Source organism: Chryseobacterium sp. UYP7 (assembly GCF_056279225.1).
Genome location: NZ_JBWBQW010000009.1, coordinates 1 through 115343 on the forward strand (window position 1 = coordinate 1; position 115343 = coordinate 115343).

The 115343-nt window shown below is 35.3% G+C and carries 109 protein-coding genes, 2 tRNA genes and 1 pseudogene (1 of these 112 running past the window's edge); 38 read left to right on the forward strand and 74 right to left on the reverse strand.

Annotated features, from left to right (window positions below; translation table 11 throughout):
• Positions 1 to 418 precede the first annotated feature (418 nt).
• The 3 genes from ACZ9HT_RS15435 to ACZ9HT_RS15445 all read left to right on the forward strand — a co-directional run bounded on the left by ACZ9HT_RS15435 (position 419) and on the right by ACZ9HT_RS15445 (position 3410).
• Complete coding sequence (locus ACZ9HT_RS15435; protein WP_476041392.1) at positions 419 to 922, forward strand: hypothetical protein; 504 nt, start codon at positions 419 to 421, stop codon at positions 920 to 922.
• Between the two features lie 313 nt (positions 923 to 1235).
• Positions 1236 to 2369, forward strand: a complete 1134-nt coding sequence (locus ACZ9HT_RS15440; RefSeq protein WP_476041393.1) for a hypothetical protein — start codon at positions 1236 to 1238, stop codon at positions 2367 to 2369.
• 75 nt (positions 2370 to 2444) lie between these two features.
• Positions 2445 to 3410: a DUF2971 domain-containing protein gene (locus tag ACZ9HT_RS15445; protein WP_476041394.1), complete on the forward strand. Its 966-nt coding sequence runs from the start codon at positions 2445 to 2447 to the stop codon at positions 3408 to 3410.
• 275 nt (positions 3411 to 3685) lie between these two features.
• Here ACZ9HT_RS15445 and ACZ9HT_RS15450 read toward each other — a convergent pair whose 3' ends face one another.
• The 29 genes from ACZ9HT_RS15450 to ACZ9HT_RS15590 all read right to left on the reverse strand — a co-directional run bounded on the left by ACZ9HT_RS15450 (position 3686) and on the right by ACZ9HT_RS15590 (position 33805).
• A complete protein-coding gene (locus tag ACZ9HT_RS15450; RefSeq protein ID WP_476041395.1) occupies positions 3686 to 5146 on the reverse strand; it encodes a type I restriction-modification system subunit M in 1461 nt (486 codons plus the stop codon).
• Positions 5147 to 5157: 11 nt separating this feature from the next.
• Positions 5158 to 5949: an HNH endonuclease family protein gene (locus tag ACZ9HT_RS15455; RefSeq protein ID WP_476041396.1), complete on the reverse strand. Its 792-nt coding sequence runs from the start codon at positions 5947 to 5949 to the stop codon at positions 5158 to 5160.
• Positions 5936 to 7528 carry an AAA family ATPase gene (locus ACZ9HT_RS15460; RefSeq protein ID WP_476041397.1) on the reverse strand — a complete coding sequence of 531 codons (1593 nt, stop codon included), beginning with the start codon at positions 7526 to 7528 and terminating at the stop codon, positions 5936 to 5938. Before ACZ9HT_RS15460 ends, ACZ9HT_RS15455 begins: the two co-directional genes overlap by 14 nt.
• Complete coding sequence (locus tag ACZ9HT_RS15465) at positions 7525 to 9270, reverse strand: restriction endonuclease subunit S (RefSeq protein ID WP_476041398.1); 1746 nt, start codon at positions 9268 to 9270, stop codon at positions 7525 to 7527. Before ACZ9HT_RS15465 ends, ACZ9HT_RS15460 begins: the two co-directional genes overlap by 4 nt.
• 893 nt (positions 9271 to 10163) lie before the next feature.
• The gene (locus ACZ9HT_RS15470; RefSeq protein ID WP_476041399.1) at positions 10164 to 11474 is read right to left on the reverse strand and encodes a DUF3945 domain-containing protein; all 1311 of its coding nucleotides are present in this window, start codon (positions 11472 to 11474) and stop codon (positions 10164 to 10166) included.
• Positions 11475 to 12263: 789 nt separating this feature from the next.
• On the reverse strand, positions 12264 to 12440 hold the full coding sequence (locus ACZ9HT_RS15475) for a histone H1 (protein WP_476041400.1): 177 nt from the start codon (positions 12438 to 12440) through the stop codon (positions 12264 to 12266).
• A gap of 64 nt (positions 12441 to 12504) precedes the next feature.
• Positions 12505 to 13848, reverse strand: a complete 1344-nt coding sequence (locus tag ACZ9HT_RS15480; RefSeq protein ID WP_476041401.1) for an exodeoxyribonuclease VII large subunit — start codon at positions 13846 to 13848, stop codon at positions 12505 to 12507.
• Between the two features lie 880 nt (positions 13849 to 14728).
• The gene (locus ACZ9HT_RS15485; RefSeq protein WP_476041402.1) at positions 14729 to 15586 is read right to left on the reverse strand and encodes a nucleotidyl transferase AbiEii/AbiGii toxin family protein; all 858 of its coding nucleotides are present in this window, start codon (positions 15584 to 15586) and stop codon (positions 14729 to 14731) included.
• A complete protein-coding gene (locus ACZ9HT_RS15490) occupies positions 15583 to 16224 on the reverse strand; it encodes a type IV toxin-antitoxin system AbiEi family antitoxin domain-containing protein (RefSeq protein ID WP_476041403.1) in 642 nt (213 codons plus the stop codon). Before ACZ9HT_RS15490 ends, ACZ9HT_RS15485 begins: the two co-directional genes overlap by 4 nt.
• A gap of 159 nt (positions 16225 to 16383) precedes the next feature.
• The gene (locus tag ACZ9HT_RS15495; RefSeq protein WP_476041404.1) at positions 16384 to 16602 is read right to left on the reverse strand and encodes a hypothetical protein; all 219 of its coding nucleotides are present in this window, start codon (positions 16600 to 16602) and stop codon (positions 16384 to 16386) included.
• Positions 16603 to 16972: 370 nt separating this feature from the next.
• Positions 16973 to 18223: a site-specific integrase gene (locus ACZ9HT_RS15500; RefSeq protein WP_476041405.1), complete on the reverse strand. Its 1251-nt coding sequence runs from the start codon at positions 18221 to 18223 to the stop codon at positions 16973 to 16975.
• Positions 18224 to 18470: 247 nt separating this feature from the next.
• Positions 18471 to 18544: transfer RNA gene (locus ACZ9HT_RS15505), tRNA-Asp, on the reverse strand.
• A 29-nt stretch (positions 18545 to 18573) separates the two neighbouring features.
• Positions 18574 to 18647: transfer RNA gene (locus tag ACZ9HT_RS15510), tRNA-Asp, on the reverse strand.
• Between the two features lie 127 nt (positions 18648 to 18774).
• The gene (gene trxA / locus ACZ9HT_RS15515; protein WP_476041406.1) at positions 18775 to 19092 is read right to left on the reverse strand and encodes a thioredoxin; all 318 of its coding nucleotides are present in this window, start codon (positions 19090 to 19092) and stop codon (positions 18775 to 18777) included.
• 68 nt (positions 19093 to 19160) lie between these two features.
• On the reverse strand, positions 19161 to 20336 hold the full coding sequence (locus ACZ9HT_RS15520) for a cysteine desulfurase family protein (RefSeq protein WP_476041407.1): 1176 nt from the start codon (positions 20334 to 20336) through the stop codon (positions 19161 to 19163).
• Positions 20337 to 20375: 39 nt separating this feature from the next.
• Entirely contained in the window at positions 20376 to 20963 is a 588-nt protein-coding gene (locus ACZ9HT_RS15525) for an HAD-IB family hydrolase (RefSeq protein WP_476041408.1), read from the reverse strand.
• A gap of 40 nt (positions 20964 to 21003) precedes the next feature.
• The gene (locus ACZ9HT_RS15530; RefSeq protein WP_476041409.1) at positions 21004 to 21729 is read right to left on the reverse strand and encodes an SDR family NAD(P)-dependent oxidoreductase; all 726 of its coding nucleotides are present in this window, start codon (positions 21727 to 21729) and stop codon (positions 21004 to 21006) included.
• A 67-nt stretch (positions 21730 to 21796) separates the two neighbouring features.
• Positions 21797 to 23113 carry an FAD-binding oxidoreductase gene (locus ACZ9HT_RS15535; RefSeq protein WP_476041410.1) on the reverse strand — a complete coding sequence of 439 codons (1317 nt, stop codon included), beginning with the start codon at positions 23111 to 23113 and terminating at the stop codon, positions 21797 to 21799.
• On the reverse strand, positions 23113 to 23997 hold the full coding sequence (locus ACZ9HT_RS15540) for a decaprenyl-phosphate phosphoribosyltransferase (protein ID WP_476041411.1): 885 nt from the start codon (positions 23995 to 23997) through the stop codon (positions 23113 to 23115). Before ACZ9HT_RS15540 ends, ACZ9HT_RS15535 begins: the two co-directional genes overlap by 1 nt.
• Positions 23998 to 24083: 86 nt before the next feature.
• Positions 24084 to 24776 carry a YiaD family glycine zipper/OmpA-like lipoprotein gene (locus ACZ9HT_RS15545; RefSeq protein ID WP_476041412.1) on the reverse strand — a complete coding sequence of 231 codons (693 nt, stop codon included), beginning with the start codon at positions 24774 to 24776 and terminating at the stop codon, positions 24084 to 24086.
• 19 nt (positions 24777 to 24795) lie between these two features.
• Positions 24796 to 25275 carry a lipocalin family protein gene (locus tag ACZ9HT_RS15550; protein ID WP_476041413.1) on the reverse strand — a complete coding sequence of 160 codons (480 nt, stop codon included), beginning with the start codon at positions 25273 to 25275 and terminating at the stop codon, positions 24796 to 24798.
• A gap of 104 nt (positions 25276 to 25379) precedes the next feature.
• The gene (locus tag ACZ9HT_RS15555; protein ID WP_476041414.1) at positions 25380 to 27089 is read right to left on the reverse strand and encodes a S8 family serine peptidase; all 1710 of its coding nucleotides are present in this window, start codon (positions 27087 to 27089) and stop codon (positions 25380 to 25382) included.
• 86 nt (positions 27090 to 27175) lie between these two features.
• Positions 27176 to 27793, reverse strand: a complete 618-nt coding sequence (locus tag ACZ9HT_RS15560) for a WbqC family protein (protein ID WP_476041415.1) — start codon at positions 27791 to 27793, stop codon at positions 27176 to 27178.
• A gap of 184 nt (positions 27794 to 27977) precedes the next feature.
• A complete protein-coding gene (gene lepB / locus ACZ9HT_RS15565) occupies positions 27978 to 29630 on the reverse strand; it encodes a signal peptidase I (RefSeq protein ID WP_476041416.1) in 1653 nt (550 codons plus the stop codon).
• A 111-nt stretch (positions 29631 to 29741) separates the two neighbouring features.
• Positions 29742 to 30446 (reverse strand): 4-hydroxy-tetrahydrodipicolinate reductase, encoded by a 705-nt coding sequence (dapB, locus tag ACZ9HT_RS15570; protein ID WP_476041417.1) that lies wholly within the window; start codon positions 30444 to 30446, stop codon positions 29742 to 29744.
• Between the two features lie 32 nt (positions 30447 to 30478).
• The gene (locus ACZ9HT_RS15575; RefSeq protein ID WP_476041418.1) at positions 30479 to 31108 is read right to left on the reverse strand and encodes a DUF5683 domain-containing protein; all 630 of its coding nucleotides are present in this window, start codon (positions 31106 to 31108) and stop codon (positions 30479 to 30481) included.
• Positions 31109 to 31996, reverse strand: a complete 888-nt coding sequence (locus ACZ9HT_RS15580; protein ID WP_476041419.1) for a ParB/RepB/Spo0J family partition protein — start codon at positions 31994 to 31996, stop codon at positions 31109 to 31111.
• 51 nt (positions 31997 to 32047) lie between these two features.
• Positions 32048 to 32821: a ParA family protein gene (locus tag ACZ9HT_RS15585; RefSeq protein ID WP_476041420.1), complete on the reverse strand. Its 774-nt coding sequence runs from the start codon at positions 32819 to 32821 to the stop codon at positions 32048 to 32050.
• Positions 32822 to 32992: 171 nt separating this feature from the next.
• Complete coding sequence (locus ACZ9HT_RS15590; RefSeq protein WP_476041421.1) at positions 32993 to 33805, reverse strand: energy transducer TonB; 813 nt, start codon at positions 33803 to 33805, stop codon at positions 32993 to 32995.
• Between the two features lie 491 nt (positions 33806 to 34296).
• Between ACZ9HT_RS15590 and ACZ9HT_RS15595 the strand changes: the two are divergent.
• Positions 34297 to 34479 (forward strand): annotated as a pseudogene (locus ACZ9HT_RS15595) (N-acetylmuramidase domain-containing protein); the annotation flags it as partial.
• A 47-nt stretch (positions 34480 to 34526) separates the two neighbouring features.
• Here ACZ9HT_RS15595 and ACZ9HT_RS15600 read toward each other — a convergent pair.
• Positions 34527 to 35813 (reverse strand): adenylosuccinate synthase, encoded by a 1287-nt coding sequence (locus tag ACZ9HT_RS15600; RefSeq protein ID WP_476041422.1) that lies wholly within the window; start codon positions 35811 to 35813, stop codon positions 34527 to 34529.
• A gap of 171 nt (positions 35814 to 35984) precedes the next feature.
• Between ACZ9HT_RS15600 and ACZ9HT_RS15605 the strand changes: the two genes are divergently transcribed.
• The 12 genes from ACZ9HT_RS15605 to ACZ9HT_RS15660 all read left to right on the forward strand — a co-directional run bounded on the left by ACZ9HT_RS15605 (position 35985) and on the right by ACZ9HT_RS15660 (position 47425).
• Positions 35985 to 36539 (forward strand): phosphoribosyltransferase, encoded by a 555-nt coding sequence (locus tag ACZ9HT_RS15605; RefSeq protein ID WP_476041423.1) that lies wholly within the window; start codon positions 35985 to 35987, stop codon positions 36537 to 36539.
• Positions 36540 to 36598: 59 nt separating this feature from the next.
• Complete coding sequence (locus tag ACZ9HT_RS15610) at positions 36599 to 37177, forward strand: adenylate kinase (protein WP_476041425.1); 579 nt, start codon at positions 36599 to 36601, stop codon at positions 37175 to 37177.
• Positions 37178 to 37253: 76 nt separating this feature from the next.
• Entirely contained in the window at positions 37254 to 38252 is a 999-nt protein-coding gene (gene obgE / locus ACZ9HT_RS15615; RefSeq protein WP_476041426.1) for a GTPase ObgE, read from the forward strand.
• A gap of 22 nt (positions 38253 to 38274) precedes the next feature.
• Positions 38275 to 38904 carry a porin family protein gene (locus tag ACZ9HT_RS15620; RefSeq protein ID WP_476041427.1) on the forward strand — a complete coding sequence of 210 codons (630 nt, stop codon included), beginning with the start codon at positions 38275 to 38277 and terminating at the stop codon, positions 38902 to 38904.
• A 43-nt stretch (positions 38905 to 38947) separates the two neighbouring features.
• A complete protein-coding gene (locus ACZ9HT_RS15625; RefSeq protein WP_476041428.1) occupies positions 38948 to 39433 on the forward strand; it encodes a DUF6438 domain-containing protein in 486 nt (161 codons plus the stop codon).
• 123 nt (positions 39434 to 39556) lie between these two features.
• Entirely contained in the window at positions 39557 to 41314 is a 1758-nt protein-coding gene (locus ACZ9HT_RS15630) for an APC family permease (RefSeq protein WP_476041429.1), read from the forward strand.
• 6 nt (positions 41315 to 41320) lie between these two features.
• A complete protein-coding gene (locus ACZ9HT_RS15635; protein ID WP_476041430.1) occupies positions 41321 to 41671 on the forward strand; it encodes a hypothetical protein in 351 nt (116 codons plus the stop codon).
• A 26-nt stretch (positions 41672 to 41697) separates the two neighbouring features.
• The gene (locus tag ACZ9HT_RS15640) at positions 41698 to 42141 is read left to right on the forward strand and encodes a mechanosensitive ion channel family protein (protein WP_476041531.1); all 444 of its coding nucleotides are present in this window, start codon (positions 41698 to 41700) and stop codon (positions 42139 to 42141) included.
• A 73-nt stretch (positions 42142 to 42214) separates the two neighbouring features.
• Positions 42215 to 43498, forward strand: coding sequence for a DUF389 domain-containing protein (locus ACZ9HT_RS15645; RefSeq protein WP_476041431.1), 1284 nt, complete (start codon positions 42215 to 42217; stop codon positions 43496 to 43498).
• A gap of 4 nt (positions 43499 to 43502) precedes the next feature.
• The gene (locus tag ACZ9HT_RS15650) at positions 43503 to 44741 is read left to right on the forward strand and encodes a cation:proton antiporter (RefSeq protein WP_476041432.1); all 1239 of its coding nucleotides are present in this window, start codon (positions 43503 to 43505) and stop codon (positions 44739 to 44741) included.
• A 222-nt stretch (positions 44742 to 44963) separates the two neighbouring features.
• On the forward strand, positions 44964 to 46217 hold the full coding sequence (locus ACZ9HT_RS15655) for a DEAD/DEAH box helicase (protein WP_476041433.1): 1254 nt from the start codon (positions 44964 to 44966) through the stop codon (positions 46215 to 46217).
• A 230-nt stretch (positions 46218 to 46447) separates the two neighbouring features.
• Positions 46448 to 47425, forward strand: a complete 978-nt coding sequence (locus ACZ9HT_RS15660; protein WP_476041434.1) for a methyltransferase domain-containing protein — start codon at positions 46448 to 46450, stop codon at positions 47423 to 47425.
• A 112-nt stretch (positions 47426 to 47537) separates the two neighbouring features.
• On the opposite strand, the gene ACZ9HT_RS15665 is transcribed toward ACZ9HT_RS15660, so the two are convergent.
• The 4 genes from ACZ9HT_RS15665 to ACZ9HT_RS15680 form a co-directional block, all read right to left on the reverse strand.
• Positions 47538 to 47810 (reverse strand): hypothetical protein, encoded by a 273-nt coding sequence (locus tag ACZ9HT_RS15665; RefSeq protein WP_476041435.1) that lies wholly within the window; start codon positions 47808 to 47810, stop codon positions 47538 to 47540.
• An 11-nt stretch (positions 47811 to 47821) separates the two neighbouring features.
• Positions 47822 to 48595, reverse strand: coding sequence for a TatD family hydrolase (locus ACZ9HT_RS15670; RefSeq protein ID WP_476041436.1), 774 nt, complete (start codon positions 48593 to 48595; stop codon positions 47822 to 47824).
• 133 nt (positions 48596 to 48728) lie between these two features.
• Positions 48729 to 49679, reverse strand: coding sequence for a GSCFA domain-containing protein (locus ACZ9HT_RS15675; RefSeq protein WP_476041437.1), 951 nt, complete (start codon positions 49677 to 49679; stop codon positions 48729 to 48731).
• A 150-nt stretch (positions 49680 to 49829) separates the two neighbouring features.
• A complete protein-coding gene (locus tag ACZ9HT_RS15680; RefSeq protein WP_476041438.1) occupies positions 49830 to 50801 on the reverse strand; it encodes a polyprenyl synthetase family protein in 972 nt (323 codons plus the stop codon).
• Between the two features lie 400 nt (positions 50802 to 51201).
• Between ACZ9HT_RS15680 and ACZ9HT_RS15685 the strand changes: the two genes are divergently transcribed.
• The 16 genes from ACZ9HT_RS15685 (at position 51202) to ACZ9HT_RS15760 (ending at position 69284) form a co-directional block, all read left to right on the forward strand.
• Positions 51202 to 52002 carry a polysaccharide biosynthesis/export family protein gene (locus ACZ9HT_RS15685; RefSeq protein ID WP_476041439.1) on the forward strand — a complete coding sequence of 267 codons (801 nt, stop codon included), beginning with the start codon at positions 51202 to 51204 and terminating at the stop codon, positions 52000 to 52002.
• Positions 52003 to 52004: 2 nt separating this feature from the next.
• Positions 52005 to 54350, forward strand: coding sequence for a GumC family protein (locus ACZ9HT_RS15690; protein ID WP_476041440.1), 2346 nt, complete (start codon positions 52005 to 52007; stop codon positions 54348 to 54350).
• A 48-nt stretch (positions 54351 to 54398) separates the two neighbouring features.
• Entirely contained in the window at positions 54399 to 55391 is a 993-nt protein-coding gene (locus ACZ9HT_RS15695; protein ID WP_476041441.1) for an SDR family oxidoreductase, read from the forward strand.
• 4 nt (positions 55392 to 55395) lie between these two features.
• Positions 55396 to 56676: a nucleotide sugar dehydrogenase gene (locus ACZ9HT_RS15700; protein ID WP_476041442.1), complete on the forward strand. Its 1281-nt coding sequence runs from the start codon at positions 55396 to 55398 to the stop codon at positions 56674 to 56676.
• A 92-nt stretch (positions 56677 to 56768) separates the two neighbouring features.
• Positions 56769 to 57935: a nucleotide sugar dehydrogenase gene (locus tag ACZ9HT_RS15705; protein WP_476041443.1), complete on the forward strand. Its 1167-nt coding sequence runs from the start codon at positions 56769 to 56771 to the stop codon at positions 57933 to 57935.
• A gap of 126 nt (positions 57936 to 58061) precedes the next feature.
• Positions 58062 to 59078 carry an NAD-dependent epimerase/dehydratase family protein gene (locus ACZ9HT_RS15710; RefSeq protein WP_476041444.1) on the forward strand — a complete coding sequence of 339 codons (1017 nt, stop codon included), beginning with the start codon at positions 58062 to 58064 and terminating at the stop codon, positions 59076 to 59078.
• Entirely contained in the window at positions 59075 to 60319 is a 1245-nt protein-coding gene (gene murA, locus ACZ9HT_RS15715) for a UDP-N-acetylglucosamine 1-carboxyvinyltransferase (protein WP_476041445.1), read from the forward strand. The genes ACZ9HT_RS15710 and murA overlap by 4 nt, the downstream gene beginning before the upstream one ends.
• Before the next feature lie 4 nt (positions 60320 to 60323).
• The gene (locus tag ACZ9HT_RS15720; protein ID WP_476041446.1) at positions 60324 to 60860 is read left to right on the forward strand and encodes a serine O-acetyltransferase; all 537 of its coding nucleotides are present in this window, start codon (positions 60324 to 60326) and stop codon (positions 60858 to 60860) included.
• Positions 60857 to 62149: an oligosaccharide flippase family protein gene (locus ACZ9HT_RS15725; protein ID WP_476041447.1), complete on the forward strand. Its 1293-nt coding sequence runs from the start codon at positions 60857 to 60859 to the stop codon at positions 62147 to 62149. Before ACZ9HT_RS15720 ends, ACZ9HT_RS15725 begins: the two co-directional genes overlap by 4 nt.
• Before the next feature lies 1 nt (position 62150).
• A complete protein-coding gene (gene murB / locus ACZ9HT_RS15730) occupies positions 62151 to 63008 on the forward strand; it encodes a UDP-N-acetylmuramate dehydrogenase (protein WP_476041448.1) in 858 nt (285 codons plus the stop codon).
• 9 nt (positions 63009 to 63017) lie between these two features.
• Positions 63018 to 63944 (forward strand): glycosyltransferase family 2 protein, encoded by a 927-nt coding sequence (locus tag ACZ9HT_RS15735; RefSeq protein ID WP_476041449.1) that lies wholly within the window; start codon positions 63018 to 63020, stop codon positions 63942 to 63944.
• Positions 63925 to 64440, forward strand: coding sequence for an acyltransferase (locus tag ACZ9HT_RS15740; protein WP_476041450.1), 516 nt, complete (start codon positions 63925 to 63927; stop codon positions 64438 to 64440). The genes ACZ9HT_RS15735 and ACZ9HT_RS15740 overlap by 20 nt, the downstream gene beginning before the upstream one ends.
• Position 64441: 1 nt before the next feature.
• Positions 64442 to 65869 carry an O-antigen polysaccharide polymerase Wzy gene (wzy, locus tag ACZ9HT_RS15745; protein ID WP_476041451.1) on the forward strand — a complete coding sequence of 476 codons (1428 nt, stop codon included), beginning with the start codon at positions 64442 to 64444 and terminating at the stop codon, positions 65867 to 65869.
• Positions 65862 to 66953 (forward strand): glycosyltransferase, encoded by a 1092-nt coding sequence (locus ACZ9HT_RS15750; RefSeq protein WP_476041452.1) that lies wholly within the window; start codon positions 65862 to 65864, stop codon positions 66951 to 66953. The genes wzy and ACZ9HT_RS15750 overlap by 8 nt, the downstream gene beginning before the upstream one ends.
• Before the next feature lie 4 nt (positions 66954 to 66957).
• The gene (locus ACZ9HT_RS15755; RefSeq protein ID WP_476041453.1) at positions 66958 to 68133 is read left to right on the forward strand and encodes a glycosyltransferase family 4 protein; all 1176 of its coding nucleotides are present in this window, start codon (positions 66958 to 66960) and stop codon (positions 68131 to 68133) included.
• Positions 68133 to 69284, forward strand: coding sequence for a glycosyltransferase family 4 protein (locus ACZ9HT_RS15760; RefSeq protein WP_476041454.1), 1152 nt, complete (start codon positions 68133 to 68135; stop codon positions 69282 to 69284). Before ACZ9HT_RS15755 ends, ACZ9HT_RS15760 begins: the two co-directional genes overlap by 1 nt.
• Before the next feature lie 135 nt (positions 69285 to 69419).
• Here ACZ9HT_RS15760 and ACZ9HT_RS15765 read toward each other — a convergent pair whose 3' ends face one another.
• From ACZ9HT_RS15765 to ACZ9HT_RS15785, 5 genes are all read right to left on the reverse strand, one after another.
• Positions 69420 to 70562: an inorganic phosphate transporter gene (locus ACZ9HT_RS15765; protein ID WP_476041455.1), complete on the reverse strand. Its 1143-nt coding sequence runs from the start codon at positions 70560 to 70562 to the stop codon at positions 69420 to 69422.
• A gap of 31 nt (positions 70563 to 70593) precedes the next feature.
• Positions 70594 to 71232 carry a DUF47 domain-containing protein gene (locus ACZ9HT_RS15770; protein ID WP_476041456.1) on the reverse strand — a complete coding sequence of 213 codons (639 nt, stop codon included), beginning with the start codon at positions 71230 to 71232 and terminating at the stop codon, positions 70594 to 70596.
• Between the two features lie 180 nt (positions 71233 to 71412).
• Positions 71413 to 71613 carry a type II toxin-antitoxin system YoeB family toxin gene (locus ACZ9HT_RS15775; RefSeq protein ID WP_476041457.1) on the reverse strand — a complete coding sequence of 67 codons (201 nt, stop codon included), beginning with the start codon at positions 71611 to 71613 and terminating at the stop codon, positions 71413 to 71415.
• Between the two features lie 101 nt (positions 71614 to 71714).
• Complete coding sequence (locus ACZ9HT_RS15780) at positions 71715 to 71876, reverse strand: hypothetical protein (RefSeq protein WP_476041458.1); 162 nt, start codon at positions 71874 to 71876, stop codon at positions 71715 to 71717.
• A gap of 183 nt (positions 71877 to 72059) precedes the next feature.
• Complete coding sequence (locus tag ACZ9HT_RS15785) at positions 72060 to 73829, reverse strand: DEAD/DEAH box helicase (RefSeq protein WP_476041459.1); 1770 nt, start codon at positions 73827 to 73829, stop codon at positions 72060 to 72062.
• 156 nt (positions 73830 to 73985) lie between these two features.
• Between ACZ9HT_RS15785 and ACZ9HT_RS15790 the strand changes: the two genes are divergently transcribed.
• Positions 73986 to 74651, forward strand: coding sequence for a DUF2461 domain-containing protein (locus ACZ9HT_RS15790; RefSeq protein ID WP_476041460.1), 666 nt, complete (start codon positions 73986 to 73988; stop codon positions 74649 to 74651).
• 1 nt (position 74652) lies between these two features.
• Here ACZ9HT_RS15790 and ACZ9HT_RS15795 read toward each other — a convergent pair whose 3' ends face one another.
• Together ACZ9HT_RS15795 and ACZ9HT_RS15800 are read right to left on the reverse strand one after the other, a co-directional pair.
• Positions 74653 to 75168 (reverse strand): TlpA family protein disulfide reductase, encoded by a 516-nt coding sequence (locus ACZ9HT_RS15795; RefSeq protein WP_476041461.1) that lies wholly within the window; start codon positions 75166 to 75168, stop codon positions 74653 to 74655.
• Between the two features lie 11 nt (positions 75169 to 75179).
• Positions 75180 to 76805, reverse strand: a complete 1626-nt coding sequence (locus ACZ9HT_RS15800) for an alpha-amylase family glycosyl hydrolase (protein ID WP_476041462.1) — start codon at positions 76803 to 76805, stop codon at positions 75180 to 75182.
• A gap of 224 nt (positions 76806 to 77029) precedes the next feature.
• Between ACZ9HT_RS15800 and ACZ9HT_RS15805 the strand changes: the two genes are divergently transcribed.
• A complete protein-coding gene (locus ACZ9HT_RS15805) occupies positions 77030 to 78508 on the forward strand; it encodes a lipopolysaccharide biosynthesis protein (protein WP_476041463.1) in 1479 nt (492 codons plus the stop codon).
• Here the strand turns inward: ACZ9HT_RS15805 and ACZ9HT_RS15810 are convergent.
• A complete protein-coding gene (locus ACZ9HT_RS15810) occupies positions 78505 to 79422 on the reverse strand; it encodes a class I SAM-dependent methyltransferase (protein WP_476041464.1) in 918 nt (305 codons plus the stop codon). The two genes, ACZ9HT_RS15805 and ACZ9HT_RS15810, sit on opposite strands and share 4 nt — an antisense overlap.
• A gap of 48 nt (positions 79423 to 79470) precedes the next feature.
• On the opposite strand from ACZ9HT_RS15810, the gene ACZ9HT_RS15815 reads away from it, so the two are divergent.
• Positions 79471 to 80322, forward strand: a complete 852-nt coding sequence (locus ACZ9HT_RS15815; protein ID WP_476041465.1) for a glycosyltransferase family 2 protein — start codon at positions 79471 to 79473, stop codon at positions 80320 to 80322.
• 6 nt (positions 80323 to 80328) lie between these two features.
• Here the strand turns inward: ACZ9HT_RS15815 and ACZ9HT_RS15820 are convergent, their stop codons facing one another.
• The 9 genes from ACZ9HT_RS15820 to secD all read right to left on the reverse strand — a co-directional run bounded on the left by ACZ9HT_RS15820 (position 80329) and on the right by secD (position 93228).
• The gene (locus tag ACZ9HT_RS15820; protein WP_476041466.1) at positions 80329 to 82005 is read right to left on the reverse strand and encodes an amidohydrolase; all 1677 of its coding nucleotides are present in this window, start codon (positions 82003 to 82005) and stop codon (positions 80329 to 80331) included.
• A complete protein-coding gene (locus ACZ9HT_RS15825) occupies positions 81998 to 82534 on the reverse strand; it encodes a transposase (RefSeq protein WP_476041467.1) in 537 nt (178 codons plus the stop codon). Before ACZ9HT_RS15825 ends, ACZ9HT_RS15820 begins: the two co-directional genes overlap by 8 nt.
• A 165-nt stretch (positions 82535 to 82699) precedes the next feature.
• On the reverse strand, positions 82700 to 83581 hold the full coding sequence (locus tag ACZ9HT_RS15830) for a glycosyltransferase family 2 protein (protein WP_476041468.1): 882 nt from the start codon (positions 83579 to 83581) through the stop codon (positions 82700 to 82702).
• 57 nt (positions 83582 to 83638) lie between these two features.
• The gene (locus ACZ9HT_RS15835) at positions 83639 to 84616 is read right to left on the reverse strand and encodes a hypothetical protein (RefSeq protein WP_476041469.1); all 978 of its coding nucleotides are present in this window, start codon (positions 84614 to 84616) and stop codon (positions 83639 to 83641) included.
• A gap of 17 nt (positions 84617 to 84633) precedes the next feature.
• A complete protein-coding gene (gene polA / locus ACZ9HT_RS15840; RefSeq protein ID WP_476041470.1) occupies positions 84634 to 87459 on the reverse strand; it encodes a DNA polymerase I in 2826 nt (941 codons plus the stop codon).
• A 138-nt stretch (positions 87460 to 87597) separates the two neighbouring features.
• Entirely contained in the window at positions 87598 to 88176 is a 579-nt protein-coding gene (locus ACZ9HT_RS15845; RefSeq protein ID WP_476041471.1) for a phosphatase PAP2 family protein, read from the reverse strand.
• Between the two features lie 2 nt (positions 88177 to 88178).
• Positions 88179 to 88502, reverse strand: coding sequence for a Sec-independent protein translocase subunit TatA/TatB (locus ACZ9HT_RS15850; protein ID WP_476041472.1), 324 nt, complete (start codon positions 88500 to 88502; stop codon positions 88179 to 88181).
• A 163-nt stretch (positions 88503 to 88665) separates the two neighbouring features.
• Positions 88666 to 89889 (reverse strand): TCR/Tet family MFS transporter, encoded by a 1224-nt coding sequence (locus ACZ9HT_RS15855; protein ID WP_476041473.1) that lies wholly within the window; start codon positions 89887 to 89889, stop codon positions 88666 to 88668.
• Between the two features lie 414 nt (positions 89890 to 90303).
• Positions 90304 to 93228, reverse strand: a complete 2925-nt coding sequence (gene secD / locus ACZ9HT_RS15860; protein ID WP_476041474.1) for a protein translocase subunit SecD — start codon at positions 93226 to 93228, stop codon at positions 90304 to 90306.
• Between the two features lie 214 nt (positions 93229 to 93442).
• Between secD and ACZ9HT_RS15865 the strand changes: the two genes are divergently transcribed.
• Positions 93443 to 94801, forward strand: coding sequence for a PQQ-dependent sugar dehydrogenase (locus tag ACZ9HT_RS15865; RefSeq protein WP_476041475.1), 1359 nt, complete (start codon positions 93443 to 93445; stop codon positions 94799 to 94801).
• 61 nt (positions 94802 to 94862) lie between these two features.
• On the opposite strand, the gene ACZ9HT_RS15870 is transcribed toward ACZ9HT_RS15865, so the two are convergent.
• From ACZ9HT_RS15870 to ACZ9HT_RS15970, 21 genes are all read right to left on the reverse strand, one after another.
• Positions 94863 to 95564: a VIT1/CCC1 transporter family protein gene (locus tag ACZ9HT_RS15870; protein WP_476041476.1), complete on the reverse strand. Its 702-nt coding sequence runs from the start codon at positions 95562 to 95564 to the stop codon at positions 94863 to 94865.
• A gap of 287 nt (positions 95565 to 95851) precedes the next feature.
• Positions 95852 to 97285 (reverse strand): pyridoxal phosphate-dependent decarboxylase family protein, encoded by a 1434-nt coding sequence (locus ACZ9HT_RS15875; protein ID WP_476041477.1) that lies wholly within the window; start codon positions 97283 to 97285, stop codon positions 95852 to 95854.
• Positions 97286 to 97354: 69 nt separating this feature from the next.
• Entirely contained in the window at positions 97355 to 97792 is a 438-nt protein-coding gene (locus ACZ9HT_RS15880; RefSeq protein WP_476041478.1) for a carboxymuconolactone decarboxylase family protein, read from the reverse strand.
• 244 nt (positions 97793 to 98036) lie between these two features.
• Positions 98037 to 98750, reverse strand: coding sequence for a YARHG domain-containing protein (locus ACZ9HT_RS15885; RefSeq protein WP_476041479.1), 714 nt, complete (start codon positions 98748 to 98750; stop codon positions 98037 to 98039).
• A gap of 13 nt (positions 98751 to 98763) precedes the next feature.
• Positions 98764 to 99222, reverse strand: coding sequence for a hypothetical protein (locus tag ACZ9HT_RS15890; protein WP_476041480.1), 459 nt, complete (start codon positions 99220 to 99222; stop codon positions 98764 to 98766).
• A 22-nt stretch (positions 99223 to 99244) separates the two neighbouring features.
• The gene (locus tag ACZ9HT_RS15895; RefSeq protein WP_476041481.1) at positions 99245 to 99976 is read right to left on the reverse strand and encodes a YARHG domain-containing protein; all 732 of its coding nucleotides are present in this window, start codon (positions 99974 to 99976) and stop codon (positions 99245 to 99247) included.
• Positions 99973 to 100275 carry a hypothetical protein gene (locus tag ACZ9HT_RS15900; RefSeq protein ID WP_476041482.1) on the reverse strand — a complete coding sequence of 101 codons (303 nt, stop codon included), beginning with the start codon at positions 100273 to 100275 and terminating at the stop codon, positions 99973 to 99975. Before ACZ9HT_RS15900 ends, ACZ9HT_RS15895 begins: the two co-directional genes overlap by 4 nt.
• 84 nt (positions 100276 to 100359) lie before the next feature.
• Positions 100360 to 100797 carry a hypothetical protein gene (locus ACZ9HT_RS15905; protein WP_476041483.1) on the reverse strand — a complete coding sequence of 146 codons (438 nt, stop codon included), beginning with the start codon at positions 100795 to 100797 and terminating at the stop codon, positions 100360 to 100362.
• Between the two features lie 57 nt (positions 100798 to 100854).
• Positions 100855 to 101391 (reverse strand): hypothetical protein, encoded by a 537-nt coding sequence (locus ACZ9HT_RS15910; RefSeq protein ID WP_476041484.1) that lies wholly within the window; start codon positions 101389 to 101391, stop codon positions 100855 to 100857.
• A gap of 140 nt (positions 101392 to 101531) precedes the next feature.
• A complete protein-coding gene (locus ACZ9HT_RS15915) occupies positions 101532 to 102188 on the reverse strand; it encodes a hypothetical protein (protein ID WP_476041485.1) in 657 nt (218 codons plus the stop codon).
• Positions 102189 to 102329: 141 nt separating this feature from the next.
• Entirely contained in the window at positions 102330 to 102863 is a 534-nt protein-coding gene (locus ACZ9HT_RS15920; RefSeq protein WP_476041486.1) for a hypothetical protein, read from the reverse strand.
• Positions 102864 to 102891: 28 nt separating this feature from the next.
• Positions 102892 to 103554, reverse strand: a complete 663-nt coding sequence (locus ACZ9HT_RS15925) for a hypothetical protein (RefSeq protein ID WP_476041487.1) — start codon at positions 103552 to 103554, stop codon at positions 102892 to 102894.
• Between the two features lie 17 nt (positions 103555 to 103571).
• Entirely contained in the window at positions 103572 to 104117 is a 546-nt protein-coding gene (locus ACZ9HT_RS15930) for a hypothetical protein (RefSeq protein WP_476041488.1), read from the reverse strand.
• A 247-nt stretch (positions 104118 to 104364) separates the two neighbouring features.
• Positions 104365 to 105075, reverse strand: a complete 711-nt coding sequence (locus tag ACZ9HT_RS15935) for an XAC2610-related protein (protein ID WP_476041489.1) — start codon at positions 105073 to 105075, stop codon at positions 104365 to 104367.
• Between the two features lie 22 nt (positions 105076 to 105097).
• Positions 105098 to 105751, reverse strand: coding sequence for a hypothetical protein (locus ACZ9HT_RS15940; RefSeq protein WP_476041490.1), 654 nt, complete (start codon positions 105749 to 105751; stop codon positions 105098 to 105100).
• A 29-nt stretch (positions 105752 to 105780) separates the two neighbouring features.
• Entirely contained in the window at positions 105781 to 106515 is a 735-nt protein-coding gene (locus ACZ9HT_RS15945; protein WP_476041491.1) for an SH3 domain-containing protein, read from the reverse strand.
• 44 nt (positions 106516 to 106559) lie between these two features.
• Positions 106560 to 107072, reverse strand: coding sequence for a GNAT family N-acetyltransferase (locus ACZ9HT_RS15950; RefSeq protein ID WP_476041492.1), 513 nt, complete (start codon positions 107070 to 107072; stop codon positions 106560 to 106562).
• A gap of 134 nt (positions 107073 to 107206) precedes the next feature.
• Positions 107207 to 108565: an oxygen-independent coproporphyrinogen III oxidase gene (hemN, locus tag ACZ9HT_RS15955; protein WP_476041493.1), complete on the reverse strand. Its 1359-nt coding sequence runs from the start codon at positions 108563 to 108565 to the stop codon at positions 107207 to 107209.
• A gap of 152 nt (positions 108566 to 108717) precedes the next feature.
• On the reverse strand, positions 108718 to 109089 hold the full coding sequence (locus tag ACZ9HT_RS15960; RefSeq protein WP_476041494.1) for a DUF2255 family protein: 372 nt from the start codon (positions 109087 to 109089) through the stop codon (positions 108718 to 108720).
• 1 nt (position 109090) lies between these two features.
• Positions 109091 to 110125, reverse strand: coding sequence for a WD40/YVTN/BNR-like repeat-containing protein (locus ACZ9HT_RS15965; protein WP_476041495.1), 1035 nt, complete (start codon positions 110123 to 110125; stop codon positions 109091 to 109093).
• Positions 110126 to 110217: 92 nt separating this feature from the next.
• Positions 110218 to 111723 (reverse strand): amino acid permease, encoded by a 1506-nt coding sequence (locus ACZ9HT_RS15970; RefSeq protein WP_476041496.1) that lies wholly within the window; start codon positions 111721 to 111723, stop codon positions 110218 to 110220.
• A gap of 230 nt (positions 111724 to 111953) precedes the next feature.
• On the opposite strand from ACZ9HT_RS15970, the gene ACZ9HT_RS15975 reads away from it, so the two are divergent.
• Entirely contained in the window at positions 111954 to 112562 is a 609-nt protein-coding gene (locus ACZ9HT_RS15975) for a Crp/Fnr family transcriptional regulator (protein WP_476041497.1), read from the forward strand.
• A gap of 70 nt (positions 112563 to 112632) precedes the next feature.
• Positions 112633 to 112944 (forward strand): rhodanese-like domain-containing protein, encoded by a 312-nt coding sequence (locus tag ACZ9HT_RS15980; RefSeq protein ID WP_476041498.1) that lies wholly within the window; start codon positions 112633 to 112635, stop codon positions 112942 to 112944.
• Between the two features lie 74 nt (positions 112945 to 113018).
• Here ACZ9HT_RS15980 and ACZ9HT_RS15985 read toward each other — a convergent pair whose 3' ends face one another.
• Together ACZ9HT_RS15985 and ACZ9HT_RS15990 are read right to left on the reverse strand one after the other, a co-directional pair.
• Positions 113019 to 114866 carry a Xaa-Pro dipeptidyl-peptidase gene (locus tag ACZ9HT_RS15985; RefSeq protein ID WP_476041499.1) on the reverse strand — a complete coding sequence of 616 codons (1848 nt, stop codon included), beginning with the start codon at positions 114864 to 114866 and terminating at the stop codon, positions 113019 to 113021.
• A 331-nt stretch (positions 114867 to 115197) separates the two neighbouring features.
• On the reverse strand, positions 115198 to 115343 hold the 3' end of the coding sequence (locus ACZ9HT_RS15990) for a DoxX family protein (protein ID WP_476041500.1). Its footprint extends 199 nt past the window's final position; only the last 146 of its 345 coding nucleotides appear in the window; its start codon lies off the right edge, out of view; its stop codon occupies positions 115198 to 115200.

Genomic DNA, 115343 nt, shown 5'->3' on the forward strand with positions numbered 1-115343 from the left:
TGGTCAATTTGCTCCGAATCTTGGTGGTCACTTTGCTCCGAATCAGGTGGTCAATTTACTCCGAATTTTGGTGGTCAATTTGAGCGTTTTTTCCAGTTACTAAAAGAGTAGCTTCTCAAAAAATTACAGGATGGTCTGATTCAGAAATTGATGGTGAACGATTGTCTAATGATATCAACAACGAAATTGAGAAGTTATTTTCTCAAAATGTGAGAGTAATTTCTATTTCCCCTATTACTTCGGGACGTTTTAATTATCAGTTTAGTTCTCAAGGTATATCAAGTTCACCAAGATTGTTATCAGACACAGAAAAAGTAAGCGGCGGAGGAAGCTATGGCTATGGATACGGATATAGCTACACCGAGGGAGTTTTAATTTGCGTTGAAATTTTGTAACTAAAATAGCTTTATAATTAACTATGGAAACAAAAGATTATCTTACAATAATTTCATTAGTAATAGCAGGAATAAGTCTATATATTGGATTGATAAATTCCAAAAAAACTACTTTTATTAATTCTGTAACAGCATCGAGAATTAAATGGATTGATACAATTCGAATCAATGTGTCTGAATTTTGCGGGTTAACTAACAATTATTCTCTGACAAAAAATAGACTGGAATATATTAAAAAAAATCATCTATCGGAAAGAGTTGACAAATTAAGATTTTTGATAAAACTTCAATTAAATCCCGAAGATATTTATGACATACAAATAATTAAAAGTATTGACAAAATTATTGACTTGACAGATTCGGATATTAATGAATTAAAAAAAGAAATAGAAAACTTGATAATGCTAACGCAAACTCTATTAAAATTAGAATGGGAAGGAGTAAAAGCTGAAGCTAAAAAAGGAGATTTGAGCAAATCTAAGAAGAAAGTATTATACGAGAAACATTTAAAAATAGAAAAGCTTTGAAGCACACTTTACTATCTTAAAATGAAGATATCTAAATTTAAATAAATTAGAGAAAATTATGATTTTTGTTTTAGTTTTAAAAAACAACTTATTATCAAACCAAAAATCTGAATATTTTCAATATAAGCATTTCAGTTGATTCAGACCTAAAACAACTTGATTTTTTTTACTACTTACATCAAAAATTACAACTACGAAATAATTTTAAAAGCCTAAATCTTCAATATATTTGGATTTTTCTTTTTAAATGAGAGATGGTAAATTTAAATCAATTCTGTATATTTACTATACTAACAACCATAATTACCTTTTTATGAACTTTTCTTATGAGGAAATCTACCATGATTTTGGACAATATGATACATTCGTAATTCTACGCTTTGACCGCAACTCTGATGAATATAAAAGATTAGGTAGTGAGTTAATGGGCACCTTTCTCTATACTCTTTCTGAAAGAGAGGATTGCGAAAAACTACGCAAAAATGATACAATCTCTAGAACCGATAAAAAAATAAAATTTAGTCCATCAGAACTTGAATCAATTTCTGATGAAGATTTGGCTTTATTGGATAAAGAAGGAATTCAAGCGAGTAGTATTACATTTATATCTTTCTTTAATAGAAAAAGAGAAAATAGATTCGTTAAAACAAAGAAAAAGAACATTGAGAATCAACTCCAAATTAAAGCTCCTTCATTTAGTGGTTGGGAAGAATTAAACAGAGTTAGGTTCGGTTTTTTAAGTTCTCTTTACAAAGAAAATGTTAAATTCACACCCAACCAAAAATGCGAATACTGGGCATTTAGAAAACATTTACAAATTGGTGTGGAAGAAAATGACTTTAAGGAATTTCTATTAATAACTGATCAGGATTTTCTAGATAAGGTAAGGCTGATAGAATTAGAAACAAAACTTCAAGAACTTAAAATTTCAGAGACCGATATTACTGAATTTGTTAAATTAAGTGTCGACAAAAGAATAAAGAAAAAAGAGATAATTGATTTAGAGATTCAAAAATCGCACGAAAAAATTAATGAAATAGCAGATAGTTATAAGACTCAGTTAGAGGAACTAAGAAAAGCTTGCTATAAATTTGATGAAGAAATTATTGCATTCGGCGATATCCCTTTATATTTACCGTTTGATCGTTTTGTACATATATATGCGAGACATGTTAGTGAAACTCAAATTGGCGATAGGTTTATTGGAAAAACTGTGTTTCAGTATAAGTATGATGCCATTCTTTCTATTCTTAAAATGGTTGTTGATCAAGAGAGGAGTGATATACAAGAATTCTTTAAGCAAAATCCTTCAAGATCTTTTCTAAGAATGGGTTCTAGAGCTATTTATGTAGATGGAAATTATTATAGACTGGAAGTTGAGCCAAACGGCAGTATTAGAGATTTTCATCCTTATAACAATAGTGAAGAAAAAGAAAGTGATATTTAATAATTGCGTTTTAGATTGATTACTTCAAACATCACTAAAGAATTAAAGAAAATAAATTAATAATTATTTTGCACAATGGACTGGAAAGACGAATATTTAAATATATTAGATTCTACAGCATTTGATGATGGAGATATTGAAAGAGCTCAACAAATAAAGCTTAAAAATCTCCCTAAAAAACTTTATAAATACCGAGGGATTAATGACTTTTCTATAAGTAATTTAGAAAGTGATACTGTTTGGATAAATAGCCCGAGCGATTATAATGATCCGTATGAATTTTATGAAAAAACAGATTTAGAGTCACTGTTAAAAGTTGTATCAAAAAAGCATTACGTTGAGTTAATTGACGTGAAAGATTTAAATATTTCTGATGAGTTATTTAAAGAAGCTAAAAATCAAGATAATCCTGTAAATTTTATTTTTAGAAACGTTCTTAAATCATCAAAAGAATATAGTGATTATGAAATTGAAAAAATTATCAATATTGGACACTCAGTATTGAAAGAAGCTGTACAAAACCGACTGAATGAGAAATTATCTTTTATCCAAAACACTATGAAAGTTAGCTCATTTTGTGAATCACCAGAAGTTCTTTTGATGTGGAGTCACTATGCAAATTCTCATAAGGGAATTTGTGTCGAGTATACTATAGATAATTGGGTTGTAACTGATATTAGGAGAAGAATATTATACCCTGTTGTATATACGTCAGAATTGTATGATTCGACTAAACATTTAGAAATATATATATCAAGCTCTACATTTAATAATCTTTATCCAATCATAAGTGGTACTCGCAAGTCCATTGATTGGAAATACGAAAAAGAATGGAGATTAATTTTCCAAATAGGACCATCAATGTTAAGTCAAAACTACCCTATGGATTGCCAAAGCAAAGTATATTTAGGTTATAAAATTAGTGATTCAGACAAAATAAAAGTGATAGAAATTTGTAAAAGGAAAAAACTAGAAGTTTTTGAAACTATTTTGGATACTGAAAATCAGAAACTGCATTTTAAACTAATTAAATGCAGTTAGGTATTTATAATTTAGTCAATCAATGTAAATGTGATATTTTTAATCTGCAAAACTCTTTACATATCCATAATTCTGTAGAAGTTTGTGTCTTTTAAATCAAATTATGTTGCGGAGAAATTTAATTTTTATTAGTCACAGTAACTATTGATTTTTCACTCTGAGAATTGATTAATTATTATGAGGTTACTAATTGTGATTAACTTCTCAAAAATTTAAAATGGCCATTCCTAAAAAATAGAAACAGCCAAGCTTCAGCATCAATATTACTCAATAAATTAATTTAGGGATTCTCTAATTGTTCTAAAATTTGCTAATGCACTTTCGATATTCTCAATAATATCATCGATTAACAACTCTGGATCAGGAAGATTTTCTAGGTCTACTAAATTATTATCCTTAAGCCAAAATATATCTAAATTGGTTTTATCTCTTTCGATAATCTGTTTATAAGAGTATTTTCGCCAACGGCCATCCGGATTATCAACAGACCAAGATTCCTCTCGTTTATTTTCTGAACCCACTTTATAATTATTTATGAAGTCGGATAGATGCTTTAAAGTTATTTGATTATTTTTGGGTGTATGGTGGATATTTGTACGGTAATCATAGAACCAAACATCTTTAGTGTTTAAGCCTTTAGAATGTTTATTTTTTTCAAAAAACAACACGTTTGACTTAACTCCTTGAGCATAGAATATGCCTGTCGGTAACCTCAATATCGTATGTAAATTTGTTTCTTCAAGCAATTTTTTTCGAATAATTTCGCCTGCTCCACCTTCAAACAACACATTATCAGGAAGAACAACTGCAGCTCTTCCATCTTCATCTAACATCGATACTATATGTTGTAAAAAAGCTAATTGCTTGTTGCTCGTAGTAACCCAAAAATCTTTACGCAAAAAGTATCCATCTTTTTTTGCTTGATTTTCATCTATTGTCGGTATGTCGCTACTACTTTTTCCAAAAGGTGGATTTGCAAGTACAATTTTTACATTAGGGACTTCTTTATTTATCTTTTGGGGATTTAAACTATCTGAGACCTGTACATCTGGCGTCTTTTGCAAATCTCCTATTCCATGTAAATACAAATTCATTAAACATAATCTTGCAGTGGATTTTTCGATTTCCCAACCGTGAAATGTCTGAAACTTTAAAAAATTTTCTTGATCATCCGAAAGGGTATTATGTTCTCGAAGATAATTTAATGCTCCTAAGAAAAATCCTCCAGTTCCACAAGAAGGGTCAGCTATGGTCTGTTCTGGAAGTGGATTAATACATTCAACCATTGCTTGTATAACAGGTCTGGGGGTGAAATATTGACCAGCTCCACTGTTTTCAGCATTTTTTTGTAATAAAGTTTCGTAAATTTCTCCCTTTACATCAGAGTCTGTTGAAGACCAATTATCTTCATCTATAAGTTGAAGTAATCTTTTTAATTTTACTGAATCGTGTATTTTATTTTGAGCACTTGCAAATATCTTTTCAAGCATCCCGCCTGAATCCGCTAGAGTTTTAAGTATTTGCTCATATTGTTCCAATAGCCTGCCTCCTGAGTTGACCACTAACTCATCCCAATTACAAATATCTGGTAAGTTATATTTACTCTTATTCTCATCAGCCATTTTCAGAAATAGCAAATATGTTAATTGTTCCAAATAGTCATTATACCCTAGTCCATCATCTCTTAGAGTATCGCAATATGACCATATTTTCTGTGCTATATTATTTGTTGACATATGTTTCTTAATTATGCTGCAATTTTAGAGGCCCAAGTTAAACCTGTGCTCACTAAACATGCTTTAACTGTTGCAGAAAATTCTGCACTAGGTTTTACTAAATCTTTTATCTGTTTTAATTTTTCTTTTATCTGTCCTCTTCTAAAAACGCTTGGATTTGCATCGTTTAAGTCCATCAAATTTTGAGTTTCAGAAACTAGTGTTGAAATCTCAATCCAAACATCTTGTCTAGCTTCTTTTAATTTTTTGAAATTAAGATTTAGCCCTTTTATAGTATAGTCTGCTCTTTCAAAATCCCACCCGCTCGATTTAATTGGCGTCACATAACCTTTAGGATTAAATGTCACTTTTAATACATCTTCTTCTTCGCAAGGATCCAAGAAATATACTAACTCATCTTCAATTGGTGTATTAGGATCGTTAGATTTATTATTTCTAACGGCAAATTTATCTCGCTTTCGAACATTGCCTGCTCCTCCACAGACCCTATAATTTGTCCAAGCAAATGCTAACCACCAATAACCGCCCTTGTCTTTCTTGTCAATACCTAAGGCACTTTTTTTAGGTCTAAAATGATCAACATGCAAGTGATTATAGTTATCATTCGCTTCAGAATACCAACACTTGTTATTTGAAATTGATAATAAAAAATCTTTTAATTCTCCCCATACAGCCTGATTATCATCAATAATTTTATTACGACTAGCTACATTAGGTGCATCAATAAGTTTCTCAGTTAAAGCGTCGGCTTTATTGATCCAGATAATATTAGGGGCAAAATCTTTTCTATCAATGTATATCATTATCTTCTTCTTTTGAAAGTTCTTCAAGTATTTCCATAGCAATAGTATTTTGCTTATCTAATTCCTCTTTTGTGAAGATTTTTTTTCCTTGATCTTTAATACGATTTTTATACGCTACAATAAACTTTTGATACAAAGGGTCACGAAATGTATTCCCAAACCCTAAATCATCAAGCTCTGCAAATAGAGTCCTCAACGTTTCTTGATCCACTTCTGAAAGTTCGTCTTCATGTTGCTTTACTAGCAATTCATTCCTTTTATCCAATTTACTTTGAGTAAAATCATCAATTGTCGTTGGTAACCCAAAAAATTCACTTGTTAATATCCCTTCTACGCCTAAACCTCTAGGGTCTATTTCAGGTTCCTCAACTACAATTTGACCATCTGAAGTTGTCCTAAATAATCGAACTTCTCTCTTAGTCAAGTTCCCAATAACTAAAGGATCATGAGTGTTAAGTATGATTTGAGTACTGGCAGGACGATCTACTACTTTATCTAAAAATTCCAAATATCTCCACTTCCAAATTGGATTAAGATGTGTGTCAGGTTCATCTAATAAAATTAAAGAATCTTCATCTTTTGTAAATTTTAATAATCCTAGTACCGTTAATAATTGCTGTTCTCCTTCGCTTAATTCCTTAAATGTGATACTACCATCAACATTTTTCTTCTTGACTTTTATTCTGACCTCTGAAATGAGCTTTGAAATGTATGTACTTTCTAATGCCTTAAATAAGGCTGTGTTACTGGTGTAAGTTTTAGCAAGCTCTTGTAATTTATCTTTTCCTTTTAGAAACAGGTATAGTCTTTTCTGATCTTCTACTTCAGCAAAATCTGTTTTTATTTTTTCGTCATTATAAATGGGGGCAAGAGATAATTCCCAGAGTTTTTCTAAGAATGGTCTTACTAGTCCTTTTGCTGTCCAAAAGATATCATCTGGATTATTCTTAATTCTACTTTCAGCCCATTTAGGCATTTTAAGGACAAAAAGAATAGATTCAATATCTTCAATATTCAATACATCATTTAAAAAATTTAAACTTTCTTCTTCCTCATGTGTAAAATATGCTAGTAAAACAAAATATGAATGGACTAATTGTACATAGAAAAGCTTCCTTAGAGAATCTAGTTCATCATCTTTAAAATCTTCCCCAATAATCTTATTATAAAAATTATTTTGGTGATCCCAAAAAAGCTCCTTCAATTTATTGCTTAATCCTGAATAGTAAGTAAATACATATTTAGGTTGATATTTTGCTTTAGATTCATCTGAAAAAAAAGATTTATAAGTTTGTTTTTCTTCGTTTACAAGAATCAAATAATTTCCTTTTTGACAGGTTACGTCAATTATATTATTTTGAATTTTATAGATAATATTGTACTCAAAACTTGGTAATTGCCTCTTTGTTTCTGTGCTTAAATCAAGATATTTGAAAATTAAAATTAATGCTTCAATAAAATTTGATTTACCTGAAGCATTCTGCCCGATTAGAACAGTTTTCATTACATTTTCATCAAGATTAATTTTAAACTGTTTTAAGTTTTTATAATCCTCTATTTTGACTTGATCTATTCTCATGATCTATCGGCAATTTTTAGAAATGATTCCTTACCAACTTTAGGCAATTCAATAATTTGTCCTGATTCTATATACTTTTTAAGCTCTCCATAAAACTCTTCAATATCATCTTTTTTATCAGAGGATAACCAAAGCTCCTTAGAAGAAATGGGTTTAACATTCTCTTTCAATATTTCAACGATTGATTTTCGCTCTTCCGGCATAATTTTTAATTTTAATGAATTATTTTTTTGCTCCTTTGCTGTAATTAAATATTCCTCTTTCTCAAGTTTTATTCTTTCAAGTAAGGCACTTGCTGGTTCATCGCTAAAATCTTGTTTCAACAATTTTCCTTCAAAAGCTTTTTGAAGAAAACTATGTTTCAATGACTCTATATTGATTAGAGTTTTTTGTACTGTCTTTTCAAAGTAATTAATAATAGAAAATCGTTTATCCAATTCTTCAGAAAGAGCATTTTGTTCCTCAATAGAACAAATTGGAATAAGTTGATCAAATACATCACTATTTCTAACCGCTGGATAAGAAGAACCTGACTGTAAATCATTTAATGGTTGTATAAAATTATCTGAAATTATATATTTAAACATATACTTTTGACTGATAAAATTTCCAAAAGTTCGTATTACGGCAAAACCTGAACTTGCTATTTGATTGTGAAATTTTTCATCCTCTATCATTGCAATCTTCTTTAAATAGGTTCTAACTGTCGAAAATAGAATATCATTTATTCTGACTATATATTGAGCTCTTGAAGGCGCACTATCCCATTGATACTCTTTATAAGTTTCAATTAAATTATTATACCTGTTAATACCACCAATATCTAGATAAATGAATTTATCATTGCTTTTTTTTTCTTTTAAAATAATTCGATCTACAGACTGACAGATATCTTTCAATGATATATATGACCACTCTTTAGGCAATCTTAATTCTGATAATTTTTGCGCTTGTGATGATACAATTACTTTTTTTGGCTTTTTTAATTTAAATGTATTTTTTTCCTTAGCTAATTCTTCTAATTCAATTTTATATTGCTCGTTCTTATATGAATTAATCTCATTTATTATCTCATGAGGTGTTTTTAAATCCATTTGATTTTTTCTCCACTTTTCTGTCAACTTTCCTTCAAATGCTTGTTTTAAAATTGATTTTTTGTAATAAGTCAATTGGTTTAATGAATTCTCCAATTGTTCCTTGCTTTTTTCAAGACTAGTAAATATTTCTTCCAGTTTTAAGACAATTCTAAATTGCTCCTCTAATGGTGGAATAGGAACTATAATCTTTTTTAATGTTCTAAGATAAATTCCTTTTTGCGCTGTACCTGTTGCATTATCTGCTAGTAATTTTTGACAAAAAGGAGATGATAGATAATACATTAAATATTTACCCGATATAATTAAAGGTTTAATTAGCGCTACACTTCTCTGTATCGCAAATCTTTGATGTTTTTCAACCATAGAAACTCGACCAATCGTACCTACAATTGTCAATAATACATTACCTTTTTCAACATTTGTCCGTTGTATTTCATTTTTATAATCATCTTGATTTATATATCTAACATCTTTATCAAAATTTATCGTATAATTTTCAATGTTCCTCGCACTCAGCATAGGAATTCCCCTGTCCTGTTTAGGAGGCGGATTGTGCGAACCATCTGTTATTTTATAACAGATATTATATAATTCCTCCCAGATCCAAGTAGCAGGTAAATTATATTTTACTTGTTGTTCTTTCATTTTTAATTCTTTTCTAGTAAAATCCGTCTTCTAAAAATTGTAGACTTTACTAAATCTATTTCTTTAATTTAAGTAATCAAAGCTGGTTTTATTTTAAAGCGGTTTACAAAATTTTTTATATAAACTGGGAAAAGCAATTTTAACTAATTTTACAATATTCTAAAGTTATTTATACTGCTTCAATATAACTTTGTAACCTTCAGAATTTCTTTTATTATTTTATGGTTTGGTGAATTAATAATTTTTGTTAGTTAATTGTCATAATATTTAATTTGGACAAAATGCGAATTTACTGCTATTAATAACGAAAACAAAATCCGCTAAAATATACTTACGTGTAAAAGCCCTACATTAAGATTCTTCTAAGTTATTCAATTACTTATTCTTTCTCTTTAGAACTTTTTTTACGGTTTAATTTTTTAGTACCCGAAAAGTTTTTGCATTTGCTAATTTCTTCAAATAAAAAAATATTTCCCAGATCATTAATCTGCATCTTACTTGATAAAGCAAGCTTATCAAAAAATATATTCAGAATAATATTTCAGTTTGTTATTATGAGATAAAGAGCGCCCATTTAAACAATGCGATAGCTAATGTTCTAATTAATTATTATAGTATAAATATTTAAATCTCCGTAACCGTTTTTCAAAAACTTAGAAAGCTAAGCCCGGCAATGTTTTAGAAATGGGGTTGCACCAAACTCCGCAAAAATGCGTTTTCGACCACAGAGAGGAATTGCATTTTTGCCGCCCGATTTTCACCAGCTTACCGCTTTTAAAACGCAAACAAAGTAACCTACAAGATCGATTGACCTTGTAGGTTGCTTAAAAATTTATATTCAAATTAACTTACTCCTTACCTCTTGAACTCCCTAAAACATTTTCAAGACTCCCCTATTTTTTCTTAGACTTCTTAAACGAAAACACGATTTTACCTATCGTTTTATCAAAACAAATATAACCCTGATAAATCTTACCTTTTTTGCTTTCCAGTCCGCTGATATAAGCCGTCTCCCCTTCCATTAACTTATCCATCTGCCATTTGCGAAGCTTAACCCCTCTGAAATGTGAAGGAACTTCCCTTTCAGAATGTCGTACTTCGCTATAACCAGAGTTTCTGAACTTATTCTCAAACAAAAACTCCACCCATTGCTTATCCGTATTGAACTGCACTATAGCAGAAAAAAGCTTTCCTTTCTTCGAAACCATATTTTCAATAAACAAAGGTTTCCCATCACGAAGCACTTGTTTCTGTTCCATATCCAATATCACCCCACAAAGCACATCAGGAATCCGCACAAATTCCATCCTCAAAGAGATCAGTTCATTGGACAGCCTGTCCAAACTTATCAAGGAAGGAATGATCTGGCCTGTAAGCGCATCACTAAGATCTACCACTCTTCCCATATTCCCAGAATTTAAAAGATTAGCCCTATCCTCTTTTGTAAACTTATAATCCTTAAATTTCTTTCTGAAATCCACTTTCTTACAAACCCGATGCACCTTCACAACCAATTCTCCATCATCATCGATCCGCAACCGCAACCGTGCACCAAGCTGACTTACCTTTTCCCCATCTTTAAAAATTATCGGGATCAGCATCGGTGTTTTATAGCCTTTCAACAGAGCATCCACCGCACCGATCTCTTCCAACTTTTCCCTGTCAAGACCTATTTCATCCATCGTCTCCCACGGAACATCTTCAAGCTGATAGCGGTATTGAGAACGATTATTGATAACTGATGATCCATTATCTAAACCACTATTCAAAACAGAAGAATATTTGTCAGTAGACTTTTGATTTCTGGCTTTTTCTACCGCCTCAATAGAAACTTTGTACGCTATCAGATCTAGTCTTTCAACCTCCGAAGAACAATCAACATATTTCTGCAAACCTTTCGCTGTTTCCTGCGCCTCAAACTCCCCCACTTTAAAAAATGAATATTCAGAGGGATCTTTGAGTTGATGATAAAAATCTGCATAGAAGTCCATGAAAGAACTTCCAGATGAATCGATATGGATGACCGAATCCACTTTGTTCCGGTCAGGCTGAACGGATGTGAGATTTCCGGATGGATTGACCGCCTGCACAATTCCGACAGAATTATTACTGTGGCGAAGTACCAATAATGTACTGACTTCTGAAACTGCTGTATGATTTCCAATGTTGTTCATGATATTTATTTTTAAATTAAATATTCGCAATAATTATTATTCGGTTGTATTACTATTGTGGTGGGATTAGCTTAAAAACTATAATTGCAGATTGAAGGAAACTTTGACTTTTTCTATTCTTTACTTGATCGTTCCATCGGAGGGACTGATTTATAAATAAATCTTATCAATTGAAATATCTTAACATCAAATAACTTAATGATACCAGGAGAATAATAAGGATCAAAATTTCAATGAACTGCAATTGCATCTTGTGAGGTTTCTGACTTTTTCTATGCAGATTACCATTCAGGCAGGCACAAGGAAAACTGCAATCAATTCTTTGAAGACAATAAGAAAGAACATTGATGGAAGCTTGAAATTTTTTTGCGGAGGTTCTGGGATCGCTGATTCCGGATACCCAAAAAGATTTTTTTCCGCAGTGACAACAGAATATATTTGCTATAGAAAATCAGATAGCCGCATATGAAATAATGGTACTTGACTTTAACTATTTACCGAAGGATTGAGAAAAATGATTTTGTAATAGGTAAATAAACAATAGAATGAAAAGCTGTAATTATCGTAGAACTAGCTGTTGTATGCTGGACCTAAGTTCTAAACGGTGCCAATAACATTTATAATATTGCCCAGATTTTTAAGAAAACCCCTTTGATAGATTGGCAATCATAAATATAAAAACTGCTTACAGGTTTAATCAGGATTAATCTTTAATTATTTTTTAGTAGAAATTCAAACCCAGAAAATGTTAGGCTGAATCAGCCAATTTGATCAAATAAAAAACCCTGCACTTAATGCAGGGTTTAAACTTTAATGGTCTTACTTCTTCGATTCTTCAACAGAAATCTTTCTAAATTCTTTGAACAGTTTGCTCAGTTCTAAGGCTGATTTTCTTGCTCTTGTCCCGGCAGCCTTGTTTCCTTTTTCTGACTGTTGACTGGCCTCGTTTGAAAATGATTCGAATTCAGCATTGATCTTTTCGATAAGTTCTTTCATAAATTGATAATATTTAAATTTGATTGCAAATATAATGCTTTATAGCAATTGGTGAACGATGCGTTCATGTAAGCTTGGCAATAATAAAACCTATGATTAATGCCACCAGAGATACAATGATGATCTTTACAAAATCGTTTTTACGGTCTTGGACTTCCTGGTTCAGCCTAACATTTTCCTGTTTCAGAGTTCCCAGATCAACCTTTATGGAAGCCGTTTTTTCATTGATCGCTGACTGGACATTCTTTTCGTACATAACAGCGATCTCCTTTTTATAGCTTTCCATTTCTGCCTGGCGTTCTTTCTGTTGGTCCTGAAAATTCTTCTGAAGATCTTCCAACTGTTTAGCAGATGTGGCCTGAAGCTTCTGGAATTCATCGTTTCTAGCTTTAAGTTGGTCTGCAAAAGTTTTGTTATGGTTCTCTACCTGCTCTTTATAAGTTTTCTGAGCTTCGGTGAATTCTTCATTCTTCTTCTTCAGCTGCTTTTCAAGTGTCTCCACCTGCTCTGAAAATTGTTTTGTCACATCTTTTTTCACCTCATCGATCAATAAAGCCCTCGAATTGGATCGTTCGTGGAATAATTTTTCAGCAACGGTATGCAATCCAGCGCCGTAATCGTGCGGTAAATGAAAACGCTTGTCAGCCAGCTTATCCAATAACGTCTCATCTACCGTATGACCTATGGCCGTAACAGTAACCGGTTTCATTGCTATGAATAATTCGGATAACCTCAGGTCATTAAAAGTTTCCATACTCTGCCTGTCACCTCCTCCCCTGACCAGAGCAATAATATCATAATCCAAAGCTGAAATTTCCTTCAATTTGGAAATGATTGTCGTGGAGGAAGTGATATTGCAACTGTGATCTGTAATATTAAAATACTTCTGGGAAACATCCAATCCTTCGAAGAAATCCTTCTGTACAATTGCATTATTTCCATATATGTTAGCCACCCTGACCTTTTCACCTTTGAGCATCTTATCCCTGATTAGGGTTTCAAGATCTTTTGACCCTGTCTCCAGTTTTTTCTGGATCAGCCCGTACCTTTCCAATTCTTCTTCAGAGATGGATTTTTCTTCCTGCTGAACGAGTTCGTCAACCACAAAGCGCAGTTCAATCGAGGAATTTTTAATGCTCTTCTCAATAAAGCCTCTGAGCGTATAGATCTCATTATTGGTGATCTTGCTCCTGAGTAGCGATGAAATACGGATCCCTATCGAAGTATGATCACCTTCTGAAAACAGAAGGTCATAATAATAGTTCCCATAAGATTTACCACCACCAAAAGCATATCTGCCTTTCAGATAGATCAGATTAACCGTAGCATTGAGCTTCAGCGCATTGCTAAAGATCCCAATAACTGAGGCCGGTGAATAAATTGGATACGTAACTTCTTGATCATCCATGTGATTGACTGTCTTTTTAAAAAAGCATTATGAGCAAAGATATTGCTTAATTGAACAAAAATAAAATAATGCTTTTTATTAGGATGACCAGGTGAGATTTGGAATGACTGACATATAATATAAAGATATCATTATTCTGACAGTTTCATTGTCTTATAACTGCTCCTGATTTCAATTACTTTTTTCGTCTTGATGTCAATCTTCAAAGCATAGTTTGAATTATCGTCTGCTAAATAAATCTGTTGTCTATCATCATTCACGGAATTGTAGTCAGCTTCTTTTCTAAGATGAGCATTAAAGCCTATTGATTGTTATCGTCTTTATATTCTCCGGAAATGGTTTTTCAAATTTTACTACAAGATGTCTGGTTTCTTTTGCCTTGAAATCGACAAGTAATTCTCTTCTAATTGATACATCCGTAAACTTTGAGAAGGAACTGAGCGGATTTTCTTCTGATCGGTAAGCTCTTTCTCATTGCTAATATAAAAATGACATTGCTTACTGTAGATATAATCATCCAAATCTTTAATTTCATCTGCGATGATTTTGAAATACTCTGGAAACGGCATCTACATCTGCCGATTACAGGGATTGGTAATGTCAAAAGGGAAGGTAAGTTTCAAACCATAGAGCTTTTCCTGAACACCATACTTTTTCTTTGTCACCTCAAATGCATCTTTCACTGGTGTCAAGATAATATCTTTAACAGTGACATCGTGGGCATTTTCTCCGTCGGGGAAGAGAGGTCTTAAAATTTGTCAGATCTGAAAGGGTGATCTTTTACCTAATCGGAACAGGAGTCTTTTAATGTTTAGCACAACTTATATAAAAGCTTAGCAGATTCAGACCGTATAGATATTTTTTATATCCATTAAATATATTAGCGTTGGTGAAATTTCAGGTTCTTTATAAGGTCCAAAAAGTATTGCTCTCCCCATAGATCAAGCACTGATGAATCAGGAATGAACCGAATCACATCTTCCTTAACGCTTGCAAAATTCACCGATTTGATCTTCTCTTCTAAAAGCTGAATGACCTGCGTTTCGTTAATGATTTCGCCCTGCCAGTCAGCAGTATCCTGAGCACGGAGCAAAAAGTGGTCGAGATCCAACGGAGTTCCTTTTTTTATATACCACTCTAGGTCATACCAGTCCCTTCCCTTTACCCTTTTGATCCACTTCCGGAATAATAAGGCGTGCATCTTACCAGCAAACAGACTGGGCATTTTAAAACATTTTACATAAAATGAAAAGGGACGCAATAACAATTTTTCTTCAGTTGCAAAACCTAAAGGCGGCTTGCGGTCTACTTCGATCTTGATCTTTACATTGGTCAGAGATCCCATGCCCATCTGCGATACAATATCTTCCAAAACAAGCTCTTTCCACACAGTGCCTGATTTTAAAAATGCAGACTCTACATTGGATGCATTAGATTTCTTTTTCTCTTGGATGCTGACACTGATTCCCAAAGCCTCAAATTCTTTGACGACCTCTTCAAAGTAAGGTTCAAGGGAAAACTTTTCGTCCGGCTCCAAGAGTGAAAAATCAAGATCTTCAGAAAATCTATCCAAATTGTAGAAAATGCGGAGTGCAGTGCCACCATAAAAAGCTGCTTTTTCAAAAAAACCAGCACGTTGAAGACCCGCCAATGCAATTTCCTGCATAATTTCCCGCAGTGCATCATAGACATCTTGCTTGGTTTTGGGATTGTATTCTTGTAACCACTCTTTGATCATAAGGTTCTAAGGGTTTTTGTTAACATCTCTAAACTTGTTTTTTTTGGTGCATCCTGGATCCAGGAGTCAATCGCATCTATATTGAGCTTGATGAGCATATTTTCATCGATGCGCATGTCCTCGGTCAGAAATGTGATGACCTGGTTAATACTGCGCAATAATATTCCCGAAGTCGTCACGATCTTATCACAGATGGCCTTTTCCGGAGACGCCATAAGAACAGCTTGTTTCTTTGTGAGATTCACACGTTCAATGCCCATAGAATAATAAGGAAGAGGTAGATGAAGGTAGCTAAAACGGGCTATCTCGGTATTGTAGGATTTGGTCGTTTTTGTCGTAGCGGAAGTAATCTCATATACGCGTTCCGGAATAAATGCCCAATGTGAAAGTGCGGCTTCCAATGAAACATAGCTTGGTCCCCTAAGGTGATTGGCCACCAGAAATAGTTCTGGAGATACGATATCAAGTTTTGATCCCGGCACATATAGTCCTTTCGTTACTGTTCTAAGATATCCAGCTTTTAACATCTCCGAGATCTTGTCGTTCGGACGTTTATAATCTGACAGCAAGGAAAGCATGACCTGTCTTGTCAGAGGTTCCTCGGAAAAGTTTTTGATAAGATTGGATAATGCTAACATTTGTAAATATTTAATACAATAATCGGAATTTTTCCGATTATATGCAACTATTTTTACATCATTCGAGTTATTACATTATTCCCTTTCATATTTACATAGTTTCCAAAACCTTGCGCACTTGCTTAGTTTGTCATTATTAATAACTTATATGCTCAAAACCTACTCCAATAGAATTTCTACAGAAGTGCGTTTACGATCTTTATTCAAAAACCACGAGATATTAATGATTTGGAGATAATCACTTTCGGAGCCCAGCTTCTCTAATTCTTTCTCCGTTAAAAGTTCTGCTGTGGAAATATATTCACCTGTATGCGGAAAAAATGGAAGATTCCATTTAATTTTTACGTTTCCGTGTTGATAACATAAATGTACTTTCATATCATTTTTACTTCTAAGATACGTATTTCAGAATAAATTTTTACAATGAAAATACAAACTATGGATCTCAAACAAAAGGGAATCCATAAACGGAATGTAATCATGTCATAAATAGATTCTTCTTTTAAAGCGTTTAAGCCTCAACGTTCTCAAAAGTAGAAATAACACAATCAATTTACGATCTAAATACGCAATAAAGAAAAGTGCATTTAAAGCACATTATTATTAAATATTTATCATTGATATTATAATTGGTCATCTGGACATTTACAATCTTATCTTTGATGAGAAGGTTTTCCTGCTTGCATTTGGGCCATTTTAGCTTGGGGGTATTTTTTGAATACTTTCTTTTTATAAAAAAACGTATTTACTAACCAACTATTTGAGAGCCCGCTGCCACATTCTTTCTATCAACAAATTTTTGTTTCAATACCATCATATCTTCGCTTACTTTTTTGTCTAAGATTTTTGCATAATGCTGGGTAGTCTTAATACTTTTGTGGCCCAGCATTTTACTTACACTTTCAATAGAAACTCCATTGGATAAAGTAATAGTCGTTGCAAAAGTATGACGGGCAATATGGTAAGTTAATTCTTTGTTGATACCACATAAATCTGCAATCTCTTTCAAATAAGCATTCATTTTTTGATTACTAAGAATTGGGAGTAGCTTTCCATTATTCATACATACAGGATGATTTTTGTATTTTTCAATAATTTGTTCAGTTTGAGAAAGTAAGGGAATATTAGAGGTCGTTTTAGTTTTCTGCCGTTTGGTATAAATCCATTGAGATCCATCTAGCCCCAAATTAATATTTTGATAAGTGAGTTCTTTAGTATCAATATATGCCAATCCGGTGAAACAACTGAACAGGAAAATATCTCTTACCAAAGACAATCTTTCATTTTTAAAATCTTTGGCAAAAAGCTCTTCTATTTCCTTTTCATTAAGAAACATTCTTGTTACTTCATTAAACTTGGACTGATAATTCATAAAAGGATCTCTTTCCATCCATCCATTTGCAAGACAAATACGAATTATCTTTCCTAAATTTTTGATATACTTTACTGCCGAATTATTGTTACAGGATTTTTCGGTTCTTAAGAACAATTCAAAATCATTCAAAAAAGCGTAATCTATTTTCTTAATATCAATGTCGGAAATATTGTACTTCCATTTCAAAAACTCTTTGGTATGTTTTACAGTGGTTTTATAGCGGATTAATGTCCCAGGTGCAAACTCCTTCCCTACCAGCTTTTCCATGCGATCATTGTGATCCTGAAAAACAGGAATAAGTGTTCTGGAAAGTTCACCTCTACCCAATAGCTTATTTTTAAGCACTTCACAAGTCACCGTTTCTTTATCTCTCATCAATTCGTGATAAGTATTGTAAACTTTCTGCTCAAATGTTTTAAGATAAAAATTAAGCGATTTACTCTCTTCTGAAGAACCACTGATCTTCTGCATCGCAGAATTCCATTTTAACGGTTTTATAGTGCGCTTTGTACTGATTTCAGATATTTTACCGTCAATGGTAATTCGCAAATAAATAGGAGCCTCTCCCGTAGAATTGACTTTGGTTTTTTTTACATAGAAAAGTAAATTAAAGGTCTTGTTCATATTGTGTGGTTTAAAGATTTAAAATTAACCTTAGTAAAACCTCCGCACAAGATGTTCAGTTGCTGAACTACCTCCTAAACAGTGTTTATCTGAAATTTCAGTGACCTATTTTAACCTTTTTAAGTTGGTCACCGAATAGGTCACTTATAAATTGTGCTTTTTTAACTCTTTTTGAACACCCATAAAACAAAAAAAGCTTTAAAACGTATGTTTTAAAGCTTTTTGTACTACTTTAATATAGTAGTTGCGATCCGGACGGGACTCGAACCCGCGACCTCCGCCGTGACAGGGCGGCATTCTAACCAGCTGAACTACCGGATCAATTTTTTAAAAGTATTGATAACTTTATGCGATCCGGACGGGACTCGAACCCGCGACCTCCGCCGTGACAGGGCGGCATTCTAACCAGCTGAACTACCGGATCATTAGAATTAAGAAACGATGTTTCTTTTTCGTGAGTGCAAAAATACAACTTTCTGCCCATCTACAAAATTTTTTGACAAAAAAAATGCTTCCTTTAATAGAAAGCATTGATTATGACTTGATTATTTTTACAAATGTGCCGATAATTTTTCAGCAATAACCTCTTTTGAAGCAACTCCAACGATTTTATCGACTACTTCTCCACCTTTAAAGATTAAAATAGTTGGGATATTTCGGATACCGTAATCTACAGAAACTTGCTGATTATTATCAACGTCAACTTTTCCTACGACGGCTTTTCCATCAAAATCTGTTGCAATTTCTTCAACAATTGGTCCCAACATTCTGCATGGTCCACACCAAACTGCCCAAAAATCTACCAATACGGGTTTATCTGAATTCAAAACCATTTCTTTGAATGATTGATCTGTAATTTCTAATGCCATTTTATTTAATTTTAAATTAATTTTTACTTATACAAATTTACGATTTTCTCAGAAAGCTAAAGAGTAAATTATCTATGTTCAACATTTGTTTTTTCTATATTGAAGGACTTTGAAATCTCCTTTAAAGCATCAATTAATGCATCAATTTCCGAGGTTGTTGTCAGGTGACTGAAAGACACTCGTAAAGGCGTAGAATCCAGCATTTCTTCTTCATTTAAAAGCATCATCATTACCATCGAGGGTTTAGATGCACCAGAAGAACATGCGCTTCCCTGAGAGATCGCAATTCCTTTCATATCGAGCTTAAGACCAATCAATGGGTCTTTGAACGGTAACAAAACACTTAAAACTGTGTATAAACTTTCGTCTTCTTCTGCACTTCTACCATTGAATTTTATGCCTTCAATTTCTGAAGTAAGTCGGTCGAACGTATATTTCTTGATTTTTTTCATGTGAGAAGCATACTCCTCCATATGATTCAAAGAAATTTCCAGCGCTTTGCCTAAACCCACAATACCGCAAACATTCTCTGTTCCTGCTCTCAACGTTCTTTCTTGAGGTCCACCGGTTATAATTCCTTTTAAACCTGAAGCTTTTCGAACGAAAGCAAAACCGCTTCCTTTTGGTCCATGAAATTTGTGCGCACTACACGACGCAAAATCAATTGGAATCTCAGAAAAATTCATGTCCATGTGTGCCATAGACTGCACGGTATCTGAGTGGAATAAAACATTATTTTCTTTGCATAATGAAGCCACTTTTTTAAGGTCGATAAAGTTTCCTATTTCATTGTTAGCATGCATTAATGTTACTAAAGTTTTCTTATCGGAACTTTTAATGATCTCTTCTAATTTTCCCAGGTCGAAATCACCTTTTTGATTTGGACGAAGATAGACTACTTCTACTCCATTCCGCTTCTTCATATCTAAAACCGTTTCAGCAACACATTTGTGTTCCATAGGTGAAGTAATGATTCTCTGCACGCCCAAATGATTCACACAAGACTGAATGATCATGTTGTTAGATTCGGTTCCGCAAGAGGTAAAAATAATTTCTGCAGGCGTTACATGAAGATATTCTGCAACTTGTCTTCTAACATTTTCAATTAAAATTTTAGCTTCCTGGCCTAAACTGTGAGTAGAGGAAGGATTACCGTAATTCATTCTCATTACGTCTACCATGGCATCGATCACTTCTTCGGAGAGCGGCGTAGTAGCCGCATTATCCAAGTAAATTCTATTCATTTTTTTTACTTTCTTTTTTAGATTTTTCTAGGCGTAAAATTAGTGAAAAAATTCAAACTGACTTTCATTTGCCCAGGATAACATTTCTTTATCGCCGGAAGTATCGCCAAATGCGATCGTTTTATCGTATTTCTTACCAGCCAAAGTCTCTTTTATTCGATTTACTTTTTCCGGTCCGTTACAGTTTCTCCCTACGAAATTTCCGGTGAAAATATCATTCACGAATTCTACCTGCGTGGCCAAAAGTTTCATATTGAATTTGTCTGCAAACGGTTTGACCCAAATGTCTAAAGACGCAGAAACAATGTAACAGTCGGTTTTTTCCCGGTCGATATTATTAATGAACTCCAACGCGTTTTCTCTAAAGATCTCCGGATAATATTTATTGAAAAATTCCTGAGATTTTTTTTCAATTTTGTTTTTGGTCTGACCTTTTAAAATAGAAGAAATAAAACTTCTTTTAATTTTTTCCGGATCTGCCAATTTCAACTTGAGTAAGATAAAAAGGGGAATATGTTTTATAAACTGAAAATTAAACTTTGAAGAATCGTAAAATTTAAGGTAAAGAAACATTGTATCTCTATACGTTAAAGTGCCGTCGAAATCAAATAAATACAGTTTTTTCATTGCGCAAAGATGGCAATTTTTTTATAGAATTTATTGATAATTACAAATTCAGCTTTTTAAAAATAAATTCAGGTATATTTTTGATGATGAGCATAATAACGCTCCAAACCGGAAGGACATACGCTACATTTTTCTGATTTTTGTACGCGTTGTAAATTGAATGTGCAGCTTGTTTGGGAGTTGCTGTTAATTTCGGATTTAAGGGCAAACCTTCCGTCATCTTCGTATCCATAAAACCAGGTTTCACGGTAAGAACATGAACTTTTTTATGGTAAAGATAATTCCGAAGACCACTTAAATAAGCGGTTAATCCTGCCTTAGCACTTCCGTAGATGAAGTTACTCTGTCTGCCACGATCTCCGGCAACTGAGGACAAAACGATCATGGTTCCGGAGCGTTGTCTTTCCATTTTTTCTGCAAAAAAATTCAGGACAGGAATCAATTTGGCGTAATTAATATCGATTACTTTCTCTGTGTTTTTTTGATCGTAAAGTCCTTCTTCGGAGCCTTCTCCTAAATATCCGGTGGCGCAGAAGAGCAAGTTTGAAGTGATCTCATCAAATTTTGTGTAGTCAATCTGCTTTCTTAAATCAAGATCGATGATTTCGGTTTGCTGTAAAAACTTCACTTCCAGATGTTTCGCAAATTTCTCGGTCGTTTCCCGGTTAGAAGTGAAAAGGAAAATAGTTGAATATTTTTCATGCGCTTCCAAAGCCTTTTCTACAAACGCCTGCGAAATTTCTGAATTGCTGCCAAGAACTATCATAAATAATGAGTGTAAATATTGGGTGATGAACAATTAATTTTTTAACCGATCAACGATAGTTTCCAATTTAATTATTGTTAATTATTCTCTTGTGCTGTGCGGAAACAAATTTCGGATTCTGCACATTCTGAAGATAATTTGTAAGAGAAGATTTGCTCATGCTGTCTTTGGTCAGATAAATTCTACCATCATAAGCTTCGACAATTTCATCTAAATTTTTAACTAAATTTTTTAGTTTGGAATTCACTTTAAAGTCCAAAGCTAAAGTATAACCTTCGAAAGGAAATGAATTGTAAGCATCTGGATTATTTTTACCAAAAAGTTTAAGAACGGCCAAAAAAGATCCGTTGCCGCTTTTCGCAATGGCTTCCAGAATTTTCTGCATTCCTTCTTTGCCTCTTTCTTTTGGGATCACAAACTGGTATTGAATAAATCCGCTTTTACCATAAATTTTATTCCAGTCATTTACAACATCTAAAGGATAGAAAAATGTCTCATAATCCACATAACTTTTAACCTCTTTTTTAGTTTGCTTCATGAAATAGAGAAAGTTAAATAATTTAACCGTCAAATTATTCAACACGAAATTAGGAAAGTAAAAAGGAACGGTAGGAATGAACTTTTTTTTCAGGCGTAAAGGATTCTCCTGCAAATTTTTCGGTAACTGATGTTTAAAAGCGTGTTCGCCGCGCAATATAATACTTCTTCCGATCTTATTTCCTTTTTGAAGACAGTCGATCCAGGCAACATTGTACGTCCAGGATTCACTTTCGTCAAAGAGTTTAAATATTTCGTCTAAATTTTCAGCTTTCACGCTTTCCTGACGAATGTAAGCAGTTTCAATATTTTTCAATTTGAAAGTTGCGGTGAGTATAATTCCGGTAAGTCCCATTCCACCGATGGTTGCCCAAAATTTCTCTGCATTTTCTGTTCGGGAACAGTTGAGCACCTCGCTGTTTTCATTCAATAAAGAAAAAGAGAGAACATATTCTGAAAAGCAACCTTCGGCATGATGATTTTTACCATGAACATCGGAAGCGATGGCGCCGCCAACAGAAATAAATTTGGTGCCGGGTGTTACGTAAAGAAAATATCCTTGTGGAACGATAACTTCTAAAACCTCGGAAAGTAAAACTCCGGATTCACATTCTATCACACCGTTTAAACGATCAAAACTAATTAATTTATTGAGTCTTTTGGTAGAAAACATATGTTCAGAAAGTGCTGCATCGCCATAACATCTGCCGTTTCCACGGGCGATTATTTCGTTATTATCCCGTACAAAATCTTTAATCTTCGACAGCGTATCTTCGGACTTTATTTCTTTTTCAACCACGGGAAAATTTCCCCAATTCGTGACTTTCTGAATAAAATTGGGTTTCATTATTTGAAATAAATTTGAAGTAAAAAGGCAGCGATCCAAAGCACCAAAGTGATTTGAATATATCTGTCTCTATAAATAATTTTGGTCGGCGATTCTGTTTTGTTATACACCAAAGTCTGCTGCAGATATCTTAAAACTCCGAAAACCACAAATATCACGGTATAAAAAACGCGGGCGTGAAAACGCTGCTGAACTTCTGGAGAAAGGGTAAACATCAAATAACAGACAATCGCCAAAGTACAACTTATGGAAAGCGCAATATCTGCAAACTGCACATTATAACCATCTAAAGATTTTCGCGTTTTACCTGAAATCTGCGCATTGATCAATTCACCTCTTCGTTTACCGATCGCGAGTACGAGAGCCAAAATGAAAGTGAGTAATATCGCCCATTGTGATATAAAGATGCCGGTCGCATAACCGCCCGCTAAAACCCGTAAGACAAAACCTAGTGAAATAATACTCACATCGATAATGGCAACATGCTTTAACTTGAACGTATAGGCCAAATTCATGAGGAAATAGAAACCAATGATAGTGGCGAATTTCCAGAAATTAAGATGAAAATACTGTTCGCCGCAAAATACCAACGCTATTGCGAGCGCGATGAGCACAACGAGAATAATTAAGGCGGTTTTTTTTGAGATGACACCACTTGCGAGCGGACGTCTTCTTTTCGCCGGATGTTTGCGGTCCGATTCAATATCGGTATAATCGTTTATAATATAAACTGAACTTGCAGCGAGGGAAAAAATGATAAAAGCAAATATGCTTTTCGCCAACAGATCGAAGTTGGTAATGTTCCCGGAAAAAAACAAAGGCGCAAAAACAAAGAGGTTTTTGATCCATTGTTCTACTCTAAGCAGTTTTAAATATTTCGTCATCCGTGTAAAAAATCAAATGCGAAATTAGTGATTTTAAAATAAAAAATCCGCCGAAGCGGATTAAATATAATATATTGAAACAATGATTACTGAGCTGTTTTAGCGTCATTGATCATGTCTGCATTTGCAGTAATTGCAAATTCTACTCTTCTGTTTTGCGCTCTACCGGAATCGGTATCATTTGAGGCAACTGGATCAGCTTCACCCATTCCCATCGTGTTCATTCTCATTGAAGAAACACCTTTTGAGGATAAATAAGTTTTTACCGCTGCAGCTCTTCTGTCTGAAAGAGACAGATTATAAGAATCTGTTCCTTTGCTATCGGTATAACCGTAAATATTAATGTTGGTATCTGGGTTATTAGATAAAACAGTAGCCAATTTATCAAGGTTCATTTTACCGGATTCTGTTAAATTAGAAGAATCAAATCCGAAGTTAACCATATTTTCTTTTAAGGTAACCTTAATTCCTTCGCCAACTCTTTCAACTTCTGCACCGGGCAAAGTATCTTTAATTTCTTTAGCTTGTTTGTCCATTTTGTTACCAATAACATTACCGGCAACTCCACCAACAACTCCACCTAGAACAGCTCCTAATGCTGAATTCTTACCGTTTCCTAAATTATTTCCCAAAATACCACCAAGTACAGCTCCTGCAGAAGCACCGATTACTGTTCCTTTTTGCTGGTTATTAGAGTTCTTCACCGCTTCACAACTTGTAGTCACTAAAGACAAAGATATAAATAGTGCAGCGACATTTGTTTTGTTAAAAATTTTCATAATTTTTTATTTTATATTGTTATTTCATTCCTGTTTTAGAAAAATTGTAAACGATTCTTACATTTTCACCATCTGAAGGAATATTTTGTTCTAAAGAAAAATTCTGGTCTGTTTGACTTATAAGATTTAGGGAATAACCTTCGGTTACCGCTTTCGCTTTGGAACCTTCCACTAATTTTTTAAATTTAAATTCGTTTCCGTTAACGACCTCAAATTTAATTGGCTGCATCACACTTGGGCAATCTCCGCCACCATTAATTGTGTAGGAACCTGAATAGTTATTAGGAATTAATTTCCACTCGCTACCAACGAAACATTGTGCATCGGCATTCTCATCAAAAGGTTTTACTTTAAAATTCTTATCATAATCAACACTTGTTACCTGCCAAGTTCCTTTTAACTGAAGAAATTCTGCTTTGTTAGACTGTGCTGTTTTTGCGGTGGAACAGGAAACGCTCATCGCAGCTCCTAAAATTCCGGCTAGTATTACATTTTTCATAGTAGTAAAATTATTTAATTAGGAGTTACAAAAAACCGTGCCAATGACTTATTAAAACAAAAAAAAGTCCGAATAATCGGACTTTTATGATTTATTTAAGAAAATTATTTTCTTTTTACTTTCTTAGCAGCTCTAGTATTTACTGCTTTCTTTTTTACAGTTGGACCTGCTTTGTAGAAATGAGTATAAGCATATTCCGCAGCTTTTTTAACATCAATAACACCACCAGCTTCAGAGATCATATCAAATCTATTGTTGGTGTTTGAGTCAATCATTGCGTTAACCGTTGATTTGTTTGATGATTTCACCAATGATTCTATTACCTGAGCCGGCGTTAAATTGGGCATGTAAGCCATTAAAACGGCGGCGGCACCAGCAACAACCGGAGAAGCCATTGATGTTCCCTGAAGATATTCATATTTAGATCCGGGAATCGTTGAATAAATTTTTTCTCCCGGTGCAAAAACGTTCACCATCTTTTGGTTGTAGTTAGAGAAATCTGCACGTAGGAATTCATTATCATTCGTAGAAGCGCCCACAACGATCATATTATCGATGTACGGTTTTTCGTCAGTTACCTCTTTAAAATTGGTAGGAAAATAAACATTTTCAGCAACATTTTCATTATCGTTACCAGCAGCTTTTACTAAAAGCACGCCTTTATCATCGGCATATTTAAAAGCATCCCAAACCACATTTTTCCCTGGAGAAACCGGTTTACCGAAGCTCATATTTAAGATCTTCGCACCATTGTCTACTGCATATCTAACCGCGTTCGCAACATCTTTGTCTCTTTCGTCACCATTCGGAACGGCTCTTACGGCCATAATTTTAGCAACCTTATAACCGACCCCATACTGAACTTCTTTTCCTTGTGGTAACCCTGCAATTATTCCTGCAACGTGTGTTCCGTGTTCTCCTTTTGGATCAGCATAATGATTGTTTCCATAAACTTTTTGAGAATAGTTATCATAATCATCCTCTACGATTTCGGCTCTTGGATCAAAATCCAAATTATATTGTTTCGTCGCCTGAACTTCATAATAATCTACCGCCTGTTTCATTTGATCAGTTAAGAACTTCTGAACTTCTGCCGGAGATTTTCCTTTGATAGCCGGATCCTGAGAAATTTGTCCCAAAATTGACATTGCCATTGATTGCTCAGGAGTTGTCGGTTTTATTGCCGCAACAACTTCTGGTGTTAAGTTTTGCCCATTGAGCATTCCTACAATCGTTGGGATCATCCCCTGAATTCTTTTATAGGTTTCGTAACCCTGTTTCGCCTCGCCACCTTTTTTGGTGTAGATATCTTTCGACTTCATATACATCGCAAATTCTTCGGGCATTTTTGCCTGATTTGCTTTGTTTGTGACAGAATTTGGACCTTCGAAAACCGACTGGTATTTTTTTACAACACGAGTAACTTCTAAGTTATCATCGTACACGTCGCCATTTTTCCCGCCAATGAAATTCCAGCCGTGAACATCATCAATGTATCCATTTCCATCGTCATCTTTCCCATTATTTGGAATTTCGTTTGCATTGGTCCACATGTTAGCTTTTAAACCTGGATGATCAACCTGAACGCCACTATCTAAAACACCAACGATTACCGGTTTAGGTTTTAAACCTTTGGAATCTAAATATTTATAAGCGTTCTGTGTATTGACTCCATATACGTTTGTAGAAGCAAAATCTTTGTGGTACCAAGTCATTAAATCCTTGTCCTGCATTGGATCCAAGGGAGTTGCAGCAGTTTGTGCAAAAGAAGCAAAACCTGTCATAAAACAGGCTGCAATGAATATTCTTTTCATAAGTAAACTATTTATTGATTTTAAGATTGATGTGACCGCGCAGCTCCGAAAAAATTTTGCATTTCGAAAAAAGCAGCGATTACAAATTAAATTGAGGCGGTTTGAACCGTTCTTACATAAGTCAAAGTTTCCGGGCCTTTGTTACAAATAAGATCCAAAATCGAAAGGTCTTTCTCAAAGCCGTATTTATCGCTGAAAGTCTGATAATATTCTTCCATTTGAAATTCACCTTTCTGTTTTGCAGAAAATTTTTCTCTGTAATTTTCTTCGACAGGATTTTTGAAATACTCGTTATTCAAAGAATATGCCTTTTCTACTTTTAGGATTTTAAGAATGATTTTTAAAGCATTTAAATTAAAATCCATTAAAGAGTTGGTTTCAAAAGTAAAGATCTGCTCCAGCTGATCTTCGTAAAACTCGAAGTAAGGAGAACTTTGATAAGCCGTTTTAATCGATTTCCAATGGATCTTTTCCCACTTTTCGCGGTGTGAAACTTCGATTTCATTTAAGGTTCTTTTCCCGTTGTGATTCATTGGGATTATTAAAGACAATCGGCCGTTTGCACCATAAATATTCGTCCTGTTCCGATAGGTTTGTTTCGGAAAACTTTCGAACTGTTCGAAAACGATCTCAGAATTTTCTTTTAAAAAAACCGAGAACCAGGAAATGGGTGGTAAATAAAAGAGTGGTAATAATACTTTCATGTTAATAAATCATGTTTACAGTATTCCGTAAAATATTTCTGGAAATAAATTTTGGGATTAACTTAATGCCATAGCCCCGATCGAAGCGGTATCCTTTTATGGAGCCTCAGCGGAATAAAAGATATAGCAGAGAGCGGGATTAAGCTCCTTATCGAATTTATTGAAGTCAAATAACTTGTCTAATTTAATCTTCAGTTTCTTTTTTCTTGAAAAATTTTGCGAAATAATCCCAACCGAAGAAGAGCAATAAAATGATCGCTGCAACCCACCAATACGAAGTTTTTTGTGCTTCGCCAGTATTTGTCGCTTTAAACATTCGATCCCAGCGAATCGTTTTACCTGCCGGCTGATATGAGGAACTTTTGTCGGGGAACAATCCTTCAACGCTCAACCAGGTAAACATAGGCGAACCGACGATATTTTCTTCCGGAACAAAACCGAAAAATCGCGCATCTAAAGAAGCATCACGATTATCACCGATCATCATATAATAATCCTGCTGAATGGTATATTGCGTAGTTTCTTTACCGTTGATGAAAATTTTGCCGTCTTTATTTTCAACTTTGTTGTGTTCGTACTCGGAAATGATCCAGCGGTATTCCGGTAAGGTTTCCTGATTTAGAGTGACTACGTCGCCTTTTTTAGGAATTTTTAATGGACCGTACCAATCCTGATTCCAATTTTTATTGATAGGGAAAATCGACTGCGTGGTATCTACATCTTTCGTGTAAGCATCGCGCATTGCATTGAGTTTATAAGAAACCGCGCCCGAATCTTTTGCCCAAAGATGTTCTTTTAAATCGATGATCTGTGGTAAAGCTTTAATTTCTTTGGCTGTTTCATCTGTTAAACCCTGAAAATCGTACAGATAACCGGTTTGTGTCTGAACTTCCTGAACAGGTAAAAATCCGTATTTTTTATAAAGCGAAGGAATATCGAGTTGACTTCCTGTGGTTGCGATGTATTTATGCTGCTTTTTTTGGTCTCCTAAAATACTTTCGGGTTTACCGTTGATAAAGAGTCTTCCCGCCCGAAATTCCATAATATCTCCGGCAACTGCGACGCAACGTTTAACGTAAGGATCTTTCCGGTCGATGGCTGTATGAACTGAATCCTGTGGATAATTGAAAACAACAATATCGTTTTTCTGAGGTTTTTTGAACTGCAGAATTCTTTCGTACGGTAATTTTACCGCATCGACATAAGATTTCGGATCATCTTTTGGATTGCCTTTTTCACCTGTATCCATAATGGTTCCCTGTAAAAATGGAATTGCTAAAGGACGCATTGGCATTCTGAAACCGTAAGTCCATTTATTGACGAAAAGAAAATCCCCAACAAGAAGTGTTCTTTCCATAGATCCCGTGGGAATACCGAAAGGCTGCGTAAAGAAAACGTGCACGATCGTCGCAAAAACTACAGCAAAAGTAATGGATCCAAGAAATGATTCCTTTTTATGTTCTTCTTTTTCTTCTTCCGTCAGGTAAAGTTCTTTTGAGATTTCTAATTCAGAATCTTTAGAATAATTCACGAAAGCCATATAAATAAACGGCAAAATTACCGTCAATAATTTTTGAACGAAGCTTGATTTCCCAAAATGTTTCATCAAAAACAGATGAAAGACCGTCATCATTATTGGACCAACGATAGGAATATAAGCCAGAATCACCCACCATTTTGAGTGATCTGTTTCTTTCTGAATAATATAGTAGTTATAAAAGGGTACAAATGCAAAAAGCGGATTGTAGCCCATTTTTTTAAATAATTTCCAAGTTGAAATCCCCATCAATAAAGAGAGAATTAACACGTAAACGGCATAAGTAAGAAAGTAATTCATATCTAGATTGGTTGCTATTTTAGACTATTAGTTTGATTTTGAGGAGTTTTGTTACAGAAAGAAGCACAATCTGTAGTTGATAACGCGCAATTACTTATTAATCCCTGATTTTTATTGGTCGAAAAGAACATCTTTCATGGTGAAATTTCCTTTTTTTCCTAAGATCCACTCTGCAGCTACTAAAGCACCGATCGCGAATCCATTTCTGTTAAAAGCGGTATGTTTGATCTCGATTTCGTCGACTTTACTTTTGTATAAAACGCGGTGTGTACCAGGAACTTCATCTTGTCTCAAAGCAAAGATCCCTAATTCTTTTCCTTTGGTTTCCTGCAATTTCCAGGCGTCGAATCTTTTATCGTTATCGATGATTCCTTCTGCTAAAGTAATGGCTGTTCCGCTGGGTGCGTCTTTTTTATGCGTATGATGAATTTCTTCCAACTGCACCTCATACTCATCAAAATTTTTCATAAGGTCAGATAGTTTTTCATTTAAAGCAAAAAATAAATTCACGCCTAAACTGAAATTGGAACCATATAAAAAAGCGGTATTATTTGCGGCAGCTATTTTTTCAATCTCAGGTTTTCTGGTCAGCCAACCTGTAGTTCCGCAGATCACGGAGATTTTATTTTCCAGACAGATCTTTATATTATCGAAAGCTACTTCAGGATTAGAAAATTCAATCGCAACATCGGGATTATTTAAATTTTCCAAAGTTGGCGTTTCATTAAGTTTCGCTACAATTTCATGACCTTTTTTTTCTGCGATCTCGCCGATGATCTTACCCATTTTACCGTAACCTATCAATGCTATTTTCATAATCTGTCACGCAAATAGCGTGTGAATTTTAATTAAAAATTATAACTTAAACTGAGTCCCGCTTTCGAATTTTGCTTTCCAAATTCATCATAAATAACGGTAGGTTTCAAAGCGAGATCCGGATCTTTCCGGCCTTCATATAAATGGGCGTCAACCACTGCATCTACAATATTCAACACATAAACCAAACTTGTTATTGCAATTGCGTAATCCCGCTGTCTCTTTGCGCGGTCTTGTGTTCGGCCCAAAGCTTCTGCAGTAATTCCGGGAATATTTGAAAACTCGTGTGGCTGACCATTTAACTGCGAAATGAAAGCATTTCGGTACCTTGTATATTGCTTTTGATTAAAAAGAGTAACTCCGATTCCCGTGCCCAATCCGCCCCAAACAATGGGAATTTTCCAATATTTTTTATTGTAATATTGTCCTAATCCAGGTAACACCGCGGAGTATAATCCAGCTTTGGTCGGGTTGAATTTCATCGCCTGAACCGGCGCATTTGATTCTTTAATATCGGCAAGAACTTCCACTTCCGAATCCGACGTTTTTGTTGAAACTGAATCTGTAGGATAATTTTCTACCCGAATCGTATCGTTCGGACTGACCTGAGCGAAAGCTTTCAAAGAAAATATCAGCAGGAAAATTAGCGTAAGTTTCTTCATTTATTTAAAGTGTGACAAAATATTTTCGAGTTCTTCTTCATTTTTGAAATCGAGTACTATTTTTCCTTTTTTGCCATTTGCGGCTGACTTTATTTCTACTTTCACCTCTAAAATATCAGCAAGATTTTTTTCTGCCTTCTTAAAATGATTGGGGATCGCAGTTTTTACTTTCCTTTCAACCTGAGTCGGGTTCTTTAAAAGATTTGCCGCTTCTTCAGTTTGCCGAACGCTTAAATTATTTTTAACAATGCTTTTAAAAAGGGAATCCTGACTTTCTTTTTCCTCCAGACTAAGGATTGCTCTGCCGTGACCAGCGGAGATCTCTCCACTTCTAATGGCATTTTGCATGTCGGGATTTAACCTCAACAATCGAATAGAGTTGGTGATCGTACTTCTTTCCTTACCAACTCTCTGACTCAAATTTTCCTGGGTCATTCCAATTTCTTCGAGCAATCTTTGATAAGTTAAAGCGATTTCGATAGAATCAAGATCCTCTCTCTGGATATTTTCAACCAAAGCCATTTCGAGCAATTCCTGGTCATTTACCAAACGAATATAAGCCGGAAGTGTTTCTAATCCTGCAATTTTACTCGCGCGAAAACGTCGCTCACCAGAAATAATTTCGAATTTATCGCCGTCTTTCCTTAAAGTAATGGGTTGAATAACACCCAAATTTTTAATAGACTGCGCTAAATCGGCAAGTGCTTTTTCGTCAAAATAAGTTCGTGGTTGCGTTGCATTAGGATAAATATCTTCTAGAGCAACCTCTACAATATTTCCTACAAATTTGTCGGCTCCTTCATCGGTTGCGGAATTTACCGTTGCTTTGGATTCTGCACTTAAAATTGCACCCAAACCGCGACCCATTGCTCTTTTTTTGTCTTTCATTTTTATCGATAATTTTAATATGGATGATTTCTCACCTTTAAAATCAATTTTTTAATTCTTAACTAAATTTTCATTTTTTAGTAAAACTTCTTCAGCCAGCTGAAGATATTGAATCGCTCCCTTGCTTTCTGCATCGTAGTTTAAGATGCTTTCTCCAAAACTTGGCGCTTCACTTAAACGGACATTTCTGCTGATAATTGTTTCGAAAACCATCTCCGGGAAGTGTGAATTAACTTCTTCTACGACCTGGTTTGACAATCTTAATCTCGAATCAAACATGGTTAAAAGCAATCCTTCTATATCTAAATCCTTATTGTGAATTTTCTGAACATTTTTAATCGTGTTCAATAATTTCCCTAAACCTTCCAAAGCAAAATACTCACATTGAATCGGAATAATTACTGAATCTGCGGCAGTTAAAGCATTGATGGTGATCAAACCTAAACTTGGTGCGCAATCGATGATGATATAATCGTAATTTTCTCGAACAGATTTAAGCGCTTCTTTCAGCATATATTCGCGGTTTTCGCGATCGACTAATTCAATCTCAGCAGCGACCAGATCGATGTGCGACGGAATAATATCAAGGTTCGGAGAAGTTGTTTTTTGAATGCATTTTATGGCATCTTCACTACCTTCTAATAGGTTATAAGTAGAGAAATTAGATTGTTCAATTCCCAAACCAGACGTTGCATTTGCCTGAGGATCAGCATCGATCAACAAAATTTTCTTTTCCAAAACTCCTAACGCGGCGGCTAAATTAATGGCGGTTGTTGTTTTACCAACACCCCCTTTTTGATTTGCTACCCCTATAATTTTAGCCATTCTTTACGATTTTAATCTCCAAAAATACACTTTTTTATCATTTTTAGAAGGTTTGTAAAATTTCTGTTTACGTTAATCTATTGTTAATTAACCATTTGTCCGTAAAAATAATTATCCACAAAAGTGAATCTTTTGTGGATAAGTGTTACGCGAATTTATTTTGAAGTTCTTTTATTCAAATTGCATCGAAATAGGAAAATTGAAATAGCTTCTTACATTTTCGCCATTTAGTTTTGCGGGCGCCCATTTTCCTTTGATGAATTTGATGGTTTTTTCGGCTTCCCGATTAAAAGATGCATCTGGTCCACTCGCTTTTATTCCGGAGATAGAACCATCTTTTTCTACAATAAAGGTAACGGTCGTTTTTATAAGATCACCACTACCGATGAATTTTTCAGTTTCGAAGTTATTAACAACTTTAGTTCGGAACGCATTAATTCCGCCATTAAAACTAGCCTCAACATCAACTTTTGAAACAGGATTATTATTTACCGGTTTCGGAGCAACAGTGGGAGGAACGAAAGTTACGGGTGGAGCTATCACCGGAGGATTTTGCGAAATTGCTGGCGGACCCTCAATATTGTCTAGACCAATTCGGGTATCCTTCGCTTCATTAAAAGTGGCAGGTGGTGTTTGCTTTTTTGAATCTCTGGCTGGCGTTGGCACTTGTAGACTTACCGTAGCTTCGGTATTTACAACCGGAACAATAGGTTTTATCACCTCTGGAATTATTGGTGTCTCATCCACAGGAGTTAAATCGTGACCTCCGTCGTAAACAGTAATCTTTACGGGAGTTTCAAATGACCTGAAAAGTAAAGGTGAGATTGCAATGGCTGCGAAAAATGCAACTCCAATAAAGAGCGCTTTTTTTAGAAAGTTTCCCTCTTCGTTCCGAAGAACGTACGCACCATAATTTTTGTTACGGTTTTCGAAAATAATTTCATTTAAACGAAATTCTTTTTCTGAATTCATTAAATTTTTCATCACTGTAATGATTTTAGGGTTAGAAATTAGATTAGACACAATGATTATTAGTTTTGTACTTATTTTTTAATATTATTAAATACTAATCAAATAACAAACCATTTAAATGTCAATTTAAAATAGATTGTATTCAATTCATAATAAAATAGCAATTTTATGACTTTTTTCTTCATCTTTCATTCTTTTTTGTTTTGCAATTCATCTGATATTACAATTAATTGAAAATTCATAAAATTTCATCTTTCAAAATAAAAAGTCTTTGTTTGAATACTATCCGTCCTTAGATTGTTCTTATATCATAAGAATTACGGTCAATGCAAAATAGGAAAAATGTGAAATTTAAAGGAGCGAATTCTTCGTACTAAATTTGTACTAACTAATCGGAAAATTGTCTTCTTGATAATTGAAGATGTGAATTTAGCCTTAAAAAAATACCAGCTGCAATTTTCGCGTTGAGCTTCAGTTATGCTTTGGTGTAGGATTTTGCAAATAAAATTTACCTTCAGGAAAGAAAGCATTTAAAAGCCTTCGGAAAATTTTTGGGAGTCAATAATATCATGACTAATCTTCCTAAAAAAAATTGGTCAAAAGTAGCCGAGAAGTATAACGCCGCCAATTACAAGCTGAATAAATACGATCAAAAGCTAAAAAAAGCTTGGGAGAAATACTCCTAAAAAAAACAAAAAAAAAGCTGTGAAAATATTTTCACAGCTTTCTATATTTAAAATAATTCCTTTCGGATAATATTTTGACTTCTTTCCGGGCCTACCGAAACGAGGTAGACATTTATTCCTAAATACTTCTCGATAAACTCGATGTATTTTTTGGCGTTCACCGGCAGTTCATCGTAACTTCTAACTTGCGTCAAATCTTCATCCCAACCTTCCAATTCTTCATACATTGGTTCATAGTTGTACAATTTCGTTGTTGATGAAGTAAAGTAATCAATGATTTTACCATCTTCTGTTTTATATTTCGTGGCAATTTTAATTGGAGAAATTCCAGATAAAACATCCAGTTTCGTGATTACAAGATTGTTGATACCATTGATCATTGTAGCGTGTTTCAATGAAAGCAGATCGAGCCAGCCAGTTCTTCTAGGTCGTCCTGTAGTAGCGCCGAATTCAAAACCAATCTGTCTTATTTTTTCGCCCAGTTCATTATCTAACTCTGTTGGGAATGGTCCTTCGCCAACTCTTGTGGTGTAAGCTTTTGCAACTCCAATTAAATTTTGAAGACTTGTTGGCGGAACTCCAGCGCCGGAACAAACACCGCCTGTCGTTGGTGAAGATGAAGTTACATAAGGATAGGTTCCGAAATCAATATCTAACATCGCAGCCTGTGCGCCTTCAAACAAAATGTTTTTACCCTCGTGAATCGCCTGGTTCAATTCAACTTCGGTATCAACAATACGATCCTTTAATTTTTCTCCTAATTCTAAAAATTCATTGTAAATCGTATCATATTCTAAAGTTGGTTTTTCGAAATATTTTTCGAAAAGTGAATTTTTAATTTTTAAATTTTTTCTAATTTTCTCTGCAAGAACATCAGGATTTAAAAGATCGACCATTCTAATTCCTACTCTGGCGATCTTATCTTCATAGCAAGGACCAATTCCCTTTTTCGTCGTACCAATATAAGTTCCCTCTTCTTCTTCTTCACGATACGTATCGAGTAAGATGTGGTACGGCATAATTACGTGTGCTCTTCTGCTGATGAAAACGTGATCGGTTCGCATTCCTTTCGCTTCTAGCTGTCCGACTTCTTTCAGGAAAGCTTTCGGATTTACCACTACTCCATTTGCAATAATGCATTTACCTTTGCATTGCAAAACTCCGGATGGAAGCAGGTGCAAAACAAATTTCTCTTCACCTGCGTAAACAGTATGTCCTGCATTATCGCCGCCCTGAAAACGGACAACGTAGTCGGATTTCGCTGATAAAACGTCTGTTATTTTGCCTTTCCCTTCGTCTCCATATTGAAGACCAACAACCACATAAGTCGCCATATTTTACTTTTTTTTAGATTTCTACAAAAATAGATTTATTAAAAGTTTTGGGCAAAAATTTAGTAATAAATAAATTCTTTTTTACCAAAAACGGCGCTATTAAAACTGCTGAAAATTTAAATAATAAAAAATCCCTTAAAAAACCTTAAATTTGCACTTTGAAAATAATATATGGAATCTGTACAAATTCACGACAAAACATTCGTTCCTTATCTGAAAGATGCGGAAATTCAGGAAATTGTAAAAGCAACGGCGCTGAAGATCTACGAAGATTACAAGGACGAAACCCCAGTTTTTATAGGAGTTTTGAACGGTGTGATTCTCTTCTTTTCTGACCTTTTGAAACATTATCCGGGTAAATGCGAAATTGCATTCTTACAAATGAGTTCTTATGCAGGAACGCAGAGTACAGGAATTGTTTATCAAAAAATGGAACTGACGAAAGATATTAAAGACCGTCATATTATTTTGGTCGAAGATATTGTAGATACAGGAAATACGGTTGAAAGTTTATTTCAATATTTTAAGGAAACGCAGAGACCGAAATCAGTAAAACTCGCTACTTTCCTTTTGAAACCCGATGTTTACAAGAAAGATTTCAAATTAGATTACGTTGGGAAAGAAATTCCAAACAAATTTGTATTGGGATATGGTTTAGATTATGATGAATTAGGAAGAAATCTAAAAGATTTATATCAGTTAGAAGAAGGTCGGATCAATAAATAACCCGACTTTTCTGAAAGAAATATCAAGAAACAAATTTCAAAATATTCAAACAGTAAAAAATGATTAACATCGTTCTATTTGGTCCTCCGGGAAGCGGGAAAGGTACACAGGCTCAGAATTTAATTGAAAAATTTAATCTGAAACAAATTTCCACCGGCGACCTTTTTCGTTATAACATGAAAAATGATACGGAACTAGGAAGACTTGCAAAATCTTACATCGATAAAGGGGAATTAGTTCCCGATCAGGTTACGACCGATATGCTGACCGACGAAGTAAAGAGGCCTACCGATGCAAATGGATTTATTTTCGACGGTTATCCAAGAACGGCAAACCAAACCGAAGCACTGGAGAAAATTGTGAAAGAAGTTTTAAACGATAAGATCTCAGTTTGTCTTTCTTTGGTAGTAGAAGATGAACTTTTGGTGAGCAGACTTTTGAAAAGAGGCGAAACCAGCGGAAGAATCGACGATTCCAACGAAGAAATTATAAGAAACAGAATTAAGGAATATTATTCAAAAACCGCAGAAGTTGCAGAACTTTACAAACAACACGGCAAATATGTTGAAGTAAACGGTGTAGGCGCAGTAGATGAAATATCTACAAAACTTTTCGCAGAGGTAGAAAAAATTAAATAAAAGGAGTTGTGGGATATGAGTTACGGGGTTCGCTCTCACAATAACTCGAAACACGAACCTCGAAACAAAAAATAAAATGTCAAACTTCGTAGATTACGTTAAAATTCATTGTAAATCAGGTCATGGCGGTGCAGGTTCTGCCCATCTTCGACGTGAAAAATATATTCCTAAAGGCGGTCCCGATGGCGGCGACGGCGGAAGAGGTGGTCATATTATCATGAAAGGAAACGCTCATGAATGGACTCTTTTGCCTCTTAGATTTACGCGTCACATTAAAGCTGAGAAAGGTCATAATGGAATGAAAAATCAGTTGACCGGCGCTTACGGTGAAGATAAATATATCGAGGTTCCTTTGGGCACAATTGCCCGAAATGAAGAAGGCGAGATCATCGCTGAAATTATGGAGGACGGCCAGGAAATCATTCTGATGCACGGCGGTAAAGGTGGAAAAGGAAACGAACATTTTAAATCCTCTACGAATCAAACGCCACGTTTTGCACAAACCGGAATGGATGGTGAAGAAGGATTTATCGTTTTTGAATTAAAACTTTTGGCAGATGTTGGATTGGTAGGCTTCCCGAATGCAGGAAAATCAACGCTTTTAGCAGCGGTTTCTGCAGCGAAACCAAAAATTGCAAACTACGCTTTTACGACTTTAACACCGAATTTAGGAATTGTAGAATATAGAAATTACAAGTCTTTTGTAATGGCCGATATTCCAGGTATTATTGAAGGTGCTGCGGAAGGAAAAGGTTTAGGTCATCGGTTTTTGAGACATATCGAAAGAAACTCAATCTTATTATTTATGATCCCGGCAGATTCTGAAAGTCATTTTGAAGAATTTAAGATCTTAGAAAATGAGTTAAAAGAATATAACCCGGAATTAATGGATAAAGATTTCCTTATCTCAATTTCTAAATCCGATTTACTCGATGATGAGTTGAAAGCAGAAATTGCGAAAGAATTTCCGGAGAATCGTCAATTACTTTTCTTTTCCGGAGTGACGCAGGAAGGTATCGTAGAATTGAAAGATGCGATCTGGAAAAAATTGCATGGTGAAGGCGGAAATCTTTAATGGGTCTTTTTAATTAATTGATATGAAGAAAATAGTTCTGGTTCTAATCATAAGCGTGTTCGGAAATCTAAGTGCTCAAAACAGCTTTGGCGTAAAAGGCGGTTACACGCTCTCTAATATGAAATGGCAGGTTTCTGGATTCGATGATTTCAAATTCAATTCCAAATCATATTTTTATGTTGGTGCTCTCGCAGAATATCATTTATCCGAAAAATTTTCACTTCAGGCAGAATTACTTTACACGGAATTGGGTGGAAAAAGTCCGGCAGAAGAATTGACAACTATTGTCGGAAATGAAGTGGTCGTAATTGGTACTAATACGACTACTTTTACAACCTCCCAAATTCAGGTTCCTATCTCCGCAAAATATTATGTGGTTCCAAAGTTTTCTTTATCTGCGGGAATGAATTTTGGATTTAATGTTTCCTCTAAAGTGAAAAACAGCTTTAATTCTGATCAAACACCGAGTGGTAAAACAGACTTGTTTAAAACCTTGAATATCTCCCCTTTCTTAGGCACAGAATATAAATTTGATGAGCACTTTTTCGCAGATGCGAGATATCACTTCAACTTTTTTAACAGTGCTATTGAAAACGCTCCACCAACTAAAATTGGTTTCTTACAGGCTGGTTTAGGCTACAGATTTAAATAAACTTTTGGTGCAATAGTTGAAGGTTGTCGATTAAACAAAAATCATGAAATATTTAGTCACAGTATTTTTATCAATCTTTCTTCTTTCCTGCACCACTCAAAATTCTACAAAATATTCTAAAATCCAATACGAAGCAGGCGCCTGTTTCGGTTTTTGTCCGATTTTTAAAATCACCATTAATCCAGACAGAACTGCGGTGATCGAAGCAGAACATTTTACGTTTACGAAAGAACATTCGAAAAGTGAATTTTCTCAACAAAAAGAGGGAACTTTTACAACAACAATAACCGAATCTGATTTTAAGAAGATGATCAACTTATTGGAAAGTGCCAATTTGACATCTCTTCAAAACAACTATAAAAACAGAAACGTTTCCGATCTGCCAAGTGCGTACCTTCGAATTAATTTTATTGATGGAACCTCCAAAAACATTGAAGACTATGGTAAAAATGGAACTCCAAAACTGAAAGAGATCTACACTTTTATGGAAGATCTAAGGTTGAATCAAAGCTGGAAAAAGATTGATTAATCTTAGAATTAGATTAAAAAATTAAGTCTGTTAAAAAAAATTTCTTTTACATTTACAGTCTGATTTTTTCCTGAAAATCTTTTAGGCAGCAAAAACCGCTGTAAGTCACTGAAAAAAAATTAAATGATAACTCCCAATTTGGAAAAACCCGTTCATAAAAAACTCAACGAACTTCAATCTACAGCGATTTCCGGTAATGACATCAGTTCTTCCTGTTTATACGTTTCGGCGCTTACCATTATGTATGCAGGACAATATGCCTGGCTTTCTCTGCTGATCGTTGCGGCAGTACTCTTTATTTTTAGAAAAATTTATGTGGAAGTTGTTGGTGCTTTACCCTTAAATGGAGGTGCTTATAATGTGCTGTTAAATACGGCTTCCAAAAGAACAGCATCAGTCGCGGCGACGTTAACTGTTCTTTCTTATATGGCGACCGCCGTAATTTCTGCAAGTGAAGCGATGCACTATCTTCACAATTTATTGCCCTGGATCAACGTTATTATTGCCACGGTTCTGGTATTATTTATCTTCACAATGCTTACGATTTCGGGAATTGGCGAATCTGCAAATGTGGCGGTCGTTATTTTTCTGATTCATCTCGTTTCTCTTTCTCTACTTGTGATTGCGGGAATCTGGTTTATTTCTACCCATAGTTTTGAAACTTTTCATCTTAACTGGAATACGCCACTCAAATCGGGCGGAATTATTACCGCTTTATTTTTAGGGTTCTCTGCCGCGATGCTTGGAATCTCTGGTTTTGAAAGTTCTGCCAATTTTGTGGAAGAGCAGGAAGCCGGCGTTTTCAGTAAAACACTTCGCAACATGTGGGCGATTGTGAGTTTCTTTAATCCTCTTTTGGCTCTGATCATTATTTTCGTCTTGCCACTTGCAACCGTAGGTGAACATCAAACTGCTTTATTAGCGTACGTCGGTGAAATAGCGGGTGGAAAATGGCTTGCTTATATAATCGCCATCGATGCAGTTCTGGTTCTTTGTGGAGCTGTTCTGACTTCTTTTGTTGGAGTTTCGGGATTGGTTAACCGGATGACTCTGGACCGAATTTTACCGAATTATTTTTTACAGCAAAACAAAAAAGGATCTCATTACAGAATTGCAGTAGGATTTTTTATTCTTTGTATTTCTGTTTTATTTGTAACCATGGGTGATCTGACTTCTTTAGCGGGAGTTTACACTTTTTCTTTCTTATCGGTAATGGCACTTTTTGGAATTGGAAATCTACTTTTGAAATTTAAAAGAAGGAAACTTCCACGGCCAATTCGGGCCTCAATTCCCTCTGTTTTAGTCGCGGTTACTTTTATCGTGATTGCTTTTTATGGAAATATTGTTCTGAATAGTAACGCGTTTTTTACCTTTCTGAAATACCTGTTCCCTGCTTTATTGGTAGTGATGATCATGTTAAACAGAATCAAGATCATTAAAGCGATCATTCAAATGCTCGAAAATATTTACAATCCTTTCCGGGGTTTTGTGATCAGCAGCAATAAAAAACTTCACCGACTTCACCGAAGAATTAATGCACAGGAGTTCGTATTCTTTACCAAAAAAGACAATGTTGCCATTTTAAATAAAGTGATGCAATATGTTGAAGATAATGAAACTACCCGTAAATTAAAGATCGTGAATGTGATGCGAGAAGGCGAAAATAACGAAGAACTAAAGGTCGATCTTCGGGTTTTAGATCGCGCTTATCCGGATATTGACATTGAATTTATAGAGATCATCGGCGAATTTACTCCGAAATTGATCGAGGAACTTTCCAAAAAATGGAATATCCCGAAAAACTTTATGTTTATTGCCTCACCAAGCGATCGTTTCAGTTACAGAGTCGCAGATCTTGGCGGCGTTCGTTTGATAATGTAACCGAAAATGGATTTCGAAATAAATAAAATTTTAGATTATAAATTGTTCAGTGTTGGTAAGCAAAGCATTGAACTTTCTTCTATTCTATTTTTGATCCTTTTTATTATTGGACTTTCCTTTCTGATCAAATTGCTGCGAAAAGTAATTTATGCCACTAATAAATTAGACGATGATAAGAAGCATACCATTTTCATTCTGACGAAATATGTCCTTTATATTTTGGGATTTATTATGGGAATGAATATGATCGGCATTAATGTTTCGGTTCTTTTAGGCGCTTCTGCAGCACTTTTGGTCGGTGTTGGACTGGGATTACAAAATATAGTGACTTTGTATCCGGAATTGTTCTTTTATTAGATTCAAGTATCAAAGTTGGCGACATCATCGAAACCGATAAACTTGTGTGTCAGGTGAAAGAAATCAACTTACGAACAACAACCGTTTTGACTCGGGATGATAAATACATTATTCTTCCCAACACCATTTTAACAAAAAACAGCGTTTTAAACTGGACACATACCAATCCTAATTCCCGATTCGATATTCAGATCGGAGTTTCCTATTCCGCAGACATTAAGATGGTAATGGAGATCCTGAAACAAACCGCGGTAGAGAACGATAAAATTTCAAAACTACCATTGCCATTTGTCCGCTTTAATGACTATGCTGATTCGGCACTTATCTTTAACCTCTATTTTTGGGCAGCAGATGTGTTTCGCGTAGAAAATCTTAAAAGTGATCTGCGCATAAAAATATTCGAGGAATTCAAGAAAAATAATATAGAAATTCCTTTTCCACAAAGGGTTTTACACTTCGGTGAAAACTAGTTTTGGGTAAAATCTAAACCGTAGAAAATTCCCCGTCTCTTTTTATTATATTTGGCCTTTATAATTTTTTTTGATGAACAATATTTTCAATCTTCACAATGGCGAAGAAGACAAGCAAAAAGTTTTGGCCAATGTAAAAAGCAACATCTCTTTCAGTGGGTCAAATTTGTGGATTCTGGCCTGTGCAATTATGGTTGCATCTGTTGGTTTAAACGTTAATTCTACGGCTGTTGTTATTGGTGCGATGCTTATTTCCCCGTTAATGGGACCAATTGTAGGAGCTGGTTTTGCTTTGGGAATGTTTGATTTTCAATTATTGCGAAAATCTTTAAAAAATCTTCTACTTTCGACGATCGTTGGTTTGCTCGTCTCCTTTTTATATTTCTTTTTAAGTCCTTACAAGGAAGCACATTCTGAAATTATTGCCAGAACTGCACCGAATATTTACGACGTTTTAATCGCTTTTTCCGGAGGTTTAGTAGGCGTGATCGCCGTAACGCGCGTTGAGAAAGGAAATCCAATTCCCGGCGTTGCGATCGCCACCGCTTTAATGCCACCACTTTGCACCGCAGGTTATGGTTTAGCGACAGGTAATTTTGCCTACTTCGGTGGTGCCATGTTTCTTTACACCATTAATTGCGTTTTTATCTGTATTGCAACTTACGTTATTGTTAAATTCCTAAAATACCCAGCGGTAGAATTCGTAGATAAAAAAAAATCAGACAAAATAAGAATCTGGATCTCTGTGATTATTTCATTGATGATTATTCCCAGCATTTTTTTTGCCTACCGGTTTATAAATCAACAGAACTACGAGATCAAAGTGAAAAGCTTTCTCTCAAAGGAGTTTGATGACAAAGGCAACACGATCGTTTATAAGAAAACATCCTATTCCTCCAGTCCTAAAAAGATTGAACTTGCCTTTTTGAACAGAACTTTTTCAGCAGCTCAGATCAAGAGTTTAAACGACAAATTAAAAGAGTATAAGATTGAAGATACGCAGTTGATCATTCGTCAAGACAGTGCTTTTCTGGCCAATGCAACAACAAAGAATGCGGAGACCAATGAAGTGGTAGATCAATCTACAGCGATTATCACCGAGTTAAACAATCAGGTAAAAAAATATTCTTTCAAGACCGAAAATCTTTTTCCGGAGGCGCAGTCTATTGTCCCTGAGATAAGTACACTTTCGGTCGCCAAGCAGGAAATTTATAACAGAACAGATTCTACGAAGATCATTCCTGTCGCACTTTATGAATCTACCGCAGCATTAACCACAGACCAGGAAACAACGCTGAGAAATTGGCTAAAAGTAAAATTGAAAATCGATACCATCGAAGTTTACAAAAGAAAATAAAAACATGCCTTCTTATTATTACATCATTATTCTCATCTCATTGGCCGCATTTTTTGCGTACATCAATCAGCGGTTTATAAAATTGCCTTTTGTGATCGGACTTTTTTTCCTGTCATCGCTCCTTTCCCTGGTTTCTATTGGAATTAAATCTTTTTACAGTCTGCCTTTTGATCAAATCAAAGCATTGGTGATCAGTACAGACATCAGCAAATCGGTTTTAAATATATTCTTAGGATTTCTACTTTTCGCCGGATCCATGCATACGAATTGGTTCACGTTGAAGAAGTATTTAAAAGACGTTTCGGTTTTAGCTTTAGGCGGAGTTATTTTTTCTACCATTTTTGTAGCGGTAGCGTTTTTCTACGTTTCTCATTGGTTGGGTCTAGAAATCCCTTTTTTATACTGTTTAATCTTCGGAGCCTTGATTTCTCCTACAGATCCAATCGCTGTTTTAACGATCTTAAAGGCAGCCAAAGTTCCGGAGAAAATCGAAGTAACGCTTGTAGGCGAATCGCTCTTCAATGACGGTGTTGGAGTGGTTATTTTTATAGCGCTAGTGCAAATGCTTTCCTCGGGTTCCGTTGAATTTGATTTTCCTCACTTTGGATTTTTATTTTTACAGGAAGCCGGAGGTGGAATTACATTCGGTTTGGTCTTAGGATATATTTTACATTATCTTTTGAAAACCATCGATCACTACGAAACAGAAGTGCTTCTTACCTTAGCTTTTGTAATGCTGGGCTACTTCCTTTCTGCACAAATGCATATATCAGGAGCTTTAGCCATGGTCATTATGGGATTGATGGTTGGGAACTTCCGAAAAATAGAAGCCATGAGTACAACCACGGAAGAATACGTTGCGAAATTCTGGGAATTGCTGGAGATTATCTTAAACGCTTTATTATTCTTATTGATCGCTTTGGTTTTGGTGGTTCTCGATTTTAATTTGAAATATATTGTTCTCGGCGTTATAACGATTTTAATTTTGATGGTTTCGCGTTACTTCACCGTCAACATTCCACGAAAAATGTCTCTTACTATCTTAAAGTTAGGAAAACCGGAATCCAAGATCATCATTTTCGGCGGATTACGCGGTGGACTGTCGCTGGCTTTGGTCATGTCGCTTCCCGCTTCAGAAACAAAAGATATTTTAATGATCGTGACTTATATTTGTGTGGCTTTCAGTATTTTAGTTCAGGGAACAACGATCGGTGCGCTTTCAAAGAGAATATTAAAAAAATAAATTTCGGTACAAAATAAGCTCTGATTTCTCTCTTTTTCTGAATTAAATTTTTTTTAGCCGAAAAAACCTATCTTTGCAAAATATTCAGCGGCATTCTTAAGCCATTTCAGTAATTCATTTTTACTAAAATAGAAAATCATTACCTCTACAGGGTTTGCGTTTTCAAGCCAAAAATGTAGAAGTAAAACACTTCATCCGCAATCATTTTTAATACAGAAAATATTGTTATTTACAGACTTAAAATTAATTAAGCCCATCCTTGATGCGCTTATAACAGAAGGTTACACACAACCAACTCCAATTCAGGAAAAAGCAATCCCCAGCATTTTACAAGGCAGAGATCTACTCGGAACGGCGCAAACCGGAACCGGAAAAACAGCTGCTTTTGCCATTCCTATTCTACAAAATCTTGCAGAAAAAAACTCCCGCAACAATAACATCAAAGTTTTGGTATTAACACCAACACGGGAATTAGCGATTCAGATCGAAGAAAGTTTCAATGCGTACGGTAGAAATCTAAACCTCAGAAACCTCGTAGTTTTTGGTGGAGTAAAACAAGCTGCACAGGAAAAAGCTTTAAGAAGAGGCGTTGATATTTTAGTTGCAACTCCGGGAAGATTATTAGACTTTATTTCCCAGAGAATTGTTTCTCTTCAAAACTTGGAAGTTTTCGTTTTGGACGAAGCCGACAGAATGCTCGACATGGGATTTGTACATGATGTAAAAAAGATCATTAAACTGTTGCCACCGAAAAGACAAACCCTTTTCTTTTCTGCAACCTTCCCCGATGAGATCAGCAAATTAGCAAATTCAATGCTTTCTAATCCAGTGAAAGTTGAAGTTGCACCCGTTTCTGCTACGGCAGATACGATCAATCAAAAAGTATATTTTGTTGATAAAGATGATAAGTTAGACTTGTTGACGCATATTCTACAAAACGACATCAAAGAATCGGTTTTGGTATTTTCCAGAACGAAACATGGTGCCGATAAAATCGCTCGAAAATTACAGAGTCATAAAATATCCGCCGAAGCAATTCACGGAAATAAATCTCAGAATCAAAGACAAAATGCTTTAAGCAACTTTAAGTCAGGAAAAACCAGAATCTTGGTCGCCACTGATATTGCAGCAAGAGGTATTGACATCGACGAGTTAAAATACGTTCTAAATTTCGAACTATCTGATGTTTCTGAAACATACGTTCACCGGATCGGAAGAACAGGAAGAGCCGGAGCGGAAGGAAGTTCAATCTCTTTTGTTGATGGTTTAGATCTTGTGAATCTGAAAAGTACTGAAAAATTGATTGGGAAGAAGATTCCAATTGAAAGAGATCATCCTTTCCATACTGATAATTTAGTAGCGCAAAAAAGAGATTCGAATAACAAATCTTTTACGCCGCGACCACGAATTCAGGGAAAAGATAATGCCGGAAGTAAAAAACCGAATAATAAAAGCAACTTTACAAGAAACAGATAATCGTTTCATCTCGTTTCAGGAACGAGACAAAGGAAATCGCAAAGACCGCAATATTTAATTATTGCGGTCTTTTTTAGTAAGGAAGAAAAATAAGGTATAGATCATTTGATAAAAAAATCCATAAATATTTTAATTATTTGTAATGGATTTCTTTAAAGAAAAATAGTATTTTTATCGGTCAGGAAAATTTCAACTTTTTAAAAAATACCAACAAGCAATAACAAACCAGAATGAGCTTTATAACCCGAGAAGACTTTTCCGAGATCTACATTAAATTTCATCAGCGTGGTTTATCCTTTTTGCTTTCAAAACTAAATCTAAATGCTTTTAAACGTACGCAAAGTGCCTTCAATGATCATAATTTAGAAAGTTCTAGTTTTTGGATCGTTCCGGAAGTCCGAAAGCGCTGGAATAAATTAATTACCGGCGACAAAGAGATGTTGTACGAAGAATATATCGCCAACAAATATTTTAAGGGGAAAGAAAAAATAAGAATTCTGGCTTTAGGAACCGGTGTTTGCAGTCACGAAATCCGGCTTGCTGAACTTAATCCAAACTGCGAGATCGACTGCTATGATTTTTCCGACGAATTGCTTAAAAAAGCTAAAGCGATTTCTGATGAAAAGGGGTTAAAAAATATTTTCTATCATGCAGAGAATATTATGGAACATGATTTTGATCACAAAAAATTTGATGTGGTCTTTTTTCATGCTTCTCTACATCACTTTGATCATATTTCTGAATTTCTGAAAAAAGTAGTCATAAAAAATCTTATTCCAGAAGGTCTTTTGATCATCAATGAATTTGTGGGTTCCAGTCGACTACAATATTCGAAGATCCAGCTGGATTATATAAATAAAGCAATTAAAGTTATTCCAAAAAAATATCGGAAAATATTTAAAACGGAAATCTACAAAAACAACTATTACGGTTCAGGAACTTTGAGGATGATTATTGCGGATCCTTCAGAATGCGTAGATTCGCAGTCGATTATTCCTGCAATTCATGACTGTTTCGATATTGTTGAAGAAAAATTTTATGGAAATAATATTTTGCAAAGCGCATTGAAAGATATTTCGCACCATTTCGTCGATTTAAATCCCGAAAAGAAAAAAATTCTTCACCAAATTTTTGATCTTGAAGATGAACTGCTAAAAAATCACCCAAGTGATTTTGTGTTTGGAATTTACAGCCTAAAAAGAAACTAAATAGATTTATAAATCGCAAATAATCTCTAATTCGTATAAAAGTAAGACCGCAATAATTAATTTTTGCGGTCTTTTTATTTTTTTAACGACACAGTAAAATATTCAGTCAAGTTTATGAAGGATCTTTTTTTACCAATTGTACCAGAGAAAGCAACGTTAAAGCACCGCCCAATCCCAGCAAAAATAAAGCGAAGGAATGACCGCCCACTTCAGCTCTGTTATTTGCTGAAATTTGTTTTGCTGCATCTTCAGCATTCGTCGCAGAGGTTACTATTTCGGTGTTTTGCTGGTTTATCGCATCGCCATCCACACTCAAATAAAGATAACTTCCGAGTACTAAAATCAGAATGCCGACGACTAGAACATATTTAGATTTCTTTTTCATAGCTTTTAAATTTAGGAAGTTAAATTACTAAAAATTCTGTTTGCATTTTCTGTCGTGATCCTGTCAATTTCTGAAAAATCTCTGCCGTAAATATTCACCAGCTTACCAACGACCAAATCAAGGTAGGAACTTTCGTTTCTTTTTCCGCGGTGCGGAACGGGCGCTAAATAAGGAGAATCGGTTTCCAGAACGATCTTATCTAATGGAATTTCATTTAAAAACTGGTCGATCTTGCCATTTTTAAAAGTAACTACTCCACCGATTCCTAAAATAAAGTGAAGGTCAACGGCGTGTTTTGCCTGCTCCAGGTTGCCGGAAAAGCAATGGAATATCCCTCGTAATTTCGGATGTTTTTTTCTTTCTAAAACTTCAAAGGTTTCGTCGAAACTTTCGCGGGTGTGAATAACAATCGGCACATCTTTTTCAATGGCCCAGTCGATCTGCTGTTCGAAAGCTTTTATCTGAATATCTAAAGTTGATTTGTCCCAATACAGGTCAATTCCAATTTCTCCGATCGCGGGAAATGATCTTGCATTTAAATGCTTTTTGACCAATTTAAGTTCCTCTTCCCAGGTGTCGGGTTTCACATAACAAGGATGCAGTCCCATCATGGAAAATATCTGGTTCGGATATTCGCTCTCTAAAGCGAGCATTTTTTCGTGCGTTTCAGAATTGATTGCAGGAAGATAAAATTTAGAAATGCCTTTATTTAAAGCTCTTTCAATCATTACTTTTCGGTCTGAGTCAAATTCTTCGGAATATAAATGAGTGTGCGTATCGATCATATGAGTTGATTGTTAATTGTTGATATTAGAATAACAGGTCTTTCTTGGTTAAACTAAATTGCAGCCCGACTTGAATGGATCCCGATGTAAAATCGTAAGGGAATGGAAGGCGGAAATGTCTGCCCAAATTATCTTAGAATATCTTATGCTTCACTTTCGCCTGTTGTTCAGAAATTCTCCCTTTCAACTTTTCTAAAAATTCCAGGTATTTTGGATTTTTATCATCTGAAGTTTTATGCTCCAAAGCCGTTGCGATTTTTGCATTTTCGGTGACAAATGATTTAGTTTCATCTGAAAAATACGCATTCCCAAATTTTTCCCAGATATACTGAACTGTCTGTTTATTGGGGTGAATTAAATCTTCTTTGTAAAAACGGTAGTCCCGTAAATCATCCATCAAAATTTCGTAAGCCGGCAAATAATGACAATTTTCGAATTGGGGAATGATTTCGTGAATCGCGGTGATCAATTTGAATTTACTCAGCGTATTTTCGACCATGCCGTCTTTGGTATGTCGCACGGGCGAAACGGTAAACAAGATCTGCACCTTCTCTTCGCAGATATCTTGCAGATTCACCACTGTTTCATACATAGAATCTGTGAGTTCCAGATGCGTTAACAATCTTTTCTCAAAATATTTACCAGGAATTTTGTGACAGTTTGAGACCAGTTTTTTCTTTGGTAAAAATTCATAAATAAAAGAAGTTCCGTAAGTGATCAAAACCCAGTTTGTTTTTTGGAGGAACTGATTTCCCGATTCAATCTGAGAATTGATCTTGTCTAAAGTTTGATGCAGGAACCGCGAATTAAAGGAGGAATGATGGTCTAAAGAAATCACTTCGTCGCTAAAACTGACTAAATCTTCTTCCAGATAATGATCGGCATTGTGCAGTTTCTTTACCGCATTATTTAAGGAAAACGGATTGAAAAGCGTTCCGAACGGATTGTTGAAGGTTTGAATTTGACCCGTTTTCAAGAGATCCGACATTTCTGTGGAAAAGCAAGATCCAATTGAAAATACTTGGTCTTCAATTTCAATTTTTAATTCAGAATCTGGAATTTCTACTTCGGTGCGGAATTTCATTTATTGATGTGATGATTTGATGATGTGGTGATGTGGTGATGTGACAATGGGGCAATGTGACGATTTGATGGTTCTAAATTAATTTATGATGAGCGTTGAATTATAATGTGCTGATTTGATAATCAAACAGGATATTAATTTGTGAATAAATTAACTTTCTCGGCGTAAAAGGTAGTTGGCTAGCTCGATGAAGGGCTTTTTCTTTTCGTCGGGAACGTCTATTTTTTTGAGATAATCCTGCGCGATCTCATTGTGTTTTTGAATAAGATGAAGCGTTTTTTCATCCACTTTTGTAAGACGGAAAATCTTTTCTACGCTGTAGACCTTATCAACATTATCGGTTTTCTTGGAATACCAGTAATCGAGTTCTTTCCTTTCTTCTTCAGAAGCATGCTCGCGAGCCAGAAGATAAAGCACCGTTTTTTTATTTTCGTAAATATCACCCGCGTGTTTTTTACCGAATTGTTCCTGATTTCCAAAAACATCTAAATAATCATCCATAATCTGGAAGGCAATCCCGATGTGTTTTCCGAAATTGAAAATTGCTTTTGCATCTTTAAACGGCGCACCTGCGATCAAAGCACCAATTTCGAAAGACGACGCACTTAAAACGCCGGTTTTGTAGGTGATCATGCGAATATAATCGTCGTAGGTCACATCTTCTAAAGTCTCAAAATTGATATCGTATTGCTGGCCTTCGCAGAGTAAAAGTCCGGTGTGCGTGAAAACGCGGACACAAGCTTTGAAAAGCTCGGGTTCAAGATCTTCGAAAAATTTGTACGCTTTAATGAGTAAAGCATCTCCGGACAGAATTCCAACATTGATTCCGTGTAAAGTGTGGATCGTTGGTTTATTTCTTCGGAGCGGCGCCTCATCCATAATATCATCATGGATCAAAGTAAAATTGTGGAAAAATTCGATTGCCAGTGCGGGTTTGATGGCTTTTTTCAAATCCCCGCCAAACATATCACTTGCCATGAGGACCATGATCGGTCGCAATCTTTTGCCCCCGTGAGAAATAATATAGTTCATTGGATCGTAAAGCTCTGCGGGCTTATCTTTGAATTTATATTTTTCTATTGCTTTGGCAACGATTTCCTGATATTCATCTAAAAACTGCATAAATTTCTTCTTTCGACAAAAATACGATTTTAAACAGTTTTTCCGTTTAAAATAATTAGGAAAAACATTTTCGAGGTAAATCCTGATCAGAATCATTTTGAAAAAGTAATCGAAATGGGAATATTCTGATAGAAATTTGATAACAGCCGATACAGAATGTAATTATAATTTCTAAAATCTTTAATTATGCTATACTTTTTCAGGTATCTTTTATGCATTAAAATAAATTTATGAATTGCATATTTTTAATAAAAATGGAATGTAAAGTAAAAATAGTCAATCAATTAGCCTTCTATACCTAATATTCTAACTCTCATGAGAAAACATGCTAACAATTCTTAATGTATCTTTAAATGTTAATGATTTATTTTTTATACTTTTGCAACTTCTAAAAATCAAAATGAAAAGCACTAAAAATAGTTTTCTTCTTGCAATCATATTCTTTATGGCGTTTTCCTGTAAACCAAAAGAAAATATGGTCTACATGGAGAATCAAAAATCCAGTATGGATAATGAGGTCAAACAAGCAGTGTTTGAAGGAACGCATTTGCAAACCGGAGATTTACTGGATATTAAAGTTTCTGCATTTGACGATAATGCAGTAAGGCCCTTCAATCTTAACACGATGAATCAGGCGGGTAACAGTACTGAAGTTTTACCGAATCAAACAGTGCAGGGTGCACCAGTCGGATATCTGGTAAGTAATGAAGGCTATATTATTTTTCCAGTCTTGGGCAAGTTGTATGTGCAGAATATGACGTTATCTCAACTAAGAGAAGATCTGGAAAAAAGATTACTGGAATACCTGACAGATCCATTAGTATCGGTGCGTCAATTAAATTTTAACATTACTGTTTTAGGAGAAGTAAAAAAGCCGGGACAATATACCAGTGCCTCAGATAAAGTCACTTTGCTTCAAGCTCTTGGAATGGCAGGAGACATGACAGATTATGGAGATAGAACCAAAGTAAAACTTGTACGTCATGAAAATGGATCGGATAACACTTACGTGATTGATTTTACAGAAAAAAACATTACTTCTTCTCCTTATTATTATATGCAACAAAATGATGTATTGTATGTAGAACCTGATGCGAATAAAAAAATTATAGCGGGAACAAATCCTAACCGTACTCTAATTTTCTCTATCATTGGAAGTGCGGTCGCGATATTCTCAATCCTTATTAGTACGATAAAATAATTATGGACGAATTACAGGAAAACGGGGAGAATTATTCCTTCGATTTACAGGCGGAAATAGGTAAATATATTAGAAAATGGCCTTGGTTTATATTATCTCTGATTGTTGCGTTTATAGTTGCATGGTTATATCTTCGGTACACTCCAAAACAATATTCTACGAGTGCATCTGTTTTGATTTCCACTGCTGATAAAAAAAATAGTTCCGTTAATATGCAGGATTTCGCCAACCTCTCTCTGGGAGGAGAAATAGGTGGAGCCAATTTACAGGATGAAATTTCTATCATGAAATCTAAACCTTTGTTATTTGATCTAGTTAAAAAACTCAATCTCGACGTGCAGGTTTCCTATGAAGGAAGGGTCGTTACAACCAGTTTATATAGCGGAACTCCTATTTTTGGTACTTTAAACATTCTTGACACTAAAAAATTCAAATCAAAAAACTTTTCAGTTTCTCCAGTTAACTCGCAACAGTTTAAATTAAGCGAAGAAGAAAACAGTGAAAAAACATATAGGTATGGTCAGGCGATACAACTAAAATATGCAGTGGTAACTCTTTACCGACAACCACTTGTTCCCTTTGATGAAACTGTTCAATTGAGTCTTCTCCGCCCGGACGGACTTGTTAATTCATTGGAGCAAAGCATTACTGCTGACCAAGATGTTAAAAATAAATCGAGTATTATTAAACTCACTTTGGCGGGTAAAACACCAGAAAAATCTGAAAATATTTTAAATGAACTCATTAAAATCTATAATCAGGATGCTATTACGAACAAAAATTTAGAGTCGCAAAATACGGGTAAATTTATCGATGGCCGATTAGATCTGATCACGAAAGAACTTGGCAATATTGAAGATCAGAAAGCCACCTTCAAAAGAAACAATCAAATTACTGATTTAGTAACCCAAGCTCAAATGTCGGTAGAAAATGCGAATGAGGCGACGAAAAAAATTATGGATGTTGGTACGCAATTGGAAATGGTAAACTCAGTTTTAAGCTATGCCAATTCTGCAAATAACGAGCAACTTTTACCGAGTAATCTGGGTATGCCTTCAGGTTTAGATAATGTGATCAACGAATATAATCAGTTGGTTTTAACAAGAAATAAAACGCTGAAGCAAGCAACCAACTCCAACCCTGCTGTAATTCAGTTTAACAGAGATATTTCTTCCATGCGAAGTCTTATAAAAGAGAATTTAAAGAAGTCACGTGCGTCACTGCAATCCAATATTTCAGCACTGCAATCTGAAGTAAATCAAAATAAAACTGCAGTTGGAAAATTTCCAGGCCAGGAGAAGATCTTTAGAACAATAGATCGTCAGCAAAATATTAAAGAAGCACTTTATCTCTTTCTTCTGCAAAAACGCGAAGAAACTTCGATTTCTTTAGCAGTAACTACTCCAAAAGCACGGGTAGTGAATCCTGCATACACGATGACAAATCCTGTATCTCCCCAAAACTCTAAAATTTATTTGATAGCGCTGGTCTTAGCTTTAGCATTACCATTTTTACTATTTTATATTCTATTCTTTTTTGATTCTAAAATATCGAATAAAGGTGATATCTCCAGAGTTTTACCAAATATCCCATTACTGGCAGAAGTTCCAACGGCCAGTAAAGAAAATGGCGATCTGGTTGCGAAAAATGACCTTTCTATTTATGCGGAAGCATTTCGGATCCTCATTACAAATCTGAAATTCATGATCACAAAAATAGAGAACAGATCCCCAATTATTTTGTTTACCTCCTCTGTAAAAGGAGAAGGAAAAACTACCGTTTCTATCAATTCTGCATTGAGCTTAAGCTCCAATAAAAGAGTAGTTCTTATAGGAGCTGATCTTCGGAATCCACAATTAAAAAGATACGTTCCTGCGAACAAATTGGGACTCTCCGATTTCTTAGCAGATGCAAGCACTCAAGCATCAGATATTACATTCCCGTCTGGACTACATGCGAACCTGGATATTATTGACTCCGGTACCATTCCTCCCAATCCTACTGATTTGTTGGAAGATAGTCGCTTGAAAGATTTGCTTGATGATTTAGTGAGCCGTTATGATTATGTTTTAATCGACTCGGCCCCAATGATGATGGTGAGTGACTCTTTTCATATTTTGAGGCTTGCCGATGTACTAGTTTACGTTGTACGTGCAAGATATACGGAGAAAAATCTCCTGAAATATGTGAAAACGGTAGCGGCTGATGAGAATGTGGCAAAGGTAGGTATCGTTTTAAATGACGTTGATAAAGATGAACTCCGATATGGCTACGGAGGCAAATATGGTTATGGCTACTACACCGAAGAGAAAAAAAGCATTTGGGAGCAGATTCGAAGCAAGTTTTAGTTTAAAAGCCAAACCCTGTAATACAAAATAGAAATAAATATATTATTGATGTCAGACTTTAAAAATTTAAAAAATAAAAAAGTACTCGTAACTGGTGGTGCCGGTTTTATTGGATCTAATCTTTGCGACGCTTTGCTTCAGCACGGAGCCAGGGTCACCTGTTTAGATAATTTTGCAACGGGAAAAAGACAAAATATAGAGCCATTTCTGCTAAATGAAAAATTTACTTTGATTGAAGGTGACATAAGAGATCTGGAGACTTGTCAAAAAGCTTGTGCTGATCAGGATTTTGTTCTGCATCAAGCGGCTTTGGGTTCGGTCCCGCGTTCTATAAATGATCCTATTACCAGCAATGAAGTAAATGTTGGTGGATTTCTGAAAATGCTCGTCGCGGCAAAAGATGCTGGTGTTGAAAGATTTGTGTATGCTGCAAGTTCCTCGACCTACGGAGACTCTGCTGCTTTGCCAAAAGTGGAAGATGTTATCGGTAAGCCTTTATCACCGTATGCTATTACTAAATATGTGGACGAATTGTACGCAGACGTATTTAAAAGAACCTATGATTTTAATACCATCGGCTTACGATATTTTAATGTTTTCGGCCGTAGTCAGGATCCCAATGGAGCTTACGCCGCGGTCATCCCAAAATTTGTGATGCAGTTCATGGCTCATGAATCTCCTACGATTAATGGTGGTGGAGAATATTCGAGAGATTTCACTTACATCGATAACGTTGTTTTAATGAATCTCTTAGCTTTAACTTCAGAGAATACAGAAGCTCTGAACCAGGTTTACAATACTGCGTTTGGAGAAAGAACGACTTTAAATGATCTGGTCAAATATTTAAAAGAATATTTATCAGACTTTGATCCGAAAATTGCGGACGTTGAAGTAAAATACGGAGATTACCGCAAAGGTGATGTCCCCCATTCCTTAGCGAGCATTGATAAAGCTAAAGAATTATTGAATTATAATCCTCAGTTTTCCATGAAGGACGGTTTAAAAGAAGCCGTGACCTGGTACTGGAACAATTTAAAATAAAACTATGCAGCATAAAATTACAGTACTCGGCTTAGGTTACGTCGGTTTACCGCTAGCCCGTCTTTTCGCGACCAAATTTCCCGTAGTTGGTTTTGATATTAACCAGGCGAGAGTTAATGATCTTAAAAATGGTCACGATGATACTTTAGAAGTTTCAGATGAATTATTAAACTCTGCAATGGTTAAGAACAATCCATCGAAAGAAGAGAAAGGTCTTTATTGTTCTTATGATTTAAAAGATATTGAAGATTCTAACATTTACATCATCACAGTTCCGACACCAGTAGATAAAAATAATCGTCCAGTTTTAACGCCGCTTATTAAAGCGAGTGAAACGGTCGGTAAAGTATTAAAAAAAGGTGATATCGTTATTTATGAATCGACGGTATATCCTGGAGCGACTGAAGAAGATTGTATTCCTGTAGTTGAAAAAATTTCAGGTTTAAAATTTAATGTTGATTTCTTCGCAGGTTACTCACCAGAAAGAATTAATCCAGGTGATAAAGAACATACGGTAGAAAAAATTCTGAAAGTAACCTCGGGTTCAACGCCTGAAATTGGTATTATAGTTAACGATATTTATAAATCTGTCATTACGGCTGGAACGCATTTAGCACCAACCATTAAAGTGGCTGAAGCAGCTAAAGTGATTGAAAATTCTCAGCGAGATATCAATATTGCTTTCGTTAATGAATTGGCGAAGATCTTTAATTTAATGGATATCAATACCCATGATGTTCTCGAAGCAGCCGGAACAAAATGGAACTTCCTTCCTTTTAAACCAGGTTTAGTAGGCGGTCATTGTATTGGAGTTGATCCTTATTATCTGGCTCAGAAAGCTCAGGAATACGGTTATCATCCGGAAATTATTCTAGCCGGAAGAAGGTTGAATGACTCTATGGGACAATACGTCGCTTCGCAGGTCATTAAAACGATGATCAAAAAAGACATTGCGGTTAACAATGCAAAAATTTTGATGTTGGGAATCACTTTTAAAGAAAACTGCCCCGACGTAAGAAATACTAAAATTGTTGATGTAATATCTGCATTAGAAGATTATGGAACTAAAGTGACCACTTATGACCCGTGGGCAAATGCTGCAGAAGTAAAACATGAATATGGTATTAAAAGTAGATCTAAAATTCCGACTGAGAAATTTGATGCGATCATTTTAGGTGTTGCTCATAATGAGTTTTTAGATTTAGATTTAGATCTGCTTAAAAAAGATACAGCTGTTGTTTATGATGTGAAGGGGATTTTAAAAAATTGTGATTCCAAATTATAGAATTCTGTAATGTTATTTAAGACGAGAAAATAAAGAGCACTCCGTCATTAATCATGATCTCTTAATCATTTTATATTTTATAGTTAAAAGGAATGAAAATCACAGTAGTAGGAACAGGATATGTAGGTCTTTCAAATGCAATTTTGTTAGCACAGCACAATGAAGTTGTAGCTTTGGATATCGTTCCAGAGAAAATAAGCTTGCTGAACAATAGAAAATCTCCGATAGACGACGCAGAAATTGTTTCTTTTTTAGAAAGCAAAGAATTAAACTTTAGAGCCACTTTAGATAAGAATGATGCCTATCTTAATGCCGATTACGTGATCGTTGCAACACCTACAGATTACGATCCGAAGACGAATTATTTTAACACTTCTAGTGTTGAATCAGTTGTGTATGAGGTAAAAGAATATTGTCCTGAAGCAATTGTAATCATTAAGTCTACCGTACCAGTTGGCTTTACGGAAGCTCTAAAAGATAAAATTGATCTTAAAAACATAATATTTTCTCCAGAATTTTTAAGAGAAGGGAAAGCTTTATTTGATAATTTATACCCATCAAGAATAATCATTGGTGAACAGAGCGAGAGAGCAGAAACATTTGCAAAATTGTTAAAACAGGGTGCAATAAAAAAAGATATTACTACCCTATTCACTAATCCCACGGAGGCAGAAGCGATAAAGCTCTTCTCGAATACTTATTTAGCTCTACGGGTCGCCTATTTTAATGAACTAGATAGCTATGCACAAATTCATGAGCTAGATAGTAGGCAGATTATAGAAGGAGTTAGTCTTGATCCTCGCGTAGGATCACATTATAATAATCCGTCTTTCGGTTATGGTGGCTATTGTCTGCCAAAAGACACAAAGCAATTACTCGCTAATTATGAAGCGGTGCCCAATAATATTATTCAGGCTATTGTAGATGCGAACCGTACCCGGAAAGATTTTATTTCCGATTCTGTACTAGCTAAAAACCCTAAAAAAGTGGGGGTTTACCGACTGATAATGAAAGCGGGTTCCGATAATTATAGAGCTTCAGCGATGCAGGGTGTTATGAAACGTATTAAAGCTAAAGGTGTAGAAGTAATAGTTTATGAACCGGTACTTACAGAAAAGTTCTTTTTCGGATCAAAAGTAATAAATGATTTAGAAATTTTCAAAAAAGAATGTGATCTGATTATTACTAACCGCTTGACAGAAGAACTGGAGGATGTGAGATCAAAGGTATTCACCCGTGATTTATTTGGTAGCGATTAGATATCGATCTTATTGCTTTCTATCCAATCTTCAGTAATGGTCTTTAAAGTCTAGCATTACAAGAATAGTACTAGTAAAAATTTTGAAAATAGATTTTTACGGGTGTAAAATATAAAAGATAAAAAAATGAATATATTAGTTACTGGCGCTGCAGGTTTTATAGGCTATCACTTATCTGAGAAGTTGATTGCTTTAGGGCACAACGTTACAGGAATAGATAATATTAATGATTATTATGATATAAATCTTAAATTCGCGCGGTTAAAAAATCTGGGTATTGCAGAAGAAAACATTCACTATAATACCCTGATCAAAAGCGATATCCATGCTACTAGATTTAATTTTATAAAATTGAATTTAGAGGATCAATTAAATTTACCTTTTCTATTTAATGATCAAAAATTTGATATAGTTTGTAATTTGGCGGCGCAGGCAGGTGTTAGGTATAGTATAGAACAGCCAATGAAGTATATCGAAAGTAACATTGTTGGTTTTGTCAACTTATTAGAATGTATAAAAAAAGCAGAAATAAAAAAGTTTGTTTATGCAAGTAGTTCAAGTGTTTATGGAATGAATGATAAGGTACCATTCTCTACCGACGATAATGTGGATCATCCTATAAGTATTTATGCAGCAACAAAAAAAAGTAATGAATTAATGGCACATGCGTACAGTCATTTGTTTGGAATTGAAACTATAGGATTAAGATTTTTCACTGTTTATGGACCTTGGGGAAGACCAGATATGGCAATGTTCTTATTTACAGATGCCATTCTAAATGATAAACCAATTAAGGTTTTTAATAATGGAAATTTATCTCGAGATTTTACTTACATCGATGATATTATTGAAGGCGTTATATCAACATTATTAAAAGAACAAAAAAATAAAAAAACTTATTCTATTTATAATATCGGCAATAGCCAACCCGTAAAACTTTTAGATTTTATTGAATCTATAGAAAAAGCTACAGGCAAAAATGCCATAAAAGAAATGATGCCAATGCAGGCAGGAGACGTAGAAAAAACATGGGCAGATACCTCTGCACTTCATAACGATTACGGTTATGAGCCACAAAATAATATAAACAATGGGGTTGCCAATTTCGTAGCCTGGTACAAAGATTTTTACAATAACATATGAATAACGAAGTATTAAAAATAAAAAAAGCAACTTTAAAAGGTAAAGTGAAAGTCAGCGGAGCAAAAAACAGTGCTTTACGTTTGCTCGCTGCCAGTTTATTAACAGAGGATAAAGTACAGTTATCTAATTTCCCTAACGGTCTATTAGATGTACAAGTTCATCTTGAAATGCTTGAAGTGCTCGGCAAAAAAATTATTTCAAATGGTGATTTTGTTCAAATTGAAGAAGAAAAATCTAAAACAACGAACCATTTAAAATGGGAAGACCGCTCCATAAGAAACACTTTATTGATTTTAGGGGCTTTAACTGCGAGATGGGGGGAAGGTCGTGTGCCATTGCCCGGCGGTTGCAAATTAGGAGAAAGAAAGTATGATTTACACGTTATGCTTCTTGAAAGTTTAGGTGCAGAAGTTTGGGAAGAAGATGATTGCTTATGTGCGAAGGTGAACGGCAGATTAAAGGGTAATGAAATTATATTACCTATGCGATCTACTGGAGCTACTGAGAACTCTATCATTTGTGCAAGTTTAGCTGAAGGTAAAACCACTTTGTGGAATCCTCATATCAGACCTGAGATTATGGACTTAATTGATATGCTTCAAAAAATGGGGGCGAAAATTAAAGTCTATGGGCAAAAATGTATTGTTATTGAAGGTGTTGATAAATTGAATGGTGTAAAACATAGTGTCATCGCAGACAATATGGAAGCGCTGACTTGGGCAATTGGAGCGGTAATTACAAATGGAGATGTTGAGATTGAAAATTTCCCCTTTGAGCATCTTGAAGTTCCTTTAGTTTTTTTAAGAGAAAGTGGAATGAAGTTTTACCGTGGGGAAAATAGTTTAATCGTGAGAGGTGGAGAATCTTATCCGATTGAAATAAGTACTGGCCCTTATCCTGGAATTAATTCTGACATGCAGCCCTTATTTGCAGTATATGGTGCAATGAGTAAAGGAGAATCTAAAATTATAGATTTAAGATTTCCTGGACGCTACGGTTACGCAGAAGAGTTGGCGAAAATGGGAATGGATTACAAAGTAGAAGGTGAAATGTTGGTTATTAGTGGTGGAACTCCGCTGAAGGGAGCAACGGTAAATGCTTTAGACCTTAGAGCAGGAATTGCCTTGTTACTTGCAGGATTAACAGCTGAAGGGGAAACAACTATTGAGAATTCTTGGCAAATACATCGAGGATACGAAAATTTAAGTGAAAAATTATTAGCGTTAGGAGTTTCAATTTAGCATAATGACATTTAAACAAACTCGTAAAGATATTAAAGGTGATTTACCTAGTACAGATCGAATACTTTTGATCTTTATAAAAAGTTATTTGTACAGCCCTAGGTTCCGGTTACTACTTAATCATAGAGTGGGCAAGTATTTTTACAAAAAACAAAATTTCTTCCTACGACAAATTGGTATTTACTACAAAAATAAAATGATAACAAAAAGGAATTGCGATATTTCCTATAATTCATTTATTGGGCAGAATTTGAGAATGCCTCATCCTTTGGGGATCGTGATTGGTGATGGAGTAATAATTGAAAATAATGTCATGGTCTTTCAGCAAGTTACTTTTGGTAGTCACGGTAAGCCTGGAAAAAACAAAAAAGAATATCCGCATATAAAATCAGGTGTTAAAATTTTCGCCGGTGCCAAAATAATAGGTGGCATTACAATAGGAGAAAACGCCGTAGTTGGGGCAAATTCCGTAGTTAATATTGACGTCCCTTCAAATAGTGTCGCCGTAGGAATTCCCTGTAAAATAATTAATAATTTATGAGCAGTTTTGTTTCTGATGTTATGAGAGTTGCTACTTCTAACATTTTAATTATTGGATTAGGATTAGCGACATCAATTATTACAGCGAGAGCAATTGGGCCCGAGGGGAATGGGGTAATTGCTGCACTTCTCGTTTATCCATCCTTATTCATGAGTATTGGTTCATTGGGCATTAGACAATCAACAACCTATTTTTTAGGTAAAGGAATTTATTCGGAAACTCAAATCAAAAAAACAATAACGCAAATATGGATGTTTACTACCATATTATCAGTGATAGTTAGTTTTTTTCTCATGAGATACTTTAGTAAAACAGGAGACAACTTATTATTAGTGGTTCTTGCGCTACTACCTATTCCATTTAGTTTATTCAATACCTATAATTCGGGGATTTTCCTAGGTAAAAACGATATTAAGACCTTCAATAAAATAAACTGGATTCCTTCCTTAGTAGTTTTTGTTGGAACGGTCATCTTTGTAGTCGTTATAAAATTAGATGTTGCTGGAGCCATGATCGCATCTATAGGCGGTCCAGTTTTAATTGCAATAATTTTACTTTTTAAAAATAAATTTATTCAAGATTTTAGTTTAGATTTTGACTGGAAAATTATTTCTGCCATGTTATCTTTAGGAGCTGTTTACGCATTTTCTCTTCTGATTATTAACTTAAATTATAAAGTTGATATTATAATTCTAGACAAACTAAGTACGCCTTATGAAATGGGTATTTATTCGAAAGGGTCGGTAATAACGCAATACTTATGGCAAATCCCAATGTTATTAAGTACAATTGTATTTGCAAGGAGCGCCGTAAGCAAGAATGATCGGCTATTCTCTTATAAAGTTGCACAACTCCTTAGAGTGTCATTTATATGCGTATTAATAGCTACTGTATTTCTTATAGTATTTTCTGGTTTTATTATTACAGGAATGTATGGGGAAGCTTTTCGGGGAAGTATCACCGTACTAAATTACCTTCTACCTGGAGTAGTAGTATTAACTATATTCAAAGTTATGAATGTGGATCTTGCTGGTAAAGGAAAGCCTTGGATTAGTCTGAAGGCAATGGTACCCGCTTTAATTATGAATATTATTTTTAATATACTATGGATTCCAAAATATGGTGCGAATGGAGCATCAATTGCATCCACAGTTAGTTACGCATTTGCCGGCATTTTATTTTTATTTTTCTACAGTAAAGAAACTAATATCCCGGTGAGAGAAATAATATCGTATAAAAAAAGCGATTTTGATCCTATCCTCCAAATAGTAAAAAACCTGAAAAAATAGAATGAAAATTATAAAAGATTTCGACTTAACTAATTATAATTCCTATAGAATTAAGGCGATCTGTAAAAATGCTTATTTTCCGGAAAATGAGGAAGATGTAGTGTCATTTTACAAAGATGTTGAAGATTTCGTGTTGTTAGGGAGTGGTCACAACATTATTTTATCTAAAGAATATTACGATACCAACTTCTTAATTTTTAATGGAAATTATCATGATACGCTTATAGATTCGGAAAACGGCTTATTAGAAGTAGAAGCAGGCGCAACCATGTTAGTATTAAGCAATTTAGCTTTAGAGAATGGTTTAAGTGGATTAGAGATTTTCTATGATATCCCAAGTTCCCTTGGTGGCGCGGTGGTAATGAATGCTGGTGCAAGTGGTGAAGAAATTAAAGATGTTTTGGTAAAGGTTCGTTATCTGGATTTGAAAGACAATCAAATTAAGGAAATTATTAAAGAAGAAATGGGTTTCGAGTACAGAAACAGTTTCTTCCAGAGAAATACAGATAAGGTAATCCTAAAAGCGTGGTTGAAACTACAAAAGACGGATAAAACTGCTATTAAAGAAAAAATGGAACTGATTAAAGAGCAGCGGTGGGCGAAGCAGCCAAAAGATTTCCCAAATGCAGGAAGCGTTTTCAAAAGACCAAAAGGATATTATGTAGGGGCTATAATGGATGAATTACAATTAAAAGGATTTATTGTTGGCGGCGCAATGATCTCTAAAAAGCACGGTGGATTTATTATTAATCATAATAACGCAAAAGGCCAGGATATTTTGGACATAATTATTGAGGTAAAGAAAAGAGTCTTGGAAAAATATAATGTCGAATTAGAAGTAGAACAAAGAGTTATATAAATGATGGATATGCAAAAGCCAAAAGTAACCGTTATCTCACTTTATTACAACAGGGAAGATAACGTCAAAGAATCTATTCAAAGTTTAATCGATCAGACATATCCAAACTTAGAAATCGTAATTATCGATGATTGTTCCCAGGACAACACCTATTTGGAGCTAGAAAAAATGGCCAAAACATCTGGTCGTATTAGGCTGAAACGAAACCCAACTAATTACGGTTTTACACGCACGCTTATCGATGCTGTTAGCCAAGCAGATTCGAAATACATTGCTATTCATGGGTCTGGAGACATTTCACTACAAACCCGTATTGAAGAACAAGTTTTCCACTTAGAAAATTTCACAAACGTCGGAGTGGTAACAACGGATATTACTAATATCGCAAAACCAAAATTTCACAAATTAGAAATCACTTATCAGGATCTATTAGTAAAAAATCGGATTACCCATGGCGCAGTTATGTTTCGAAAAGAAGTTTACGATAAAGTTGGAGGCTACAGAGAATTCTTTACATCAAGACAAGACAAAGATCTTTGGTTTAGAATGGTTTTAGTAAGTGAGGTACATTTCATTAGTACAAAGTTGTATAATTTAGTGGATATTAAAAAGTCCGTATCAGATTACGCTTCAATTTCGGGAGTTCCAACATTATTATCAGAGTTCTCAAAAGAATTAATAAAACAGAGAATGAAAACCGGCTCAGATTATTTAGATTTATATGGAGACAAAGGAGTATTATTTTTCAATCCCACCACTGCAAATAAATTGTTCTACAAGAACATATTACTTAATATAAGAGCTGGGGCAACCGATAAAGTCGCTAATTATTTGAGAATTTTGATAAATGTTAATAATCAATTTTTAATTGTAGGACTTTCAAAACTTTTTCTTCTCATCATAAAAAATATAAAAAATGATCAAAAGACTAATTAACTATTACAGAAGGAATTATTGGCAACCAGAAAAATATGCGAAGTGGGTTGGTGTTACTATTGGTAAAGACTGTCTAATCTCAACAAAAAAATTTTCTTCCGAACCATATCTCATAGAAATTGGCGATTATTGTAGAATAGCCTCCGACGTATCTTTTTTTACGCATGGTGGTCTTTGGTCTCAAAGAAAGAAAAATAATGGTTTAGATTATTTTGGAAAGATAAAAATTGGTAACTATACGTATATTGGAGAAGGGTCCAAAATAATGCCAGGAGTAATTGTTGGTAATGATGTAATTATTGGTGCCGGAAGTATCGTGACAAAATCGGTGGCCGATGGAATGGTTGTAGCTGGCAACCCTGCTAGAGTAGTTGGTGACACAGCATCTTTTATAGAAAAAATCAGTAAATATAATGTTGATTCAAAAGGTATGAATGAAGTACGAAAAAAAGAATATTTACTCTCCTTATCTAACGATATGTTTATAAGAAAATAGAATGCTTTTAAAAATCACTTACGTTTTTCTAAGTATATTTCTCTGCATATATTATTTTTATGCTCCCGAATATTTAAATACAACAGCTATATTTTATTTATTAATAATAGTATTTATTTCTACATGTCTATTTTCATTACGAAGAGAATCTAATGCCCTATTAAAAAGTCAGTTTTTAAAACATTCTACATTAGCTCTCATAGGTATTTTGATTGTACATTTTCAATATTACATTGACCTTATGCTCGGTAATATAAATGAATCGGACATTTTCATTTTTGTTAACAATAAAATAGTCATCAAAAGTATGGTACTTTCGACTATAGGACTACTATCATTTTTTCTTGGGTATCTTTATTACCGAAATAAAATTAATACAAAGTCGCAAAATACTGATATTAGAATTTATAATATTAGTTTTCTGTTAGTTGGTGCTACATTCTCACTTGTCATTTATTTTTTCACGGTAAACCCTTTATATTTACTAGGCCACTATGGCTCTGTTGATATTGGATCAAATGCCACCTACGCCATACTTGCATTTAACTTATTTATTTTTGCTGCAGTTATACAACAATCTCGAAATGTTATAAATAAAAAGGTTAAACCAACAACTTTTCGTGGATATATTAACAGTATTGGATATCCAATCCTATTATTAATTTCTATATATCTGCTGTCAGTGTTAATTAGTGGAGACCGAGGTCCGTTAATAACATATGCACTATGCTACCTCTCCGGATACTTTTTTATTACGAAAAAGAAGTTATCTGTAAAAAGCGGATTACTACTTATTTTTGCAGGTGCATTTCTTATAACACTATTGGGAGTAGCAAGAAGCCAAAATAAAAATTTATCTTTCGTGGATAAGATTCAGGCAGCTTTTAAAGATAATCCAGTAGATGCTGATGTCTCATTTTTGCCACAAACAAAAGAATTAGCTACCTCTGTTAAAGCAGTCCATCACGCTATAGATTTTGTGCCAGCTCAGCACGATTTTCTTTACGGTAGGTTTCAATTTCAGCAGCTATCCAGTTCGATACCTTTCTTTAATTTTTTCAACAGTGTAATTTTTAGCGATAATAGTAAAAAATATGCAGGTTCTGCTTCATTTATAACATGGATATTTCAAGGAGATAATCCGAGTTATGGTAATGGCACCTCCGTTATTGCTGACTTCTATCTAGATTTTGGCCTACTTGGAGTTATTGTTGGTATGTTTATTTTTGGCTTCATGATGCGGAAAGCAGAATTAGGAATGTATTCAGGCCATTCGACACTATTTTTTCATGTGTTCATTATAGTATATTTAAGTAATGCTATTTATATCTCTAGATCATCCTTTTTATTTGGCTTTCGAACCGTTTTCTGGATATTTTTAGTTCTTTTAATTAATCAACATTTATTCAATAAAAAAATAAATGCCTAAAATTTTATTTAACATATCTTCCTTAAATTCCGGTGGTATTGAAAACTATCTGCTTCGTTTTCTTCGTCATTACGAATCAGAAATTACACCTGTAGTTCTTTGCAAAAGCGGTGAATTCGGAGAACTTGAAAAAGAATATGCATCTATTAAAAACATTCAACTGGTTAAAACTAAGTTAGGGTATTTTAATTTTAAAGCTTATCGTGATTTCCAAGCTTATTTAGAAAAAGAGAATTTTCAGGCGGTTTGTGATTTTACAGGAAATTTTGCAGGTTTAGTAATGAGAAGCGCTGCTAATGCAGGAATTAAAAACAGGATCACCTTTTATCGCGGATCCACAAACCGCTTTGCTGAAAATTTTATTAAAAAAGCGTATAATAACTGGGTGCATCGTTTGGTACTAAAATATTCTACTTCTATTTTATCTAATTCTGAGGCGGCCTTTACCTATTTCTTTAAAAAGAAAGATGACCGCTTTCAAGTAATTTACAATGGCATCAACCCTTCTTATTTTGACTTAAAGATTTCTCAGAACGAAGTCAGGAAAGAATTAAAAATTCCAGAGAAGGCATTTGTAGTTGGGCACACGGGAAGAGTACACTTTTCTAAAAATCACGAAACGATCATTAAAGTTGCAGAGATTTTATGTAATAAATATCCAGACATTCATTTTGTCTTGGTAGGAAAAAATACTGAAGAAGCATTTTCAAAAATCACAATCGATAAAGGTCTGGCCAATCAGTTTACTATTTTAGGTTTCAGGCAGGATATCCCTTTCATCTTAAAATCTTTTGATTTTTATTTCTTTCCTTCGGTTACAGAAGGACAGCCTAACGCATTAATTGAGGCCATGGTTTCTGGTCTTCCTTTTGTTGCTTCAGACATCGATCCAATAAAAGAAACCGTCCCCACAAAAAATCATAATCAGCTATTTCCCGCAAAGGACGCAGTCGCTTTTGCAACTAAAATTGAACAATTTTATCTTAACGAATGGAAAAATGACCCTCAAACTACGCTAGATGTTCGAAAGAGATTTGATGCCAACGAGAAATTTAGAGAATTTCTCGAAATATTAAAAAAGTAATTAGATGAACTTAGTTTTTGTGACCGAAGCACGTTTTTTTAAAGATGATCAGGGAAATATCTACGGAGATTCCGCGTTTGAACATCATATTTGGGAACGGTATTTAAATATATTCGAAAAAATATTTATCATTGCGAGAGTCAATCAAAAGTCTGAAAATTTAGAAAAGAAATATATTTCTTCTGGAAAAAATATTCATTTTTTGGAGATGACTTACTATGTTGGGCCTCTACAATATTTACAAAACTATTTTGCCATTCGGTCTGAAGTTAAAAAATTTGTCAAGACGAATTTAGATTCGGCTTTTATATGTAGAATTCCGGGCAATGTGAGCGATATGGTGATTAAGGAATTAAGAAGAAATAATAAAAATTATGGAGTAGAGATTGTTGGAGATCCTGACGATGTTTTTTCCGACGAATCTTTTAAACATCCCCTAAAAAGAATTTTCCATGCAAAAACCGTTCAGAATCTTAAGCAAAATATTTATAGTGCAAAATCAACGCTCTATGTAACTAAAAATACGCTTCAAAAAAAGTATCCCTCTAATACATCCTCATTTACAACTTACGCTTCAAACGTAATGCTTCCTTCGAATTTGAAAGACAGAGCTCCAAAAAAATTACAATCTAAAAAAAATTATAAAGTCATATCCGCAGGATCCGTTGAGCAAATGTACAAATCTCCTGATATCGCCTTGGAAGCTGTACGAATCTACAACGAAAAATTCCCTCATCTACCGATCGACTTTACCTGGCTCGGCGACGGCATTTATCTGGAAAGTCTTAGATTAAAATGTAAAGAAATGAATTTAATGAATTTTCATTTTAAAGGGCAGGTATCATCTGTAGAAGTAAATAATGAAATGAGTTTAAGTGATCTGTTCATATTGGTTTCGAGAACTGAAGGGCTACCACGGGTAATTGTAGAAGCAATGTCTGAAGGTTTGCCAGTAATTGGGACGAATGTTGGTGGGATACCGGAATTACTTTCAGAAGAAGCCTTAATTGAAAAAAATAATCCCGAAGATTTAGCAGTAAAAATATATGCAATTCTATCTAACGCAGAAATCTACAACCGACTTGCCCAAAGAAATTTGGTGGAGGCTGGGGAATTTGACACTGACGTTTTAAGATCCAGAAGAGAAGAATTTTATAAATCACTTAAAAACGATCATTAATGCATATTTTACATTTAATTAAGACAAGCGAAGGCGCAGCTTGGGCCCTTAATCTCTTACGTGAAGTTAAAAATAAATATCCGGAACTTATATTTAGTGTTGTTATTCCCCAGGGAGGTAAAAATTTCGAAGGTTATAAGGAAATATGTGAGCATGTTATTGATTTCGATTATTCAATTAACAGTAGTTTTTTAAGAAAAGGTAAAGCCTTGAAGAAGATCATTAAAGATCTAAATCCAGACATCATACAAAGTTGGTTTACTCAAACAACTTTGTACTCTAGATTATTTTTAAGAAGTCTCGATCAACCTAAAATTTACGAGGTAGTTGGACCCGCCCATTTAGAAATAGGTCTTTTTAAATGGGGTGATATTATGAGCAGCTCGAACAATGATTATTGGATTGCCACTTCGCAATATATTTATGATCAGTATAGAAACGCAAATGTTCCACATCGCAAATTATTCTTAAACTATGCATATATTGATACAGAAAAATTTCTTTTACAGGCCAGACTTTTAAAACAGAGAGATTTAAGAAAAGAATATAATATTCCCGCAAACACAAAGATCATCGGAACGGCTTCCTATATCTATCCGCCTAAATTTTTTCAAAAAAATGGTATCAAAGGCCATGAAATACTTTTCGAAGCATTTAAAGTTCTTCTAAAAAAGAGAAATGACATTGTACTCGTTGTTGCCGGAGGTACTTTCGGAGATGATTTAAGCTACGAAAAAAAATTACGGGCAGAAGCTGCCGCTATTGGTACGGATAAAGTAATATTCACGGGAGGTTACAAACATGTTAATGAAGTAATCTCTAATTATGATGTTTTTGTATATCTATCCAAGTCGGAAAATCTAGGGGGTGTTTATGAAAGTCTTTTATTAGAAATTCCTACCATTTCATCAGATCGTGGCGCACTTCCGGAGTTGGTCATCAATGGAGAAACAGGATATAACGTTGGATTGGATAACCCACAATTAATTGCTGAAAAAATAGAACTTTTATTCAGTAAAAAAAGTTATTATAACGAAAAAGGAAAAAGTAAAGTTCGTTCAATTTTTAACAAGGAAAAAATAATTGATTCTACCTTTCAGATATATAAGAAAGTACTCGAAAATAGTAACCTACTAAATAACAAAACTTAGAATTGTCAATCATGTATTTCTAAAACAATTCAGTTTCTACCTGTTATCTTGGAAAGAGATCATCTTCCATTCCCTCACAAAAAGAAAAAAACCACTTCCCTTAAGAAGTGGTTTTTTTATATAAATTCTTAGCACTTAGCTCACAAACGAAACAACCAAATAAGTTAATCCTGCAACCATGGCAGAAATAGGTATGGTTAAAATCCAGGCCCATAACAAACTTACGGTGATTCCCCATCTTACGGCAGAAACTCTTTTAGTGACTCCAACACCGATGATCGCACCGGTAATGGTGTGGGTTGTAGAAACGGGAATTCCGAAATGTTCGGTAATGAAAAGCGTAATTGCACCTGCAGTTTCAGCTGCAACACCTTCCAGTGGCGTTACTTTCGTTATTCGGGTACCCATTGTTTTTACGATTTTCCAACCGCCGCTCATGGTTCCCAATGCAATCATTAAGAATGAAGTGAAAGGCACCCAATAATAATGTTCGACAAAATAATTGAACTGATCTTTACCCGTTAATGCTATATAAATAGGATCATGCAAAGTTTGAACGTGATGATAAATAACAGCAGCTCCAATAATTCCCATTACTTTCTGCGCATCATTCGTTCCATGTCCTAAACTAAACAGGGCCGAAGAAACCAATTGTAATTTTTTGAAAACTTTATCTGCTTTCCGTGGACTAGTTCTTTTTGAAACGTTTACTATAAATAAGGTGATCACGATAGAAATTAAACCACCAATGATCGGAGCCAAAAATATGAAGAGGAAGATTGGGATCACCTTATCATATTTCACCACATTTTGAGTAAAGAGTTGTTTACAAGCCAATATCAACTTATCAATAATAGATAGATCTGGCTGCGCGAGGGAAACAATATGGTAATCTGAAACAAAAGCGTACATTAAAGCTGCCCCTAAAAACCCACCGATCAAAGTGTGCGATGAAGAGGAAGGAATTCCAAACCACCAGGTTAATAAGTTCCAAAGAATTGCTGCAACCAAACCGGAAAATATAACTTCGAGATTAATAAAGTTTTCATTTACAGATTTCGCGATCGTATTACCGATCTTGAATTCTCCGATAACGTAAGCCGCAAGAAAGAAGGCTGCGAAATTCCAAACTGCAGCCCAAAGAACTGCTTGAAATGGCGTTAAAACTTTAGTAGAAACAATGGTCGCAATAGAGTTAGCGGCATCATGAAAACCATTGATATAGTCAAATATTAGTGCTAAAACAATGATAATAATAAGAAGAATTGGTAAATCCATTCTATTTTTATATAATAAATTAAGGAATAGATTAAGCGTATTTAATCAAAATACTGTCGATCGTGTTGGCTACATCTTCCGCTTTATCGGTCACGGTTTCCAAATATTCCAAAACAGATTTCACTTTGATGATTGTTATGGCATCATTAGTTTCAAACAACTTCACAATTGCCTGACTCAAAACATCATCTGCAATATTTTCAAATGAATTAATTTTGATACAAGATTCTTTAACCGCTTTTGGATCTTTAAAATCGTTAAGATTTGTAATCGCGATCTGAATTTCAATACAAGATTTGTAAATCAACAGGGTAAACTCTGTGTAAGCTGGATCCAGTGGTGCTTTGTACAAATAGATATATTTTGCAGAAGCGTACATGAAATCCGCGATATCATCTAACCGACTGGCTAAGTGGCTAATATCTTCACGATCGAAAGGCGTAATAAAGTTTTCTCCTAACTGTACGAAAATTTCATGGGTCAAGTCATCCATTCTGTGTTCGTAATCACTCATATGCTGTAACATGGTATCGTCGTTGATATCAAAGTCCAGCAAGCTTTCGTGAAATTCTTTCGACATGGCTACAAGTTCGTCAGCAACTTTTTCGAACAGTACAAAAAACACTTTGTCTTTCGGCTGGAACATTTTAAAAATATTTCCGATTCCCATTATTATACATTTTTAATTAGTGCTGCAAATTTCCGAAAAAGAGTCTTAGGTTTCTCGTTTTTATATTAAGTTTTATTAACATTGCAAAATTAGTTCTCCACCAAAAAAAATCAGTCCCTTTACGAATAACGGGACCAATATAAATGAAAACTTTTTAAGCAGTCGTATGATGAAATTATATTATCGATCGGTGTAATGTCCTAAAGATTGAATAACAACAGTTAGCGTTTCATCTTCAAAAATTTCATAAACCAGTCTACCTTTTTTATTGACTTCCCTACTCCAAACTTCTCCTTCGAAATAACTTAGTTTTTCAGGAGATCCTGTGCCAGATCGCGGATGAATTTCCATTTCAATAAATAAGACCTCCACCTTGTTCATAGCACTTTTTTGCCCTGACTTTTATCTTTTGGAAATCTAAGAGTGCTTTTTTTGAAAGCTGAATTATATACTTTCCCACAAACTATGAGGATTTATGGTCATTAATACTCCTTTTTCTTTACCTGATCAATATTCTCTTCCAGTTCTGAATTTTGATTATTTAAAGATTTTCCAATTTTAAATTTAATTCTCATTTCAGCCAGCATAGCTTTTAGTAATAAAAGTTGTTTTTCATTGTCAGGAATTACGATAAGATTTTCCATTTCCTAATTTTTATCAAAGTTAAAGATTTTTTCGCATTAATTATTCAATGTAAAAGAACGAAATCCATCTCTAACAAGATAGAATCTCTCAGAAAAAACTGGATAATTGATGCATGAAGTATAAAAAAAAATCAGTCCCATTACGAATAATGGGACTGATTATATTAAAATAAGATCGAAGAATTATTTTGATTCTTCTGCTCTCATGTCTTTTCCTTTGAATTTTTGAGTTTGCAACCCTTTTAACAATTCATCTTTGAAAGATTTCTCTACTTCGAAGAAAGAAAATTTTTCTAAAATCTCGATTTCTCCAATATCTGGTCTTTTTCTGGATTTTTCAGTTGATTTGTTGATGATTTCAAGCATATCCATTTTCTTCAGATTGTCACGTTTTCCTAAGTTAAAGAAAAACCGCACCATGTCGCCGTTGTTTTTACGTGGCTTTCTTTCTCTGAACTCTCTGTTTCCGCCATCTCTGCTTCCACCGTCTCTGTTTCCACCGTCTCTACTTCCTCCATCTCTGGAATTTCTAAAGCCGCCGCCGTCTCTTCGGTCTCCACCTCTGTCGCGATCTCTTCCTCTACCGTCTCTGTCACGGTCTCTTCTGCTGTCGCCACGATCATCACTGTTGAATTTCTGGTCTGCTAAATCATTTTTATCTAAATAATAAAGAGCCATATCACGCAATTGCAATTGTAACATCTGGTGAACCAATTCTTCTTTGGTGAAGGCTGATAGATCTGGGATTAATGACGCATCAAATTCAAATAAATTTTCGTGCTCTGTCAATAATTTTGTGAAAACGCCGCCAACCTGAGCTTCGATCACTTCTTTTCCGGTTGGAATCTTTTTCTCAACAATATCAATCTTAGTAGATTGTTTGATCTGCTTTAATTTTCTTGATTCTTCAGGTTTGATCAAAGACATTGAGATTCCGTCTTTTCCTGCACGACCGGTTCTTCCACTTCTGTGAACAAAAACTTCCGGATCATCCGGTAAAGAGTAATGAATAACGTGGGTCAATGAATCAACATCTAAACCTCTCGCCGCAACATCAGTCGCCACTAAAATATCGATATTTTTCAATCTGAATTTCTTCATTACTGTATCACGTTGCGCTTGTGAAAGATCACCGTGAAGTGCATCTGCAGCGTAACCATTCTGCATCAAGAAATCTGCGACTTCCTGAGTTTCCATACGCGTTCTGCAGAAAAGAATTGAATATTGATTTGGATTTGCATCGATCAATCTTTTCAAAGCTTCTTTTTTGAAACGGTATCCAACCACGTAAAATTCGTGTTTGATGTTTTTCTTCACTTCATTTAAAGAACCAACAACAATACGGTGCGGGCTCGTTAAATAACTTTTAGAAATACGCTCCACTTCTTTATTCATCGTTGCCGAGAATAAATAATTGTGTTTTGTATCTGGAGTTTCCCGAAGAATTGTTTCCAAATCATCTTTGAAACCCATTGATAACATTTCATCAGCTTCGTCTAAAACGAGCCACTGAATTTCAGAAAAATCTAAGGCTTTTCTGTTAATAAGGTCGATCACACGTCCCGGAGTTCCCACAATAATTTGGGGTTTGTCTCGTAGAGAGCGGATTTGGTCGGTAATACTGCTTCCACCATAAACTGCTGTAGTTTTGATATTGGGCATGTATTTCGAGTAATTTTTAATGTCTTTGGTAATTTGCAAACAAAGTTCTCTGGTTGGACAAAGCACCAAAAATTGGATTTTGCGACTCCCGTCGTCAATCATATCCAAAATGGGTAGCGAAAACGCTGCTGTTTTGCCTGTTCCTGTCTGCGCAAGTGCGATTAGATCGCGTATATCTGTAGAGATAAAAGGAATAGTCTGTTTTTGGATTTCTGTTGGACTTTCAAAGCCCAGTTCGCCAATTGCCTTCAAGATTGCAGGACTTAAATTGGTCTCCGTAAATAAATTCATGTAAAAGATCGTCTATAAATTGGGTGCAAAGATACGTTTTTTATTTTCGATAATAAAACAGGCCTTTTATTAAATTTCTGTTAAAGATAGAAAACTGCCATTTCAAAGGCGATGACTATTAAATTTTATTTAAATTTGAATTCAAATAAATTATTAATGGAACATTCGATCAACTCCTCTACTTTTAAATTCTTAAAAAAATTAGAAAAGAATAATAACCGCGAATGGTTTAACGACCATAAAAACTTGTCCGTAGAAGCGCAGCAGGATGTACTTTCCTTTCTTGAAAAATTGATTGAAGAGATTGCAGAATTCGATGAAGAAATCTTAAAGATCGACCCGAAGAAAGCCTTGTTCAGAATATATCGCGACATCCGTTTTTCTAAATTGAAAATCCCCTACAAGACGCACTTCGGCGCAAGTTTAGGCATGGGAAAAGGAAATAAAGTTGCGGGCTATTATCTGCATATAGAACCCGGAAAATCTTTTTTAGCAGGCGGAACATATCAACCCGAATCCTCCATTTTAAAGGAAATCAGAAAAGAGATCTCCATGAATGGTGATGAATTCAAACAGATCTTAGAACAGAAGGATTTCAGAAATAATTTCCGCGGATTGAGTGTTGAAAGCAAGTTGAAACGAGTTCCGAATGATTTCGAAAAAGAAGATCCTATGGCCGAATTTCTGAAACTGAAAAACTTCATCGTGGTTCATCCTGTTTCGGACGAAGCATTAATGAAGGAAACCGCTGCGAAAGAATTTGCCGAAATCTTTAAAAGCATCAAACCTCTCAATGATTTTCTAGAAAAGCCTTTTCTTTAAATTAAAGTTTTAAAGATTCGATGGTTTTCTGGATGTCCGGATCGTTGGGCGAAATAGAATAATATTTTGCGATTTTTCCGGTTTGATCTACGACCATAAATCGCGGCACCCAGTTCAGATCGATATAATTATTAAAATCATTTTTCCAGCCTTCATCAAACCAGTAATTTTCCTGTGCTTCGATCTCATATTTCGCCAAACCACGTTTCCACTGATCATACGAACCGTCTAAAGAGAAATAAACGAAATCAAGTTCCGGATTTTCCTCATTTAAAATTTTCGTCGCAGGAAGCGCTTTCACACAGTCCGGACACCAACTTGCCCAAAAATCGATAATTAAAATTCTGCCTTCATGCTTTTTCAAAACCTCGGCAATCGACGTTTTTTTGCCTTGCAGCGAAGATATTTTTTGCGCCACCGCTTCTTTCGAAAATTCAGTTTTGCTGATTGCGGGAACTTTCTGGGCGAAAGCGCCAAAAGACATTAGGATTAGTCCTAAACTTATATAATTTCTCATTAATTTATTTATTAAATTTTCTCCAGTAAAACGATAGCATATTCTGAATCTATCGAAATATTTCCATTTTCTACCTTCACATTTTTACCGGAATATGCATCTCTCAATTTCGTGCCATTCTCAAATACTCCCTGCGCTGAAACTTCTTTTAACCCAGCTTTCAGATCCAGACCAATTAAAATTTTATCATTATTAAAAACTCTCGTAAACCAATAAGGTGTCGAAGAAATCATCTGGTGAACTCCCGCTCCTACGGCAGGATGATTTGCTCGGAATTTTCCTAATTTTTGATAATGCGTCAATAATTTCTGAGTTCCACTATTATAAGTAATATCGCTCCAGTTCATGTTGCTTCGTAAAGTCGCGTCACCTTCTGCGTCTGGAATGATCAATGATCGTGCGGTTTCATCTCCATAATAAACTTGAGAAATGCCTGGAGCCAACAGTAATTTGGTGGCAGCTTCATACGTTCTTTTTCGGTCCTTATCGAAAGGGGAACCGTCGTCGTGAGAAGTCAGATAATTCATTACGGTTTTCCCATTCAGATCGGAATGCAGCAATTTCGAATAGTTCGAAAAGAGGTCTTCATAGGATTTATTGGCATCGCCTTTAAAGTCAAAATTAATGAGCGACTTAAATCCATTCTGATAATAATTTACTTTTTTATCTCCGAAATTATAAAGTTGTTTTTGAGAAATTCCGTAACCATAAACTTCGCCAACAGTGAAAAACAATTGATCGTCCAGCACTTTTGTCGGGTTATTCGTTTTGTAAATAGCAAACGCATGCTGACAAACATTCTGAAAATCTTTCCAAACATCTTCGTTGGTGTGTTTCACCGTATCAATTCGGTATCCATCGACGCCAAATTCCTGAACGTAATCAGCCAGCCATTTCATAATGTAATATTTCGGCGCTCTGGGATAACCTGTTCTCGCAAAAAATTCGTTAAGCGAATTTAGTTTAGCATCATATCTTCCTTCTTTTTTCCATTTTTCGATAAGCATTGGTGGAAGTTCAGCCGGAGCATTCGATTCCGTTAAAAGATCCGGAAGATTGGCGACCAAAGTACAGGCGGTCGTATTTTCGTAATTGTTATATTTGCATTGTGGCGAAGTTCGCACCCAGGTATTGGGGTACACCGTATCCATTTGGGTCACAGGTCCAGTGTGATTAATCACGGCATCTAAAACGATCCGAATTCCTTTTGCGTGGGCTTTTTCAACGAGTTCTTTCAGATCTGCTTTTGTACCGAAGTTCGGGTCAAGCGCCGTCCAGTCTTTTGCCCAATAACCGTGAAAAGCGTACGTATTTCCTGTTCCCTCATTGGTTGCGCCATGAATCTGTTCTACAAGCGGCGTCATCCAGATGGCATTAATTCCAAGATCCGAAAAATAGTTAGCATCGATTTTCTGAATAATTCCTCTTAGATCTCCACCTTCAAAACCCCTTAAAACCGCCGCTTTTTCGGTCCTTCCAAAATTGACGTCGTTGGTTTTATCTCCATTTTGGAAACGGTCTGTTAATACGAAATACATATTAGCGCCTTCCCAGTTAAAAGCTTGCTTTTGTGAATTTTGCTGCGTTGCACAAGAAGTGAGCAGCATAAATCCGAAGAGAAATAATATTTTTTTCATAGTAAATCGTAGGCGTTAAAGATAATGTAAATGCAACTTTCAGCGCTTGACATTTTAACGGCAAGTGATTTTTTAACATTTATTTAACATATTTTTCTATCTTTGTTTTCCTCTAATTTCGCGAAGGTTGCTCTTCTGGAACTTTAGACGCGTAATTCGTCAAAATATATGCTGCAAAATTTCGTGATCCTAAATGATCCTGACCTTTTAAAAACCGACAGAAAATGAGTGTGATCGCACGACAGGGTTTCAAGTATTCGTTGATTGGTTATTTCGGTTTTTTACTCGGAACTGTTTCTGCCATTTTTATTTTCCCGTACGACATGGAGTTTTACGGAAAGCTGCGCTACATTATGCCGACCGCAGAAATGCTTTTGCCCATCGTGGTTTTCGGTCTTTCTTTTTCTAACGTGAAGTTTTTTCTTCAAACGCAAAAAGAGGGTAAGAATCAAAACTTATTATCACTCTCTTTTGTTGGCATTTTACTGAATTTTACGGTTTTCAGTATTTTATTCTTTCTTTTCTTCTACTTTTTTCCGCAGTTTAAGAGTTTAGAACTCTGGAAGATGAAACTCTTAATTCTACCGCTGATTTTAATTCTGGCTTTATGCGCACTTTTCAATAAATATATTTCAAACTTTAAAAGAATTGTTGTTCCCAATATCTTCGAAAATCTCTTTCCGAAGATCGCCAACTTAGGGGCGTTCTGTCTCTTTTTCTTTTTAGGAGTTACAGAGAAAGGATCCTACGGATTTTTCTTGGGAATGTTCGTCCTCTCCTTTTTAGGATATTTTTTCTACGCCAATAAACTGGAAAAGATCAAACCCGATTTCAGCACCGATTATATAAAAAAAGACAGCTTCTACAAAGAAATTCTGAATTACAGCTTTTATGGATTTCTAGGAAACATCGGAAATTACATTGCTTTTCGAGTTGACAACTTCATGATCGGCGAATTTTTGAATTTCGAAGAAAATGGAGTTTACAGCATTATTCTCTCCATCCTTTCCTTTATCCTTATTCCCCAAATGGGACTGTTCAATATCTCAGCACCGATCATCAATAAAACGATTGCCGAAGAAGAGTTTGAGGAACTCGACCGTTTTCACAAGAAGACTTCAATGACTTTATTCTTTTTAGGCGCGGTTTTATTCTCCTGTATTTTGGTCGGATTTCCCTATCTCACCGATTTTATAAAAAATGGCGATCAGCTTCGGCAGGCAGAACCTGTGACCTGGATTTTAGGATTTGCAATGCTTTTCGACTTAGCCACGGGCTTTAACGGTCATATCATTTCACTTTCTAAATATTACCGTTTTAATATTGTAGTCATGTTGTTTTTAGCCATCACCACGATCGGATTAAACTATCTTTTCCTCACGCGAACAAATTTTGGAATCATCGGGATCGCAATGGCAACAGGAATTTCGCTGACTTTATTCAATATGATCAAAATTTATTTCAATTATGTGAAATTCAAAGTTTTTCCTTTAAGCATTGAGATGATGTATGTTTTTATCATCTGTACTTTAGCGATAACATTGGCTATTATGCTGCCGGAAGTGAAAAATAATTTCATCAATCTATTGTATAAGCCTGCCTTCGTTTTGATGATCATTTTCGGTGCAAATCATTTCATGAAAATTTTCCCCATAGAAAATTACATCAACAAAAAGTTTTTTAAGAGCCTTTTCAAATTTTAAATTCTCGTCAGAACAACAACGACCTGATCGCCTCGCCCGCTTTTATTCATATTTCTAGCTGAATTTTTGAATTCCGTTATTTCCTCTTTTGAAAAAATATCGTTTGACGTTTGATAGCTCAAGCCTCTTTGATACTTTTCGCTTCCCGTGATTTGAAATTTGTAGCTGTCGTGAAAATAAGATTCGATAGAAAGACCGTTCCCATCTGCCAATATTTGGAAAGCCTTTCTTGTTAATAAATGAAAATGTCTTGGCGCATCCCACTGAACCCAATTTTCTCCATATTTTTCATAAGCCGCAGAATCTTTTACAGGAACGCGAATGATGATCTTTCCATTTTCATTGAGATTAGAAAGACAATTCCTTAAAATTTCATGTGGATCTTCTACATGTTCGAAAACGTGATTGAAAGTAATGAGATCAAAAGATTCTTTAATTTCCGACAGTGTTTTTTTATAAATTGGAAAAGGCTTTTCCGTCGTCTTCAAAGCAAATGGATCGATCCCCACAATGTTTGTAAATCCCAGACCGAAAATACTTTTCAGAAATTTTCCTTCGCCACAGCCAACATCTAAAACCTTCGTAGATTTAGATGGTTTTATTTTTAAAAAGGCTTCTAAAGCAAGATTCGGAATTTTTACAGAAAGTTTCTTTGCCAGAAATGGTGGGAAATTATAACAGATCACATAATCTCTGACTTTTTGGATGATCTTATCCGCTGGTTTTTGATCGGATTTTAAACTGTAGTAATTCTCCGGATAATAAGAAGACATGTCTTCAGGAATGTTCGCAATCTGCAATGTTCCGCAATCTGAACATTCGAAATATTCAAATTTTTCGGTTCCTCCGAACATCTTATCATTTACAGAAAATTTATTTTGATGATGATCTGAATGACAGATTCTGCAAACCATATTTTTAATTTTTTCGAATTCCAAAATTAATCTATTTTTGTACTCGATATGAAAAAAATAGCTACGATTATTGTAACCTACAATGGAGAAAAATGGCTCAGAAGATGTCTGGATTCTGTTTTAAGATCCTCTTATCCTTCCGACATATTTGTGGTAGATAATTGCTCAACCGACAGCACTTTATCAATTCTGGAAAATTATCCTGTCAATTTAGAGGCCTTAAATTTTAATGCAGGTTTTGGTTATGCTAACAATTTGATCTTAGAAAAATTACAGAATTCTGATTACGACTATTTCTTTTTAATTAACCAGGATATTTATTTAGAAGAAAATTCAATCGAGAAATTGATTGAATTTGCCCAAAGTCATCCCGAAACCGGCATTATTGCACCTATTCAATATGATGGCGAAGGAAAAAGTGTTGATTCCAATTTTAAGCAGTATATCAATCTTTCCGAAGATAAAAATGACCATTTTGAAACTACATTTTGTAATGCGGCAGCATGGTTAATTAGTAAAGATTGTTTAAGAAAGGTCGGACTTTTCAATCCGCTGTTTAAACATTATGGCGAGGATCGAAACTACTGCGAACGCGCAAAATATCACCAGTTCAAAATTGCGATTGTAAAAGAGACGAAAGTTTTGCATGACAGAACTCAAAAAATGACTACTGAAAAAGCCATCAAACTGGCGAAGATAAAGTTGCTTACTATTTTTCTGAATCCCAATAAAACAAAATCCGAAAGTATGACTTCCGGATTAATGAACGTTTTTGGTATCAGCAAATATCTCTTTAAAAAATATGGTTCTTACACTTCCGTTTTTGAGTTGCTGAAAGAGTATATTGTTTTATTTATAAGACGAAATGAATTAGAAGTTGAGAAAAATAAACAGAAATAGGTTAAGCTAGAAAACTTTTGTTCCATTGCTAAAAGTTTCTAAAACTTTAGTATCTAAAATTTGATTCTCTGCAACAGTCATTAAATCCTGATCAACAATAATAAAATCAGCTGATTTTCCGGGCTCTAAACTTCCGATTTCCTTTTCCTGGAAAGCAGCTTTTGCGGCCCAGATCGTCATTCCACGCATCGCCTGTTCTCTGGTTAAAGCATTTTCTTTTTGAAATCCGTTCGCGGGGAAATTCTTGGAGTCTTTTCTCGCCACTGCTGCAAAAAAAGTTTTAACAGGATTGATCTCTTCCACCGGAAAATCGGTTCCCAAAGGTAGCCAGCCATTTTGCTTCAACAAATCTTCGTAGGCATAGGCATATTTCAAACGTTCTTTCCCTAATCTTTCTTCTGCCCAATACATGTCGGAAGTCGCGTGTGTTGGCTGAACTGAAGGTATAATCGTATATTTACCAAACAGATCGAAATCATTTTTATTTACGATTTGTGCGTGTTCGATGCGCCATCTTCTGTCGTTTTTAACGCCCAAAACTTCTCCATAAATCTGAAGAATTGTTCTGTTCGCAGAATCGCCGATTGCATGCGTACACATTTGCAGATCGCTGTTTTTTAATTTTTTAGCCAACGTTTCGAAATGCTTTCTGTCGCTTAAAAGAAAACCTTTCCAATCATTTTTATCGGAATAATCGTGGAGCAAACACGCGCCTCGCGATCCCAGCGCTCCATCTGAATATACTTTGAAACCACCAACCGTAATATTTTTATTCACATACCTACCTTTTTTGATCCAGCGGTCATAATAATCCGGATTATCTTCCATCAAAGCGAAAATCTTCATTTTCAGAACGTCCTGAGACTGGGCTTTTTCTAAAAGTCCTAAAGTTCTTTCGGAGATTCCACAATCGTGGAGCGAAGTTAAACCGTAAGAGAAACATTCTTTTTGAAGATCGGAAAAATACTGAATCGTCATGGCATCATCAATTTCTGGAATGTGTTTTTCGACTAACATCATTGCGTTATCGACTAAAATTCCAGTGAGTTTTCCATCTTTCACTTCGATCTCACCACCTTTAATTTTCGAATTTTTCGTCACTCCGGCAATGTCCAGAGCTTTTTGATTAGCCACCGCAGCGTGACCATCGATTCGTTTTAAATAAACGGGACGGTCTGGAAATAACTGGTCCAGTTTTTCTTTATTCGGAAATTCCTTTACAGCCCAGTCATTTTGATCCCAACTTCTTCCGTACAGCCATTCTTTTGGAGCCGTTTTCGCATATTCTGAAATTCTCGCAACGATCTCGTCCCAGGATTTTGTTCCCCATAACTCGCATTTCCACTTGTCCGTCGCATATCCTGTAAAATGGCAGTGCGCATCGATCAATCCAGGAAAAACAGTTTTTCCTTCTAAATTCTGGACGTTTTTGGATTTGTAATTTTTGAGGATATCTGCAGCTTTTCCGACAGCGATAATTTTTCCGTTGGAAATCGCCATCGATTCAGCCGTCGCAAAATTTTGATTAACGGTGTATATTTTTGCGTTGGTAATGATGAGATCAGCGTTTTTTTGCGCAGTAATCATTCCGAAAACAAGCATCATTATAATCGTAGGGACAAGTCGCGACTTGTCCAAAAATCGAAGATTTTTAATACCCAATTTATTAAATTTATTAATCATAAAATTTATCTTTATCCCAATTCTCAGGATTATTTGTAATATAATTATCAATTTTTTCATAACCTTCAACATTGCGAACAATATGGTCATGAAACGAACGTTGCCATGCAAAATTTTCATTTCCAAGCAAGTGAATTTTTTTCGAACTCGTTGTTTTAAAAGCACCCATCAACGAAGAAACCGATTTTATTTTTGGTTGATCATCATTCCGTAGGGACAAGTCGTGACATGTCCGAAATTCCCCAAGAATTTCAACATCATTCCTATCCACCAAAAATCTATTAATTCCAAACAAAAGATGAACATGATTTGGCATCACCACAAAATTATGCAATTCAAAATAAGAATATTGTTGCTCCAAACATAAAATTTGATGCACCGCAATTTTTCCAAATTCATTCAAAATCATTTTTTCATCTTGAATTTTTCCAAAGTAGTGAATTTTATCTTCCGTGCAAATGGTTATGAAATAGATTCCATCTTTTGAATAATCAAAATCTTGCAGTCTATTTCTTTTTCTGCCTTCCATCTTTTTATTTTTTGAAAAATTTTAATTTTCGAACAATTCACGAATAACTAAAACTGAATTTTATCTTGCGTAAATGAAAATCCTTCGGGTTTTGGATGTTTAAAAATCCTGCGGATTTTGGATGTTTAAAAATCCTGCGGATTTTGGACAGGTCGCGACCTGTCCCTACAGGAAATTTTTACACATTTCCGACCATCTCAATTTTCTGACGAAGCTGATTTCTTCATTTGATAATGATCTCTCACCATTTTGTTTTAAAAAGGATTTCATGGTCGTGAAAAATTCTGAAAACGACTTGTTTTTTAATGAAGACTTCCCGGAGGAAATGATTGTTAATGGTAAACTCAAACCGATATTATAAAAATATTCACCTAATTTTTCGGCTTTCTGACTCTTATATTGAAAAGCGGTCGGTCGTAAATGCTTCACCCACAAATCTTTGATGGTAATCACTTCCCAGTCATTTTTCCTGGCCAACATCACATCAATATTGTCCCAACCTAAAACCGGACGTAAACCATTCATATCTCGGAAACATTCTTTCCGATAAGATTTAATGGGTCCGCGAACATGATTTTTGGAGGATAAATTCTCAAATTTCCATTGATGTTTTTCATCTTTAAAATCGAAGGCCAGAGCTTTCTCAAAAATAGACTTTTGTATTTTAACAATGCCGGAAACCATTCCTGCTTTTGTATCAGATTCATAAACCTGGTTGATCTTCATTAAATAATCTGGCGGAAAAATAATATCTGCGTCGAATTTACAGATGATATTAAATTCCTTTAAATCTACTGATTCCAGACCTTTATTAAAAGTCCGAACTACTTTTGCACCGGGTTCATGCTTTGATAATTCTAAATTTTGAATTCTGAATTTCTCCTCATCTTTAATAAATTCTTCTACAATACTCTGCGTTTTATCGGTGGAACCATCATTAACAACAACACAGGTAAAATCCTGAAAGATCTGACGTTGCAGAGATTTCAGAGTGAAAAGAATATTCTTTTCTTCGTTGTGTGTGGGAATAATGATTAGAAATTTCATGGCTTAAGAACTGAATTTGTTAAATTTTTTGACTTCAAATAAAATCTTTTGAAACTGTTATCTCGCCGCAGGTTCATAAAAATAAGGCGGTCTCACGCCCATTGGGCCCACCACAAATGTACCTTTATTTGAAAAATAAGTCATAAAACCATCCTCTTCCTTATTTTTATCGGGATAAAATGTAATCTCAACGCTTTTAATTTTATCTGAATCATCGGTGACCTTTCCAATTTTATAGGATTCAAAAATGAAGGGATTAGGACTGGGGAAATCATAATAGGTAATTTCTTTTTTAGTAAAATCAATGTAAGCATTTTGTTCTTTGTCCCGAAAGATTCTCTGCTTTTTAAAATATTCCTCGATATCTTTTTTACCGTTAAACGAGATAAGAGGTTTCCCTGGATCTGCAAACATCACATCAGGAAAGTTGACCACTTCCAAAGCAAGCAAAGAGAGTTTTGAATTTTTCAAGTTAAAATAAAAATCATACATTTCATTTTCCTGCGTCGAAATTCCTTTTGCCCGAAAATTGCACAATTTTTCCAGCGGTTGATGTTCCAGAAAAAATGATTCTGGATGCGCAGTGTAGGAATTATCAAAATCCGATAAAGAGAAACTTCCCTCATTTTTCACAATAAAAAATCCCGTTTTTTCAAATTTAAAATCGCCAAGATAATTTGGAAAAGAAGCAAATTCAACATTCTCAAAAATATCCATCATGATCCAGTCGATCTCCTGATCAACAGAATTCTTAACTTGTAAAATCGGATACGGTCCATCATGATAGTACATGGCCATTCCTAATTCTGGATCAATGTATGGATTGATGTTTTTGGCGAGATGTGTATTGAAATCGGCAATGAATTTTCTAAAAATTTGAAGAGTATCGATTTTTTTTGATGCAATCTGTTCGGTCTTTTCTGGAACTTCTATCTTATTGGATTCGGAAACCGGGCTTTTTTTAAAGACAAAAAACATTAAAACTGCAATCAGTAATATTACAGGTATCAATACAAATGTTTTATTACTTTTCATCTAAAAACAGTTCAATTTTAATGCGCTTCCAACCAGTTATCGCCTACTCCAATTTCGACTAGCAAAGGAACTGTAGTTTCGTAAGCAGATTCCATTTCTTTTTTGATTAAAGCTTTTACGGTTTCTAATTCCTCTTCGGGCGCTTCAAAAACAAGTTCATCATGAACCTGCAAAAGCATCTTCGTTTTTAAATTCTGTTCAGTGAATTGTTCATCAATTTTAATCATCGCCAGTTTAATAACATCGGCGGCACTTCCCTGAATTGGGGCATTTACCGCATTTCTTTCGGCGTGGGCTTTCACAACGAAGTTTGCAGAATTGATATCTTTTAAATGTCTTTTTCTATTTAAAATAGTTTCCACATAACCCATTTCCTGCGCTTTAATGACTTGATCTGCCATGTACTTTTTCAACTTTGGATACGTTTCAAAATAATTCGCAATCATTTCTTTGGCTTCCGTTCGGGAAAGTCCCGTTTGTTCGGCCAACCCAAAAGCGCCTTGTCCGTATAAAATCCCAAAGTTGACCGTTTTTGCCTGTCCACGTTGAGTTTTCGTCACTTCTTCTAAAGGAATTTTAAATAATTTTGACGCCGTGGAAGCGTGAATATCTTCCCCATCCTGAAAAGCTTTGATCATGTTATCTTCCTCCGAAATCGCTGCAATTAAGCGCAATTCAATTTGAGAATAATCTGCTGCGATTAATTTATTTCCGGGATTTGCGACAAACGCGCCCCGAATCTGTTGACCGCGTAAAGTACGGATTGGAATATTCTGTAAGTTCGGATTAACACTTGCTAAACGGCCTGTTGCAGCAGTTGTTTGCGAGAAGTTGGTATGTACGCGATGATCATCTTTGTCTATTTGGAGGGGTAAAGCATCGACGTAGGTAGATTTTAATTTCTGATACGTTCGGTATTCTAAAATATGCTTGATGATTTCGTGCTTAGAAGATAACTTCTGTAAAATATCTTCGGAGGTTGCGTATTGTCCGGATTTTGTTTTTTTCGCTTTCGGATCAAGCTGCATTTTTTCGAACAAAACTTCGCCCAACTGTTTGGGAGAATTCATATTAAATTCTTCACCCGACAATTCAAAAATCGTTTTTTCCAGATTTCGCAAATCGTTCTCTAAATCCTTACTTTCTTGTTCCAACCATTTTTTATCGAGAGAAATTCCTTCGAGTTCCATTTTCGCCAGAACTTTCATTAAAGGCATTTCTACTTTATAAAATAGATCTTCGAGGTTTTCTATTTTTAATTGTGGTGCGAAAACTTCGTACAATCTCCAGGAAATATCGGCATCTTCAGCGGCGAACTTCGTTTGTTCTGCCACGGAAAGTTCCTTGAAAGTCGTTTGATTTTTTCCTTTCTTTCCAATTAAAGATTCAATTGCAACGGGTTTGTAGCCCAGATACATTTCTGAAAGATATTCCATCGCATGACGGCCATCTGGATTCAAAAGGTAATGCGCGATCATGGTATCGAAAATGGCACCTTCAACTTCGATCCCGTATTGTTTTAAAATTTTATAATCAGCTTTTAAATTATGAGCGATTTTTACAATTTCCTTCTTTTCAAAAAAGGGCCGGAAAATCTCCAGTGTTTCTAAAACCTCTTCCCGCTTGTCGGAAAAGGGAATATAATAGGCCAAACCTTTTTTGTAACTGAAACTCATGCCGATCAAGTCAGCTTCCATCTCATCTAAAGACGTAATTTCCGTATCAAAACTCACAGCGTTCTGCTGCAAAAGATTATAAACTAAAACTTTTTGTGCTTTTGGCGAATCGATGAACTGATAAAGATGATCACTATCAGACATGGTATCTTTCGTCGTTGTTGCCTGATCTAAATCCTCAAAATTAGCAAACAGATCGAGTTGCATGGATTGATTTGCAGAGGCTGGTTTTTGAGGTGAAGAATTATTGTTTAATGCTGGAGCCACTGTAGAAGCCGGCGCAAAGGCTCGATATAAATTCTCATACAATCTCCGGAATTCGATCTCATCGAAAACCTCTTTTACTTTCTCAAAATCAGGTTTGTCTAAATCATATTGTTCCTGATGAAACTCGATCGGAGCATCACAGATAATCGTAGCCAGTTTTTTAGAAAGAATTCCACGCTCTGCAGAATTCTCGACTTTTTCTTTTAATTTACCTTTAAGATCTGCCGTATTTTCCAAGAGTTTTTCGATGCTGCCATATTCTTTTAGAAATTTTTTCGCAGTTTTCTCTCCAACACCTTCCAACCCAGGAATATTGTCAACGGCATCGCCCATCATCGCAAGAAAATCGATGACCTGTTTTGGATCTTCAATTTCATATTTCGCTTTGACTTCTTCAACACCTAAAATTTCAAATTCAGCACCCTTCAAACCTGGTTTGTACATTTTAACTTTGTCCGTTACCAACTGCGCAAAATCTTTATCGGGCGTAACCATGAACACGGTATAACCTTCTTTTTCAGCTTTGCAGGCGATCGTTCCAATAACGTCATCTGCTTCATAACCTTCGAGCCCTAAAATAGGAACATGCATGGCTTTTAAGATCCGATGAATATAGGGAATCGCATTTTTTATCGCTTCGGGAGTTTCGCTTCTGTTTGCTTTATATTCTGCATAATCTGCAGTTCTAACGCTGGCTTGTCCGACATCGAAAACAACGGCTAAATGCGTAGGTCTTTCTCTACGAATGAGTTCGATCAAAGAATTTGTAAAGCCGAAAATTGCGGAGGTATCGATTCCGGTACTTGTAATTCTAGGACTTCTGATGAGTGCATAATATCCGCGGAAAATCATTGCATACGCATCAATGAGAAATAGGCGTTTGTCGTTGTCTGGTGTCATAAAAGCAAAGATAATATTTTTGGTCGGATGCAAGAATATCGATGCGGTAAGTTTCGGGAAAGTTGTTGGGAGAAAGAGAATATTAGAGACACTAACGAAGCGAGCGCAGATCACTATCAAAATAAAAAAACTCAGAAATTATAGGTTAGAAGCCGTATTTCTATTTTGTTTGTTAATGACATTTAAAGAAATGGTCGCAAAAAGTCCGCCGATCAAAAATCCCATTCCGGCACCCATTAAAACATCCATGGGAAAATGAACGCCTAAATAAATACGGCTGTACGTAACGACCGTCGCCCAGAAAAAAAGAAAATAAGGCAAGTATTTGTACTTTTGGTGCAAAAGCATGCTTAGATAAGTAACGATAAAAAATGTATTTGAAGCGTGGCTGGAATAAAATCCGAGACGACCGCCACATTTTACATCCCGCATCAAGCCGAGTAAATTCGGATCGTGACAAGGTCTTAACCTTCCTATTCCTGTTTTGAAGATTCCGGCAAGTTGATCGGAAACGGTAACTCCTAAAGCAATAAATATGAGAATAAAAATTAAACTTTTCAGCTTGAAGTTTTTATAGAGCAAATAGAGGAAAATCCCGTACAGTGGAACCCAGATCCACGTTTCAGAAATTAAGATCCAAAACTGGTCGAAGGGTTGACTCCCCAAATTATTAAGGAACAGAAAAGCCTGTGTATCTTCCTGAATAATTTCGTGCATCGTTATCGGCTTACCGGACCTTCGTGCTGATCATTTCCTGAAAGATTTACTCTGGGAATTTCTCTTTCAGCGATAGATTCTTTTTCGCCCTGACTCATGGGATTATAATCCTGAGCGGCCTGCTTAACTCTCTCTATTTCTGCTTTGATCTCAGAAATGGGGTTGTCGGTTTCTTTTAAAATTTCAGATTTTACATCATCCATTGCACCACGCATTTTCCGTACGCCCTGACCAAGATCACGCGCAATTTGGGGCAGTTTATCAGGACCGAACAATACTACGATCGCTACGGCTACTAAAAGCATTTCTCCTATACTTAATTCCATGGGGTAAAATTACAAAAGTTTATGTTACGATTTTTTATTTTGTTTCGTTAAAATAATCACAAATATTCGGACTGATTTCCGCCTTTATGGTTCTTTATGACAATATAAAATGACGATATCGATTATTTAAAAAATACATTTGACTTTAATCTATACGATATATTTAAGAAAGTGGTTTCTTTCTGTAAACAAAAAATACAATCACTGCACTCACTGCCATCAAAATAAAGCCGAGAAAAAATGGCGCTCCCGCAAATTTAAATGGTGCTGAATCATGGGTGAAATAATAGAAAGTATTCGTCATTAATGGTGGTCCAACGATCGCGGTAAGACTTACCAAACTAGCCAAAGCACCTTGCAATTCTCCCTGTTCACTTTTCGGAACTTCGGAAGAAATCACGGACTGTAAAGCCGGACCAGCGATCCCACCCAAGCCGTACGGGATCAAAAAGGCAAACATCATCCAGCTTTCTGAAGCAAAAGCGAACAGAATCATTCCGATCGCATATAATATTAGTCCGTAAAAAATACTTTTTTCGTTACCCAATTTAGGTTGAATAAACCGAATTAAATAGCCCTGAACCAAAGCCGCCATAAAGCCGGAAACTCCTAACGAAATTCCAACGAGTTTCTCTGTCCAGCCAAATTTATACATTGTGAAGAAAGTCCAGTTCGTTTGCACGGCATGACCGGCAATATAGACAAAAATCAGCGCGGCGATCAATCCTAAAATCTGGGGATATTTCTTGAGTTGCATTAAGGATCCAACGGGATTTGCGCGACGCCAGTTGAAAGGACGCCGATGTGCTTTATCTAGACTTTCGGGTAGAATAAAGAAACCGTAAAGAAAATTAACCAGACACAAACCCGAAGCAGCATAAAATGGAACTCGCGCGCCGTATTGTCCGAGCAATCCACCGATGACAGGTCCGACAATAAATCCAACGCCGAACGCAGCACCGATCATTCCGAAATTTTTAGCACGGTCTTCATCTGTAGAAATATCTGCGATATACGCACTCGCAGTTGTGATACTCGCACCTGTAACGCCGGAGAAAATCCTCCCGACAAAGAGCCAGAAGATCGTAGGTGCAATGGCCTGAATAAAAAAGTTGATGGAAAATCCTAAGAGGGAAAATAAAATAATGGGTCTTCTGCCATATTTATCACTTAGGCCTCCTAAAACGGAAGCGAAGATAAATTGCATTCCGGCATAGGCAAAACTAAGCCAGCCACCATATTGCGACGCAACACTTAGATCAGAATTGTGAATGAGTTCCTGAATCAGCTTCGGAACAACGGGTATCACGATTCCCCAACCCGTGATATCGATGAGTAGGGTAATAAAGATGAAACCTATAGCGGCCGATTTCTGATTTTTTTTCATTGCGGGTGTAAAGATAGTTTTTTTGCGGTTTTTTTTTAAAATTTATATTCGTTTTTTATTATTGGATTAGGAGGAATTATAAAGTATTCATTTGTCATTCTGACGAACGAAGAATTTCTTCAGTAAGTATTTTCTCTAACTTTTTTCTTGTTTTTTTTCTCGAAACAAACGGACCAGAAGGCTGGAAACTCCGGCTGCAAATTATTTTTTTTCATCCCTAGGCGTCCGATGCGGATTTTGTTTAGGAGCTGGGAATTGCGACCCGGCCTGAACGGAGCTCTTTTTGTGGAACGAAGTGGAATAAAAAAGCGGCAGTGGAGGATCTCGTCATCAAATGACGAGACCCAAATAAGAATTATTATAACAAAAAAATAGTCCCTCTTTCGAAGGACTATCTGTATTTATTACAAAAAATTATTTCTTAGTTCTTTTGTCAATAATTTCAACATCTTCTGTTGTTCTGCCATGCAATTTTTCTTCTTTTCCTCCTTTACCTTTCAAGAAATCATAAGCGATTGCTGAAGAGACAAAAATGGAGGAATAGGTTCCAAATGCAATACCCAAAAGTAAGGCAAACATAAATCCTCGCAAATTCTCGCCACCGAAAATAAAGATGGCCAAAATAACAAGAATCGTGGTAAATGAAGTGTTAAATGTTCTACCCAAAGTACTGGAAATTGAATCATCAAACAATCCTGCCAAAGTAAGGGATTTTTTCTCTCGCAAATATTCCCGAATTCTATCGAATACAATCACGGTATCATTAATGGAATAACCCAAAACGGTTAGGATCGCCGCAATAAAATCCTGATTGATCTCCATACTAAACGGCATATATTTATGCAGTAAGGAATAAACTCCCAAAATAATGATCGCATCGTGTGCAAGACCAACTACTGCTCCTAAAGAGAATTGCCATTTTCTGAAACGCATTAAAATATAGAGGAAAATCCCACCCAATGCTGCAATTATTGCGTACATCCCGCCGGTTTTAATATCGTCTGCCACTGTTGGACCCACTTTGGTGGAGGAAACAATTCCGGCATGCTCTTTATCTGCAGATTTAAAATCTTTTAAAGTAAGACCTGCGGGGAGATTTGTTTTTAAACCTTCGAATAATTTTTGCTCGATGGTTTGATCGGCTTGTAAGGATTCGTCATCAATAAGATAATCGGTTGCGATCTTCAGCTGGTTGTTGTTTCCAAAAGTTTTCACTTCTACCGCTGAGTTTTTACCATCCTGAGTCGTGAATAATTTTGCTAAAGATTTTTCTACAGTTCCTGGATCAACAGGTTTATCAAACTTCACTACATAATTACGACCTCCTGTGAAATCGATACCGTACTGAAAGCCATTGATCGCGATAGATGCGATACTTGCAACAGTAAGGAATGCAGAGATCATGTAGGCATATTTTCTTTTTCCAATAAAATCGATCCAAACATTTCTGAAAAGATTTTTGGTTAAAGGAGTCCAAACTGAAAGGCTTTTACCTTTGTTCAATCTTGCAAAAATCATTACTCTCGACAATAGAACCGAAGTAAAGAAGGTCATTAAGATACCAATAATCAGCGTTACCGCGAATCCTTTGATTGGTCCAGTTCCAAAAATATACAAAACCAAAGCGGTTAAGAGAGTCGTGGAGTGACCATCGATGATCGCAGAAAGTGCATGTTTAAAACCATCTCTATACGCTTCTAAAATATTTTTACCGGCGAAGAGTTCCTCTTTGGTCCTTTCATAAATAATAACGTTCGTGTCGACCGCCATTGCCATGGATAATACAATACCTGCAATACCAGGAAGGGTTAAAGTCGCATCAACAGAATCCATGATTCCGAAAATGTAAAACAAGTTGATGATCATTGCAATTACTGCAAAAACCCCGGCTCCACCATAATAAAAGATGATATAAGCGACAATTACTAAAAATGCAATGATGAATGAAATCATTCCCGCATGAATAGATTCTGCTCCTAATGAAGGTCCTACAACGTCTGCCTGAACAATCTTAGCACTTGCCGGAAGTTTACCAGCACCTAAAACATCTACTAAATCCTGAGCTTCCTGTTGAGAGAAGTTTCCGGAGATCTGTGTTCTACCGTTCGGGATCTCATTTACTACATTTGGTGCGGTGTAAACCACATTATCCAAAGTAACTGCAACGGGTTTGTTTACGTTTTTTGCAGTCATTGTTTTCCATTCTTTCGAACCTTTGGAATCCATCTGCATATCTACAACTACTCTTCCCATTTCGTCATAATTCACCCGCGCAGATTCTACAGCACCATCAACCGGAGCTTTCTGGTTGATATTTCCTCTGATGGCGTAAAGCACCAAATTATTTTCGTCGTTTGCTTCAGGTTTGTACCCCCAAACAAATTGTGAATATTTAATGTTGGTCGGACGAAGTTTTTTAGCAAGGTCAGATTTCAAAACTTTATTAACGATCGCAGTGTCGGAAAGTTTAATGTTCCCTACTCCATTCGATCTTAAAGTATTTAACTGCATCAAACTCACCAAATTCGTATTTTTAGGAACGCCTAAAGAATCACTTTTTGAAGCAATCAAAGCATTTAACTGTTCGAAATAAGGTAAAATTTCCTGTGGCTGCTGAACTTCCCAGAACTGGAGTTTTGCAGAAGTTTGAAGCATTTTCTTAACACGGTCAATGTCCTGCATTCCCGGCATTTCTACAGAAATTCTTCCTGTTCCCGGAACTTTTTGAACGTTCGGTTGTGTAACACCCATCTTATCGATACGGGTTCTAATTACTTCGTAAGCAGCGCCTTCTGAAGCATCAATTTTTCTTCGGATGATATTTTTTACTTCCTCATCTGTTGAGTTATACTTGATTTCGCTATGATTGGTATTTCCGAAAATTTCGGGATCTGCCAACTTAAGGTTTGTTCCTTTTTCTGCGTTCACGGCTGCAAACTCGGTAAAGAAATTCTCGATATAACTTTTTGTAGAACTTTTTTGATCTTTATCGGTTCTGTTCAGCGTTTCCAAAAGGATTGGATTCGTAGAAAAGTTCGTTAAATCGTTTACTAAATCTCTGTGATTAATTTCTAAAAGAACGTTAACTCCGCCTTTTAAATCCAGACCCAGCTTCATTTCTCTTTCTTTCGCTCTGGAGTAGTAAAGTTTCGTAAAACCAAGATTTAAAGTGTCTTTGGAAAGACGCGCTAACTCTTTTGTGTATTTTACGGGATCATTTGCCGAAAGCGTGGTAGCTTGTTTTTCGATTTTGCCAGCATACCAGGTTGGTAACAATTCGTTAAGACAAATAAGTCCCAGAATAACCGCAACAAGCGTAATAAGTCCTTTTCCTTGCATTGTTAATAGTTTACAACATTAAAATTATAGTCGGCAAATATAATGATTTTCACTAGAATTAAGAATTTTTAACAAATTATTTTGCGTTCCTGTTTATTCACAAAAAATAGCAAACACCGCCCTTTAAATCTTAATCATTTACCCTAAAATTTTTCAGTTATTCATTTAAGCAGAAAAATTACTAACTTCACAAGACCTTAAAAACCAAATTATTATGAAAAAATTATTTTTTATTTTCATGGCGTTTTCTTCTGGTCTATTTTGTGCGCAAAACATTATACTCGAAGATTTCGCGAGTGGTTTCAGCAGTCCCGTAGAGATTGCCCATGCCAATGACAGCAGACTTTTTGTGGTCCAGCAAAATGGCCTCATTAAAATCGTTCAGCCGAACGGTACGGTGAACGCCGCAAATTTCATTAATCTAAGTTCCAAAATCACTTTCAGTGGCGAGCGCGGACTTTTGGGTCTGGCTTTTCATCCACAATACAGTACAAACGGTTATTTTTTCGTGTACTATAACAATCTTGCAGGAAATATCACTCTTGCACGATATACGGTGAACAGTACAAATCCTGATAGTGCTGATTTGAGTTCTGAAAAAATTCTGCTGAACATCACCAAGCCTTTTGAAAATCATAATGGTGGAAGTATTCATTTTGCACCCGACGGTAATTTATGGATTTCGACGGGCGATGGAGGAAGCGGTGGTGATCCGAACAACAACGCCCAAAATAAGAATTCTCTGCTCGGAAAAATGTTGCGCATCAATGTAAATTCTACGGGAAATTATGATATTCCAGCAGACAATCCTTTTGTAAATATTGCAGGTGCCGATGAAATCTGGTCTTACGGACTGCGAAATGCCTGGAAATTCTCATTTGATCTAACAGCAGGAAACGCAATGATCGCCGATGTTGGTCAGGGATTGTTTGAAGAAATTAATAAAATGCCTGTCATTCAGGGTGGAATCAATTATGGCTGGAGATGTTATGAAGGAAATAACGCCTACAACACTTCCGGTTGTGCACCTGCTGCAACAATGACTTTTCCACTCGCAGTTTATGATCATTCCGGTGGAAAATGTTCCATTACGGGCGGCTACGTTTATCGGGGAACGAACTATGCTGCTTTTGAAGGGAAATATTTTTTTGCGGATTACTGTTCGAAGCAGATCGGTTTACTAAATTCTGATAATTCGATTGTTTGGACTCCAGCTTTCGCGGGAAATAATTTTGCCACTTTCGGGGAAGATTATCAAAAAGAATTATATGTCGCAGCAGTGAACAATGGAAAGATTTATAAAATTAAAACTACTTCGCTTTCCACCGGAAATAGTTCTCAAGATAAAATTCAGATCTATCCAAATCCTGCCTCGGACAAAATTTATATGAAGGGTCTGAAAACGAAAATAAATACTGCAGAATTAATCAGTGCAGACGGACGAAAAGTTTTAGAAGCACCAATAAACGAAGATGGAAGCATCGATGTTTCAAAATTAAATACAGGCGTTTACTTCCTCAATGTAAAATCGGAGGGTTTAAAAGTTTATTCACAAACAGTCATCATTAAATAGAAAAAGTGTTCGATTTCTTAAAGATTTTTCAATTGACACTAAAGGATATTTTAAAGTGCAGTTACATTTTCACTCCAAATAAATAGCCTACAAAAGCAGATAATCCCATCGCAATTGTTCCCCAAACTGTCACTCTTATTATAGCTTTTGCGATGCTTGAACCGCCTGTTTTTGCAGCAAGAGCACCCAAAATCATTAGAGAAATTATGGTAAATCCATACAACCAATATTCCATTTTCGAAAGTGGTGCAAAAAGCACGACTAAAAGGGGCAAAACGCCACCTGCAATAAAGGAAGTCCCAGAAGCCAAAGCTGCCTGAATGGGATTCGCCTGACTGATTTCGTTAATTCCCAGTTCATCACGAACATGAGCTCCCAAAACGTCGAATTCTGTTAGTTCCAGAGCAACGATCATTGCAGTTTTTTTCTTCAATCCTCTTTTCTCATAAATTTGAGCCAGCATGTGCAATTCCTCTTCCGGCATTTCTTCGAGCTCCTGTTTTTCTCTTGCGATGTCGGCAGTTTCGATATCGGTTTGGGAACTCACGGAAACATATTCGCCCGCCGACATTGATAAAGCACCTGCGACTAAAGCAGCAACGGTTGCTAAAACAATAGGTTCTAAAGTTGTACTTGCCGCGGTGACGCCGATCGCCAAACTTGAAACTGAAATTATTCCATCGTTTGCACCTAAAACAGCGGCTCGAAGCCAGTTGCTTTTATGAATATAATGGGAATCTAAATAATTGTCGATGTTCGTCATTTGATTGTATTTGATAATGATCTTACGCTTAAATATTCTGCGTAAGGATTACAAGCGTAATTATCGTCCTGTAACCGTACTAATTTTGATGTTGAATTTCAGCATTTTTAAAGAGGTTGGTCGCAAAAAAAAATAATTTTATTAAAATTACTTCTTTATCTTAAATTAACTTTCAAATAGAAAAATAATTTAGTGCGGTGGTTCAATAAAATTGCATTATCTATCCTTCTTCAGTAAGGGAAATCTTTATTAGAAAAAATTTATGTTCTTTCTATTAGGAATTTTATTTACTGACGATCTACCTTTTTCAAGCAGTCTTTTATCATTTTTACCGCTTCATCAATAATTTCTTTTTTTGTTCTGAAGGCTAAAATCGCAATTCTGATCACGAATCGATTTTCAATTATTGAGGAACTCAGAAACACAGATCCATCCGCGTGAATCGCGTCCATCAACTGTTTATTTTTCAGATCGGCATCGGTTTCAAAAGGATACCAAAAATAACTTACCGACAAATCCGGTTCCGGACCTAAACAAAAACCAAGTTCTGCCAATTGATTTCTAAAATAATGCACCAACAACAGTTTTTCCTCCAGACAAGCGATAAACGGTTCTACTCCATGCATCTGCAAAGGCAACCAAACCCGTAACCCTCGAAAATGCTTGGTTAATTCCGGAGAAATATTAGCGGGACTTTTCAACATTTCTTCATTCGCACCGTCCTGCATATAATTCGCTGTGTAATAATGGGAATGCAAAACGGCTGCGCTGTCTTTTATTAAAACCGCACCAACGCCGTACGGGAGAAATAAACCTTTGTGCGGATCAATGATCAAAGAATCGGCTTTTTCAATTCCGCTAAAAAGTTCTTTTCTGGAGGTCATTATGAAAAATCCTCCGTAAGCAGCATCTACATGAAACCACATTTTATTTGCTTTAGCGATGTCTGCAATTTCATTTAAAGGATCAACTGCACCAGTATCGGTAGTTCCGGCGGTCGCAACCACCATAAAAGGTTGAAGTCCCGCCGCAATATCTTGTCTGATCAGTTCTTCTAAAGAAGCCGTTTTAATTTTATGATGATCATCTAAGGAAATATATCTGATGATCACATCTTCCAGACCAATAATGCGTAAGGCTTTCTGGGTCGAATGGTGAACCTGCTCGCTTAAATAAACCACGTTTTTTGTAATGAATTCATTTTTAACCTGATGCTTGTCTCGAGCTGCCGTAAATGCGATCAAGGTAGAAATAGAACCTCCGGAAGATAAACATCCAGCAGAGTTTTCCGGAAATGAAAATAAGGTTTTTAACCAGTTAATAAATTCATTTTCGATGGTGGCTGCACCAGGTGAAGCATAATGTACACTGGCAAAAGGGTTGGTGATCGCCGCAATAAAATCTGCAAGTGCAGCAGTAAAAATGCCACCGCCCGGAATATAACCCAAGTGCTTTCCGGAGGCAGCGTTAATTCCGGTTTCGACAACTTGCGTTTGATACAGTTCCAGAAGTTCAGGCAGCGATCTTTTCTGATTGGTTATTTCTAAGGAAGTAACTTCTTTTTCCTGAAAAGCCTTAACCGTGCTTAATCCGTCGATAAAACGATTGGTATAATCAGTTACGGTATTTAACAAATCTAAACGCTCGTTTTGCGGAGTTTGAAGTTGTTGACTTATTTCGTTCAGTTCGCCAAGTTTCAAGAGGATTTCGTCGGTGTTCACGTTTAAGTCTTAATTTAGAAGTTGATTAATTTAGATGGAAAAGAGGAAGAAGAGGAGATTAATTTTGATCTAATCTAAAGGCAATCTCGTCGTTATTGCAATACGGTTCCCACCATTGATCGCGACTACTGCCATAATTACGGCACTTAATTCAAGTGGTGTTAAAAGATTTTCAGCCTCTTGATAAATTTCATCTGGAACATGACCATTTGTAATTAAAGTCATGGCTTCTGTTAAAGCTAAAACTGCTCTCTCTTTTTCGGTAAAAAGTTCTGTTTCGCGCCACGCGTCTAATAAAAACAATCGCTGCGGTGTTTCTCCCAGTTTTATGGCGTCTCTTGTGTGCATATTTAGGCAGTAAGCGCAGCCATTAATTTGGGAAGCTCTCGTTTTAATGAGCTCATAGAGATTTTTATCCAAACCACTTTGTGCTAGATATTTCTCCAGGCCGATCATGGCTTCGTATGCTTTAGGATCTAATTTTGAGATATTTATTCTGGATTCCATTGGTTTACAGTTTATAGATTATTGCGAAAAATATTTGAGTTTAGCGTGACAAAATTAGTCAAAAACGCAGGAGAAAAGCGAGGGTTTTCTATATTTTCACAAGAGTGATCCTTGAAAGTACAATCCTATTTCTCGCTCTTAGCAAGCTGCAAGTGAAGTCCAATTTAAGTAATAAAGAAAACAAGAATAGAACAAAAGTTTGGTAATTGAAATCTATTTAAGATTCAATAGTTGAAGTTAAAAATTAACCTGCAACGACTAAATTTACGAATTGGAGTTCGTCGTTTTTCCACTCAAAGATCCATTGAAAACTGTACTCAAGGTTTCGATCACTCGGATAAAAATCATGCTTAAATTCTGAACCGCCTTGATTTCCATATTTCACCGTGCATTGTTTTTCATCTGTTTCTAATTCAAAAACGCGCACAATATTACCGTTATCGATAATCACTTTATATATTCCACTATTCTTTGACCAATTAATATCTTCAAGATCAATGTATTGTAAATTTTTTTTTAAAGTATCTAAATCAACTCTTTTGGAATCAAATTTAAATTTGGAAAGCAGCGTTGTATGATCGCTCGTAACAACTGCATTCTTAAAAAGAACCAAATTCGACATTCGTTTGTCGCGACTTTTTTTCAAATCAGTGGTCTTTTCCTGTAAAATTTTAATATTGGCTTTTTCAGTAGCAGAATATTCAATTTTATTATTATTATCACTAATTGTTTGATACCATTTTTGATTTTCAAAATAAGATGAAATCTCCGGATTTTTAAACTGATACCCTTTCCTCGCAAAAAGATCATTGGCTAAAAAACGAAGCTGATCAATACTTAAATCAGCTATTTGATCTTGTGACAACACCTTTGCAGAACAGATCGAACAGTCTTTCAAAGTCTGCGAATTTGCCAGAAACCCGAGCAAAAATAACAGAAAAAGAAGGTTTTTTTTCATAAAGCTTTTTTTATTATTTCTTTTCTAAAATTTTCCTTTTCTGAATTTTCGATACCCTTATTATTGTTATCATTGCCAGCAAAAATGCAGGTATGAGAGATTTTGTAATAGTATAATGGATTTCGCTCCCAAAACCGTAAGAACTCCAGGACGATTCTCGATCTACGAAAATAGTGTAATTCCAATAAAACCAGATCAAAATCAGCAACATAAAATTAATGCTTTTGTTGATGTAGTCATCTTTCACTCTGGAAGTTAAAAATAAAATGAAGACAAAAAAAATGGCGGTCAAAAAAGACATTATTAGCGCATCTTCAACAAACCATGAATCTGGGGAAGAACTGGACATTCGGTTTGAAAGTTCACCCATTGACCAGTAAATTTGTAGAAAAGTAGCGACGAAAACGACAATAATTTGCTTCAAAAATTTTTTAAAATGAAAACCTAAAATATTGTGGTCAATTCTATCCATATTAATTCTCTAAAATCTAATTTTATCCTGCAACTGCTAATCGTAAATATTTTATTCTATTATTTTCGAAAATAAACTGCCACTCATAACTGAATTCATTTTCGGAATGATAATCGGTAAACTCATCTAAGTCTTTAATGATCGCAGAATTGGTCATCCAGTTATAATTAAGCCGAACTTCATTTCCTTCCACAGAAATCCTATAACTGATCTGCACAAAGCCATTATCGATTGAAACTGCATTTAAACCTAGCTTTTTATAGTAATTGATATCGTTTAGATTAATTTTATTTAAGACATCTTTCAGGTATTTCACTTCGTAGTCGCCATCACTTTTTTCGTATTCGAAACCAAAAACTGATTTTAAATTCGTGATATTATTGGCCATAACTAAAGATTTAAAAATTTTTATTTGTGCTGTAATTTCCTTTCGATCAGCTTCTAACTTTAAAGTCTGGTTTTGAAAAATTTTGATATTTTGTTTTTCAACGTCGTTAAATGAAACTTTTTTGTTGTCACCTTTCGAGTGATACCATTTCTTGTTTTCGAAAAATTCCCGAAATCTTCCGTTTTCAAATTCATAGCCGTTTCTCGCAAAAATCTCATTTGTTAGCAACCGAATTTCATCAATACTCAGATCTTTAATTTGATCTGACTTAATAATTTTAACGGAGCAGGTTGAACAGTCTTTTATAGTCTGAGCTCCTAAATTCCCGGACAACATCAAGATCAGAAAGAAGTGAAACAATTTCATAAAAGGCGTTTTTTAAAATGATTTAAGATCACAAAAATGATTAAGACGAAAATTGTTAAACCAGCAATTATTTCCGAGAAAAAGATAAATAAACCGTCGCCTAAACCTTTGCTTTCTCCAAAACATTCAACGTCATTTCCCCAAATCGATTTTCCGATTGCCCCATCTTGGTTGATATTGATACACGCTAAATATTCCGGCACAAAAAGCCCCAGATAAATGAGTAAGAGTGGAATATATAAAATCAGGGAAACGATTTTAATTATTTTGAAAGTCTTTAGTTTTTGTTCTGAAGTCATTATTTCGGATTTTTAGTATTAATATCTACAGACATTTTTTCAATTTCTTGAAGTTTTAGATAGAATTTTTCTTAAAGAAAATGATTATCTAATTCGTGTCAAAACAATTTTTTCCTGAGCTTTTACTATTTTAAAGTTTTCCTCCATTTTATTTTTGATAATTTCTGCAGGTGCTGCACATGTGCCGGTGGTTATAACGCTGTCTGTCATTAATCTTATCTTTTTATTTCCTGTAAATTCATAAGTACCAAATGTCGCCGTAAAGCAGTCGTTTCCACATTCCCAACTGTTATAACTGGTGAATTTTTTGTCGTCCTGAAATTCAACGGCGGAGAAATTCCACATTTGCGCAGTATCGGATTTTAAAGTTAAATTATAAACGGAATCCCTGGGTTCGATCCCAATTAAGCGGTCATCTGCAATTATCCAAGAAGTATTTTTTAAATAATCTGGAAAATTATTTTTAGTTTTAAGAAACGGAATTTTCTTATCATTACACGCAATGATTAAAGTTGCGAACACTATCAGAATTATAAAATCTTTAAGACATTTCATCTTTTTTGGTAGTTCATATTATAATTACAATGCATCAGAAGCTTTTTTATTTCTTCTGATCTCGAAAGTTTCTTCTATCTCATGATTTTTTTTATCTGGATGAAGATATAAGATTTTTTGGATGTTGCAAATCCTTTCATCTTTTAGAAGACTTACCAAAATCTTTACCTGATTTCCGACTTTTATTTCAGAACTGTCAATTAAAACCCAGCCCACATTTTGAAGTTTTTTCTTCAATTGAATCGTATCTGAATCCATAAAATATTCCGCATGATTCGGAACTTTTTTTCTCACTACAATAAACCACTGGGTATCAACCGCGTCTGACTGCAATAATTCAAGAGCTGATTCCATTGTTAAATTTGGATCAAAACAGCTGATAACGTGTGAAAAATATGGATCCAGAATAATTGGTTCTACTATTTTTGGTTTAATGGGCTTCTGATCATGCAAGATTTCTAATGAGGGAGGAATATTTTCGGAAGGTGTAACGGCAAGCGTTTCATTGTTGGATAAGCCAATTCTAGGTGAACTAATTACGCCTGGACTCGTTTTAATCAAGGATATATTGTCTTTTTTTACACAACTATTCAAAAGAAAGATGCAGAGAAAAGCTGAAAAAAATATCCGTAAAAAATTCATCGCTCCAAACTATAATTAAAGACTAATGTAAGGAAATTCTACAATCCAAATCGGAAAAGCTAATAGATAAAATAAACGTCTTTCTCGAATTTAATCTCAGTAAGTTTATAGGGATCGAGGGTTACTTTTTTGAATGCGTATTTGAATTTCTTGATTGATGTTCCTTTACTTTTATACTCTACATCATCGCAATCGCCTTCAATATCTGTAATAATAACTTGATCGGTAGAAAAATTAATGTCGCAGCGGTGGTCAAAATCGCAGGTATCCCAATACCGATAAATAGATCCTATCAAAAACCAGTCATTTTTCTGGAATCGGAAAATGAGTTTATTACTTTCTGTGCGTCGGCTGTTGTTATATGTTTCCTGTACAATAATTAGCGTATTATTTTTGATCTCTAATTTCATCAAAGGCGTTTTTTCGTCTCCAAAACAAAATCCACAATCTTTGGTATCACGCAGAACAGTTGCATTTTCTTTCCACAACATCAAATCATTTCCATTTTGTTTTAATATGAAAAGTTTCCTTCCATAACTTTTTTTCGCGTCGCTGGTCTGATCAATATTGCAAACTAAAACAGTTTCTTCAACGCCGTCTTTATCAAGATCTCCTTTGATTCTTTTAACGACCGTACAGTTTTTAGGCAAACTAAATTTTTGCGCATTCAGGAAGATCGAGCAAATTGAAAATAGCAAAACGGTGATGCTCTTCATTAATTTTCGTTTTTAATATCCTAATCTTTTTATTCTTTTTTCACCTCGGCTGCATTTGTAAATGAGGAGGTCGAATTTGGATTGTCTTCGGTAAATCCTGTAAATCCCCTTTTAGCAAATTATCAATCTGATATAGTTCTGTTAACTGTTTTTTTTTCCAATTTTTCTTAGATCAATATTATCAAAAACGGAAGTCATATATTCGGTGCCGTCATATAAATATTGAAGCCGGTGGTTACAGGTCGAAATGATCAGTAATTCTTTCTCCAGATCTTCATCTGCATTGGCGAAAAATACACTTTCAATTTCTGTATCTACGTTATCATCCTGAAATTTAGTAACCAAAACCTTTCTATAATTATTATTTTCCTGCGGAATCAGCAGATGACATTCTACAAACTGCCGGTCATTTTTGTACTCATCATCTTCCACACATCTTGTTTCATAAAAAGCGATAATTACGTTTTTTACTTTCCAAAAATTCGACTCAATAACCTTATGAACAATTTTGGAATTTGACGGTTTGTATTTTTCTGCAACTTCAGTCGGACTTAAAATTGAAGGAGCAACGCGCTCTGCCTTCGTAATACTTGCTTTTTTCGGGACATTTTGATCCGATTTCTTACAAGAAATTAATACTGAAATTGTAATTATGAGAATGGTTAATGGCTTCATTTTATTAATTAAGAATTCGAAAATAGTATTATTCAAAAATTTCCTTTTCTTTATTCCAGAGGAAAACTTTCTCTGTTCGATTGAGGTACTTTCCATAAGTTTTGCTAAAATATTCTGGCGCGGACATGTAGTTTTCTTCAAATGATACTTCTATATTTTTCCCGGATTTTGGCAATTTGATGGTGAATTGCGCCTGCTTTAAATCCTCAATAATATTATTTGGAACGTTAGCCTTTGTAAACTGTCCCAATAATTTTCCCAGAAACGAATCGAAATTTGAGGAGTAATTTTTTAAATATCCGTTGTTAACAAGTGAAATTTTTCCTTCTTTAAATTCATAAAATTTAAAATTGCTTTGGGAAAAACCACCGTTACTGCCTGCAATTTCTGAAACTGCAACTAACTTTTTATACTTTAAATTCCACATCGCTATTTCCCAGATCTGATAGCCGGATTGTCCTTCTGTGTATGATAAAGACATTTTGATATAGCCTTTATTTTTATCAATTTCAATGGAATAGGCAATGTCGGCAATAGCAAAACCGCCGCTATTGAGCAGTTTTTGTTTCTGTTTTATAGTTAAATTGCCGAGATCTTTTGAGGGGATTTTATAAAAAAGATCGACGATGCTTTGGGAAGGGAAAAACCCAACCAAAAACAAAATCATAAAAAAGGATGCTAATTTTCTCATCTTCAATAGTTCAGTTATTAAAAAGATTTTCTTCCTCTTGCTTTCAGGATTTTATATTTTTCCTTTTGAAAAAGTCTTGCACAGATTCCCGAAAATTCATAATGCGTTTCAATACCAAAATTTTCCAAATTAATGGTTTTCATTTTAATTTTTGTTCTAATTGTCGGAATTTTTACAGATTCACCTTCCTCATTATTACCCAGATAATCATAAAAATTCCAGTTCCCAATATAATTGGAAGTAAGGAGATTAATGGAAGATTCGCCAGCGCCGTCGTTCGCAGCATTTCCAAATTCATATCTACTCATTCCTATCAACTGGATTTTTTGGGTCGTTTTGTTATATCGAAACTGATTGGTGTTACCAGCTCGCATCCAATTCACTATAAATGAAAAGCCATCTTTCGAAATTATTACTCCCGACTGATCATTCCCTTCACCCAGGCTTTTACTTTTAGTTGGAATAAAATTTTGAGTCGATAATTCGCAAACGATTTTCTGTTCAATAGAATCAACGTAAACACGATCACTGATTCCATCAAAATCAAGATCTTTATTAATCATTTTTTGAGCAAAAATGAATGATATATTTAATAAGATCAAGGAAAGCGATATTATAATTTTCATCTGCCGTAAATAGATTTATAAAATGTGTAAAAAGATGATTACAATGTTTTAAGGTTTTTTTAGGTTTGAGTTAAAATAATTGTGAATAAAACTTGAGGTAACTAAAATATTAAAAAATATACTGATATTTTAAATCTTATTGTTACAGAGTAAGTAATTTATTGATTGATGAAAAATTCTCAAATTATCTTTTTTCGCGCTTTTTCAAAATTTGCTTCAAGACTTTTTTGTATTCAGAATCGTAGGGGTAGCTTCCGTTTTCTCCTTCGCCATCTTCTATAATAAATCCATAATCTTTCACCTGGTCATCGAGAATTTCATAAATAGAATTCCAGTTTCTGCCAGACATTACATAATTATCAATCAGATTATAATCCGGTAAAAAATGAGGATTTTTAATGGTTTCAAAATCTTTTATTTTAGTGACCTGATTCGTAGCAGTATCGATTTTGTAGAGATAATACGTTAAATTACTGCGAACGTCTGAAATATTTTGAATGAGAATATCCGGAATTCCGTCATTGGTAAAGTCTTCGAAAAGAACCTCGTCAAAATGTCGCTGTATTGAATCGCGATAAATTTCTTTTTCGCCATTGGATTTTAATTCAAACAGTTGAAAAATGGAGTTATAATCACCTTCAAAATAACTTTTCTCCTCAGAAAAATTGGTGATCAGGAATTTATACTTTTTATTTTTATAGAGCGAATCGGTGAAAACCTGCGTGTTTCCGAATTCGTCATATCGCGGCTCGTAATTTTTCGAAGTTGGTTTTTCATTAAATTCTGCTGCTGCACTTTTAACCTCAAAAACAGTTGTTTTCTCTTCTGTATGAGCACTTTTACAGGAGAAAATAAAAACGAAAAATAATACATTAAAAAAAAATATTGTTTTCATAAGTAATAAGGTTACATAAAAATCATTTTTTCAAGTCAATTTTCAAGGACTTCAAAATATCCTCCTGAGTATCATAAGTAATTACTAATCTGTTATTTTTAACTTCCATTTTTGTGAATTGATTTTCTGGAATCGCATAAACCAACTTTTCATTAAATGGAACTTTAATTATTTTTTGAGTGTCGATAAAATAGACAATAATGTGATCAGAATCCGGTGACAAATAAACTACAAATTCATATTCATAAGCGTGCGGATATTCCATCCGAATATCAGTATCGATGCAGATCAGCTGGTTAAATTCTTTTAATTTCTTACCTGAATTTTTATCGATTAAAACGTAGGAACAAGGGCCGGTTGCACCACAACCTGTGCGGAAAAGAAGACTGGACTTATATTCCTTAATGAGATGAAATCCCAGCCGATATTTGAGCGCAAAGTTACCGACGTCAACTTCATCGATCTTGATTTTCTTATTTTTATGTTCTAAAGTGAGCCAGATTTTTTCGCAGTTGTATTGCCAGTAGAGTTTTGCACCATTATTTAAAATCTTGGTTTCGCAGGAAGTTGTGGATTCGTTCATTTCCGGACTTTCTGCACAGAAACATTGTTTTTTCTGAGCAAAAGAAATGAGAGTAGCAAAAATAAAAACTACTGAAAAAAATTTAGACTTCATTTACTTTGATATAATTAGATTGTTATGTTTTAACATCCTTTGTAATTCCAAAGATTACTTTCGCCGTTATCATCGATGATTTTGAGCCAACCTTCAGATTTATATTCTAAATTTTTATCATCACTTAAATCGGTATTGCAGGGATGTTCGCGGTATTTTGTGATTTTTACTTTGCACCATTGTCCGGAAACTTCGCTGGTCAGTTTGATCTCAAACAAATCTCCCCGCACCGACCCTATAATTTCACCGGTAATGTTCGGCTCTTTTCTAAGTTTTAATCCAGGCTCGTTTGCATAATAACCTAAAACAGTTTCGCTGTTTTTAATCAAGTGATCGCGCCAAATTACTGCCTCAAAACCCTGTTTTTGCAACGCCGAAATTTTCAGCCAAACTTCGGAATTGGGCACCTTAATTTTCACAAAACCATCCTTCGAATCGATGTATTTTAAGGCGCTAATCTCATATCCTACTTCATTTATATTTTCTAACTCTACTTTGCCTTTATCCGTTATTAAATAGATGTGATAAAGAACTTGATCATCATTTTTCACATTCCCCACCCTGGCAATTTTTCCGATGATTTTTCCACCAGGTTTGTCATAAGCTACGAAACCTTCAGGCGGAGAAAGTACGCAGCAAAATTTTTCAGGATACTGCGGGACGCTTATTTTAGGAAGAATTAAGCCCCGATTAAAATTTTGACTGGAAAATGAAATAATATACAACAAAGTCAAAAAAAGCAATATTTTCTTAGCGTATTTCATCTTTAAAAATTTATTAAATATTATTCGAACTTCTAATAAATAAATTACTTCAGTTCAATCTCAAAATAGCAAACATCTGCATCTTGGTAATGTTTCTGCAATCCAGTAGAATCTTTCAACCTTTTCATTCCTAAAAATTGAAAACCACACTTTTTATAATGATTGATTAAGCGATCATTTTGTCCGCAAGTGTCCATTCTGACAAATTTTTTGTTTTGCTTTCTAACAAAGTCCTTGGACCAATCTGCAATTATTTGCACAAAATTATTTCCTTTAAAATCTGGATTTGTAGCGATGCGGTGAAGATAGATCGCATCATTGTTCTCTTTCTCTTCCCAAATCTGCGCATCGTTATAAGTGATCGCCCAGATGCAGGCGATTTTATCATCGATAACTATTTTGAATTGTCTGTTTTCCAGAACTTCTGTTGTAATAAAGTCGAGATCGAATTCTGGCCAGATGTTTCCGGGAAATTTAATTTTTTGATAGTCAGTTGCTAGTTTGTAGAGTCTGAATATTTCGGGAATATCATCAATTTTACTATTGGAAATGATCATAGAATACGGATTTTTAAATGTCTTTATTTTCCTAAAGATACTTAAATCTCCGCTAAGATTAAGATCAAATTAATGCTGTGATTAGACAGAAAAATTCCATAAAAAAAAGCGACTCTTTCAAGTCGCTTTATAATTTATATCGTCATCGAAAAAATCCTCGTTTCAGGTTTATTTCGCAGCATTCTTAAATCAAAAGTCATTGCGACATTCCTTGTAAACGCGCGACCTTTGTCAGTAATTTTTATGGTGTCTTCGGAGATTTCTACCAAACCGTCGGTTTGCATCTCTTCCAAAGCTTTTAATGAATTTTCAATTTCGGGGAAGCTGGTTTGTAAATCCCAGGATGTTTCTAAACGGCACATTAAATTAAGAATATGTTTCCTAATAACAAGATCTTCTTCATTTAAAACATGACCTTTAACAACAGGAATAATGCCTGAGTTTACGATCTTCTGATATTCTTCGACGCTTTTATTACTCTGCGCAAAAGCATACCAGGAATCAGAAATTGCCGACATTCCCAAACCAACCATTAATTTGGTTTTACTGGAGGAATAACCCATGAAATTACGGTGAATATCGCCGGAAATCATGGACTGATACAAGTCATCGTGCTCTAAGGCGAAGTGATCCATTCCAACCTCAATATAACCTAACTCTTCCAATAATCTCTTACCGTTTTCGTAAAGCTTTCTTTTTTCTTCGCCACTTGGCAGATCATTTTCATCGAAACCTCTTTGTCCGACGCCTTTGATCCAGGGAACGTGAGCGTAAGAATAAAAAGCCAAACGGTCGGGTTTTAATTCCAAAGTCTTGCGGATCGTATATTCCATTTTCTCCCAGGTATGGAATGGAAGACCAAAAACCAGATCGTGAGAAACGCCTTTGTAACCAATCTCTCTTGCCATTTCAGTAACGTTTTTCACATTTTCGAAAGGCTGAATCCGGTTGATTGCTTTCTGAACTTGAGGATCGTAATCCTGCACGCCAAAACTTGCCCGGCGGAAACCTAAATCATATAATGTCTGCAAATGTTCCCGCGTTGTATTGTTCGGATGTCCTTCAAAGGAAAACTCTGGATTTTCGGCGATTACTGCTTTTGAAAAAATACCTTCCAGCAGCATTTTTAAGTTTTCCGGTGCGAAAAAAGTTGGAGTTCCACCACCCAGATGCAGTTCTTTAATTTTTGGAGTTCTTCCGAAAACTTTAATATATAGATCCCATTCTTTCAAAACACTTTCCAGATAAGGAGTTTCAACAGAATGATTTTTCGTAATTCTTTTATGACAGGCACAGAACGTACACAATTTCTCGCAAAAAGGCAGATGTATATAAATGGAAATCCCTTCGGAATCGTTGGTTTCATTAAAAGTTTTGAGGACAGACTGTTGCCATAAATCACCACTGAAACTGGCATCGTCCCAGAAAGGAACGGTTGGGTAAGAAGTATAACGCGGTCCCGGAATATTATATTTATCGATTAAAGAATTCATTTCTAGCTAAATTTTTACATAGATTTCTGAAATTCACTTTGAAATTTCATTTTGCAAAAATACGAAATTTGTTAGGAGTGCTAAAATTATGGGATAGAAGTTGTAAATATTGCAGATGAGTTTTAACAGTTTAAGTTTTCCAAAGTTCACTTTTACAATACCGTAAACTCCATTGTTTTTTCGATATGAGCTTCTTTAATAATTCCCTCTGCATATTTTTTGTTATGTTCTGTGGAAGTATATTTGGCCAAGTACGCGGCATTGATTTTCTCCATTAAAGAACCTTCGTTAGCAGCAATTTCTGCTTTTATATCAAAGATTTCCTCACCACATTTTATTTCACCGGCAGAATTTTTCAGAAAAGTATTGAACCAGCTTCTTTCTGCAAATCCCCACGAACGGGCAAAAATTCGGTCGTCGACAACGACCATCCAAATCTCTAGAAAAGAATCTCGTTCTCTGCCGGCTTTGATTCCAATGTGAGAATTGGAACGGATAAATTTTAACGCGGCTTCTTTGCTCATTTTATTTGAGTTTCATTTTAACGATCCTGTTTTTTCCGGCGAACACCACGGTATTTTGATCGATCCATTCGCAAACATACAATCCTTTTTCTTTTGAAATTGTTTTCCAGGTTTTGCCGTAGTCCGAAGAGAATTCTATATTTTGATCACCAACTGCGATAATGTCTTTTCCTTTGGATTTTGGACGAAATTTCACACAAGTTTTATAACCGCCATTTTTTCCGGAAGCTTGAATTTGCCAGGTTTTTCCACCATCATTTGTCGTTGCAATATTGTTGATATTTTCGGCTTGTTTGGTGTAATCTCCACCGACTGCAATCCCGAAATTTTTATCGTAGAAATCAATGGAATAAATCCCTGTGGAAGCAGTTCCCTGAACGAATGGGGTTTCAAAAGCTTCAAGATCTAAGGTTTTTAAATTAATTTTTAAAATTCTAGAATATTTCCCTCCTGTAGCAATCCAAACCGTATTTCCAACTGCAGAAATATTTGTATTGCTTGCAGCGAAAGCAGATTCCCCTTCCTTCAATTTAAAATTATGATCTCCCTTTCCTATTCTAAAGTCATTGTAAATATTCTTATCAGGCATCAGAACTGTAAGTTTCAAATTTTGATTTTTATCAGGATCGCTGAATGCTAAAGCAATCTTGTCATCTTTCACAAAATGTAATGCATCATAAAAAGCTGATTTTACAGTATCCGAATAAATAATTTTTGATTTTAAACTTTTTTTATCAATTTTAAAAAAATATGCCGGACTTAAAATATTAACCGCATAAAAATAGTTTGGATCTTGCGCTAAAGTTCGAAATTCTAATTTCTGGTCAGATAATTTCATCTGTTTATTATCGGCAGAATCCTTCAAATTCACATATCCAAATTTAGAATCGCTTCCCGAATACCAAACCTTTCCATCGTAAATCTGCAAGGCACGAATCGAAATATTGTCTTTTAATAAGGTTTGAAATTCAACCTTTTGCGCAAAGGAAAAATTCAAACAAAAAAGAAAAATCAGAAGACAATAAACATTTTTCATATTGAGATAATTTACTCAAAAATAGAGAATTTAGAAATAGAAGTCAAAAAAAATCCCACCAAAATTGGCGGGATCAATATAATTATTGTCGCTTAATTGTCTTTATTAAGCTTAGAATGTTTTTTACTGTAAGCAAAGTAAACGATTAAACCGATAGCCAGCCAGATCGCAAGTCGCTCCCAACTTTCTTTTGGTAAACCTGCCATTAAAGCTACACAAATGATAACTCCCAAAATAGGTAAAACCGGTACAAATGGAACGCGGAAACCACGAACTGCATCTGGATTTGTCTTTCTCATTACAATCACTCCGATACAAACTAAAGAGAAGGCAAATAAAGTTCCGATACTTACCATGTGTCCTAGATCTGAAACGGGTACAAATCCCGCAAATAAACTCACGAAGATCATAAATGCTACGTTTGTTTTCCAGGGAGTTTGACTTGTCTTGTGAAGATCGCTGAAGAACTTAGGCAGTAATCCATCAACACTCATGCTGTAAAATACACGACTTTGACCCATCAACATCACCAACATTACGGAGGTATATCCTGCGATAATCGCAATGGTTAAGGCTGAATTTAAAAAGGTATATCCAGTTTTCGCGAAGGCTGTTGTAACCGGACTTGCATCTCCTTTAAAGTTTACATAATTTTCTAAACCTGTTAAAACGTAAGAAAATAATACATATAAAACAGTACAGATAATCAAAGATCCGATGATTCCGATCGGCATTCCTTTTTGAGGATTTTTTGCTTCCTGTGCTGCAGTACTTACGGCATCAAAACCGATGAATGCAAAGAAAACAACTCCGGCCCCACGTAAAATACCGCTCCAACCATAATGTCCGAAATAATCACTCTGGAAAAATTCAAAGAAGCCCATTTTTCCTTGATCCATCAAGACTTCACCTTGATTGATAGGAATAAACGGAGTATGATTCGCTGGATTGATAAAACCCCATCCAAGTGCGATAAATACTAAAACTACGGTTACTTTTAGAATTACTAAAATGTTGTTGATCAACGCTGATTCCTTAGTTCCTTTAATTAAAAGTAAAGAGAGCAAACAAATGATCAGGATTGCCGGCAAATTTAAAATTCCGGGTGTAGAAGAAACGCCGTTCGCATCTACGATCACGTCCCAAGGACCATGCAAAAGGGAAACGGGCAAAGTAACGCCGAAACTCAGCATAAATTTTGCGACATATTGTGACCAGGAAGCAGCAACTGTAGCAGCTCCAAGTGCATATTCCAACACTAAATCCCAACCGATGATCCAGGCCATAAATTCGCCCATCGTTGCGTAAGAATAAGTATAAGCACTACCAGCAACTGGAATCATTGAGGCGAATTCTGCATAACAAAGTCCGGCAAAAGCACATCCTAAAGCAGCTAATATAAAGGAGTAAACAACAGCTGGCCCAGCATTATCTGCAGCAGCTATTCCGGTTAGAGAAAAAAGACCTGCACCAATAATAGCTCCAATTCCCAGAGCGACCAATGAAGCAGCACTTAGGGTTCTTTTAAGTCCCTTTTCTGAATCTTCTGCGCTTGCCAGAAGTGAACTGAGGGATTTCGTTTTCCAAAGATTTGACATTTGTTTTTTGTTTAAGATTCCCAAAAATATAAAAATTTAATAATTATTAACTATAATTCGATAAAATCTTTTTCCTAAACATTTTTGAAATCGGTAAAAACCTGACTTTCGTACTAAAAACGTAAATGCTAAATTCAGATCTAATCGGAGCCTTAAATTTTGCGTTGTTTAATAATCCTGAATTGATTGTGCTAAAATTACAGGAGTATAATATTGATTAACTTTGAGATATGATTTTAAATAATATTTTCCAGTCTGATCTTGTGAAGGAAATTGAAGAGTCCGGCAATCTCAAACATTTTTCTGCGGGAGAAACAATTGTCAATATGGATTCCTACATTAAACACATTCCGGTTGTTATTTCCGGCAGCATTAAAGTCATCAGAACTGAAGAAGATGGCCGGGAAATCCTACTCTACTATTTAACGCCGGGTGAAAGTTGCATCGTTTCAATTCTGGCCGGAATGAAAAATGAAACTTCGAAAATAAAAGCCATCGTAGAAGAAGACGCAGATATCATGTTGATTCCAGCCGATAAAGCCAAAGAATGGGTGAAGAAATATCCAGAGTGGACCGAATTTATTTTTGATCTCTACCAAAAACGTTTTGAGGAATTACTGGATGTCGTGAATTCTGTGGCTTTCCAGAAAATTGATACGCGACTTTTACACCTCATCAAACAGAAAACTCAACTGTATAATTCTAAAGAAATTTCGGTGACGCATCAACAATTAGCCGATGAACTGGGAATTACACGTGAAGCAACAAGTCGTGTTCTCAAACAAATGGAAAAAGACCATCTTTTAATTCTTTCCCGAAATAAAATTGAGCTTCTGTGATATAGATTACTTTAATCTAATTTTCACCGACATAAATTTGCAGTATTAAATCAATCAAATACTCAAAATTATGTTAGATACTATTAATCAATTTTTCGGCTTCACTAAAACAGATTACGCAGACCTTGTAAAAAAAGGCGCAATTATCCTTGATGTCCGCAGCAAAAGTGAATTTGCGGGTGGACATATTAAAGGTTCCATCAATATTCCGGTGGATCAACTTCAAAACAATCTTTCAAAATTAAAAGACAAAAATAAAACGATTATTACGTGTTGTGCTTCCGGAATGAGAAGCGGTTCAGCCAAAACAATTCTTTTAAAAAATGGTTATACCGATGTTCACAATGGTGGCGGTTGGGGAAGTTTAAATGGTAAAATTTAAAAACATTTTTGTATTCTATATTTTAAAAACCTCGATGAATCGAGGTTTTATTTTTACTGATAGCTGAGTTAAGCTTAATCATTATTGATCGCCTCCGAGAAAGCTTTTTGACCACCAATAACTGGCAAAGTGATCATCGTCCCGTCCAGATCAACTGTTAATTCGGTTCCGGGTTCTGGATGTAAGGTGAATTCTTTATCACTCGAAAAAATCATTAATCCTATTTGCTGACCTTTTTTAATGATTTGATCATCGGGCATTAATTCGAATGAAACGTCGTAGAATTTTCCGGGAATTAAGGGTTCTCCTTTTCTTACTGAGGCATGATTTTGTGGATCTGCCCAACCTCTCGTAATAATATTATCTGTTATTCTTGTTCCTCTTCCGTCATTCCAAGGCAGTGAGACTAACCAAACCGATAAGTTTGCCGCAGGTTTGCTGCTGGCTAATTTAACAGTGATTTTCGGAACTCCGGATAGGTGAATATCTTTTGTAAGTTTTGGACTTACATACAGTAAACGGTGACCGGTGTTTTCTGCTCGGGCTAAACTTTCTCCCGTAAATGAATAATTATCAATCAAAGTTTCTTTTCCCTGATCAAAAGTTTTTGTGGTCGTTAAACCTCCAACTTTCGGCGCGCCTTTCGTTAAATAAAAGGAAACCGGTTGAGCTTCAGGATTCGGATAATCTTTGTAAGGAGTTGGATTATTCACATCATCATTTTCCCGCACAATAAAGGCTTTATTCTTTTCTTTTTGGATGCCATTGTCAATTCCAAATAAATAATGAGTAAACCATTTATTCATCATTTCCAATGGTGGTTGCCCGCCGTGACCATTTTGATGATAATAAATTGCGGTTTCTAAACCCATTTCTTTGGCTTTTTTATAAATGCGGTAACTGTGTTCCGGCATCACGTTCCAATCGTTAAAACCGTGGGCCATCAACATTGCAGCTTTCATAGGTTTCATTTGATTAAGATAATCGCGTCCTGCCCAAAAATCATTGTAATCGCCCGTAATTCTATCCTGCCCGTTTTTCATTTCGGTGTCCCTGATTTTAGCGTTGCTGTACGCTCGTTTTGATTCATCACCGCTATGAATAAAATCATACAGAACATCGACGTCCTCTCCTAAATATCCTCCCGGTGAACGCACTAATCCGTTCGAACGGTAATAATGATAATAAGAGGTATTTGGAGCAATAGGAATGATCACTTCTAAATCCTTAACACCTGTCGTTGCTGCGGCAAGTGGAATTGTTCCGTTGTAGGACGTTCCCGTCATTCCTACTTTTCCGGTGGTCCAGTAAGCTTTCACTTTTTCATTTCCGTCCACAGAGGTATATCCGTTTGCGCGTCCGTTCAGCCAGTCGATGACGGCTTTTGGAGCTAAAGATTCGTTCTCGCCTCCAACAGTTGGTGAACCTTGTGATAAACCTGTACCCGGAGAACACGAATGAACTACAATAAAACCTCGGGGTACCCAGGTTGCAGTTTGGGAATTAGAAATAATTGGACGTTTACCAGTTCGAACGACTTCTGCGTGCACACGCGCTTTTCCAGCTTCTCCCAATTCATGATTAACATCCCAAAAACCACCCTCGACATCTGGTGCGACGCCAGAATAATAAGGGCTGGATTCATAAACTACGGGGAGTTTTAACCCTTCAGTTTCGGTTTGATAAGGTCGGGTAACATCAACGTACATGCGGTCTTTTTTACCGTCGCCGTCGGTATCAAAGCTTGTTTCCACCCATAGATCGGTTCTTATCCATTTTTCTGCATCCGTAAATTCCGGAACAATTTGAGACTGTCCGTTTTCAAAAACAGGAACAGCTTTCACAGTCGATTGCGCATTTACAGAAAGGAATGGGATCAGTAGAAGTCCTAAAAAGAAACTTGATTTAAGGAGTTTATGCATGATATTTTTTTTATTTTGAGAATTACTATGATTAAAGATTACGCAGTTCAAGAAAGTGTTTAAATTTTGAAAAATTTAAATTTATGTAAAAGTTGTCATTTTCTTAGAAATACAAATAAAATTTTTTATTTAGTCTGCTCTACCAACTTTGAAAAGATTATGATGAATCCCCAAAGCCTTTGACAGGGGATAAAGTGTAAGAACTAATAGAACAGACGGACTTTTCATAAATTACCTAAAAAAGACCAGAAACATCCTCACATTCTACAAAACAACCGAGATTCTTTCAAGATTTTTTTGCAGTCGCTATAGTCTCCAAGAAGTTGGAGATTTATTGAGAATATCCTAAGTAAAATATAAAGGCATTTAAAAACATAAAAAATAAGGCTGGCGTCGAGATCAATAAACTGTCTTTTGTTTTAATCCGTGTTAATACCCCAAAAAACATTAAAACGGCAAGTCCACCAGATGATAACA

Excerpts from the sequence above, each read along its gene's own strand:
- ACZ9HT_RS15460 (WP_476041397.1), bottom strand. The coding sequence starts at position 7,528 with ATGAGAATAGATCAAGTCAAAATAGAGGATTATAAAAACTTAAAACAG.
- ACZ9HT_RS15725 (WP_476041447.1), top strand. The coding sequence starts at position 60,857 with ATGAGCAGTTTTGTTTCTGATGTTATGAGAGTTGCTACTTCTAACATT.
- hemN (WP_476041493.1), bottom strand. The coding sequence starts at position 108,565 with ATGAATTCTTTAATCGATAAATATAATATTCCGGGACCGCGTTATACT.
- ACZ9HT_RS15535 (WP_476041410.1), bottom strand. The coding sequence starts at position 23,113 with ATGAAACCCAATTTTATTCAGAAAGTCACGAATTGGGGAAATTTTCCC.
- ACZ9HT_RS15635 (WP_476041430.1), top strand. The coding sequence starts at position 41,321 with ATGGATTTCGAAATAAATAAAATTTTAGATTATAAATTGTTCAGTGTT.
- ACZ9HT_RS15665 (WP_476041435.1), bottom strand. The coding sequence starts at position 47,810 with ATGAAAAAGAAATCTAAATATGTTCTAGTCGTCGGCATTCTGATTTTA.
- ACZ9HT_RS15760 (WP_476041454.1), top strand. The coding sequence starts at position 68,133 with ATGCATATTTTACATTTAATTAAGACAAGCGAAGGCGCAGCTTGGGCC.
- ACZ9HT_RS15575 (WP_476041418.1), bottom strand. The coding sequence starts at position 31,108 with ATGAAGAAACTTACGCTAATTTTCCTGCTGATATTTTCTTTGAAAGCT.
- ACZ9HT_RS15445 (WP_476041394.1), top strand. The coding sequence starts at position 2,445 with ATGGACTGGAAAGACGAATATTTAAATATATTAGATTCTACAGCATTT.
- ACZ9HT_RS15965 (WP_476041495.1), bottom strand. The coding sequence starts at position 110,125 with ATGAAAAATGTTTATTGTCTTCTGATTTTTCTTTTTTGTTTGAATTTT.
- ACZ9HT_RS15960 (WP_476041494.1), bottom strand. The coding sequence starts at position 109,089 with ATGAGCAAAGAAGCCGCGTTAAAATTTATCCGTTCCAATTCTCACATT.
- ACZ9HT_RS15720 (WP_476041446.1), top strand. The coding sequence starts at position 60,324 with ATGACATTTAAACAAACTCGTAAAGATATTAAAGGTGATTTACCTAGT.
- ACZ9HT_RS15490 (WP_476041403.1), bottom strand. The coding sequence starts at position 16,224 with ATGTTAGCATTATCCAATCTTATCAAAAACTTTTCCGAGGAACCTCTG.
- ACZ9HT_RS15740 (WP_476041450.1), top strand. The coding sequence starts at position 63,925 with ATGATCAAAAGACTAATTAACTATTACAGAAGGAATTATTGGCAACCA.
- ACZ9HT_RS15885 (WP_476041479.1), bottom strand. The coding sequence starts at position 98,750 with ATGAAAAAAAACCTTCTTTTTCTGTTATTTTTGCTCGGGTTTCTGGCA.
- ACZ9HT_RS15590 (WP_476041421.1), bottom strand. The coding sequence starts at position 33,805 with ATGAAAAATTTAATGAATTCAGAAAAAGAATTTCGTTTAAATGAAATT.
- murA (WP_476041445.1), top strand. The coding sequence starts at position 59,075 with ATGAATAACGAAGTATTAAAAATAAAAAAAGCAACTTTAAAAGGTAAA.
- ACZ9HT_RS15810 (WP_476041464.1), bottom strand. The coding sequence starts at position 79,422 with ATGGTTTGCAGAATCTGTCATTCAGATCATCATCAAAATAAATTTTCT.
- ACZ9HT_RS15680 (WP_476041438.1), bottom strand. The coding sequence starts at position 50,801 with ATGCAGTTTTTAGATGAATATCAGGAAATCGTTGCCAAAGCAATAGAA.
- ACZ9HT_RS15755 (WP_476041453.1), top strand. The coding sequence starts at position 66,958 with ATGAACTTAGTTTTTGTGACCGAAGCACGTTTTTTTAAAGATGATCAG.
- ACZ9HT_RS15520 (WP_476041407.1), bottom strand. The coding sequence starts at position 20,336 with ATGAATAGAATTTACTTGGATAATGCGGCTACTACGCCGCTCTCCGAA.
- obgE (WP_476041426.1), top strand. The coding sequence starts at position 37,254 with ATGTCAAACTTCGTAGATTACGTTAAAATTCATTGTAAATCAGGTCAT.
- ACZ9HT_RS15610 (WP_476041425.1), top strand. The coding sequence starts at position 36,599 with ATGATTAACATCGTTCTATTTGGTCCTCCGGGAAGCGGGAAAGGTACA.
- ACZ9HT_RS15455 (WP_476041396.1), bottom strand. The coding sequence starts at position 5,949 with ATGATATACATTGATAGAAAAGATTTTGCCCCTAATATTATCTGGATC.
- ACZ9HT_RS15925 (WP_476041487.1), bottom strand. The coding sequence starts at position 103,554 with ATGAGAAAATTAGCATCCTTTTTTATGATTTTGTTTTTGGTTGGGTTT.
- ACZ9HT_RS15620 (WP_476041427.1), top strand. The coding sequence starts at position 38,275 with ATGAAGAAAATAGTTCTGGTTCTAATCATAAGCGTGTTCGGAAATCTA.
- ACZ9HT_RS15555 (WP_476041414.1), bottom strand. The coding sequence starts at position 27,089 with ATGAAAAGAATATTCATTGCAGCCTGTTTTATGACAGGTTTTGCTTCT.
- ACZ9HT_RS15435 (WP_476041392.1), top strand. The coding sequence starts at position 419 with ATGGAAACAAAAGATTATCTTACAATAATTTCATTAGTAATAGCAGGA.
- ACZ9HT_RS15540 (WP_476041411.1), bottom strand. The coding sequence starts at position 23,997 with ATGACGAAATATTTAAAACTGCTTAGAGTAGAACAATGGATCAAAAAC.
- ACZ9HT_RS15750 (WP_476041452.1), top strand. The coding sequence starts at position 65,862 with ATGCCTAAAATTTTATTTAACATATCTTCCTTAAATTCCGGTGGTATT.
- ACZ9HT_RS15775 (WP_476041457.1), bottom strand. The coding sequence starts at position 71,613 with ATGAACAAGGTGGAGGTCTTATTTATTGAAATGGAAATTCATCCGCGA.
- ACZ9HT_RS15865 (WP_476041475.1), top strand. The coding sequence starts at position 93,443 with ATGAAAAAATTATTTTTTATTTTCATGGCGTTTTCTTCTGGTCTATTT.
- ACZ9HT_RS15795 (WP_476041461.1), bottom strand. The coding sequence starts at position 75,168 with ATGAGAAATTATATAAGTTTAGGACTAATCCTAATGTCTTTTGGCGCT.
- ACZ9HT_RS15700 (WP_476041442.1), top strand. The coding sequence starts at position 55,396 with ATGCAGCATAAAATTACAGTACTCGGCTTAGGTTACGTCGGTTTACCG.
- ACZ9HT_RS15920 (WP_476041486.1), bottom strand. The coding sequence starts at position 102,863 with ATGAAGCCATTAACCATTCTCATAATTACAATTTCAGTATTAATTTCT.
- ACZ9HT_RS15545 (WP_476041412.1), bottom strand. The coding sequence starts at position 24,776 with ATGAAAATTTTTAACAAAACAAATGTCGCTGCACTATTTATATCTTTG.
- ACZ9HT_RS15685 (WP_476041439.1), top strand. The coding sequence starts at position 51,202 with ATGAAAAGCACTAAAAATAGTTTTCTTCTTGCAATCATATTCTTTATG.
- ACZ9HT_RS15845 (WP_476041471.1), bottom strand. The coding sequence starts at position 88,176 with ATGCACGAAATTATTCAGGAAGATACACAGGCTTTTCTGTTCCTTAAT.
- ACZ9HT_RS15765 (WP_476041455.1), bottom strand. The coding sequence starts at position 70,562 with ATGGATTTACCAATTCTTCTTATTATTATCATTGTTTTAGCACTAATA.
- ACZ9HT_RS15440 (WP_476041393.1), top strand. The coding sequence starts at position 1,236 with ATGAACTTTTCTTATGAGGAAATCTACCATGATTTTGGACAATATGAT.
- ACZ9HT_RS15585 (WP_476041420.1), bottom strand. The coding sequence starts at position 32,821 with ATGGCTAAAATTATAGGGGTAGCAAATCAAAAAGGGGGTGTTGGTAAA.
- dapB (WP_476041417.1), bottom strand. The coding sequence starts at position 30,446 with ATGAAAATAGCATTGATAGGTTACGGTAAAATGGGTAAGATCATCGGC.
- ACZ9HT_RS15970 (WP_476041496.1), bottom strand. The coding sequence starts at position 111,723 with ATGTCAAATCTTTGGAAAACGAAATCCCTCAGTTCACTTCTGGCAAGC.
- ACZ9HT_RS15915 (WP_476041485.1), bottom strand. The coding sequence starts at position 102,188 with ATGAAGAGCATCACCGTTTTGCTATTTTCAATTTGCTCGATCTTCCTG.
- ACZ9HT_RS15560 (WP_476041415.1), bottom strand. The coding sequence starts at position 27,793 with ATGAAAGTATTATTACCACTCTTTTATTTACCACCCATTTCCTGGTTC.
- ACZ9HT_RS15630 (WP_476041429.1), top strand. The coding sequence starts at position 39,557 with ATGATAACTCCCAATTTGGAAAAACCCGTTCATAAAAAACTCAACGAA.
- ACZ9HT_RS15705 (WP_476041443.1), top strand. The coding sequence starts at position 56,769 with ATGAAAATCACAGTAGTAGGAACAGGATATGTAGGTCTTTCAAATGCA.
- ACZ9HT_RS15935 (WP_476041489.1), bottom strand. The coding sequence starts at position 105,075 with ATGAAAACAATATTTTTTTTTAATGTATTATTTTTCGTTTTTATTTTC.
- ACZ9HT_RS15690 (WP_476041440.1), top strand. The coding sequence starts at position 52,005 with ATGGACGAATTACAGGAAAACGGGGAGAATTATTCCTTCGATTTACAG.
- secD (WP_476041474.1), bottom strand. The coding sequence starts at position 93,228 with ATGCAAGGAAAAGGACTTATTACGCTTGTTGCGGTTATTCTGGGACTT.
- ACZ9HT_RS15735 (WP_476041449.1), top strand. The coding sequence starts at position 63,018 with ATGCAAAAGCCAAAAGTAACCGTTATCTCACTTTATTACAACAGGGAA.
- wzy (WP_476041451.1), top strand. The coding sequence starts at position 64,442 with ATGCTTTTAAAAATCACTTACGTTTTTCTAAGTATATTTCTCTGCATA.
- ACZ9HT_RS15870 (WP_476041476.1), bottom strand. The coding sequence starts at position 95,564 with ATGACGAACATCGACAATTATTTAGATTCCCATTATATTCATAAAAGC.
- ACZ9HT_RS15450 (WP_476041395.1), bottom strand. The coding sequence starts at position 5,146 with ATGTCAACAAATAATATAGCACAGAAAATATGGTCATATTGCGATACT.
- trxA (WP_476041406.1), bottom strand. The coding sequence starts at position 19,092 with ATGGCATTAGAAATTACAGATCAATCATTCAAAGAAATGGTTTTGAAT.
- ACZ9HT_RS15950 (WP_476041492.1), bottom strand. The coding sequence starts at position 107,072 with ATGATCATTTCCAATAGTAAAATTGATGATATTCCCGAAATATTCAGA.
- ACZ9HT_RS15580 (WP_476041419.1), bottom strand. The coding sequence starts at position 31,996 with ATGAAAGACAAAAAAAGAGCAATGGGTCGCGGTTTGGGTGCAATTTTA.
- ACZ9HT_RS15495 (WP_476041404.1), bottom strand. The coding sequence starts at position 16,602 with ATGAAAGTACATTTATGTTATCAACACGGAAACGTAAAAATTAAATGG.
- ACZ9HT_RS15980 (WP_476041498.1), top strand. The coding sequence starts at position 112,633 with ATGTTAGATACTATTAATCAATTTTTCGGCTTCACTAAAACAGATTAC.
- polA (WP_476041470.1), bottom strand. The coding sequence starts at position 87,459 with ATGACACCAGACAACGACAAACGCCTATTTCTCATTGATGCGTATGCA.
- ACZ9HT_RS15645 (WP_476041431.1), top strand. The coding sequence starts at position 42,215 with ATGAACAATATTTTCAATCTTCACAATGGCGAAGAAGACAAGCAAAAA.
- ACZ9HT_RS15805 (WP_476041463.1), top strand. The coding sequence starts at position 77,030 with ATGAGTGTGATCGCACGACAGGGTTTCAAGTATTCGTTGATTGGTTAT.
- lepB (WP_476041416.1), bottom strand. The coding sequence starts at position 29,630 with ATGAATTACTTTCTTACTTATGCCGTTTACGTGTTAATTCTCTCTTTA.
- ACZ9HT_RS15900 (WP_476041482.1), bottom strand. The coding sequence starts at position 100,275 with ATGACTTCAGAACAAAAACTAAAGACTTTCAAAATAATTAAAATCGTT.
- ACZ9HT_RS15550 (WP_476041413.1), bottom strand. The coding sequence starts at position 25,275 with ATGAAAAATGTAATACTAGCCGGAATTTTAGGAGCTGCGATGAGCGTT.
- ACZ9HT_RS15880 (WP_476041478.1), bottom strand. The coding sequence starts at position 97,792 with ATGGAATCCAGAATAAATATCTCAAAATTAGATCCTAAAGCATACGAA.
- ACZ9HT_RS15660 (WP_476041434.1), top strand. The coding sequence starts at position 46,448 with ATGAGCTTTATAACCCGAGAAGACTTTTCCGAGATCTACATTAAATTT.
- ACZ9HT_RS15480 (WP_476041401.1), bottom strand. The coding sequence starts at position 13,848 with ATGGATGATCAAGAAGTTACGTATCCAATTTATTCACCGGCCTCAGTT.
- ACZ9HT_RS15600 (WP_476041422.1), bottom strand. The coding sequence starts at position 35,813 with ATGGCGACTTATGTGGTTGTTGGTCTTCAATATGGAGACGAAGGGAAA.
- ACZ9HT_RS15985 (WP_476041499.1), bottom strand. The coding sequence starts at position 114,866 with ATGCATAAACTCCTTAAATCAAGTTTCTTTTTAGGACTTCTACTGATC.
- ACZ9HT_RS15895 (WP_476041481.1), bottom strand. The coding sequence starts at position 99,976 with ATGAAATTGTTTCACTTCTTTCTGATCTTGATGTTGTCCGGGAATTTA.
- ACZ9HT_RS15800 (WP_476041462.1), bottom strand. The coding sequence starts at position 76,805 with ATGAAAAAAATATTATTTCTCTTCGGATTTATGCTGCTCACTTCTTGT.
- ACZ9HT_RS15830 (WP_476041468.1), bottom strand. The coding sequence starts at position 83,581 with ATGAAATTTCTAATCATTATTCCCACACACAACGAAGAAAAGAATATT.
- ACZ9HT_RS15650 (WP_476041432.1), top strand. The coding sequence starts at position 43,503 with ATGCCTTCTTATTATTACATCATTATTCTCATCTCATTGGCCGCATTT.
- ACZ9HT_RS15785 (WP_476041459.1), bottom strand. The coding sequence starts at position 73,829 with ATGAATTTATTTACGGAGACCAATTTAAGTCCTGCAATCTTGAAGGCA.
- murB (WP_476041448.1), top strand. The coding sequence starts at position 62,151 with ATGAAAATTATAAAAGATTTCGACTTAACTAATTATAATTCCTATAGA.
- ACZ9HT_RS15975 (WP_476041497.1), top strand. The coding sequence starts at position 111,954 with ATGATTTTAAATAATATTTTCCAGTCTGATCTTGTGAAGGAAATTGAA.
- ACZ9HT_RS15675 (WP_476041437.1), bottom strand. The coding sequence starts at position 49,679 with ATGAAATTCCGCACCGAAGTAGAAATTCCAGATTCTGAATTAAAAATT.
- ACZ9HT_RS15500 (WP_476041405.1), bottom strand. The coding sequence starts at position 18,223 with ATGAACAAGACCTTTAATTTACTTTTCTATGTAAAAAAAACCAAAGTC.
- ACZ9HT_RS15770 (WP_476041456.1), bottom strand. The coding sequence starts at position 71,232 with ATGGGAATCGGAAATATTTTTAAAATGTTCCAGCCGAAAGACAAAGTG.
- ACZ9HT_RS15695 (WP_476041441.1), top strand. The coding sequence starts at position 54,399 with ATGTCAGACTTTAAAAATTTAAAAAATAAAAAAGTACTCGTAACTGGT.
- ACZ9HT_RS15850 (WP_476041472.1), bottom strand. The coding sequence starts at position 88,502 with ATGGAATTAAGTATAGGAGAAATGCTTTTAGTAGCCGTAGCGATCGTA.
- ACZ9HT_RS15820 (WP_476041466.1), bottom strand. The coding sequence starts at position 82,005 with ATGATTAATAAATTTAATAAATTGGGTATTAAAAATCTTCGATTTTTG.
- ACZ9HT_RS15485 (WP_476041402.1), bottom strand. The coding sequence starts at position 15,586 with ATGATCAAAGAGTGGTTACAAGAATACAATCCCAAAACCAAGCAAGAT.
- ACZ9HT_RS15605 (WP_476041423.1), top strand. The coding sequence starts at position 35,985 with ATGGAATCTGTACAAATTCACGACAAAACATTCGTTCCTTATCTGAAA.
- ACZ9HT_RS15780 (WP_476041458.1), bottom strand. The coding sequence starts at position 71,876 with ATGGAAAATCTTATCGTAATTCCTGACAATGAAAAACAACTTTTATTA.
- ACZ9HT_RS15790 (WP_476041460.1), top strand. The coding sequence starts at position 73,986 with ATGGAACATTCGATCAACTCCTCTACTTTTAAATTCTTAAAAAAATTA.
- ACZ9HT_RS15940 (WP_476041490.1), bottom strand. The coding sequence starts at position 105,751 with ATGAAGTCTAAATTTTTTTCAGTAGTTTTTATTTTTGCTACTCTCATT.
- ACZ9HT_RS15625 (WP_476041428.1), top strand. The coding sequence starts at position 38,948 with ATGAAATATTTAGTCACAGTATTTTTATCAATCTTTCTTCTTTCCTGC.
- ACZ9HT_RS15930 (WP_476041488.1), bottom strand. The coding sequence starts at position 104,117 with ATGATTAATAAAGATCTTGATTTTGATGGAATCAGTGATCGTGTTTAC.
- ACZ9HT_RS15465 (WP_476041398.1), bottom strand. The coding sequence starts at position 9,270 with ATGAAAGAACAACAAGTAAAATATAATTTACCTGCTACTTGGATCTGG.
- ACZ9HT_RS15670 (WP_476041436.1), bottom strand. The coding sequence starts at position 48,595 with ATGATCGATACGCACACTCATTTATATTCCGAAGAATTTGACTCAGAC.
- ACZ9HT_RS15710 (WP_476041444.1), top strand. The coding sequence starts at position 58,062 with ATGAATATATTAGTTACTGGCGCTGCAGGTTTTATAGGCTATCACTTA.
- ACZ9HT_RS15825 (WP_476041467.1), bottom strand. The coding sequence starts at position 82,534 with ATGGAAGGCAGAAAAAGAAATAGACTGCAAGATTTTGATTATTCAAAA.
- ACZ9HT_RS15890 (WP_476041480.1), bottom strand. The coding sequence starts at position 99,222 with ATGGATAGAATTGACCACAATATTTTAGGTTTTCATTTTAAAAAATTT.
- ACZ9HT_RS15815 (WP_476041465.1), top strand. The coding sequence starts at position 79,471 with ATGAAAAAAATAGCTACGATTATTGTAACCTACAATGGAGAAAAATGG.
- ACZ9HT_RS15835 (WP_476041469.1), bottom strand. The coding sequence starts at position 84,616 with ATGAAAAGTAATAAAACATTTGTATTGATACCTGTAATATTACTGATT.
- ACZ9HT_RS15530 (WP_476041409.1), bottom strand. The coding sequence starts at position 21,729 with ATGATAGTTCTTGGCAGCAATTCAGAAATTTCGCAGGCGTTTGTAGAA.
- ACZ9HT_RS15855 (WP_476041473.1), bottom strand. The coding sequence starts at position 89,889 with ATGAAAAAAAATCAGAAATCGGCCGCTATAGGTTTCATCTTTATTACC.
- ACZ9HT_RS15475 (WP_476041400.1), bottom strand. The coding sequence starts at position 12,440 with ATGAAAGAACTTATCGAAAAGATCAATGCTGAATTCGAATCATTTTCA.
- ACZ9HT_RS15945 (WP_476041491.1), bottom strand. The coding sequence starts at position 106,515 with ATGAAATACGCTAAGAAAATATTGCTTTTTTTGACTTTGTTGTATATT.
- ACZ9HT_RS15525 (WP_476041408.1), bottom strand. The coding sequence starts at position 20,963 with ATGAAAAAACTGTATTTATTTGATTTCGACGGCACTTTAACGTATAGA.